Here is a 115343-nt window from a genome sequence, read left to right on the forward strand (position 1 = left end):
TTCCCGGAGTTCCGCGCTCTCCTGGCTGGTCGTTCCGGGTTTCACCCCGTCGTCGATGTCCGCGCGACGCATCCATTTCCACAGCGTCATCGCGTGCACTCCGAAGTCGGCGGCCACCTGCTCCACCGTCACGCCCGGGCCGCGGTTCCTTGCGACCCGTACGACATCCTCGCGGAACTCTTCCGGATAAGGCTTGGGCACAGCAACATCCTTCCCACCCGCCCCACAGGGCAAGCCAGTTCAGATGTCACCCGATCGTGCACCAGACCCAAGGGCTTAGCTGTCGCGGTGGGTGAGCACGATGCGTGCAGCTGCGGACTTGTCCGCTGTGGCAGCATGACTGAACAGGTTCATGAACTCTGTTCCCGCCCTAGGGTGACCCATTTGTTGAACTAGTCCGCCGTAGTAGCGAGCCAGAGCGGTCATCAGAGGGCTATCACCGCTTTGGACCTCTGTGGCACCGTTGCGTAGACCTGTGAGGAGGAAGGGCAATGATGAGGCGGAGACCCACGGCTGGGTCAGGGCTTGAATGGAGAGCTTTTCCAGGTTGGCGGCCCTGTGGGAGGGCAGTGTTGCTCGCCAGAGGCCCACGTACGCAGCTTTCAGCCAGGCAGCAGCATGGTCCGGTTCAGAATTGACGATCTGTGCAACTGCGTTGAGGGCCAGCCGCACTACGGCCTGCGCATCGGTCCAAGCCGTCGGCCGTGCGATCGCTGTAGCTACGGCTCGGGCCTGCCAGCCGTCGGCTTGTGCGGCAAACTCGTACAGCTCGCCCGAAAAGGGTATATCCATGTAGAAATGCCGAAGGAGTTCGGCCCTCAGAACCATTGCCTCTTGCAATGGCACGGTCTGCTCGCGCTGGCACGCGTCGATTAGGGCAAGCGTTCCGAATGCGGGTACGCCCACCGACCGGGCAACTGTGCGCAGAGCTCGGTCGTCGCACCACAGCACCGCGTTGTGCTCCTTGGCGTAATCGAAGGCTGTGAGCCATGCCTGCGGGGCGCGCTCTCCCCGCATCCGCGGCAATGCACGTAGCTCCGGCCTGGCCACCCGCGGTAGTAGTCGCACAAGGTCAGCGGCACGCTCAAGTGTCCCGCGCAGGGCCCTCGTCTGTTCCTCTGGAGCAACATGCAGAGTTGCCCGTTCCTCTTCCGCGTTCCAGACCACCGTGGTATCGGACCGCAGCGCAAGGGACTCCACGGCGTGGAGGGCGTCGCCAAGGATCTGGTCAGTTGTCACGATGCTCTGGCAGAAGCCAAGAAGCCGTTCGGCAGCACCCGGCTCCAACAGGGCGAGAGACACCGCTGCGCTTGTATCCACGACAACCCGCCGGGTCAGCGCAGCTTGGATGGCACTTGCCTCCCACACGTACGAGGTTGGATCCGATGCGAAGAAACCGGGAGGCCCCTCGGTAAGCCGCACACACACCTCGGCGTATGACCGGCCGTTCATCAAGGCCAGCATTCCTAAAGGGAACTGGCCTTGCTCGATCTGCTCTCGGATCTCACGGCGGTCCTCATCCTCGTACTCGCGGCGCAGCCTCTGGCCTAGTTCTTCGAATATCGCGCGCGGATCGCTGGCATCGAGGGCGCGGAAATAGACACTGTCGGGGAACCGCTCCAAGTAGTCCGAGCTCGCGTCACGTAGCAGTTCAGCCGCTTCCGCGGTCATGGGTTGCGTCGTAGTCGTTCGCCAGAGAAGAACTGCCAGGAAACGCCCCAGCAATTCTTCGTCCTGTGGCCAGTGCTGCATCAGTTCCAGCGCACGCCCCGCAAATTGCGGATCAGTAGACATGCGGGCACCGAGCTGGACCCACAGGATCGCTTCGTCGCGGCGTCGTGGTGTAGCCGCTTCGCCGAGTTCAGTAAGTGTCTGCCACGCTTCGTCGGGCTGTGCCCGAGTGACGTAGCACTTCGCCAGGGCCCAGCGTGCGTCAAGGTTATGCGGGTCCAGGCGCAGGAGTGTGATGGCCGCGTCTGTGGCCTTTTCCCAGTTCCCTGCGGCGGATTCTGTCTCAACAAGCAGCTCGTACATGGCACCCTGCGCTGCCCAGCCGGGGCCGGCGATCCGCAGCGCGCTCTCAGCGCATTCCTTGGACTTCTCGTAGTTCCTGGCGCGTTGGTAGCCACGAGCTGCCAAGGTCATCAGCTGAGCATCGCGCCAGTGTGTCGCGGCCTCCTGCATGGTGGCTGCAGCCTTTTCGAGATCGCCGAGTTGCTGATAGCGCTGCGCCAGTTTCACGGCGACGGTCGGGTTCTGGTTCGCGTTGGCACGCAGAATTGACAGGTCGCCGTCTGCTGTGCCGCTGAGGGCGTGGGCGAGTTTCTCGAGATCAGCTACCGCCTCGGGATAGTCGTCCTTCAAGTGAGAGATATCAGGCAGGTCCTGCCCGGACTCCACCAGCCCCATGGCCGCGATGAGCTGGTCGGGACCTGCCGTCGCCGCGTCCCAAGTGCGTTGCCAAGCATCGGCTACCCGCTGATCATCACTGCTGTCGGCACGGCGTTCCTCAAGCACAGCCAGCACCTGTGCCCGAGTGAACGAGCTAGTCACCACGCCCAAGAGTTCGCGTGCGCGATGTTCGCGGCCCGTGAGCGCGGCAAACAGTGCACTTTCCTGCAATACCCGAGAATCCTCCGCTTCTTGCTCGCTAGCGTCTCCCTCCGGAGCCGGCTGGGAGAGAGCCCACGCCGTTGCCAGATCCTGACTCAACAGTGCGGCCCGCATGGCAAGGACGATCGCAGCCGCGCTGTCACCGAACCATTCTCGACGTGCGTTACGCACTCGGAGTGCAACAGCCAGGGCTTCTTGGGCGTCAGCGAGCCTATGGCGAGTAGTACGGCGCCCGGCTCGTTGGAGCAGAGCCTGTGACAGTTCCAGCCCTAGCTGAGGGAAGCGTGCGACATCTGCTTCACGTAGGGCTGGCAGAGCCTGGTCGATCAAGTCCTGCGCTAGGAGGATCCGCGTCCTTAGCAGACGCTGCAGAGTCTGTCCGCTGCTACCGGGAGTAGTCCACCGGTTCAAGTGGTCCAGGGCTGCGTCCCAGTCCTTATCAAGGGCGGATCGCACGGAGTAGACCAACGACGAGTCAAGGTCTACATGGGCCGCTAGGTACGAACGTGCGCTGCCCTCGGTCAATGTTTCTGCTTGTAGGGCAGCCTGGACGATCACGAGGTCGCGAGGATATCCCCCCTCGCGTACGGCCCGGTCATAGAACGAGAACGAGGCACTCTCAGCATCGTAAGCCGAAGCCAGTTGGCCAAGCCACGGAAGCGCGCGGGTAGGGGCGCTGGAGAGCCACGGTGGCTCATGCTTGGCCCATTGTTCAATTATGTCTTTCCGCGCAGACCTACCAGAGGGAAGGTTATTGACGGCCGCTTCCATGTCGGGCCAGTGATCACGCAGCTGGCGAGCTTCTTCTTGGAGCACCGGTGGCAAGGTGGCTAGCGCCTGCTCGAAAGCAGCCTCGGCCGCCTTCAGCGAGGCGCTGCCATCGGTCACGTACTGCTTATCGATGTATGTGACGTTGTTGTTGTCACCCACCGCAGAACCGATGATTGCTCCGCCAGCCGCGACCGCACCAGGGCCAGCGGAAACAGTTTGCGGGACCTCGATGGGTCCTTCTTCACTTCCCAGAGAAGCGGCTTTGCCCTTGCGGCGAATCCAGGAGAACGGCGTCACCGTTCACTGCCTTCCCCGAGAGCGCTATCCCTTATGTCACCTCCAGCTGCGATCCCGTCTCGACCGGCTCGCACATCATCCGCGTTCCGCCTCACCGCGGTACCACCGTGCGACGAATGAGGGCCGGTCACCTTTGAGTCCTTCCCGATCGCGGAGCCAATGATGTCACCGCCAGCCACGACCGATCGACGGCCGCCGCGCACGCGCCGCCCACCCGCGGTCCCGCCACCTGCGCTTCGGAACAAGGCGATGAGAGAAACCAGCAGGCCGAGCATCGAGACGACCGTACCCACCACACCTACGGTCCGCTCTGTCGTGTCAGGGGCTGCGAAAACGGCGACCAGGACCAGCCCGACGGTCGCCACGCTGGTCAACGCAACCGCCACCGATATCCATATGCGCCCAGTCCCTGCCACAGCCGCCAACTCACCGATCCTTCGTCAACGCCCGTTCTGTCCAGAAGAACGGTGAGTGCCTCCATCGGCCCTCTGATGAGAAGGTAGCGGCAAGACGCTTGATTATGTAGTCAAATCAGCGGCAGTTGAGGAAACAGCGGTTACGCGTAGGCCTGGTCGAGGACGTCGCGATGCGATCCACAACAGCGGAGCCGCGTAGCTAGGGGGCAGTAGGTGCGTAGGGTCCGACAGAAGTACATCACCCGGATGCCGCAGCCTCCCAAGCTGATGTCCTCTCATGCCAGCATCCCCGCCGAGCCGCCGAGCGTTTCGGTCTGCCGTTCGTCCGGGCTGCGGCGCTGCAGCGCCGGTCCCGGCCGAGCGGCAGACCAACAGAGGGAGGCATGGCGCGTAGCAAGAAGCCCCGCACGTCATCCGTCGGGGGAAACGGCGACGTACGGGGCGATCCGGCCGGTCGAAGGAGCACGCTCGGACCGCAATCGGCCGGAGATTCGGAGTCGAACTGGTCAGGCGGCGGACGAGCTTCGACGGGCAGCCGTCGTCCCCACCGCCGTCGCATCAGCGTGGGGGGCCGTCTCCGCCTTGAGGCCCGACACGATCAGTTCAGCCAGCATCAGCGCTGCCTCAAGACGGATGCTGCCAAGGCGTACCAAGCCGTCGCCCGAGACGTTCACATCAGCCGCAAGGCCGGGAAAGTCCGACTCCAAGCCCAAGGCTGTCAGCTGCTCAGCCACGGTGCCGGCGCTGCGTCGAGCCTGTGCCCAGCCGCGGACGTAGGGGACGCCGGGCGTCAGGTTCTCCGCACGCTTGGCGACTACGCCCCATCGGTCGGTCATGGTTCAGCCCCTTTCCTCACGAGATTCGGTCGTCTCGTCGCCGCTCTCCGCTAGCCGCTGCAAGCCCGAAGCCAGCGCCAGCCGCAGCAGCTCCGCCAGTCGCTCCGCGGTGGCCGGCGAAACGCGCCCGAGTTCGACCAAGCCGTGCCCGAAAGCATTCAATTCAGCCCGTAGATAAGGGAAATCCTTCTCCAGTCCCGCCCGGATCAAAGCGTCCCGCAGGGCGGTGGTGGCGTTACGCACGGCGTACCAACCGTCACTGTCCAACGGTGACCAGGTGGCAGCGTCGTGCCGGTCGGTAGCATCATCCCGCCCCATCGATCGGAGCCCCCTCAATCGCGGAGAGGCCGAAGGTGTCCGCGGCCCGGTAGCGCTCGCCGTACCGGTCCACCCGAGCCAGCAACTCGGCGGAGGCAACGAGCATGGTCGCCAGGGCCACCGGACGGAGCGGGTTGGCCATAGGCCGCCGGGCCGGGGCGCGCAGCCACTCGTAACGGTCCCCGCGCAGGGGAATGGGGCCAGGGACGACGACCGCGGAGCCGCGGCTCAGGTAGCGGTAGGCGGGTGCGGGGCCCTCTTCCCGTCCGAGGTAGTGGAGGAAAGTCTCCTGGCTCCGCGAGCCCAGGAAGAAACCCACGCGTTGTGCCTTGTGATCGAGGACAGTAGGGCCGAACGGCAGGCCCCGGCGGAGCAGTTGGTCGAAGGTCTCCATGCCGACCCGCTGATCCACCGTCACCACGTCGAAGTAACGCCCGGTCGGCAGCATGTACGGTGCACGGGGATCATCGATCCAGGTAGCGCGGCACCCCTCCGGATCGTCAGCCGCCGCGGAGAGCCATTCAATGCCCCTCCTGGTGATCCTCTGCACGTCATCTCACCTCGGTCAGACTCAGTTGCGGCCCCGATGCCGCCCTGTGTCCAGACTCAGGGTCACCACCCTGGCCAGGGCAGATGACGAGAGGTGACGGGGGATGACGCGTCACCCGCGCACGCGTCATCCCCCGTCATGTTGCAATCGCTCACGATCTCCAATTACTTGCAGCGCTCAGCGATGAGCAGCGCGTACATTCGGTCGTAGGGTCGAGGAGTCACGCGCCCAAGAGTTGCGCCAACGGGCCAGTGCGGAGGGAACGGTCACGTCTTCGATGGAGCCGACCAGCGTTCGCTTACGGCAAGCCCGTGTGGTTCGAGGCTGGAGTCAGCCGCGGTTGGTGCGCGAACTCCGCCAGGCCGCAACGCGTCGTGGCCACCAGCTCCCGTCAGATGCGAGCGTGAAGCGCCGTATCGCCAGTTGGGAGAACGGGCACAGCGCGCCGGACGGCTTCTACGGTCCGTTGCTGTGCGAGGCGTACGACCTCACTGCCGCCGAACTCGGGCTGAACCACGAAGGCGAGCGGGACACGGGGCTCCTGGACGCCGGCTATCCGGAGAGCCCCGAAGACGCCATCGATGTCGTCGGTCAGCTGTGGCGGGCAGATCTCAACCAGTATGAGCCCTTGCTCCAGGCCGAGCCCTCCGAACCGGCCTGGAACGAAGCTTCGCTCCGGTGGTTGGTGGCACCCGAGCCTGCCGTTCCCAGGCAACGGCAGAGCGGGATGCGCGTCGGTCTCGGAGACGTGGGCGCCATCAAGACCACCGCCGACATGTTCGCCGAATTAGACGACCGATTCGGTGGCGATCACGCGCAGCACGCAGCCATCCAGTACCTCAGTACCGAAGTGACGCCGCTGCTGCGCGGCCAATACACCGAGCAGGTCGGCCGGGCCCTGTTCTCGACCGTCGCAGAGGCAACTCTCCTGGCCGGTTGGATGTCCTATGACGCCTGTCGGCACGGCTTGGCACAGAGGTACTTCCTCCAAGCTCTCCGGTTAGCCCAGGACGCCAATGACCGCCGACTCGCCGGAAGCATTCTGTCGGCCATGAGCCATCAGGCGACGTTTCTCGGCCGGTATACGCAGGCCGCGACGCTCGCCCGTGCTGCTCTCATGGGCATCTCTCCCGTGGCCACTCCCACGCTTCGCGCCCAGTTCCACGCCATGGAGGCACGCGCGCTTGCCCGGACCGGAGACATCCGGGCCTGCGAAGCCGCCTTGAGCGCCGCCACAAAGGCGCTGGAGAACCGGAACAACGACGACGAGCCCGAGTGGATCAGCTATTTCGACGAGGCCGAGCTTGCCGCAGAAGCCGCCCACTGCTTCCGTGACGTCAACAGCGCCCGGCAAGCCGTCGCGCACGCAGAGAACGCCATGAGTGGCAGCCACGTACGGAGCGACTTCTTCGCGACCATGGTTCTCGCCGACGCCCACCTACGCGCCGGGGACGCCGAGGAGGCCTGTCGCGTGGCACTCGATGCGCTTGACCTGGGGGAACAGCTCAAATCGGCACGATGCGTCAGCTACCTTGCCGAGTTCCGGCAGAACCTCGCAGCGGCCAGCAGCAGTGCGGACGTGCAGACGTTCACCGAGCAGGTCAGGGAGCACAGGCTATGGATCGCCTCCGGCGATCATGTCGTTGTCTGACCACAAATCGCCGCGTCTTCAGAACGGACCCCATTGGTCTCGCCCCTCTCCAGTGCGAAGGGACCGCACCCGACGAGCGAATTCCGCAGCGGCTGAGTCGCTGGTCGTGACCTGGTGGCCGAGCCACGAGACCATCATCAGTTCACGCAGGTCAGCCAAGGTCTCGTATCCGGGCCAGTTCATGACGTCGAAGCCGTACCGGTGAACGAACTCCGCGTACTCCGCCTCTGTGTGCCAGCCGTACCGGTCGTAGAACATCGCCGTCTGGATCAGGTCCCACTCGCGCGCGGCGAGAGCGAAGCCGTCCAGGTCGATGAGCACCGCGTGCCCGTCCCGGTGACGGAGGATGTTCCCGATACTGGCGTCACCGTGGATCATGCCGAAGGGAAGAACGAAGTCCAGTCGGTCGTAGTCCTTGGCGAGGCGTGCCGCTCGTTCGTCCAGGAACGTCCGGTCCTCTGCCGAGATGCCGTCCAGGCCTTCCAGCGAGGCCGCCAGCTTGGCCAGCGGGTCGAAGTACGGGAGGCGGAGAGATTCAGGCTCCTCAAGCCAGTGGAGGCGGCGAAGGAGGTCGGCCAGTTCGCCGACCGACGCGTACTCCTCGTTCTCCTGGACGCTCTCCCAGAAGGTCACCACCAGGCCGCCGACGACCAGCGGTTGCGTGACCGACGCCGGCGCGCGCATAGCCGGGAAGTCCTGCGTCTCCAGCCACCGGGCCACGCCCACAGCCCGGTCCATGTCCGCGAGGACGGATCGATCACGCGCGATGCGGACTATGACGGGTAACGAGGTGAGCCGGTAGACCGCGTTCGAACCGAGCCGCAGCAGCTCGGCGCCGCGGGAGTCGAGCCCAGCCGTCGCGCAAGACTCTTGTAGTACGGGTTCCAAGCCCTCCGCCGTGAACTCCGTGCCGCCGCCGTCCGGTCCCCCGCTGCTGCCCGAGATCATGCTTCGACCATACGGGCCGTACCGACCGCCCGACAGGCCGCCCACGTAATAGGGGCGTAATGATCTTAGCCAGCAGCGACCGCGAACGCCCCTCCCGTGCAGGTCAGCGCCCCAGAAGCGCAACGGTCTCTGCTGGCCTCCGGAGCCGTGTGCGCAGGTTCGAATCCTACCGGGGGCACAGAAGCAGGACGAGCGCGATCAAGCCGCTGACCTGCCAAAGTGTCACATACAAAGGGCCGGACTCAGTCCCACTGAGTCCGGCTCTTTGTCATTCTCACGCACGGATCCCGAGTGAGTGGCGAGTGGGATCCTGACGACGCCGGACGCCCATCGCCTGCCCCGAACCCTGACTTCGACGCAACCCGTCGGCTGGACCGGCCCGCGATCGACGCGTAGCAGCTGTGACAGGCGCCAGCATGCGGCACACTGTGGCCCTATCCGCACCTCAGCAACGTGCCACGGGACTCGAATGCTCTTCTCGAAATGACTGGCCAAATCGCAGATCAGTTTGACGCCTTCCTTCAGCGCATCACACTTTCAGACGGCGAAAAGTCCACTGCCCTTGAGCAGGGACGACGCCTCTCACAAAAGATCGAGCAGCGACCCGAAGTGCGAGAGTGCTTCATTACGGGGTCGATGGTTAGATCTACGGCTATCCAAAAATACTCGGATGTTGACATCGTGGCCGTCATTGAATCCCGAGATCGACTCGCCCACTCGGACTCTGCCACTCTTGTTTCCACTTTCGCGAATATTCTGCGGGAGATAGAGCCGGATGCACAAGTATCCGAGAACGTCGTCCGCGTTACGCACGCAGACGGTGCCGTTGTCGATGTCCTTGCCGCAATTCACTGCGGAATCAATGGAACCGCCGACGACGTATACAGGATTCCCGCCACTAGTCAGGAAGGATGGGAAACATACGCCCCGGAAGAGCAGAACAGGAGAACCAGAGAAGCCACCGAATTACTAGGTGAAGATTTCAAAAAATTGATCCGCCTATGCAAGTGGTGGAGCAAGACGCACGGTCAACCAATTGCGTCGTACAAAATCGAACTCGCCACCTTAGAAACGTTCCGCAATGAGATTCCGGAACTCCCGTGCGCAATAGTCCGACTTTTCAATTCCATCGAACGATCGATCAACATCAGTCCAATAAAAAAGCCGGTATTGCTGGAGTCTAAGGAACTCGCCGAAGAGGCCTACTCGAGCCAGCAGTCGGGTGACGTGCAGAAATCTATCGAGCTATGGGGGAGGTTGTTCGGTGACCAATTTACAAATGTCATCACTTGAGGTCATCGGCCTAGCAGATGGACAACTCGAGAAGGCAAGCGACTGGTACAAATGGAGCCGCAGGCTACCCATCGCCACTTTCGCTTTGAGTATAGTCTCGATCTTCATCTCCAATCCTTATACGTACATCCCGGCGCTTTTGGCTCTTGGAGTCCAAGTCTGCTCCTGGATATCCCGAGACAAGGCCGGGAAATTCCATAGCAACGGCGAAGAAGGAAGAACGCACGGGCTCTCCCTGAACGCACTAGGAAGCACCGAAGAGCGGCTTGAGCTCAACAAATGGCTCAGCCGCGTCACTCCCATGCCACCTGGTCAGGCAACAGAGCCCGCGGCACCGGACTACTTCGCGAGCAACTCACCAGTCGGAATGCGGCGACTCTGCGACCACCTCCAAGAGAACGCCTTCTGGAATATGCACCAGTACCAGAAGACAGCGGCGCACTACACCCGAATCCTTTGGATATTCGCCGGAACAACAATTACCTCCATCCTTGTGGCGATTCCGCTTTCCTCCGGAGGTCGTAGCCTCATTCTCGCCCGAGTGCTTGTGGCTGCTCTAGCATCAGGCGCAGCACTGACTCAATTCAGCGAAGTTCGGTCCTGGAAATCGGCTGCAGTAAAAAGCGAGCGTCTTGACAGTCGCCTCGACTCGCTGGCCTCTTTCTCCGAGGAGGAGCTGAGGCGAGATAAGCTCGGAACAATCCTGGCCGTCTACGGCGACTATCGGGTAACTACGGCCAGCGCACCTCCGATTCCCAAATGGTTATACGACCGTGAAAAAGACCATCTGAATGAACTCTGGGCTAGACGGACGGCCTCCGCGTAACAGTGAAAGAGAAGGAGATGGCGGCTAACCGAGAAATCTCCACACTCTCGGGCAGCCGCCATTCTCCGCTTTAGTCACGTCAGCTCATCCACCCCATAGCCCGTTCGATCTTCGCGTTGTTGACTTCCTCATGGCCGTCGATGCAACCCTCGTAGCGACGGTGAATAACTTCGGGAGAATTGCCTGCACGTCGAGCGACCTCGGCAACTGGGACGCCAGCGTTCAACCAGTTCGTGATGCAGGTGTGACGCAGGCCTTGTCCGGCGGAAGAGCGATGGGACGAGCCTCCTGCCACACCCGCCAGTAACTCGAAGTTCCGAGCACCTCGCCGCGCTTGTTGTGGAAGACCCGGCCGTCTTTACGTAAGCACCTGGTCACTCGGTGCATGCCACAACCGTGCTCATGGAGCAGCCAACCATGGTGACTAGTGGTCGGCGTCGGCCGAGATGCGCTGGTGCGCTGCGAGCCTCTCCTGAGTTGGCTTCCGTGGCAGCATCTCAACCGCACGACGACACTCGCATGTTCGTCCATGGTGGTGCGGTGGGCCCAACCAAGTTCGGGCCGCGCCGACCAACCGATTCGGGCTACTCCGCGCCCCAGTCCGCCGCCAGAGCGCCCGCTGCAACCGTTGGTCCGCCGTGACGCTGGCCCCGCGGACCGCACCTCCGAGTGAGCAGCGAGTGAGGGACGTATACGGAAGGAGCGTTATGGACGTTCGTCCAGTTCAGATGCTCATCTTGATACTCCTGGCGCCTGCCCTCCGGAGCCATGCGCGGGTTCGAATCCCGCCGGGGCGCTCACTCTCCAGCGGTGCGAGTGTCTTGCAGGCCCCGCAACCAGCGGAAATGACTGGTGCGGGGGCATTTTGTATGTGCAACCGGTGGGCTGCGGCTTCGTCCATGAATGCGGGTCGGTGGGATCCACGGACTCCAGCACGCGTGCTCGAAGGGCGGTGGCGTCCTTCGAGCACGTCGAGGACGGTGTGGCCTGCGTCGACGCATGTTGTGTCAGGGCCGGCCAGTCTCAGGTCATCCCCCTGGCGCTGGTCCGTTCCGATGCCGGAGCCACGCACGTCGACGATGTACATGCCCGCGCAGACGCCGCCCCGGCTCCCGCGCAGGTACGCCCTCATGGGTCACCCAGGCGTCCAAGGCCGAGACGACTCCCTCCTGCCCGCCCACATTCCCCCTTAACACCCGTGCCGCCCGGATCTTGCTCCCGTAGTACTACTAGGGCGGCCGGGCGAGGACCACCGGCAATCCCGCCAAGCAGCAATTCATGCGCCGACCCCTTGGGGGGTATTAGCGGTAGTATACGGAGCATGACTGAGCCCACCCAGAAGTACTCGATCACGATGCCCCGGGACATCGCCGACGCCGCGCGTGCCCGCAGTGGCCCATCCGGTCTGTCCGCCTACGTCGCCGCCGCCGTCGCCCGGCAGATCGAGCGCGACAACCTCAACGAACTCATCCAGGTCGCCGAGGCGGAGCACGGTCCCATCACCGAGGACGAGGTGCAGGCCCTGCGCGATCAGCTCCACCAGGCACGCGCCCAGCAGAGCGGTGACGGGAAGAACGCGGCGTGACGCGTTCCCCCGCCGCCCCGGGTGGCACGCTGGTCCTCGATAGCGAAGGACTGGCCAAGGCCGTGCTGCGTGACCGAACAGTCGCCACCTGGCTCGCCCTCGCCCGCGCCGATGACCTGCGCGTGATCACGTCTGCGGCCACCTTGGTGGAAGTAGTCCACCCACGCATCAACCGCCCCGCCCTGGAGTGGACCCTTTCCCGTCTTGTCGTCGAGTCGGTCACCGAACCGATCGCCCGCCATGCCGCCGCCCTTCTGGCCGACGCCGGCCTGCACGGCCACAAGTACGCGATTGACGCCATACTGAGCGCGACAGCCCTGGTCGCCCCCGGGCCCGTCACCGTGCTCACGTCCGACCCGGAGGACCTCGCCGCACTCTGCGGGACCCGCGCCACCGTCATCAAGATCTGACCCCACATGCGAGGACTTGCAGCGGAGTAGGGCAGGAGCACGGCAAGTCGACAACAGATCGATCTTGCGGTGAGCGATCTCCCGGCGTCCGGGTGATCGCTGAGCTTCAGCTCGGCGTCGTCGGTGCCTTGGGCGGGGTTCGGCGGGGGGTCGGGCCGTCCAAGTGGATCACCACGGTGGTGTAGAAGCGTTGCACCGCGTCGTCGACGCTGCGGATGAAGCCGGACTCTGCGTTGCCGCGGCTGCTTCCCATGCCCTTGAAGAGGGACAGGCGGAAGCCGGCGATCTGGGTGCCGTTCTCCTTGGGCAGCATGTCCGCCGGCTCGGGACGTAACCGTTCGAGCGTTCCCCGTGGGCCGCCCTTTTCCCCTTCGACGAGGGTTTCGACGTGCAGATCCGCCGGTGCCTCGGCCAGGCGCCGGACGAGCCGCTTCGCCCACGCCAACGGGTAGCCCTGCTCCGGCACCGGGATCTCGATGGCGGTGCGGAGCTTGCCGGTACGCAGGTCTGCGCTGACGGCCAGGACGCCGGGCGTTCCCTCGATACGCAGCTTCGCTTCCAGTTTCCCTTCGAGACAGAGCTGATCGGCAAGGCGGTCCCGGAGTGTCTTCGGATCGGTTCCGCGCTTGGCGCGTTGAACAGGCAGTACTTTCTGCCCCAGTTCACCGCCCAGCCGGAGGCAGACCTGGCGGATGAGTCGCTCCCAGCTCTCCACGACCTCCAGTGCGCGGGGGTCTCCCTGGCACAGGGTCTCGTCGTCGATTCCATTGCGTACCGGAACCCAGGCCGGGCCCATGTTCTGGAAGCCGTGGCAGCCGGAGTTCTCGTGCCGCACGTAGTGCAGCAGTTCCTGGAGGAGCCAGGCGTGCGCCGCATTGCCGACACCCTCGTGCCGGATCAACATCTGGGCCTGATGGGCTACTTCCGCCCATGACAGGTGCCAGAGAGCCACCTTGTGCTTGCGCCGTCCGTCGATCTTCACGTCGACGAGCGGGCTGCCCTCCAACGCGACGTCGTTCGACAGGGTGATCACGGCTTCGTAGCCACGGCGCGCGGCGATATCCATGTATGCCTGTACCTGATCGGCCTTGAGGGCATTGCCGTTGGTCTTCGTCTCGACCAGCGCCGTCCACAGCTTGCCGGCCCGCTCCACACGGATCACTCCGTCCGGGCGGCGCGGGGTGTCACCGTGCGGGAGGGTGACCTCGGTGAAGGTCTCCGTGCGACCGGCCGGCGCGCCGAACGCGGCGGTGAGCCTCCTGCCGAACTCCGGCACCTGTGCCATCACCGACAGCAGCACCGAAGTCGCACGCATTTCACGGTCCCGGTCGCTCTTGAGCACCGACACCGGGAAGAGTCTGGCCTCTTTCCACGACTCGTTCTCCGCCAGCGTTTTCCTGACCGTCTTGGGAAGGGTGACCTTCTTCTTCGCGGTACGAGGTCGCGCGGTCGGCTTCCTCCGCTCGTCCCCTTCGTCAGGCCGGCGAGGGGCGGGGACGGCACCCAAGGTGCCTTGCGGCGTGGGTTCTTCGGCCGCCACCGGTGGTGCCGTGTCCGCCTGATCGTCGTCTACGGCGTTGTCCTGCGCTTCCTCTGCCGTCGCGTCGTCCTCGATGTCGACCCCGAAGTCCGTCGCCAGACCGGCGAGGCCCGCGTCGTAGCCCTGGCCGACCGCGCGGAACTTCCACTCTTCCCCACGCCGGTACAGCTCACCGAAGATGATCGCGCTCACCGAGTCGGCGTCGTCGATGGCGAAGCGGAGGAGTTCCTCACCGCCGCCGTCCGCCAACGACAGCTTCACGCCCTCCAGTTCTCCGAAGCGAGCACCTTCGTACCGGCTGGCAGCCACGACGATGCGGTCGACATCGGACGGGACCGCCGTCAAGTCGAAGCTGATCCGGTCCTCGTTTCCGTCTGTCGTCGGCGTCTTGCCCAAGAGTTGCACGCTCCCGTCAGCGGCGACCGGGTTGTTGTAGAAGTAGAAGTCGGCATCGCTGCGGACCTTGCCGTTCGCGTCCAGCAGCAGGACGGACACGTCGGCATCCCCTTCGCCGGTCGGGCTCCCCCAGCCCAGTCCGACGATCGCCGAACCGACGTTCTCGCTCAGGGCTGACAGAGTTACATTCGAGCCCTTGACCATTTCACGCACGAATCCCCCCACACCATGAAATCCGGACACGAGGGCGGCTCAGCCTCAACTGCCCGATGGCGACACTGTGTGACCAGCCGCACACGGATCACAGTAGTGCCCACGAGGCGTGGCTGTAGGTGTCGCGGAGAATTCGTGGAGTATCGACGGAGGGGGTCCATGGCCTGGTGCGCCGCGAAGCGGTGAATCACACGAGGGTCCCGTACCTGCGCCTGTGCAGGTACGGGACCCCCGTTCCGCGTCGTGTCAGCCTCGGCCGCCCGTGTGCGGTGCGGACATGCGGTGTGCGGATGCCCGATCCGTCGGGCGGCCGAACGCGGCGGCCGCGAGGGCCAGCAGCAGGCCTATCGCGCCGACGACGACATTGTTGATGATGGTCTTGGTCGTGCTGACGTGCCCGGCTACGACCCACGGTGAAATGATCATCCACACGCTCAGCGCACAAGCGGCCCACGCCATGCTGTGCACCCGGTCATAGGCCCGGCCGAAGCCTCCGCTCATGAGGAGGGCGTAGGCGATACCGACGATCAAATTGTTGACCGCCAGGGTGGAGAGCCCGTTGAATCCCGTGATCCACGGCGAAGCCGCGAAGTACAGCCCGGTGATCAGGGCGATGGTCTCGACGGCCTGTGCCTTCGAAGTGGTCGCGGCCCCCTCGGCAATCTCATGGCGTTCGCGCATGGCGACGATGTCGGGATGGCTCGCTATGTCAGATCTGGGCGCGGTCGCCATACCCATCACCTCCAGTTTCTCTGTTCCTGGTCTTGCAGCGGCCGAGTACCCGAAGGCCACGGAATAACCATCGCGGGGCGGGACTATCGAAGCCGACCGGGTACTCGCGGAGCAGTTCCCATGCGGCGGCCGGTGACTTCCCGCACCCGTCGAGACACTTTGCGTAATGAGCCGGCAGGACCTCGACGCCGTTGGAGCACGTCTACGAGCTGGGCGGGGTCGTCCCGACTCGTGGAACCACCCGGTTGGCGCTGTGCCCAGGCACGTGTCCCGGGTACGGCCCCGTCGGGTCTCTCCACCGGTGCGAGGGCCGAGCGCCTCGGGCCCCGGAGTTCAGATCGGTCATCGCCAGCGGTATGCGGTGAGCGCCGCGTTTTCCCCTGCCTGGACCCCTGGCGTCACACCCTGGACGTGCCCGAAATGACAGCTATATGACCCTTAGTTACGTTCATCGCAGGTCGGTCGCCCGGCCGACGTCCCTGAGACAGAGAGAAGTGACATGCCCACGCGTAGATTTGCTGTGGCCGCTGCCGGCGTAGGCGCGGCGGTCCTTGCAGCCACCGGTATCACCTACGCCTCGACCCCGGACTCCGCCCCGGCGTCCCCGTCTGTGCACCACGCGGTCGCATCTGTCGAGCGTCCGGCTCGCCCTGTCCAGGAGGCGGCCAAGCCCGTCCCGCAAGCCGCGCCTGCCGCGGTTCCCGAGGGCGACGGCGGCTCGGGCAGAGAGAAGAAGGACGAGGATCGCGACCGCGAGGGCGGCGAAGACCGCGAGGGCGGCGAAGGAGGAGGCGGCGGCTACGGCCATAAGGAAGTGGGGAGGATCTACTTCAACGAACGTACGTATTCGGCCGCCGCCGATGGCTGCATCACCGCGGCCAGCGGGCTGGGCTCCAGCAGCTTCAGCATTTTCAATGACAGCCGGAAGACCGTCGAGGTCTTCCGTGGTTTCACCTGTGACAACGGTGCTCCGGTCGCCACCGTGGGTCCGCACGGCGCCACCAATGGCGTGGTGACCCGTACCGTCCATGGGGGCCTGTTCGGTGACGATGGCGCCGTGGGCAGTTTCCGGGTGATCCACGACCACGAGTGGTGACAGCACCGCGCGGTCCGGCCGCGCGTTGCCCTGTGCGGTGAGGGTGATCGAGGTGGGGGCCTTTCCGACGGTGACGGTGTGGGTGAGGTCCTCGGCGGACACCGTGCAGGTGACGTCGTCGACGAGGTCCGGCTCGTCGAGGACGGTGAAGGTGCCGTGCGCCTTGGCGGTGGTGGTGCCCAGGTCATGGGCACCGGTCGCGTCCGTACGGGTCGGCGTGGCCTTCAGCGGTGTGCCGGGGCGGGCCCGTAGGACTCCGACCTGCTGCGCACGACCGGCGCCTGCCCGGGCCGGGCTGTGGGTGAGGCCGCCGGTGAAGCGGGTGCGTACTGCACGGCCGGCGCCTGGATGATGTGTGGCCAGAGCTGGTTGCCGAGCGCGTTCGTGGTGACCGCGAACAGCCGGGCGCCGTCGGCCGATCACTCCATGCCGCGCCGGGCGACCCGGTCGCCGTCGAGGATGCCCTCGAAGACGGACTCCGACGGCGCCGTCGAGTCGGCCGGGTCGGCGGGCTGGAGCAGCGGGTCGGGCGTGGAGCCGGTGGCCGCCGCGCGAGGTACTTTCCCTCGCCGCCGAAGGCGACCGGGCCGACGGTGGCGCCGGGGAGGCGTTCGGCGCGTCGGACGTCGTCGGTGGTGAGCAGCCGGGTGCCGTGGGCGGAGTCGGCGACCTGGCTGCCGTCGGCGGAGAACGCCATACCCTTCAGGCCGAGCGCACCGTTGCCGTTCCACGTGCTGCGAGTTGGGCGTGGTGAAGTGCGACTGGCCTCCTTCGAAGGGGAGTTCGCGTGTCGGTGTTCGTGGCGGCGAGGACTGCCGGTTCGAAGGTGGAGGTGTCGTACGTCTGGATCCGCTCGCGCAGGCCGGCGCAGGGCCTGCCGCTGTCGGCGCTGAGCGCCAGGCCGTAGACCTGGGCCGGGGGCCGAAAGGTGGCCAGGTGCTACATCGGCAGTTTGATCACCGCGTCGGAGGCATCGGCGACGGTCAGGCCAGGTCCCGCGAGCGTGGTGGCGAACCACGTGGCCGCCAGGTGTCTGGGACGGTGTGCAATGTTCAACTTCCCCCGTACACAGGCGGTGTCGCTCGCGTTCGAGGCCGCACCTGTGACACTCATGGAACAGCTGTGAAGATCGGCTGTTCAAGGGTTACACGCCTGTTGCCGGCCCGATGCGCCGTGCGTCGCATCTCCATCTCCCCATACGTCAAGATGAGTTGATCGATGTCCGCCGCCCCGGGCCGGTGTCGTGTGCGGGTGGGGCCGGCGGTGTGGGACGGAGGATTGTGACGTACGCAGGGGCGCTCAGGCGCGGAAGACGGGGGTCCGCGATGGTGGTCTGTGCCTCGTTGGCGCTGCTCGCGGGGTGTTCCGGGGAAGGGGAGAGCGGGTCCGGTCCCGGTGCCGCCACCTCGGCGGCGGGCAGCGGCCCGGCGGGCTCCGGCACGACCTCCACAGGTTCGGACACCGCAGACTCGGGCTCGCGCTCCGGCACAACCCCAGGCCCAGGCACCGGCACCGCCGCTCCAGCCGGGCAGTTGGGCGCAGGCCCCGCCGATCCGTCGTTCCGGGCCGATCCCGCGCGGCTGCCCGAGACCCGGTCGCAGACGCTGCGGCTGCTGCGCGCCGTAACCGCCGGCCCCGACAGTTACGGGCCCGGCTACGAGCGGCGCACCCCGTACGAGAGCGATCCCGCCGACTGGCCCGTGTTGGGCGCCGACTGTGTCTGGCGGCAGGAGTCGCTCCCCGCCGGCGTGCTCGGCAGCCTCACCCGTTACAGCCGGCTCCCGGCCGGCGCGGGCAAGGGCGAGGTGCGCACCGCCGCGACCGTCACCGTGCACCGCACCGCCGGCCGGGCCGACTGGGAGATGGCCGAGACGCTGGAGGAGGCACTGCGCTGTCCTGACCAGCAGTTGCGGGCCACCGAGCGGATCAGCGGTCTGAACTCGATCGGTGCCGGCTACGGGGCGAACGGGAACACGTCGGCCGACGATGTGCTGCTGGAGATGGGGAAGTATCTGAATCCCGACCTCGGCGAGAAGGCCATGTCCTACGTCTGGGACCAGGTCAGGCTCGGGCCGGTGACGATCGCCGTCGTCGTCGAGGGCGGCGAGGGGTACGCGCAGGGCGATCTGCTGGCCGCGCAGGCGCGGTCGGTGGCCGCCATGGAGACCAAGGTGCGCAGTGAACTGGGGGCCCGCAAGTGATCGACCGCTCGCTGCGCCCCGGCGACCCGTCCTTCGTCGGCGGGCATCGGATACTCACGCGGCTCGGCGCGGGCGGCATGGGTGTCGTCTATCTCGGCCGGACCGACTCGGGGGCGCTCTCCGCCGTCAAGGTGATCCGGGCCGAGTATGCGCTCGACGGCGACTTCCGTGCCCGTTTCCGCCGCGAGGCGGACGCCGCCCGGCGCGTGGACTGCCCGTGGGTGGTCCGGGTCACCGGCGCCGATCCGGACGCCGCACGCCCCTGGCTGGCCACGGTCTTCGAGCCCGGTCCTTCGCTCGCCGAGGCCGTCGGCCGGCACGGGCCGCTGCCCGCGCGGGCGGTGCGGGTGCTGGGCAAGACGCTGGCCCGCGCGCTGGCCGCGGTGCATGCGGCGGGGCTCGTGCACCGGGACGTGAAGCCGGGCAACATCCTGCTCGCCGCGGACGGCCCCCGGCTGATCGACTTCGGTATCGCACGTTCCCTCGACGCCACCGCGCTGACCTCGGCCGGCATGGTGGTCGGCACGCCCGGGTTCCTCTCCCCCGAGCAGGCCACGGGGGACGGCGACCGGATCGGGCCCGCCGGTGACGTGTTCTCGCTGGGCTGTGTGCTGGCGTACGCGGCGACGGGGCGGCCGCCGTTCGGCGGTGGCACCGTGGACGCCCTGCTCTACCGGACCGTGCACGACGAGCCCGATCTCGACGGCCTGGACGAGGAGTTGGCGGGTGTGCTGCGGCGCTGCCTCGCCAAGGACCCGGACGACCGGCCTGCTCCGGCCGAGCTGGACACCGCCCTCGTGGAGGACGTGCCGTCGGGGACCGCCGGCTGGCTGCCCGCCGCCGTCGTCCGCATGGTCGCCGACCGGTCGGCCGAGATGCTGTCGCTGCCCGAGATCGGGGCCACGATCCTCGAGGGGCCGGTGCGGGACCGCGGCCCGTCGCGGCGCAGGTTCCTCGCGACCGTCTCGGGGGGCGCGGCCGTCCTCGCCGTGGGCGGTGGTGCCGCGGCCCGGGCCGGCCTGGGCGGCGGCACCGGGAAGCACGCGTCGGCGGGACCCGGCTGGGCCATCGGCGTGCAGGCCGATCTGAGCGGCCCGGGGAAGGCGGTCGGGCGGGCGCAGGAGCAGGGGGCGCAGATCGCGGTGGAGGAGTTCAACGCCCTCTTCGGCAGGCCGTTCACGCTGCACGTGAAGACCTCCGACGACGAGGGCCGGTCCGATCGCGCCGCGGCGGCTGCCGAGCGGCTCGCCGACGACGCGGACGTCCTGGCGGTGATCGGGTCCAGCACCGACGCCACCACGCAGGCCGCCCTGCCCGTCTACGACGCGGCCCTGCTGCCCGTGCTCGGCATGTCCGCGGGGCAGAACCTGGTGCGGAACGTCCGCTCCTTCGTGCGCGGCCGGCCGCTGCACAACACGGTCGCCATGAGTCTCGGCTTCCAACTGGAGGCGACGAGCGCGGCGACTTCGGTCGGGGTGCTGCTGGACCGCAGCGGTGGAGACGCCTCCTGGATGACCATCCAGATGGTCAACCTCGTTGTCCGGCAGTACGGCGACGCCACGCACCCGCGGGTGGTGCCGGCCGGCACCACCGATCTCACCCCCGTGCTGACGGAGATGCGCTCCGCCGGGATCGAGGCGTTCGTGTACGCGGGCCCGGTCGACGGGGCGATCCGTGCGGCGCGGGGGCTGGCCGACTTCACCGGGCCGAAGTACGCGGCCGAGCCCGCCCTCGACGCCCGGTTCGCCGCCGAGCCGGCCGCGGCCGGGTGGACAGTGGTGGCCAGCGCGATCGGGCCGGGCGCGGCCGGCGTCCGTTCCTTCGCGCAGGCCTTCCGCGAGCGGCACGGGCGCGCGCCCGGCTTCTGGGCCGCCGAGGGCTACGACGCGGCGAAGCTGCTGATCCGGCAGCTCGTCGCGACGGGCGGGAAGCGGCCGGCGCGCAAGGCGCTGATCGGCCCGTTGCAGAAAGCGACGTATCGCGGCATCACCCGTGACTTCGCCTTCGACCAAAGGACGGGCCAGCCGACCCTGACGACGCCGGCCAGCTTTGTGCACCAGGTCCTCGACGGCGGCTTCCACTATCTGGGCCCGGCCCCGGACAAGGCGCCGCAGCCGAGGACGGCGTGACGGTGCGCCGGCCGGGCGGCGGGCGGCGATGCGGCCGCTGACCGGCGCGGACCCGGAGTCGATCGGCGGGTACCGGCTGCTGGCCCGGATCGGGGCGGGCGGCATGGGCGTGGTGTATCTGGGGCGCTCCGCGGGCGGCGCCCTGGCCGCCGTCAAGGTGATCCGCGCGGAGCACGCCGCCGATGCCGGGTTCCGGGCCCGGTTCCACCGCGAGGCCGCTGCCGCCGCCCGGGTCGACGGCCGGTGGACGACGCCCGTGACGGCCGCCGATCCGGAGGCCCCCGAGCCCTGGCTCGCCACCGTCTTCGTCCCCGGTCCCTCGCTCGCCGAGATCGTCGGCGGGCACGGGCCGCTGCCCCCGGGCGCGGTGCGGGCGCTGGGTGCCCGGCTCGCGGACGCGCTCGCCGCGGTCCACGCGGCCGGGCTCGTCCACCGCGACGTCAAACCGGGGAACGTGCTGCTCGCGCTGGACGGCCCCCGGCTGATCGACTTCGGTATCGCCCGCGCGAGCGGCGCCACCGCGCTGACCGCGACGGACGTGATCGTCGGTACGCCCGGCTATCTCTCGCCGGAGCAGGCCAGGGTCCGCGAGGAGGGGGTGGGTGCGCCGAGCGACGTCTTCTCGCTGGGCTGTCTGCTCGGCTACGCGGCGAGCGGGCGGCCGCCGTTCGGTGCCGGCGGGGCGGCGGGGGTGCTGTACCGCACCATCCACGAGGCACCCGATCTCGACGGCGTACCGGACGAGGCGCTGCGCGCGCTGATCGCCCGCTGTCTCGCCAAGGATCCGGCCGGCCGCCCGACCGTGCCCGAACTGCGCGCGGCCCTCGGGGACTTCGCGTCGGACGACTGGTTGCCGCCCGGTCTGCCCGCGGTCATCGCCGAACGGTCGGCCGAGGTGCTGAACCTGCCGGAGCGGGAACGTGCCGCGCCGGCCGACACGGCAGCGGCGGGGACGGCACCGGAGGAGCGGAGCGCGCCCGGCCGCCGCCGTCTCCTGACGCTGGGCGCCGCGGCGGGCGTCCTGGCCGCGGGCGGCGGCGCCTGGCTCGTCAGCGGACGCCGCACGGGGTCCACCGATGAGCCGGCCGGCCCCCGGCCCGCCCGCACGATCGCCGTGCAGGCCGATCTGACGGGTCCGGGCCGGGCGCTGGGCACCGCCGTCGAGCGGGGTGCGCGGCTCGCGGTCGAGCAGCACAACACACGCGCCGACCGCGGCTTCGACCTGGCCCTCACCGTCCTCGACGACCGGGGGGACCCGGACCGGGCCGGGAAACTGGCCCGGCGGCTCGTCGCGGACGGGAGGGTGTGCGCGGTGGTCGGACCGACGTCCGACGCCACCGCGCTCGCGGTCCGGGACACCTACAACAGGGCGCCCGTGCCGATGGTGACCGCGTGGGCGGGCACCGACGCCCTGTACAACACGGCGTCGGTGACGGAGCCGGGCGTGTTCCAGGTCCGGCCGGCGGACAGCACGGTCGACGCGCCACTCGTCCGCTATCTCACCAGCGTCGAGCCGGTCACCCGTACCGCGCTGATCGACGACCGGGCCACCCGCGACTACAGCTGGCTGATCGCCAAGTCGCTGACGGCGGCTCCGCCGTCCGGCGGGTCGGTCACCCGGTACCCGGTGGCCGCGGACACCGACGACTTCGGCGCCGTCGCCGCCCGGGCGGCGCGGGCCGAGGCCGTGGTCTACTGCGGCGGTTCGCCGCGGCGGGCCGCCGCCTGCGCCCGCGCGCTGCGGGCGGCCGGGTTCACCGGTACGGCCGCCGCGACCGAGCCGGTCCTCGACCCCGTGTTCCTGGACGCGGCGGGCGCGGCGGCCGAGGGGTGGGTCTTCTCGGCGACGTTCGTGGATCCGGCGCGCCTGGAGCCGGCCGCCGGGTTCGTCCGTTCGTACCGGCGGCGGTACGGCGTCCACGAGGCGGCGCGGGGCGCGGCGGAGGCGTACGACGTGGCCGGACTCGTCGCGTTCGCCCTGACCGTGGTCGGGACGGGTCCGGTGGACACCGGGACCCTGGTCCACCGGTTGCGGTCGCTGTCGTACCGGGGTGTCACCAGGACCATCGTCTTCCGGTCGGACACCGGCGTCGTACAGATGAACCCGGGGCTGTTCCTGTGGCGGGTGACGGACGGGGCGCCGATGTTCCTCGGGCAGTACCAGGACGTCTGAGCGGGTCCGGTGAAGTCCGCTGCGGTCCGGCAGCGCCCTGAAGGGGCGCGGGGAACTGCGCGACCAGCCACGATGGTGGCGCAGTTCCCCGCGTACGTCCGCACTGCCCGGGCAGTGGCCCACGGGGTCCGGCGGTCCGCCCGTGGACGCGTTCAGGCGGTGCGTTTGCGGGATGCTGCGGACTTCTTGGCCGCCGTCTTCTTGGCGGTCTTCTTCGCGGCCGTCCGGTCGGCGGACTTCGCGGTCGACTTCGCCGCCGCCTTCTTGGCCTGGGCGGACTTGGCCGTCTTCGCCGCGCCGGCCGTGGTCTTCTTCGCCGCCGTCTTCTTCGCCCCGGCCGTCGTCCTCCGGCCGCCCGTCTCCCCCTCCGGGGCCGCGGGCCTGCGCCGCGGCAGCGAGGTGACCTCGGCGTGCTCCGCCGCCCCGGCCTCCTCCCCCGGCTCCGCCTCCTCACCGCGGGACTCCTTGGCGGCCCGGACGCTGTTCTCCAGCGCGGCCATCAGGTCAAGCACCTTGCCGCCCGGGGCCGGACCGGGCGCCTCCGGGGGCTCCTCGCCGGCCGCCTTCGCGGCGATGACCTCCTCCAGGGCGTCCTGGTACTCGTCGTGCAGATCGGCCAGGTCGACCTCGCCGAGGGTGTCCATCAGGGCGTCCGCGAGGTCGAGTTCCTTGTCGCGGACCGTGACGTCCGTGTCCGGCGCGACCCCCTCGGGGGCCCGGACCTCGTCCGGCCACAGCAGGCCGTGCATGGCGATGGCGTCGCCCACCACCCGCAGCATGCCGAGCCGCTCCCGGCCGCGCAGCGCGTACTTGGCGATGGCGACCTTGTTGCTGCGCTTGAGCGCCTCGCGCAGCAGGGTGTAGGGCTTGGCCGCAGCGGCGCCGCCGGCCGCGAGGTAGTACGCGGCACCCATCTGGAGCGGATCGATCCGGTCGGCCGGGACGAAGGCCACGATCTCGATCGTGCGCGCGGTCGGGATCGGGAGATGGGCAAGGTCGTCGTCGGAGATCTGGATCATCGTGCCGTCCGCGTCCTCGTACGCCTTGCCGATCTCCGCGCCGCTCACCTCGCGGTCCTCCAGCTCGCAGAACTTGCGGTACCGGATGCGGCCGCCGTCCTCGGTGTGGATCTGGCGGAAGGAGATCGAGTGGCTCTCGGTGGCGTTGACCAGCTTGATCGGGATGCTGACGAGGCCGAAGGAGATGGCGCCGTTCCATATGGATCGCACGTTCCACACCCTTCCCTACGGTTCGCAGTGATGTATCCGTGAATATCTGGGATTGTCATCGTATGACGCCGATCACAGAGGTGGAGGGGCGACGGGTCGCGCTCAGCAACCTGGAGAAGGTGCTGTATCCGGCGACCGGCTTCACCAAGGGCGAGCTGCTGCACTACTACGCGACCACGTCCGGTGCGCTGCTCCCCCACCTCCGTGACCGGCCGGTGTCGTTCCTGCGCTATCCGGACGGGCCGGACGGTCAGGTGTTCTTCACCAAGAACGTGCCGCCGGGTACGCCCGAGTGGGTCACGACCGCCGAGGTGCCCCGGGCGGAGGGGCCGACGCGGATGGTGCTGGTGCAGGATCTGGCCTCGCTGATGTGGGCGGCGAACCTCGTCACCGAGTTCCACACGCCCCAGTGGGTGACCGGGGCGCCCGAGGAGGCCGACCGGCTGGTCTTCGACCTCGACCCCGGGGCCCCGGCGACAGTGGTGCACTGCTGCGAGGTCGCGCTGTGGCTGCGGGAGCGGCTGGCGGCGGACGGGATCGAGGCGTACGCGAAGACGTCCGGCGCGAAGGGGCTGCATCTGCTGGCCGCGGTGCGCGGGGCCTCCTCGGAGCGGGCCTCGGAGTATGCGAAGGGGGTGGCCGTGGCGGCGGAACGGGCGCTGCCGCGGCTGGTGGTGCACCGGATGACCCGGAGCCTGCGGCCGGGGAAGGTGTTCGTGGACTGGAGCCAGAACGCCGCGCGGAAGACGACGGCCGCGCCCTACACGCTGCGCGCCCGGGCCGAGCCGACGGTGTCCGCGCCGGTCACCTGGGCGGAGCTGGCGGAGTGCCGGGAGGCGGGACAGCTGGTGTTCCGCGCCCAGGACATGGGGGCGCGGCTGCAGGACTACGGCGATCTCATGTCGCCGCTCCTGGCCGGCACGCACGCGGCGGAACTGCCCTGACGGGACCTGACGGGGCGCGTCGGGCGGCCTGCCGCGCTCGGGGCCTCACACCCGCAGCCAGGTGTTCCGGTCGCGGGCCATCGCGTGCAGGGCCTCCACGTCCGCCGGCTTGAGCACCGCGCCCAGCCGGGACAGCGCCGCCACGTCCGTGTCCCGTACGACGCGCAGCTCACGCGGCGGGACGGTGACGGTGACCTCCGTGGCGCCCACCAGGGCGAGGACCGGGCGGACCTCGGCCGTCAGGGCGTAGGAGGCCCGGTCGGCGTCGGCGCGGACCCGGCGCAGCAGCGGGTGCGCCTCGCGGCGGCCCAGCGCGACCAGTGGGTCGGTCACCAGGACACGCTGTCTGCGGGCGTACAGGGTGTGCAGGGCGAAGAGTCCGCCGGGGCCGATCAGCAGGTGGTGCAGGCGGTCGCCGCCCGGCAGCGGGATCGAGTGCAGGGTGTGCCAGCCCGCTCCGTCCAGCTGGTCCAGGGCCTCGCCGACGGTCTGCTCGGCCAGCAGCGCCCGGCGCCGCTGGTCCGGCCGCAGCCGGCGGGCCGGGCCTGGATCCCGGTCGAGGGCCACCAGCAGCGCCTCGCCGGGGCGGTTGGGGGCCAGGTCGTCGTCCGGGTGCAGGGAGAGCCGGGCCAGCTCGGCGGGTGTCGGGGCGGGGGGCGGGCCCACGGCCACCGGGCCCGTCAGGAAGGGGCCCAGTGCCTCCAGCACGTCCTCCCTGCGGTCCTCGCTGAGCAGGTTGACCCGGGCCGCCTCGCGGTCGTACCAGGCGACGTTTCTGCCGTCCACGAGGCAGACGAACAGTCGCTCCCGGCCGTGCCTGTGGTCCGGCACCACGCGCAGTCCGCTCATACGCCATCACCCCTCGACCATGGGAACAGGCTCCGCGCTCCGGGGGCAACCCCGTCTCATTCGTGACGGGTTGAACAGCCGTACGTGGGCGCGTGCGCTTGCGGTTCGGGGGCGTGAGGGGTCGGGGGTGCGGGTTGATTGCGGGGTGCGGGTTCGATTGGGCTGAGCGCGCAGTTCCCCGCGCCCCCTTCGGGCGCGGGTGGGATTGGGGTGCGGTCGTGCGTGAGAGCTCGGGGGTGCGTGTTGATTGCGGGGTGCGGGTCGAATTGGGTCGCGCGCGCAGTTCCCCGCGCCCCTACCGGGCGCGTCAGGGCTCGGGGGGTCGAGCGCGCCGTTCCCCGCGCCCCTGGCGGGTGCGTCAGGGCTCGGGGGCGGGGGATTGGTTCTGTTGGGTCAGTGTGGCGCGCCGGTCGGGAGCGGCGCTCCTAGCGTGGCGAGTGGTTCACTTCGCCCCTTTTCTCTCCCTGGAGGTCTCCCATGACCCTGCGTTCCGTCCTCGCCCGTGGTGTTGCCATGGCCGCCGCATCCGGCGCCCTGGTCGGCCTGTTCTCCAGTGCGCCCGCCGCCGCGACGCCCCGTGGCGGTGAGGACGACGGCCGCTACCAGGGCGTGGTCACCGCGGCCAGCGGCCTGTGGCTGCACGACCGGCCGGACCGCAGCAGCAACCGGATCGGCTTCGCCCGGCACGGCGAGATCGTCTCGATCTCCTGCACGGTCTACGGCGACAACGTGAACGGCAACCCCCTGTGGTACCTCCTCGCGGACGGCTCCTGGGCCTGGGCCTCGGCCCGGTACATCGACAACATCGGGCCCGCGCCACGCTGGTGCTGACCACGAAGGCCCGCAAGGCCCCCTGTTTGGGTAGGTTCCGGACATGACGAAGGCCGGAACCGCCGTGGCAGCGACGGAGACCCCCACCCCCGTCGTACCGCTCCCCCGGCGCCGTGGCATCGAGCTCGCGCTCATCGTGCTGGCCGTCCTGCTGTCCGTATACGGCTACTGCGCCGTCGGCCTCGCGCGCACCGGTGCCGTCCCGCCCGGCGCCGTCGGCTACGGCGCCGGGCTCGGCGTGCTCGCCCTGCTCGCGCATGTGGCGGTCCGGCTCCGGGCCCCCGGCGCCGACTGCCTGCTGCTGCCGATCGGTGTGCTGCTCAACGGCCTCGGCCTGGTGCTGATCTACCGGCTCGACCTGGAGACGCCCGGCGACCGGGCGGCGCCCGCCCAGCTCGTGTGGTCCACGCTCGGCGTGGGGCTGTTCATCGTGGTCGTCCTGCTGCTGCGCGACCACCGGGTGCTCCAGCGGTACGCCTACGTCAGCGGCGCCGCCGCCCTCGGCCTGCTGATGCTGCCGATCCTGTTCCCCGCGGTGAACGGCGCCCGCATCTGGGTCCGGATCTCCGGATTCTCCATCCAGCCGGGCGAGTTCGCGAAGGTGCTGCTCGCGGTGTTCTTCGCCGCCTATCTGGCCGCCAACCGCAACGCGCTCGCCTACGCGGGCCGCCGCGTCTGGTGCGTGCAGCTGCCCACCGGCCGGGTCCTCGGCCCGATCGTCACCGTCTGGCTGATCAGCGTCGGCGTCCTGGTCCTGGAGCGCGACCTCGGCACCTCGCTGCTGTTCTTCGGCCTGTTCGTGATCCTGCTGTACATCGCCACCGGCCGCACCGGCTGGATCGCGCTGGGATTACTGCTCGCCGCGTTCGGCGCGGTCGCGGTCGGCTGGCTGGAGCCGCACGTGCACACCAGGGTCGAGGACTGGCAGGACCCGTTCGCCACGATCGAGGCCGGCCAGGGCCCCAACCAGCTCGCGCAGTCCCTGTTCGCCTTCGCCGCGGGCGGTGTCCTCGGCAGCGGCCTGGGCCTCGGCCACTCCGTCCTGATCGGCTTCGCGGCCAAGTCGGACTTCATCCTGGCGACGGCGGGCGAGGAGCTGGGGCTCGCCGGGCTGTCGGCGATCTTCCTGCTGTACGGGCTGCTCGTGGAGCGCGGTTACCGGGCCGGCCTCGCCCTGCGCGACCCGTTCGGCCGGCTCCTCGCCATCGGCCTGGCCTCGCTCGTGGCGCTCCAGGTGTTCGTCATCGCGGGCGGGGTGACCGGGCTGATCCCACTGACCGGCATGGCGATGCCGTTCCTGGCGCAGGGCGGCTCCTCGGTCGCCACCAACTGGACGATCACCGCACTGCTCATCCGGGTCAGCGACTCGGCCCGGCACCAGGACGACCCGGAGGCGGAACGATGACCCGGCACATCCGGCACGCCGCCGTGTTCTGCGTGCTGCTGCTCGCGGCGCTCCTGGTGAACGCCGCCCGGGTGCAGGTCGTCGAGGGGCCCGGCTACGACGACAACCCGGCCAACCGCCGTGGCACGATCGCCCGTTTCGGCCAGCCGCGCGGCGACATCCTGGTCGAGGGCGCCCGGGTGACGGGCTCCCGGGACACCGGCGAGCAGCTGCGCCACGAACGGACGTACGCGAACGGCCCGTTGTACGCCCCGGTCACCGGCTTCGCCTCGCAGGTGTACGGGACGACGTTCCTGGAGCACGCGGAGGACGGCATCCTCTCGGGCTCCGATCCGCTGCTGTCGCCGTTCCCGCTGTGGAACGACGTCACCCGGGCGCGGAACCAGCCCGGGAACGTCGTCACCACCCTCGACCGGGCCGCGCAGGAGGCGGCGTACCGGGGGCTCGGCCGGCGCAAGGGCGCGGTGGCCGCCGTGGAGCCGTCGACCGGCCGGATCCTGGCGCTGGTGTCCAGCCCGTCGTACGACCCGGCCGTGCTGTCCGGGAACGGCGCGTCGGTGACGTCGGCCTGGTCCCGGCTCAACCGGGACCCGGACCAGCCGATGCTCAACCGGGCCGTGCGGCAGACCTATCCGCCGGGTTCCACCTTCAAGGTGGTCACCGCGGCGGCGGCGCTGGACGCCGGCCTGATCACGGACCTGGACCGGCCGACGGACTCCCCCGACCCGTACACGCTGCCCGGCACCCGGACGCGCCTGACGAACGAGGGCGAGGGCTGTGCGGACGCCTCGCTGCGGGCCGCGTTCGAGTGGTCCTGCAACACGGTGTTCGCGAAGCTGGGCGTGGACGTCGGGGTGGCGGACATGGTGGCCACCGCGCAGGGCTTCGGTTTCAACGACGCCGAGCTGAAGGTCCCGTTCTCGGTCGCGCCGAGCACCTTCGACACCTCGGTGGACAAGGCGCAGCTGGCGCTGTCGTCGATCGGCCAGTACAACACGCGGGCCACGCCGTTGCAGATGGCGATGGTGGCGGCGGCCGTCGCGAACGGCGGGCAGGTGCGCACACCGTACCTGGTGGAGCGGACCACCCGCCAGGGCGGCGAGACGCTGGGCACCGCCGGTCCCCGCGCGTTCCGCCAGGCGATGAACCCGGCGACGGCCCTGCGGATGAAGGAGCTGATGACCGGTGTGGTCCAGGACGGGACCGGCACCAACGCGGCCATTCCCGGTGCCACCGTGGGCGGCAAGACGGGCACCGCGCAGCACGGCGTCGGCAACGCCGGCGTGCCGTACGCCTGGTTCGTGTCCTGGGCCAAGGCCGACACCGCGCTGGAGCCGAAGGTGGCCGTCGCGGTGGTGGTGGAGGACGCCTCGGCCGACCGGGGCGAGATCAGCGGCGGCGGCGACGCGGCGCCCATCGCCAGGGCGGTGATGCGGGCGGTGCTCGGGCTGTGAGACAGCGGGATCCCGCACCCCGTCGACGGCGTTCCTGTGCGGCAACGCGCGCGGGGGACGGGGCCGTCAGGTCTCGGCGCCCTCCTCGATCGTCTGCTCGATCTCCGCCACCCGGGCCCGTTCCTCCGCCGCGAAGCGCTCCGCGTCCAGCCGTTCGGCGATCTCCTCGTCCTGGGTCATGAGCCGGTCGAGGTCAGAGTTACCCAGGTCCAGGACGCCCAGGTCGACGTAGGCCTGCTGGAGGCGCCGGCCCCACAGGCCGATGTCCTTGACGCAGGGGACGATGCGGCTGAACAGGAGCTTGCGGAACAGCCGGAGGAACTCGGAGCGCTCGCTCAGCTCCAGCGCCTCCGCCCGGGGGATGCCGAAGTTCTCCAGCACCTCCACCCCGCGCAGCCGGTCCCGCATCAGATAGCAGCCCTCGATGACGAAGTCCTCGCGCTCGCGCAGTTCGGCGTCGCTGAGCTGCCGGTAGTGGTCCCGCAGCGCCATCCGCCCGAAGGCGACGTGCCGCGCCTCGTCCTGCATGACGTACGCCAGGATCTGCCGCGGCAGCGGCTTCTCGGTGGTGTCGCGGATCATGCCGAACGCGGCGAGGGCGAGCCCCTCGATGAGCACCTGCATGCCCAGGTACGGCATGTCCCAGCGGCTGTCGCGCAGCGTGTCGCCGAGGAGCGAGCGGAGGTTGTCGTCGATCGGGTAGACGAGCCCGATCTTCTCGTGCAGGAACCGGCCGTAGATCTCGGCGTGCCGCGCCTCGTCCATGGTCTGGGTCGCGGAGTAGAACTTGGCGTCCAGGTCGGGCACCGACTCCACGATCCGCGCCGCGCAGATCATCGCGCCCTGTTCGCCGTGCAGGAACTGGCTGAACTGCCAGGAGGCGAAGTGCCGCCGCAGCTCGCCCTTGTCCCGTTCGGTCATCTTCGCCCAGTGGGGCGTCCCGTAGAGGGTCATCGCCTCGTCGGGTGTGCCGAGCGCGTCGTACGGATCGACCTCGATGTCCCAGTCGATGCGCCGCATGCCGTCCCACTGCTTGTCCTTGCCCTTCTGGTACAGGGCGAGCAGCCGGTCACGGCCGTCCGCGTACTCCCAGCTGAACCGGGCCGCGCCGGTCGCGGGCACCTGCCAGAGGGGATCTCCCGGGTCCTTGGCGTACACGTCATGGATCGGCATGTCTCGCAGGCTCACACGGGGACGCCGGGCCAACAAGTCGGACGCAGGGGATTGACGGCCTTGCTGACAAGCAGTCTCATAAGTGCGAGAGAGGTCCTACCCCGGGTAACGAGGTGACGGAGCCATGACGACTCTGCCGGAAGCCGACGCGCTCGACGGACTGCGCGACGCGCTCGGCCCGCTCAAGGACCGGGAGCAGGTGGCCGAACGACTGCTCGCCTCGTCCGCCAGGCACTCCTTCGACCCCGACAAGGAGCTGGACTGGGACGCGCCCTTCGAGGAGGGCAAGTGGTTCTGGCCGCCGGAGCTGGTGTCGCTCTACGGCACCCCGCTGTGGCAGCGGATGAGCGAGGAACAGCGGATCCTGCTCTCCCGGCACGAGGCCGCGGCACTCGCCTCGCTGGGCATCTGGTTCGAGATCATCCTGATGCAGCTGCTGGTCCGGCACATCTACGACAAGGCGGCGACCAGCGCCCATGTGCGCTACGCGCTGACCGAGATCGAGGACGAGTGCCGGCACTCCAAGATGTTCGCCCGGCTGATCTCCCGCAGCGACACACCCTGGTACCCGGTGGGCCGCGCGCACCGGTCCCTGGGCCGGATCTTCAAGACGATCTCGACGACGCCGGGCTCCTTCACGGCGACGCTGCTCGGCGAGGAGGTACTCGACTGGATGCAGCGGCTGACCTTCCCCGACGAGCGGGTCCAGCCGCTGATCCGGGGCGTGACCCGGATCCATGTCGTCGAGGAGGCCCGGCACGTGCGCTACGCCCGCGAGGAGCTGCGCCGCCAGATGATGACCGCCCCCAAGTGGTCCCAGGAGTTCACCCGGATCACCTCCGGCGAGTTCGCCCGGGTGTTCTCGGTGGCCTTCGTCAACCCCGAGGTGTACCGGAACGTGGGCCTGGACAGGCGGGAGGCGCTGGCCCAGGTGAAGGCCAGCGGCCACCGCCGCGAGGTGATGCAGACCGGGGCCCGGCGCCTCACGGATTTCCTGGACGACATCGGGGTGCTGCGCGGCGCGGGCCGCCGGCTGTGGCGGTCGTCGGGACTGCTGGCCTGAGCACCGGCCGGGGGGAACAGGCCTCTCGGTCACCCCCCGGCCGGGAGCGGTTACGCTGCCGGTCATGACCCCGCAGGCCCCCGGCCCCGCCTACCGTCGGCTCAGCGTCGAGGAACGCCGCAGTCAGCTCATCGACGCCGCGCTGTCGCTGTTCGCGCACCGCGCGCCCGAGGAGGTGTCCCTCGACGACGTGGCGGAGGCGGCCGAGGTCTCGCGCCCGCTGGTCTACCGGTACTTCCCCGGCGGCAAACAGCAGCTGTACGAGGCCGCGCTCAGGTCCGCCGCCGAAGAGCTGGAGCAGTGCTTCGACGAGCCCCGCGAGGGTCCCCGGCTGGCCCGTCTGTCCCACGCGCTCGACCGCTACATCGCCTTCGTCGACCAGCACGCCACCGGCTTCAGCGCGCTCCTGCAAGGCGGCAGCGTGGTCGAGACCAGCCGTACGACCGCGATCGTGGACGGCGTCCGGCGGGCCGCCGCCGAGCACATCTACCACCACCTCGGCATCACCGGCCCCGGCCCCCGGCTGCGGATGACCGTACGGATGTGGATCACCGCCGTGGAGGCGGCCTCGCTGATCTGGCTCGACGAGGGCAGACAGCCGCCCGTCGAGGAGCTGCGCGACTGGCTGGTCGAGCAGTTCGTGGCCGTCCTGACGGTGACCGCGGGCCGTGACCCGCAGACGGCGGCGCTCGTCGCCGCGCTCGCCGAGGATGCCTGACACTGGTGCCGTGAAGAGTCAGGACACCCCGTTCGAGGGCGGGCCGATGGACGGGCGCGTGCTCCCGGTGCTGCTGGGCCCCACCGGTCATCCGCCGAAGACGTACCGCATCCCGGTGCCGGACGCGCACGGCGGGCCGCCCACCGTCCTCGTCTACCGCCGCGCGCCCCGCGCCCAGAGCAAGCGCCTGGGACTCGTGCAGGGCTGGAAGTACACGTTCGACGCCGCGGGCGGCAAGGGGGCGAAGGGCGGGGCCGGACTCCGGTGGCCCTGGTCCCGGTCGGCGGCCGGAGCGGACACCACGCGGTCGGACCAGCCGGATGACGCCGACGGGTGACACGGTTGCGCCGAACCGCGCACGCTCGGCGTGCGGACCGCGCGCGCACCTCTGATGCACACGATGCGGAGGCGAAGATATGACAAAACGCCCGCCCGCATCGGAGATGATGACGTGTCAGAAAGGTTGCTGCGCCTGGTGGGTACGGCCGCGGTCGCGGCCCAGGCCGCCCTCGCGCCCGTACCAGCCGTGGCCGCGCCGAAACCGCAGCGGTCCGTGACCGAGCTGCTGACGGACCTTCAGATGCTGTACCGGCAGGCCGAACAGTCCACCGAGACCTACAACGCCACCGCGGTGCAGCTGGCACGGCAGCGCGCCGTGGTCAAGCGGCTCGACGGGGAGCTGGCCCGCGCCCGGCTCTCCCTGCACGACAGCCGCCAGGACGCGGCGCGGCTCGCCCGGCAGCAGTACCAGGCCAGCACCGGCCTCTCCCCGTACGTACGGCTGCTGCTCTCCCGAAATCCGCAGCGCGCGGTGGACGAGGGGCATGTGATCGGGCAGTTGTCCCGGGTGCGCGCGGACACGGTGGACCGGCTCGAAGGCAGCGAGAAGAAGCAGGACGCCCTGGCTTACAAGGCGCGCAAGGCCCTCGACGGCCAGGTCCTGCTCGCCGAGCGGCAGCAGCGGCAGCGGGACGTCGTCCGTACCCGGCTCGCCGACATCGAGAAGCTGCTCGACTCGCTCAGCGCCGCCCAGCTCGCCGCGCTCGCCCGGTTCGAGCAGAAGGGCATCGCCGACGCACAGCGCGAGTTCGTCGCCTCCGGCTCGCTCAGCAGCGCGCGGCCCCCGTCCCAGCAGGGCAGCCTGGCCGTGCGCTACGCCATGGAGCAGCTCGGCAAGCCGTACCAGTGGGGGGCGCAGGGGCCCGGGTCGTACGACTGCTCGGGGCTGACCTCGCAGGCGTGGCAGCACGCCGGCACGCCGATCCCGCGGACCAGCCAGGAGCAGTGGGCGCGGCTGCCGCACGTCCCGCTGAACGAGCTGCGCCCGGGCGACCTCGTCGTCTACTTCCCCGAGGCCACGCATGTGGCGATGTACCTCGGAGACGGCAAGGTCGTCCAGGCCCCACGCCCCGGCGACCAGGTCAAGATCTCCCCGATCGCAGCCAACCCCATCCTGGGAGCAGTACGCCCCGACCCAAAGCCCCTCCCCCCAACCAACCCCTCAGCTGCAACCCCCTAGGGGCGCGGGGAACTGCGCGACCAGCCACAAACCACCCGCAGCCGCCCACGCTCCCAAGCCCCCACGGCGCCTAGGCCCCGCCCACAGAAGCCACGTACGCCTCCGACTTCTCCCGCTCGAAGAAGAAGTTCTCGAAGTCGGCCGGATCGTTGAAACCGTTCGCGAACCGGTCCGCGACCGGCTGAAGCTGCCCGGCCGCCCCGATCAGGTTCAGGACATGCTCCGGCGGCGGCGCGAGCATCGCGTTGGTCCACTTGGTGACATGCCGAGCCGTGTCCCAGTACCGGTCGAAGGTGGCCCGCATCCAGGCCTCGTCGAACTCCTTCTCGCCGTGTTCGAGGATCGAGGCGAGGTAGGACGCCGCGCACTTGGACGCCGAGTTGGAGCCCTGCCCGGTGATCGGGTCGTTGGCGACGACGACGTCCGCCACGCCGAGGACCAGACCACCGCCGGGGAGCCGCCCGACGGGGTTGCGCACGGTGGGCGCGTAACGACCCGCCAGCACACCGCCCGCGTCGGTCAGTTCCGCCTTCGTGGCCCGCGCGTGCTCCCAGGGCGTGAACCGCTCCATGAGTTCCAGGGTCAGGGAGAGGTGCTCGCCCGGGTCCTTGATGCCGGCGAAGGCGTCGACCGGGCCGCCGGGTATGCCTTCCCAGAACAGGATGTCCGCGCGCCCGGAGGTGGTCAGGGTGGGCATGATGAACAGCTCGCCGACCCCGGGGACCAGGTTGCAGCGGACCGCGTCGAACTCCGGGTGCTCCGGGCGCGGGCCGAGGCCGTGGACGTAGGCCACCGCCAGGGCGCGCTGCGGCTCGCTGTAGGGCGAGCGCTCGGGGTCGCGGGCGAACATGGACACCAGCTCGCCCTTGCCCGCCGAGACCAGCACCAGGTCGTAGGTGCGGGAGAAGAAGTCGAGGTCGCCGACCGCCGCACCGTGGATGACCAGTTGGCCGCCGCGCTGCGCGAACGTCTCCATCCAGCCGGCCATCTTCACCCGCTGGTCGACGGACTGCGCGTACCCGTCCAGCTTGCCCACCCAGTCGATGGCCCGCTGCGCGGGTCCCGGGTCGAAGGAGCCGGGGGCCGCGACCGAGACGCCGAGTCCTTCGATCTTCGGGGCCTGGGACTCCCAGAAGTTCAGCTGGAGATCGCGCTCGTGCTGCAGTGCCGTGTGGAACATGCACTGCGTCGACATGACCCGGCCGGTGCGGATCTCGTCCGCGGTCCGGTTCGACATCAGGGTGACCTCGTATCCATGGGACTGGAGTCCGAGGGCGAGCTGGAGCCCGGACTGGCCGGCTCCGACGACGAGTATCTTCCGCATGCGGTTGGTGCCTCCTGGAGGGCTACGGCCTACTCGGGGGTTTCCTCAAGCGCGTGGGCGACGAGGGCGAGGAGGGTCTCGATCACCGATATCCGGCGCCGCGCATCCATGATCATGACAGGTACGTGCGTGGGCACGCTGAGCGCCTCCCGCACGTCCTGCGGCTCGAACAGCTCACTGCCGTCGAAGTGGTTGACCGCGACCACGTACGGCATCCCGCAGCTCTCGAAGTAGTCGAGCGCCGGGAAGCAGTCCTTGAGCCGACGGGTGTCGGCGAGGACGACGGCGCCGATGGCACCCCGCACCAGGTCGTCCCACATGAACCAGAACCGCTGCTGGCCCGGCGTGCCGAACAGGTAGAGCACCAGGTCGTCGTCGAGTGTCATGCGGCCGAAGTCCATGGCCACGGTGGTGGTCAGCTTGCCCGGCGTGGCGGAGAGGTCGTCGGTGGCCTCGCTCGCCTCGGTCATCAGCGCCTCGGTCTGCAACGGCGTGATCTCCGAGACGGCGGTGACCAGTGTGGTCTTGCCGACGCCGAAGCCGCCCGCCACCACGATCTTCGTGGCTGCGGGGGCCCGGGTGCGGTCCGTCTGCCAGGACTTCAACTCCTCCTCGGGCTCGACGACGAGGGGGGTGACGCCGACGGCGTCAGAGACGACGGAGTCCACTCAGCACCCTTTCCAGCAGAGCGCGTTCCGGCCGGCCGACACCGTGATCGGTTCCGGTTCCGTACACACGGATCTTTCCTTGGTCCGCGAGGTCGCTCAGGAGCACGCGGACCACACCGAGCGGCATCTGCAGCAGCGCGGCGATCTCGGCCACCGTACGCATGCGGCGGCACAGTTCGACGATGGCCCGCATCTCCGGCATGACCCGGGTGCTGAGGTTACCCTTCGTCAGTTCTTTGCGCTCCTCCGGGGACTCCAGAGCCTCCGTGCTGGCCACGAACGTCTCCACGAGGAGGACGTGACCGAAGCGGGTGCGGCCGCCGGTGAGCGAGTAGGGGCGGACCCGGGCGGGTTTGCGGTCGCCGCCGCGGACCGGGAGTTTCTTCGGAGTACTGCTCATCGGGGACTCCCCGTCGACTTGGACTCCATGGATTTTCGCAGCTCACTGCGGAGTTCGGGGGTCAGCACATGTCCGGCCCGGCCCACGAAGAGCGCCATGTGGTACGACACCACGGTCATGTCGCAGTCCGCGGAGCCGTGCACGCCGAGCAGCGAGCCGTCGCTGATCGACATCACGAAGAGGCTTCCCTCATCCATCGCGACCATCGTGTGCTTGACCCCGCCGGAGTCCATCAGCTTGGCGGCGCCGAGGGTGAGGCTGCCGATGCCGGAGACGACGGTGGCAAGGTCGGCGGCGGAGCCGCGCGGGCCGCCGCGCGGCGTCTCGCCGGCCTCGCGTGCCTCGGCGGCGTGGCCGGGGTCGGAGGACAGGAGCAGCAGGCCGTCGGAGGAGACCACCGCGACGGACTGGATGCCCGGCACCTCCTCGACCAGGTTCGTCAGCAGCCAGTGCAGGTTGCGGGCCTCACTGCTCAGTCCGAAGGTACTGGGCGCGGTCAACTGCTTGCCTCCTCGACGGTGCCCCCCGTGGTTTCTCCGGCGGTGCGCTCCGCGGCCCGGGCCGCGGCGGTGCTGGTCTCGCCTGTCTGTTCCGCGATCTCCACCGCGACGTCACGGCGGCCGGCCTCGGCGCCGCTGCGGAAGCCGCCGAGCCTGCGGCGCAGGGCGTCCGCGTCCACGGACCCGGACTGCCGGCGCGGAGCCGGGGCGGTTGCGGTGATCTTCGGGGTCCGCTTGGGCAGGCCCTTGGCGGTGAGCACGTCGGGCGTGCGCTCGTGGGCGGCCTCGTCGCCGGCGGTGTCGCCCTCGGGGGCGGTCGCGGCGTCGACGGCGGCCGGGTCCGGCGCCAGCAGCTCCATCGTGGTCTCGGCGAGGGTCTCCGCCGGCACGGCGGCGTGCCCGGCCGGACCGGTCCCGAACGCCCGCGCGTCCGCGCGCTCAGCCTCCCCCGCCATCGGCTCCGCCGCCGCGGCATACTCGGCCGCACCACTCCGGTGCTCCGGCGCCCCTGCGTGCTCGGCCGCACCGGCCCCGTGCTCAGGTGCAACAACCCGCTCGCCCGGACCGGCCTGGTGCTCCGGCGCCGCGGCATGCTCAGCCGCACCACCCCCGTGCGCCGACGCGTCCGTACGCTCCCCCGGACCGGCCCAGTGCGCCCCCGCCGCCGCACGTACCGCCTGCCCGGCCGAGTCCTCCGGCGCCGCGGCATGCTCGGCCGCACCACTCCGGTGCTCCAGGGCCGTGGGTGCGTCCGTGGTGGTGGATTCCCGTACGGCCTGCTCGGCGAGCGCGACCAGTGGGTCGCCGTCGGGCGCACGGCCGTGCAGCACATTGGAGTTGACCTCGGCGTCCGCGCCGGGCAGCGACACGGCCTGGGCGCCGCCGGCCGGGTGCGCCGAGGACGGTACGGCCTGCGCCGGAGCGTTCGCCAGCAGATCCTGCGAGACGACCACGACCGCAGCCACCCCGCCCTGCTTCTGCTCGCGCAACTGCACCCGGACGCCGTGCCGGTGCGCGAGGCGGGCCACGACGTACAGGCCGAGCCCGAGACCGTCCTCGCCCTCCTGGCTGTACGCGGCGTCCGGGTCGAAGCCGGCGAGGCGGGCGTTGAGCCGCTCCAGGCGCTCGGTGGCCATGCCTATGCCCTCGTCCTGCACCGAGAGCATCACCTCGCCGCTCTCCAGCAGCCAGCCGGAGATCTCGACGGGCAGCTCCGGCGGCGAGAACGAGCTGGCGTTCTCCAGGAGTTCGGCCAGCAGATGGGAGAGGTCGTCGGCCACGAAGCCCGCGACGTGGGCGTGCGGGGGCAGCGCGGCGATACGGACCCGCTCGTAGCGCTCGATCTCGCTGACCGCGGCCCGCACCACATCGACCAGCGGCACCGGGCCGTGGTGGTTCTGGACGTGCTCGGTACCGGCGAGGACCAGCAGGTTCTCGCTGTGCCTGCGCATCACCGTGGCGAAGTGGTCGAGCTTGAACAGCGTGGCCAGCCGGTCGGGGTCCTGCTCGCGCTCCTCCAGGCCCTCGATGACCGCCAGTTGCCGCTCGACCAGGCCGAGCGTGCGCAGCGCCAGGTTCACGAACGTACCGCCGGCGCCGCCCCGCAGCTGCTCCAACTTGACCTGCGAGGCGGCGAGTTCGGACCGCAGCTCCTCCCGGGCGTCGGCCATCTTCTGGCGCTGGCCGACCAGGTGCTTGCGGTCGGCCTCCAGGGTGGCGATGCGCGCGTGCAGGGCGGCGGCCCGCGTGTGCAGGGCGTTGACGGAGCGCACGGCCTGGGCGAACTCGTCGTTGCGGCCGGTGAAGGTGATGGGTTCCTCGGCCGCCGGGTCCTCGGCCCCGGCCAGCCGTGCCGAGCCGCGGCGCAGCACCGAGAGCGGGCGGGTGAGGGTGCGGGCCAGCGCGGTGGCGATGCCGATGGTGATCAGCAGCAGGGCGCCCAGGGCGGCGACGCGGATCTCCAGCGCGGTGACGTCGTCGTCGCGCAGCCGTTCCAGGTCCTTGGTGCGCCGGTCGTAGAGCGAGGACTCCACGCCCCGCATCAGGTCGACCCGCGCGGACAGGGCGGCGTCCAGCTTCTTGGTGCCGGTGGCCAGATCGCCGTCGGAGAGGGTCGGCTGGTCGGTGAGGGCGGCGAGGTACTTGTCGGCGGAGTTGACCTCGGGGCCGGTGACCGTGGAGTCGTACGTCGTGACGGCCGGCTTGGGGGCGCCGTCGCGGAAGTCGGCGAGGGCGGCGTCGGCGCGCAGCCGGGCCTGCTGGGCGGCGGTGGTGAGGGCGTCGCGCTGCTTCTTGTCGGCCTCGGAGGTGACCGCGGTCGTCGTGGGCAGCCCGGTGAGGGGGTCGATCACCGTCTGGGTGGTGCTCGGCACGTTCAGGGCCGCGAGGAGCAGCCCGCGGGCGGCGGCGGACTGCTGGACGGCGGAGTCCAGCTCGGCGAGGGCGTAGGCGCCGGAGCCCGCCCGCGCGGGCATGCGCTCGGCCAGTTTCTCGGCCAGCCGGTGCAGGTCGGTGATGGTGGCGCTGTAGGTCAGGTGGGCTTCCAGCGCGGTGCTCTTGCCGGTGAGCGCGGCCCGGCGGACGCCGGCGACGTCGTCGAGGTCCGCGCGCAGCCCGGCGGGCGTGTCGGGGTCGGCGCGCAGGTCCTCGACCTGCTGGTCGACGCGGGCGCCGCGGTCCTCGGAGGGGGCCTTGGACTCGGGCCGGCCGGCCGCGATGTAGGAGGTGACCTCGTCACGTTCGTCGGCGAGCGCGTGCGCGAGGGCCAGCGCGCTCTCGGTGCGTCCGGCGAGGGTCACCAGCTCCTGGGCGTCGCTCAGCTGCCCGGATGCGGTGAACAGGGACGGGGCACCCGCCCCGGCGACGGCCGCGGCCACCACGGCCACGGCGACGATCAGCCGGTTGCGTACGTGGGTGGGACGGCCGGTGCCGACGGGGGTGTGCTCGGCGCTCCCTTCGGGAGCCGTCTGCCTGCCTTTGCGCCGAGGCCGCTTCATCTGCACCGGTGCTCGCAATCCTGAACTCGTGTACCCATGGGTCCGGGTGGCACCCCGCTGTCTCGATGCTCGTCTCGATTCCGGGGTGGTGTGTACACCCGGTACGGTCCGTCCCGACCCTCCCAGTGCCGGTGGTCAGCCGTCATGCATCACCTGGCCCGCCACCCGAAGGAGTGAACCTCGGAGGGGAGTTGGCGGGCAAGTTCCTTTGGCAAGCGCGGGAGTGATGTCCGGCGGGCCGGTTGGACGCGAGCGGCAGGGTTTGGCAGTATTCGCCGCCACTCTTTCCCGCAGTGCGCCATTCCCTCCCAAAACAGGCGCCCGACCTGCGCGGGCTGGGCCAATTCGGCAACCGCTGCCGATCTTTGGCAGACTTGTGAAGGGCTCGTGCAGACTGGCCGGATGCGTACTGAAGTCGTTTCCGAGCCCGGCGACCCCGGCCGCCCCGACGAGGACTTCGCCGGTGTCGGACTACCGGCCTGCGGACAGGGTGGTTGTGTGATCGTCCTGGACGGGGTGACCCCGCCGAAGGACGGGACGGGCTGTCTGCATTCCGTCCCGTGGTTCACCGCGCGACTCGGCGGCGCACTGACCGAACTGACCGTTTCCGTCCGAGATCTGACGCTGTCTGAGATTCTCTCCCGGGCGATTCTCCGCACGGCCGAGGCACACGCGACCACCTGTGACCTTTCTCACCCGCGCACCCCTCAGGCGACCGTCGTCCTGGCCCGCTGGTCGGCCGACCTGCTGGAGTACCTGGTCCTGTCCGACTCCACCCTGCTGCTGGAGTCCCCTACCGGCACGGTCACCCCGGTCCAGGACGACCGGCTGGCCCGGCTGCCCCGCGCCGCACTGATCACGGACGCCGTGGCGGACGCGACGGTCCGCAACAAGGAGGGCGGCTTCTTCACGGCCGCCGCGGACCCGTCGGTCGCCGCCCGTGCGGTGACGGGGAGCGTGCCCCGCGGCGAGGTCCGCGCCCTGGCCGCGCTGACCGACGGGGCGACACGCTGGGTGGAGAAGTTCCACGCGGGCGGCTGGACGGACTGCTTCACTCTGCTGCGGAAGGAGGGCGCACGGGCCCTGGTCGACCGCGTACGCGCCCTGGAGGCGGCCGACCGCGAGGAACGCAGGCATCTGGGGCGCGGCAAGACGCACGACGACGCGACGGTGGTCTACGCGGAGCTGCGGTGACCACGACCGGCGCGCGAGCCGGGCCCCACTCCGCATGACCGAGCCACGTCCGCTACTTCTCCTATTTCTCCATGACCCGGTTCAACTGGTGGATCAGCCGTGCCAGTTCCGCGACCTCGCGCCGGTCCCAGTGGGCGAGCTGCCGGACGTAGCGGGCGCGGCGGGCCTCGCGCACCCGGGTGACCCGGCCGCGGCCCTCGTCGGTCAGCTTCACCAGCCAGGCGCGGCCGTCCGCCGGGTCGGGCTCGCGGCCGACCAGGCCGAGCTGTTCCAGGGCGCGCAGCTGGCGGGACATGGTGGCCTTGCCGACGCCGATGTAGCCGGCGAGGTCGGTGGCGCGCTGCCGGCCGTGCTCCTCCAGCAGGACGAGCAGGCCGTACGCGGCGGGCTCCAGGTCGGGGTGGACCTCGCGGGCCATCTCGCCCTGGTTGGCCCGGGCGCGCCGCAGCAACATCGTCAACTCGCGTTCCAGGGCCAGGAATTCCTGGTCTGCACCACTCGCCGACACCTGGGCGGCGACCGGCCGTCCGTCGCCGTTCGCGTCCTCGTGCACGTCAGCACCCCTGATCGGTTTCGCGGTCCTGAAAGTTTCTGCCGTGTGCGGCCATCGCCGCAGCTCCGTAAGTATTTCGCAGGCGTAGACCAACGGCAGCCTCCGGGGCCCCTTCCCACGGTGCGGTCTACGTGCGTAGCTTCTCTGCCAGGCAATTGCTGGCATGTCCACGCCAGTCGGTCATCCGCGGTCCCCCCACCAACTCCTCGGAGGCACGCCATGCCCGTGCACAGACCCGGTACCACCCGCCGCAGGCGCACGGCCCTGTTCGTGACGCTGCTCGCGGCCCTCTCCCTCACCCTTCCCCTCGCCCTTCCCCTCACCAGCGCCCGGGCGGCCACCACACCCGCCCGCGGCTCCGCCTTCATGGGCATGGGCGTGCCGGCCCACGACGGCCGGCACGGCTTGCCCCGCACCGCTGACGTCACCCAGACCGAGGGCGTCGACGTCGCCAGCTACCAGGGCAACGTCGCCTGGTCGACCCTGTGGAACAGCGGGGTCAAGTGGGCCTACGCGAAGGCGACGGAGGGCACGTACTACACGAACCCCTATTTCACCCAGCAGTACAACGGCTCCTACGACGTCGGCATGATCCGCGGCGCGTACCACTTCGCGACCCCGGACACCACGAGCGGCGCCGCCCAGGCCAACTACTTCGTCGACCACGGCGGCGGCTGGTCCCGGGACGGCAGGACCCTCCCGGGCGTCCTCGACATCGAGTGGAACCCGTACGGTGCCGCCTGCTACGGCAAGACGGCCGCCGCGATGGTCAGCTGGATCGCCGACTTCCTGAACACGTACAAGGCCCGCACGGGCCGCGACGCCGTCATCTACACGGCCACCAGCTGGTGGACCCAGTGCACCGGCAACTACGGCGGCTTCGCGTCCAACCCGCTGTGGATCGCCCGCTACGCCGCCGACGTGGGCACCCTGCCGGCCGGCTGGGGCTCCTACACGATGTGGCAGTACACCTCGACCGGGCCGACGGTCGGGGACCACGACAGGTTCAACGGGGCGCTGGACCGGGTGCAGGCACTCGCGAACGGCTGATCTCCCGGGCAGCCGAAGGCCCGGGTCTCCGGCAGGAGACCCGGGCCCTCCTTCATCCGGAGGCGTCCGTCACGCCGCCACCGGAACCTCGGGCTCCGCGCCGTTCACGGCCGGCGCGAGGGCCAGCTCCAGGACCTGGCGGACGTCGGTGACGGTGTGCACGTCCAGCTTGTCCAGCACCTCCGCCGGGACGTCGTCCAGGTCGGGCTCGTTGCGCTTCGGGATGACGACGGTCGTCACCCCGGCCCGGTGCGCGGCGAGCAGCTTCTGCTTCACCCCGCCGATGGGCAGCACCCGGCCGGTGAGCGAGACCTCGCCGGTCATCGCCACGTCCGTGCGCACCAGCCGGCCGGAGAGCAGCGAGGCCAGGGCCGTCGTCATGGTGACGCCGGCGCTCGGGCCGTCCTTCGGCACCGCGCCCGCCGGGAAGTGGATGTGCACGCCCCGGTCCTTCAGGTCGGCCACCGGCAGTTCCAGCTCGGCGCCGTGGCTGCGCAGGAAGCTCAGCGCGATCTGCGCCGACTCCTTCATCACGTCGCCCAGCTGCCCGGTCAGGGTCAGGCCGGCAGCGCCGGTCTCCGGGTCGGCGAGGGACGCCTCCACGAACAGGACGTCGCCGCCCGCTCCGGTGACCGCGAGGCCGGTGGCCACGCCCGGCACGGCCGTGCGGCGCTCCGCCGGGTCCTGGGCGGACTCGGGCACGTGGTGCGGCCGGCCGATCAGCTCGCGCAGATCGGCGTCCGTGATGGTGAACGGCAGCTTCCGCCGGCCCAGTTCGTGCTGGGCCGCGACCTTGCGCAGCAGCCGGGCGATGGACCGCTCCAGGGTGCGCACGCCCGCCTCGCGCGTGTACTCGCCGGCCAGCTTGCGCAGGGCGCTCTCGTCGAGGGTGACTTCCTCCTTGTCCAGGCCCGCCCGCTCCAGCTGGCGCGGGAGCAGGTGGTCGCGGGCGATGACGACCTTCTCGTCCTCGGTGTAGCCGTCCAGACGGACCAGCTCCATGCGGTCGAGCAGGGCCTCCGGGATGGCTTCGAGCACGTTCGCCGTCGCCAGGAAGACGACGTCGCTCAGGTCGAGTTCGACCTCCAGGTAGTGATCGCGGAAGGTGTGGTTCTGCGCCGGGTCCAGGACCTCGAGCAGGGCCGCCGCCGGGTCGCCGCGGAAGTCCGAGCCGACCTTGTCGATCTCGTCCAGCAGGACCACCGGGTTCATCGACCCGGCCTCCTTGATCGCGCGGACGATCCGGCCGGGCAGCGCGCCGACGTAGGTGCGCCGGTGGCCGCGGATCTCGGCCTCGTCCCGGACGCCGCCGAGGGCCACGCGGACGAAGTTGCGGCCCATGGCGTGCGCGACGGACTCGCCCAGGCTGGTCTTGCCCACTCCGGGCGGTCCGACGAGTGCGAGCACGGCACCGCCGCGCCGGCCGCCGATCACGCCCAGGCCCCGGTCGCTGCGGCGCTTGCGCACCGCCAGGTACTCGGTGATGCGCTCCTTCACGTCCTCCAGGCCCGCGTGCTCGGCGTCCAGGATCGCCTTGGCGCCCTGGATGTCGTAGGCAGAGGCCTTGTCATCGGTCCGCTCGTTCCAGGGCAGTTCGAGGACGGTGTCGAGCCAGGTGCGGATCCAGGAGCCCTCCGGGGACTGGTCGCTGGACCGCTCCAGCTTGTCGACCTCCTTGAGGGCGGCCTCGCGGACCTTCTCGGGCAGGTCGGCGGCCTCGACCCGGGCGCGGTAGTCGTCGGACTCCTCGGCGGAGTCTGCGCCGTTCTCGCCGTTCAGCTCGCGCAGTTCCTTGCGGACGGCCTCCAGCTGACGGCGGAGCAGGAACTCGCGCTGCTGCTTGTCGACGCCCTCCTGGACGTCCTTGGCGATGGTCTCGGCCACGTCCTGCTCGGCGAGGTGGTCGCGCAGCTGCTGGGTGGCCAGCCTGAGCCGGGCCACCGGGTCGCCGGTCTCCAGCAGTTCGATCTTCTGCTCGGTGGTCAGGAACGGCGAGTAGCCGGAGTTGTCCGCGAGCGCGGAGACGTCCTCGATGGCCTGCACCCGGTCGACGACCTGCCAGGCGCCGCGCTTGCGCAGCCAGGCGGTGGCGAGGGCCTTGTACTCCTTGACCAGGTCGGCGACATGGCCCGGCAGCGGCTCGGGCACCTGTTCGTCGATCCGGGTCCCCTCGACCCACAGCGCCGCGCCCGGCCCGGTGGTCCCGGCGCCGATCCGCACCCGGCTCCGGCCGCGGATCAGCGCGCCGGGGTCGCCGTCGGCGAGCCGGCCCACCTGCTCGACGGTGCCGAGCACACCGGTGCTCGCGTACGTCCCGTCGATGCGTGGCACCAGCAGGACCCTGGGCTTGCCGGGTTCGGCCCGCGCGGCGGCCTGGGCGGCCTCCACCGCGGCGCGTACGTCGGTGTCGTTGAGGTCCAGCGGAACCACCATCCCGGGCAGCACGACCTCGTCGTCGAGCGGCAGCACGGGCAGGGTGAGCGTTGTGAACGCCGCGGACTCAGCAGCCATGATCTCCCCTTCGGCAGTCAAGTTGAGCTATGCCGACTCAATGCACATGAGCCCCCGAATGTTCCCCACCCCGCGTTCGCTCTGAGCGATCAGAGTGTCACCCCGTCGGCGGGCCCGGGCCGGAGCGCATCCGCGCCGGAACAGAGGTACGGCGGGCGATGGGCCGAATGACCTCGTCGAGGGCGATGCCGTGGCAGCCGATCGCCGCGCCGGCCACCCGCCCGGTCGCCAGGTCGCCCGGGGCCGGGCCGAAAGGTCGGCGGCTGCGTCGAGATCGACGCCGACGGACTGCCGTTCGCCCCGTTCTTCACCGCCCTGCGCGGCGCCTTGCCCGACGAACTCACCGCCCGCCTGCTGGAACGCCCGGGAGGACCTGCACCGGGCCGACGCCTCCACCCGCCACCTGCTCCCCTGCCTGCTGCGCACCCTGCGCGCAGCAGTGCCGGGTGATCTGGCGAAGCCCCTGGGCGGGCCGGCCGAGCTGCCGGGAATCCGGGAGGAACCCGATGGCTCAGCCCGTGCGGACCACGGCCGGTGTCGAGGAGCGGTGCCGGCGGCGTACCAGGGGCCAGGTCGCGATGCCGACGGCCAGCGCGATGAGATGGCCCCAGTCGGTCATCGGGTCCGCGAACTCGATCAGATCCCCGGCGACCATCGCGCCGAACAGGGCCAGCAGGGTCCAGCGCAGCCGGCGCGCGACCAGTCCGGCCAGGGCCCCGGTGACGGCGGCGACGCCGAAGCTGATGCCGTAGTCGAGGCGGTGCAGCGACGTGACCGGCAGCTGCCCCGCCAGCACCGCGAGCCCCACGGGCACCTCGGTCGCCACCGTGGCCAGGACATGTCCGAGCAGGAAGACACCGGCCGCGTGCAGGGCGCCGACGCGCCGCTCCAGCGCGGTGAGGACCAGCAGGAAGCCGAGCACGTACGGCGAGACGGCCCCGCCCGCGATCCACAGCGCGCTCGCCACCAGCACCGCCCCGGGAGCGCCCGCCAGATGGGCCACGTCGGTGCTGGATCCCTGCTGGAGGGCGCGCACGAGGGACGGGTCGGCGAACGAGGCGAGCAGCGAGGTCACGGCGAGCAGGGCCGCGTAGGCGAAGGTGAACGGCGTACCCGTGGGGGTGGGCAGCAGCCGCCACGGGCGCGGGGCGGGCAGCGTCCGGGCGGGGGCCGGTACGGCGGCCGGTGGCCCCGAGGACGCCGGGCCCCGCTGGCGCGGCATGCCGTCCAGCAGGTCGACCGTCCGGTTCCCGGGCGGTTCGGGGGCGTCCGGAAGGGGCGTGGGCGGGGCCGTCCTCGCGGCCGCCGCGGTCCGTTCCACCGTGAGGCGCTCCTTCCGCTCGGTCCCAACCCTTCGCGCCACAGGGGCCACTGTCTATGACCGACGCCACGCGGCGCCGGATTCACAGGATGTTCTGAGGAACCGGCTGTGCCGGGGACCACGGCCGCGGCGCGGCGCTCGTTCGGGTGATGTGCGCCGTCGCTCCGGTGACCGGGACGGGCCGCAGGACCGGCCCCGGCCGTCGGGCAGGATGGAGCCATGACCGCCGCTTTTCCCGACACTCCCGAAGTCCTGGACCGCCGCGAGGGCCCGTACGGCGAGGTGGTGCTGCGCCGGCACGGCCCGCTGCTGCAGATCATCGCCAACGGCTGCTTCCTGATGGACACCTCGGACGGGCGCTCGGAGCGGCTGCTGGTCGACGCGGCGCTCGGCGCCCTGGACGACCGCCCGGCGCCGGAGGTGCTGATCGGCGGCCTGGGAGTCGGGTTCTCGCTCGCACATGCCGCCGCGAACCCCCGCTGGGGGCGGATCACCGTCGTCGAACGGGAGCCCGCGGTCGTCGACTGGCACCGCACGGGCCCGCTCGCCCAGGTGACCGCGGCGGCCCTGGCCGACCCGCGCACCCGCATCGTGGAGACGGATCTGGTGGCGTACGCGCATGAGACGTCCGCCACGTTCGACGCGCTGTGCCTGGACATCGACAACGGGCCCGGCTGGACGGTCACCGAGGAGAACGGCGCCCTTTACGCGCCGGCCGGACTCGCCGACTGCGCAAGGGTATTGAGGCCCGGCGGGGTGCTCGCCGTATGGTCGGCGCAGCCCTCTCCGGAATTTGAAGGATCCTTGGGGAATGCCGGGTTCCAACAGGTGCGTACCGAAGAGATCCCTGTTGCCCGGGGCGTTCCGGACGTCGTACACCTCGCCGTACGACCTGGATAGCGACGGCGCGGTCTGTCACCGTAATGTGCTTCCCTGACGCGGATCGTTCAAGCGTCTATCGCAGTCATGGGATCACCCCACGGATTCCGGAAAGCACACTTCAGGGGCGGGCGATGGAGCAGACACACACCTCCCACAACGGCACGTCGGCGGCCAGCCCGGGCGCGCAGCGCCGGGTCCTGGTCGTCGAGGACGACCAGACGATCGTCGACGCCATCGCGGTCCGCCTGCGCGCCGAGGGCTTCCTCGTGCAGACCGCGGGCGACGGTCCGGCCGCCGTCGACACCGCCGAGGCCTGGCAGCCCGATCTGCTGATCCTCGACATCATGCTGCCCGGCTTCGACGGCCTGGAGGTCTGCCGCCGGGTGCAGGCCCAGCGCCCGGTGCCGGTGCTGATGCTCACCGCGCGGGACGACGAGACCGACATGCTGGTCGGGCTCGGGGTCGGGGCCGACGACTACATGACCAAGCCGTTCTCCATGCGTGAGCTGGCCGCGCGGGTGCATGTGCTGCTGCGCCGGGTGGAGCGGGCCGCGCTGGCCGCGGCGACCCCGCGCTCGGGCATCCTGCGCCTCGGCGAGCTGGAGATCGACCACGCACAGCGCCGGGTCCGGGTGCGCAGCGAGGACGTGCACCTCACGCCGACCGAGTTCGATCTGCTGGTCTGCCTGGCGAACACGCCGCGCGCGGTGCTCTCCCGCGAGCAGCTGCTCGCGGAGGTGTGGGACTGGGCGGACGCCTCCGGCACCCGGACCGTCGACAGCCACATCAAGGCGCTGCGCCGGAAGATCGGCGCCGAGCGGATCCGCACCGTGCACGGGGTCGGCTACGCGCTGGAGACACCGACGCCATGAGCGACGGGCGGCCGACCGCAGGGAGGAGCCCCGGAGAACCCTGGGGCGGCGTACGCCCGTTCTCGATCAAGACCAAGCTGGGCGCGCTGGTCGTCATCTCGGTGCTGATCACGACAGGTCTGTCGATGATCGCGGTGCACACGAAGACGGAGCTGCGCTTCATCACGGTCTTCTCGATGATCGCCACGCTGCTGATCACGCAGTTCGTGGCGCTGTCGCTCACCTCGCCGCTGGACGAGATGAACACGGTGGCGCGCTCCATCTCGCACGGCGACTACACCCGCCGGGTGCGCGAGAACCGCCGGGACGAGCTGGGCGACCTGGCCCAGACGATCAACGTCATGGCGGACGAGCTGGAGACCCAGGACCGTCAGCGCAAGGAGCTGGTGGCGAACGTCTCGCACGAGCTGCGCACGCCCATCGCGGGCCTCAGGGCGGTGCTGGAGAACGTCGTGGACGGCATCGCCGAGGCGGACACCGAGACCATGCGCACGGCGCTCAAGCAGACGGAGCGGCTCGGCCGGCTGGTGGAGACGCTGCTCGACCTGTCCCGGCTGGACCACGGGGTCGTCCCGCTGCGCAAGCGGCGGTTCGAGGTGTGGCCGTATCTGTCGGGCGTGCTGAAGGAGGCCAACATGGTCGCCTCGGCGCGCGCCGCCATCGCCTCCGGCTCGGGCAGCCACACCCGCACCGACGTCCATCTGCACCTCGATGTCTCCCCGCCGGAGCTGACCGCGCTCGCCGACCCGGAGCGCATCCACCAGGTCGTCGCCAACCTCATCGACAACGCGGTCAAGCACAGTCCGCCGCACGGCCGCGTCACCGTGAAGGCGCGGCGCGGGGCGCAGCCCGACTCGCTGGAGCTGGAGGTCCTGGACGAGGGCCCCGGCATTCCGCGGTCGGAGTGGCGCACGGTCTTCGAGCGGTTCAACCGGGGCGCCGTCAGCCGCCCGCACGGTCCGGGCAGCGACGGCGGTACGGGGCTCGGGCTCGCGATCGCCCGCTGGGCCGTCGATCTCCACGGCGGCGGGATCGGAGTGGCCGAATCCGAGCGGGGCTGCCGGATTCTCATCACTCTTCCGGGAGAGCCTTCTCTTCCAAGTTGACGTAAAGTTCGAAGCGGAGCCACAAGATCCACGAGCGTCCCGGCCGACGGGTGCGTGGATCGGCATGGGGCTGCGCCGATGAGCGCGCCGAGGCCCGGGTCGAGGTATCCCTAGCACAGCTGAACCAGGCTAGTTTCCCGCCATTTCAAGGCTCGAAACTCACTCTCTGATGTGACTTACGTGACGTTGAACCGGCCCGACCTGACCTTCCCGGTCATGGAGGCGTAGCCTTTATTCCCGCTGTCCATCACCTTGTGAAGCGGAAGAGGGCGGTTGCCGCCGTGTCGTCACAGTCCCCGAGTAACCCGAGCTCCCCCGGCCTCCGGTCGGGCGGTGCCACCACGACCGACGAACAGGCGGGGAAGAACCCCACCGCCGCGTTCGGCGCCAATGAGTGGCTCGTCGACGAGATCTATCAGCAGTACCTCCAGGACCCGAATTCGGTAGACCGCGCCTGGTGGGACTTCTTCGCCGATTACAAGCCGGGAGCGGCTGCCGCCCCGGCCCAGGCGGGTACTGCGGCCGCGGGGGCCGCAGAGACCACGGCTGCCCCGGCCAAGCCCGTCGCCCCGGCCGCGCCCGCGGCCGCCGCGCCGGCGCCGGCCGCCCCGAAGCCCGCGACCCCGGCCCCGGCCCCGGCCGCCCCCCAGCCCGCCGCCGCCCCGGCCCCGGCGAAGCCCGCCGCGCCGGTGGCCAAGCCGGCCGCGCAGGCCGCCCCGGCCACCGCGGCGCCGGAGGGCCCCGAGTACGTGACGCTGCGCGGCCCCTCCGCGGCGGTCGTCAAGAACATGAACGCCTCGCTGGAGCTGCCGACCGCCACCTCGGTCCGCGCGGTCCCGGTGAAGCTGCTGTTCGACAACCGCATCGTCATCAACAACCACCTGAAGCGGGCGCGGGGCGGGAAGATCTCCTTCACGCACCTCATCGGCTTCGCGATGGTCCAGGCCATCAAGGCCATGCCGTCGATGAACTGGTCGTTCGGCACGAAGGACGGCAAGCCGACCCTGGTCAAGCCGGCGCACGTCAACCTCGGCCTCGCCATCGACCTGGTCAAGCCCAACGGCGACCGCCAGCTCGTCGTCGCGGCGATCAAGAAGGCCGAGACGCTGAACTTCTTCGAGTTCTGGCAGGCCTACGAGGACATCGTCCGCCGCGCCCGCGACGGCAAGCTGACGATGGACGACTTCACCGGCGTCACCGTCTCGCTGACCAACCCGGGCGGCCTCGGCACCGTCCACTCCGTGCCGCGCCTGATGCCCGGCCAGTCGGTCATCATGGGCGTCGGCTCGATGGACTACCCGGCGGAGTTCCAGGGCACCAGCCAGGACACCCTGAACAAGCTCGGCGTCTCAAAGGTCATGACGCTCACGTCGACCTACGACCACCGGGTGATCCAGGGCGCCGCCTCCGGCGAGTTCCTGCGCCAGGTCGCCAACCTGCTGCTCGGCGAGAACGGCTTCTACGACGAGATCTTCGAGGCGCTGCGCATCCCCTACGAGCCGGTCCGCTGGCTCAAGGACATCGACGCCTCGCACGACGACGACGTCACCAAGGCCGCCCGCGTCTTCGAGCTGATCCACTCCTACCGGGTCCGCGGCCATGTCATGGCCGACACCGACCCGCTGGAGTACCGCCAGCGCAAGCACCCCGACCTCGACATCGTCGAGCACGGCCTGACGCTGTGGGACCTGGAGCGCGAGTTCGCCGTCGGCGGCTTCGCCGGCAAGTCGATGATGAAGCTGCGCGACATCCTCGGCGTGCTGCGCGACTCGTACTGCCGCACCACCGGCATCGAGTTCATGCACATCCAGGACCCGAAGCAGCGCAAGTGGATCCAGGACCGGGTGGAGCGCCCGCACTCCAAGCCGGAGCGCGAGGAGCAGCTGCGGATCCTGCGCCGGCTGAACGCCGCGGAGGCCTTCGAAACCTTCCTGCAGACGAAGTACGTCGGGCAGAAGCGGTTCTCCCTGGAGGGCGGCGAGTCCGTCATCCCGCTGCTCGACGCGGTGCTGGACTCGGCCGCCGAGTCCCGGCTCGACGAGGTCGTCATCGGCATGGCCCACCGCGGCCGCCTGAACGTCCTCGCCAACATCGTCGGCAAGTCGTACGCGCAGATCTTCCGCGAGTTCGAGGGCAACCTCGACCCGAAGTCGATGCACGGCTCCGGCGACGTCAAGTACCACCTGGGCGCCGACGGCACCTTCACCGGCCTGGACGGCGAGCAGATCAAGGTCTCGCTGGTCGCCAACCCCTCCCACCTGGAGGCCGTCGACCCGATCCTGGAGGGCGTCTCCCGCGCCAAGCAGGACATCATCAACAAGGGCGGCACCGACTTCACCGTGCTGCCGGTGGCGATCCACGGCGACGCGGCCTTCGCGGGCCAGGGCGTGGTGGCCGAGACCTTGAACATGTCGCAGCTGCGCGGCTACCGCACCGGCGGCACGGTCCACATCGTCATCAACAACCAGGTCGGCTTCACCGCGGCCCCCGAGTCCTCGCGCTCGTCGATGTACGCGACGGACGTGGCCCGCATGATCGAGGCCCCGATCTTCCACGTGAACGGCGACGACCCGGAGGCGGTCGTGCGCGTCGCGCGCCTGGCCTTCGAGTTCCGTCAGGCGTTCAACAAGGACGTGGTGATCGACCTCATCTGCTACCGCCGCCGCGGTCACAACGAGTCGGACAACCCGGCCTTCACCCAGCCGCTGATGTACGACCTGATCGACAAGAAGCGCTCGGTGCGCAAGCTCTACACCGAGTCCCTGATCGGTCGCGGCGACATCACCCTGGAAGAGGCCGAGCAGGCGCTGCAGGACTACCAGGGCCAGCTGGAGAAGGTCTTCACCGAGGTCCGCGAGGCCACCTCGCAGCCGGCCGCCGCGGCCGTCCAGGAGCCGCAGGACGGCTTCCCGGTGGCGGTCCCCACGGCCGTCTCCTCGGAGGTCGTGAAGCGCATCGCCGAGTCCCAGGTCAACATCCCCGACCGCGTCACCGTCCACCCGCGGCTGCTGCCGCAGCTCCAGCGCCGGGCGGCCATGGTCGAGGACGACACGATCGACTGGGGCATGGGCGAGACGCTCGCCGTCGGCTCGCTGCTCCTCGAGGGCACCCCGGTCCGCCTGGCGGGCCAGGACTCGCAGCGCGGCACGTTCGGCCAGCGCCACGCGGTCCTGATCGACCGCGAGACGGGCGAGGACTACACCCCGCTGCTGTATCTGTCGGAGGACCAGGCCCGCCTCAACGTCTACAACTCCCTGCTCTCCGAGTACGCGGCGATGGGCTTCGAGTACGGCTACTCGCTGGCCCGGCCCGACGCGCTGGTGATGTGGGAGGCCCAGTTCGGCGACTTCGTCAACGGCGCGCAGACGGTGGTGGACGAGTTCATCTCGTCGGCGGAGCAGAAGTGGGGTCAGACGAGTGGCGTAGTGCTGCTCCTCCCGCACGGCTACGAGGGCCAGGGCCCGGACCACTCCTCGGCCCGCCCTGAGCGCTTCCTGCAGCTGTGCGCCCAGAACAACATGACGGTCGCCATGCCGACCCTCCCGTCGAACTACTTCCACCTGCTGCGGTGGCAGGTGCACAACCCGCACCACAAGCCGCTGGTCGTCTTCACCCCGAAGTCGATGCTGCGGCTGAAGGCGGCGGCGTCGAAGGCGGACGAGTTCACGAGCGGTCAGTTCCGCCCGGTCATCGGCGACGACTCGGTCGACGCGGCGGCCGTGAAGAAGGTCGTCTTCTGCGCGGGCAAGGTCTACTACGACCTGGACGCCGAGCGGAAGAAGCGCGGGGTGACCGACACGGCGATCATCCGCATCGAGCGGCTGTACCCGCTGCCGGGTGCCGAGCTGCAGGCCGAGATCGCCAAGTACCCGAACGCCGAGAAGTACCTGTGGGCCCAGGAGGAGCCGGCGAACCAGGGTGCCTGGCCGTTCATCGCCCTCAACCTGATCGACCACCTGGACCTGGCGGTCGGCGCGGACGTCCCGCACGGCGAGCGGCTGCGCCGCATCTCCCGCCCGCACGGCTCGTCCCCGGCGGTCGGCTCGGCCAAGCGGCACCAGGCGGAGCAGGAGCAGTTGGTGCGTGAGGTGTTCGAGGCGTAGGCCTCCGGCGGTTCAGCTGATGTGGAAGGGCCCGGCGCCGAGTTCTTGCTCGGTGTCGGGCCCTTCGCCTGCTCGTCGGGGTGGGTTCGGAGCGTGGGCGGGTGCGGGTCGGCTGTGGTTGCTCGCGCCGTTCCTCGCGCCCCCATCGCCTGCCCATCCGGGTGGATTCGGAGCGTGCGCGGGTGCGGGTCTGTTGTGGTTGCTCGCGGCGTTCCTCGCGCCCCCTCGGGGCGCTTCTTCAGCCTAGGTAGGACTCGAAGTCCCAGTAGGGGCGGGTGCGTTGGCGGGCTGAGATGGTGTGGGGGTGCTGGGCGCCCAGGGTGCGTGTCAGTGCGAGCAGGCCGTCCTCCTCCAGTTTCCCGGCCTCCTCCTGCTCCCGGGCTGCCCGGAGGTCGGCGGCGAGGGCCACCTGGCAGGAGAGGGTGAGCGGATGCTCGTCGCCCAGCATCCGGCGGGACCGGCGCAGGGTGTCCCGGCTCAGCTCCGCGGCGTCGGCGATGCGGCCGTTGAAGTTCCGTGCGCTCGCCGCGTTGAGGGCACAGCCCAGGACCCAGGGATGGTCGGCGGTCAGGGTGGCGGTGAGCCCGGCGAGGGCGGCTTCGAACATCGCCAACGCCTCGGCACGTTCACCCGCGGCCTGCATCACCAGGCCGGTGTTGGACAGCATCCCGGTGGTCACGGGGTGGGCGGGTCCGAGCAGCGCGCGGTAACCGGCCTCGGCCTCGTCGATCAGCTCGCGCGCCAGGCCGAGGTCACCGTGTTCCCGCAGGTAGTTGCCGTAGTTCGTGATGAGCGACAGCGTGCGGTAGTGCCCCCGGCCGTGCACCTGGGCCAGCTGTTCGAGCAGGCTGACCATCGCGGGCCCGGTGTCCCGTCCCTGCCCGCCCTCACGGCGCCGGCACATGATCAGCTGGGCCCGGGCCTCCAGCGTCTGCGGATGCTGGGGCCCCAGCACCTGCACATGCAGCCGGAGCACGGGCTCCTGGCGGGCCAGCGCGTCCCGGTAACGGCCGAGCAGACGCAGGTCGTGGGTGACGGCGTTGCCCGAGTTGAGGGTGTTGACGTGCCGGGCGCGCAACACGCTCTCCCGCCGGGACTGGGTCTCCAGGTCCAGCTCGTACGCCTCCGCGTACCTGCCGAGCAGGCGCAGGATGACACCCAGGTTGTGCCGGGCGATCAGGCTGAGTGTCTGGTCCGGCCCGAGGAGCTGGGTGTTGCCTTCGAGCACCTCCTGCTGCAGCCGGTACGCCTCCTGGTAACGCCCCAGCTGCCACAGGCTGCTCGACATGGTGCCCTTGGTGGTCAGCTCGGCCAGCTCGTTGCGCACCGGCGCGGCCTGCAGCTTCTCCAGGATGCCGCGGTCCAGCTCGTGCGCCGCGCGGAAACTGCCGCTGGCCCGCAGGATGTTGCTCTCCTGGGTGGTCAGGTCGAGCATCGACTGCTCCAGCGGGTCCGACGTCGCCGTCCAGGCGTCCCGGATCCGCCGGGCCAGGTCGAGTCCGCTCTTGTACTCACCGCACCGGAAGCAGTAGCGCAGGCAGTTCAGGACGGTCTCCCGGACCCGGGGCCGGGTGCTGGTGAGCGCGCCCGAGGGCTCCAGGTGCGGCAGCAGTTCGGCGTAGCGCGGCCAGTTCCGGCTGTCCATGGGGTTGCCGGGGTCGGCCTCCGCAAGCAGGGTGCGCACGACCCTCTGGTGTTCCGTCCGGGCCTGCTCGCTGACCAGCTTGGAGACGATGTCGTGGACGAGCCGGTGCATATGCACGGACTCCTGGTGCGGGCCCATCTCGACGCCCGCCGGGCCCCGGGTGTCGCGGGTCAGCACCGAGTAGTTGACGAGGGTGTCCAGGGCCCGGGTCCAGGCGGCCAGGTCGGTGGTCATCCAGCGCAGGTCCTCCGGGAGGTCCGCCTGGGGGTAGGCGCGGATCAGGCCCAGCGGGATCCGGCCGGGCGCGAACGACGTGCACAGGCCGAGCACGTCGATGGCCTGCGGCTGGGAGCGGCGCAGCCGGTTGAGCAGTATCGACCAGGAGGTCATGGACGACTGCGGGAAACCCTCGCCGGTGGCGGGTTCGTCGACCGTCGAGAGCTGGCGTTCCCGCACCATGCGCAGGTACTCGGGCACCTCCATGCCGGACTCGCCGAGCCAGGAGGCGGCCTGGACCAGGGGCAGCGGGACATCGCCGAACTCGGCGGCGACCTCGTCGGCCTCGGCCGCGGTGATGTGCGTGGCACGACGCATCAGATAGCCGGTCGACTCGGCGCGGAGGAAGGTGGGGATCTCCAGGATGTCGGTGTGCTCCATCCAGCCCCGGTTGCGGGAGGTGATCAGGACATGCCCGGGACCCTGGGGGAGCAGGGTGCTGATGCCGTCGGTGTCGTCCCAGCCGTCGAAGATCACCAGCCAGTTGGTGTGCGGTTCGCCGCGCCGCAGGGCGTCGCGGACGGCCCGGATGCGTTCGCCCGGCTCGCCGCCGATGGGGAGGCTCAGCTCCACGGCGAGTTCACCGAGACGGTCACGCTGGACGTTGCGGTCGTCCGAGTTGACCCACCACACGACGTCGTAGTCGGTGCTGAACCGGTGCGCGTACTCGACGGCGAGCTGGGTCTTCCCGATGCCCGACATGCCCAGCAGGGTGCAGGCGGCGGCACCGCGCTCGGCGTCGGCCAGCCGCTGGTGCATGCCGTTCAGCAGGTCGTCGCGGCCGGTGAAGCGCGGGTTGCGGCGTGGCACCTCGCCCCAGATCTCGGAGCGTGTGTCGGGGTAGCGGACCCGGGTCGCCGTGGCCCGCGGCACCCGTTTGCGCTCCAGGCCCAGGCGGCCGAGCAGCCGTTCCTCGGCGCTCTCCGCGCTCAGCCCCCACAGGCTCGCGGGTTCGAGGACGGCCGTGGCCGGGAGCAGCGGCCGGTTGGTGAGGTTGACCGCGGCGAAGCGGTCGGCGTGCGCGGCGACGAACCCGCGCAGGACGTCGTTCCACTCCCCCGCGGGCCGTGGCCCGAGTTCGAAGAACCAGTCGTTGAGGACGAGCAGGATGCGTCCGCTGGACAGCAGCAGGTCCGCGAGGGAGTCCTCGAGCGGGACCTCGCGCGGCGGGTCCCAGCGCTGCAGGGTGGCCCGGTGGCCGTGGCCCTCCAGGCACTGTGCGATCCATGTCGCCCAAGAGCGGTGATAGCCGGGAAAGACCACCAGGAAGTGCTCGGGCGACGGCGTACCGTCTCCGCCCGAACGCCGCTGTACCGCCATCGTCGCTCCCTGTTCCAGCGTCTGCCGCGCTGCCGCGCGCCCACCTGCATAGCGTGACGCAATCTTATGCCTACGGAGTGTTATCGGAGGCTTCTGGCCGCTCTGCCGAGGTTCGCGTGGTGTCGGCCCATCCCCCGAACGAACTCCCTTCCCACCATGGTCAGTTCATCGGATTCACCGAGCGCGGACAAGGCTTCTCCGACCTGATCACGGTAGATTTCCAGCCGCAGCCCGGCCCGCCGCCGCCAGCCGGCGGGAACGGACGCACCGTCCCCGGCCCGCCACCAGAGGTCGACCAGCGCGAGATGCGCGTAGGCGCCCTGCAGCACGCCCATGACCGGGCGGGGATCGGGGCGCCAGCCGACGCGGTGCAGCGTGCCGGCGCCGGGTACGCACAGCGGCGCGAGGTCGTGGAGTGCGGCCAGCTTGGTGTGCTGGGTCTCGTGCACCAGGGATTCCGCGAGTTCCCCGCCGTCCCCGGGAAGCTGGGCCAGCACGGCACCCGGTGCGGCCCGCGCGGTGGCGCTGAGCGGAGCGCCGCCGACCCGTCGCCCGGGCGCCAGCGGGACCACGGCCCGCAGCACCGTCCCGATCTCCGCGATCCGGCCGGGATCGACCGCCGCCAGCAGCGCATGCGCCTCGTTCCAGCGCCGTGCCCACAGCCGCCAGCCGGACTCCGGGCGCCCGGCCGCGGGCAGGGCGGCGGGGCCGACCCCGTGCGGCGGGACCCGGTAGGGGTCAAGGTCGTCCAGGACGACACCGCTGCCCGGGAGTGTGCGCAGGGCGGACCAGCCGGGCCCGCCGCCGATACGGGTCGTGCCCTCCTCGGGCCGGGCGGCGGTGCGCAGCAGGGCCGGGCCCTGGTGGCCCGTCGGGTCCGCCATCCGCACGGTCCCGGCACGGCTCGTCAGCCGTAGCTCTCCGGAGGAGCGGTGCAGCGTGCCGAGGCCGGGCAGCGCCAGCACCCCGGTCGGCAGCGTCCACGTGCCCACGACCGGGCGGCCGGCCCGGATCGCGGCGGCGAGGGCCACCCCGCCGAAGTGCGCCAGGTGCCGTTCCAGGGCGGGCCCGTCGGGCGAGGCGAGCGCCTCGGCCAGCCAGGCGCCCGTCATCGGGTAGTCGAGCACGTCACGCACCGCGGACGGGTCGGCCCGCTCCGTGCTCTCCAGCAGGGCCCAGTCGCGTTCGAACCGCCGCCGGGCCGCCGGGTCGAGTCCGCCGCCCAGCCGTTCCAGCCGTACCAGGAGGGACTTCAGGAACAGCAGTCGACGCGCGTGGAGTCCGGCACGCAGTGCCGCGTTGCCCGTGGGTACGGGACGGGTGCTCGCGAGCACCCTGGCGATCTCCGACGAGACGGGCGCCAGGGTCATTCCCGGTTCTCCTCGCCGGGGACGTGCTCGGCGGATGCGACCGGAAACATGCTCTCCGGGCCGTCTTCGGTCCAGGGGGGTTCGTCCCCGCCGGAGTACCAGGCCTCCGTCAGTTCGTGCGGGCTGCGGAGCACCCGCGCCACCGCCAGGCTCAGCCCCGGATCGGCCATGGCGCGCAGTGTTCGCAGGTCGACGTCGGTGAGGTCCGGCAGGAGCGCGGTCGGTGCGACCTCGTCGCCGGGACCGATCGCCCCGTTCCTCTGCTCCCCCACCCTCGGCTCCTCCCTGCCTACGCCCGCCCCGCACAGCCGCACTGGCTGCCCACTTCTTCCCGACAGGCCGGGGGCAGAAACCCGAATCCGATCAACTTCGGTCGCGGTCGGTCAAGTTCGTCCATTCTGCCGTCCATGGCCACCACGGCGGCGCCACCGCGTGCCACCGTTCCTCCGGCGTGCGCCCGGCCCCGGACCGCGCCTCTTCCTCTTCCAGCCGCCGCGTCAGTTCCACGTCCGCCCAGTCGACCTCCCGCAGCGCCCCCACCAGCCGCTGCCACTGGTCCCGGGCCGCCCGGTACGCCGTTCGGGCCGCGCGGGGCCGGTCCATCAGGGCGAGCACGGAGCCCGAGCCGTGCCGCGCCCGCGCCGCGGTCACCGAGCCGGGGTCGGCCCCGTGCGCGGCCAGCGCCTCGCGCTCGGCGTTCTCGTACGCCTGGAGGGCGTCCACCAGGACCGGCGCCCCGGCCCGGTACCAGCCTTCGAGCCGGACCCGGCCGAGCTGCAGCCACGCCTCGGCCCGTACCGCGGCGTCGGCCGCCGCCCGTACCGCCTGCCCCAGCAGATGCCGGCTCTCGAACAGGTCGGGCAGGAAACCGAGATGGCGGAACCGCTGGGCGAGCGCGCTGCCCACCAGGCCCTGGAGCCGGCCGCGCTGGGCCGACCGCGCGGGCAGCGACTTCAGCGCCTCGCGCAGCACGTTCTCGGCCCGGTCCACGACCTGCGCGCCGTCCCGCGCCGACGCGCGCCGCAGCAGCGACTCGCCCCAGGCGGTGAGGAGTTCACAGCGCCGGTCGCTGTAGGGCGGCGCCAGCATGACGGCCGTCTCGTACGCCTCGTCCGCCTCGGGTGCCTCGCCCGCCGCGTCGTGGAACGCGGCCCGCGCGGCGAGGCAGGGCAGCCTCAGGTCCGGGTCCTCGCCCGCGGCCCGCTCGGCCGCCAGCAGGGCGGCACGGGTCTCGGTGTCCCCGGCTCCCGCGGCCCCGAGCGCCCGGGCCAGATCGAGCAGCGCCGGGCTGCGCACCGCCACGGCCGCCTGTTCGGTCTCCAGCAGCGCGCACGCCTCGCGCAGGTCCGGTACGGCGGCCCCGGGGCGGCCCAGATCCAGCAGCAGGCGCCCGCGCAGCAACAGCCGGGCCCGGTGGGCGGTGACGGAGGCGGGCGCCCGGCCGTCCGGCTCCCGCGGCCCGCCCTGCCGCACCGACTCGGCCCACGCCCGCGCGCCGGCCGCGACACCGGGCCAGGGCGCATGCCGCGGATCCAGCACCGCCGCTGCCGCCGACAGCTGCTCCGACTCCCCCGTCAGCTTCCACAGCTCCCGTCGGCACGCGGCCAGTTCGAGGGCCGCCTCCGCCCGCTCGGTGCCGTCCGCCGGTGCCACCGCGTGCGCCGCGGCCAGGTCGTCGACGGCGTCCCGCAGCAGCCGGGCGCGCCCGCCGGCCGCGCGCACCGCCGCCGTACCGGCCTCGGCCCGCAGGATCCTGCCGAGGACCAGCCGGGCCCGTACGGCGTCGGCGGGGTCCTGCGCGGCCGGGCCACCGGGCGGGCCCACCGCGGCCTCGGCCTGTTCCCGCGCGCGGCGCAGCGTCTCCGGGTCGGCCAGCTGCCGCCACTGGCGCAGCAGCCGTTCCGCCTCGGCCAGCGGCTCGGGGGTCACCAGGTCGGGCAGGTAGAAGCGCAGCACGCGGGCCGGGATGCGGGCGAACAGTTCGGCCTCGACGCTGCCCTCGGCATCCTGCGCCCCGCCGCCGTCGGTGAAGCGGGCGGTGCCGGCGGCCGGGTCGCGGTCGGCGAGCCGGGCGGCGGCGAGCGCGGCGAAGTTGCGGGTGCCCTTGCCGAAGTGCCGTTCCACATAGGCGGAGCAGTGCTTGAGTACGAGTCCGGCGGTGTCCTGGTCGAGGGAGGCGAGCAGCAGCTCCTGGAGCCTGCCGGGATAGGCGAAGCAGGGCTGTTCCTCGGTGCCGGGCAGTTGCCTGAGCAGGCCGCCGAGCAGTACTTCGGCGAGTTCCATGGGGCCGGTGTCCGGGAGCATGGCGCGCTGGACCAGCTGCATCACGGGCAGGGTGAGCGGGGCCGCCGCCAGGTAGACGGCGAGGCGCAGCGCGCCGGGTGAGGCGGCGGCGCGGAAGGCGCGCAGGATCTCGTCGTCGCTGCGCGGGGTGGCGCTGCCCGGCGCCGCTGGGGCGGCGGGGGTGGTCAGCGCGGCCCAGGCGGGTTCGCTGGTCGGGCCGGTGCCGGACAGGAGGCGGGCCCAGGCCGCGAACGCCTCCGGCGTCGGCTGGAGCACGGGCACCGGCCGGGCGTCGGCGGCCGGTCCGTCCCAGGGTTCCTCGTCCGGTACGAAGCCGATCCGGGCGCCCAGTCCGCCGGAGCGGACCAGCCGGCCCGGTTCGGCGGGGAACGCGGTGCGGCCCCACAGGCGGGGCGGCAGCGGCTGTACGACGGCCAGCGGCGCGCTGCGCGGCCAGGCGTGCAGGAGCCGCTGCGCGGTGCCGTTCTGCCACAGCGGTCCCACGCAGTCGCTGATCACGAGGGTGAGGCGGCGGCCGGTGGGGTCGTGCAGCTCGTCGGCCCTGCGCAGCCGGGTGTGCGCGCCGGGTCCCGCGGTGGTGCCGACCAGGGGCGTGCCGGAGTCGTCGCCGTACAGGTGGTGGACGCGGACGGAGGCGAAGGCGCCGGACTGCTGGCAGGCCTGGCGCAGTTCCTCGACGAGCTGTCCCCACACGGCCATGGCGGGGCCGGTGTCCATGAGCAGTTGGACGTCGCAGCGGTGGCGGCGGCCGGGCCGGGTCACGGGCAGCAGTACGCCGCTCGCGGCGGCGCGGTCGGCGGTGGCCTCCTCGTCGACCTCCTCGTCCCGTGGGGTGTCGGTGGCGAACCGGTAGCGGCCGAGCGCGCGCAGCGCCTTCTCCAGGCCGAGCAGTCCGGGCAGGGCGCCGGCGGCGGGGGCGCGGACCGGGAAGACGGAGTGGGTGGCATCGGTGTGGCCGTGCGGGGCGGCGCCGGCGGTGTGCAGGGGTACGGGGGCGGAGGGTACGTCCGGGGCGGGCCGCGCCGGAGTCTCGGGGGCGTCCGGCCGGGTCGCGGGCTGCGGGCCGGGGCCGGGCGGATGCTGGGCCGGGGTGAACGGGGCGGGGTCGGGGGCCGGGGGCGCGTCACGGGGCAGGACCCCGCCGAGCCGCTGGGCCAGCCAGACGGCGTCGGCGACGTCCTCCGCGGTGAGGTCGAGCCCGTCTCGGCGCAGCCTGCCGATCAGCTCGTCCAGACGCATGCCGCGCATCCGGCCATCACCTCGTACGGTCGAGTGGCTGCATGAGCATGTCCGCGATCCGCTCCCGGGTGAGGCGTTCCGCGCGCGGGGCGTGCTGGGTGAGGAAGAGGGCGTTCAGGAGCTGGTCCGCGGCGACCACCTCGCCCGGTTCGCGGTCCAGGAACCGGGCGATCAGATCGCGGCCCGCGGTCACGCTCTCCTCGCCGAGGTGCGCCTCCACCATGGCGGTGAGCTGCTCCTCGCCGGGCGGCTCCAGTTCGAGCTGGATGCAGCGGCGCAGCAGGGGCGCCGGGAAGTCGCGCTCGCCGTTGGAGGTCAGGACGATCACCGGGAAGGCGGTGCAGGCGACGCGTCCGCCGTGCACGGACACCCGCTCGCCGTCGTGGGTGAGCACCTCGACGACGGGCTCGCGGTCCGCGAGCCGCTCCAGTTCGGGGATCGCGAACTCGCCCTCCTCCAGGGTGTTCAGGAGGTCGTTGGGCAGGTCGAGGTCGCTCTTGTCCAGTTCGTCGATGAGCAGGACGCGGGGCTCCGCGGCGGGGAGCAGGGCGGTGCCGAGCGGGCCGAGGCGGAGGTACGAGCCGATGCCGGAGGCCGCCGCCGCGGCCCCTTCGGCACCCTGGGCGCGTTCCAGCTGGACGTCCTGGAGGCGGCCGATCGCGTCGTACCGGTACAGGCCGTCGTGGAGCGTGGTGCGGCTGACGATCGGCCAGCGCAGCACCGTGCCGAGGCCGAGTTCGTGGGCGACCGCGTAGGCGAGGGTGGACTTGCCGGTGCCCGGGTTGCCGGTGACGAGGAGCGGGCGGCGCAGGTAGAGCGCGGCGTTGACGGCGTCGACCTCGGCGGGCCGGGGGGCGTAGTTCTCGACCAGGCGGCGGCGCACGCCGAGCCGGCGGGCGCTGCTGGAGTCCTCCGGGCCGGACTCCGCCCCGTCCTGGTCGGCCGCGAAGTCACGCCAGGGCGGCGGCTCGGGCAACCGCCGTACTCCGTCGTGCGGCTGACCCACTCCGCGGTAGATCCGCCAGTCGTTCACCATGGGCTCCTCCCGGCTCCGGTGATCAGGCTGCGGGCCCGGCCGTTCGACGTATGACGTTACCGCCGGACGGCCGTGCCTGCCGAGCTTCGGGGGCGCCCGGTGTCGATTCCCGGTCCGTGAACGCCCTTGTGATGCGGGTGGGTTGACGGGGTGTCCGATGGAGCGGTCAGCCGCCGGGTGCGGCCAGGGGTGGCGGTCGCATGGCCTCCGTTCCGTACGGGGTGCGGTCCGGCGGGTCGAACAGCACGGCGAGCTTGCCGCGCAGTCCCTGGGCGTGCACGGTGTCCGGGTCGGCGAGCCGGATGCGCAGGTCACGGACCGGGCCGTGCAGCCCGTCCGCCCGTTCGGCCAGCCCCAGCAGACCGGCCGCCTGCCGGTGGAAGGCCCGGCACTCCTCGTGGTCGTGCCGGTCCCGGCGCCACAGCACCACGGAGTGGCCGGCCATGAGTGCGTACTTCATGGCCACCTGGCCCTCGCCGCTGCCGACCGGGCCGCAGTAGACCGGTACACAGCCGTTGTCCAGCGCGGACAGCCGGCCGTAGACGGCGTACTCGCCCTCGGTGCGGCCGCCGGGCGCATGGCCGTCGGCCGGTGCCTCGCCACGCAGCGGCTGGTGGGAGAGCGGGCCGCGGGCCGTGCCCCGCCACCGTTTGAGCCACTCCGGCGAGGGCTTCCTGGCATTGCGCCGGGCGTCACGGATGACGACGGTCCGGCGCAGCCCGAGCGGCATGGCGCGCTCGTCGGGATCGCCGGGATCGTCTTCGGTCTCGCCCGCGGGGGCGAGGCCCCAGTCGTCCACGGGCAGGTCGAACAGGCGGCGCGGCAGGAACACCTCGACCGCGGCCAGGTGTTCGCCGTGGTCGCCCTGGCTGAGCGCGCGGGCCAGCGGTTCGCGCAGGGTGGCGGACAGCTCGTCGGCGCGCACGCCGCGGTCGTCGCCGGCCACGGGCGTGACGTCCTCACCGTCGTAGACGAGCTGGACGCTCCAGGGGTAGCGGTCGCCGTACATCGGTTCGCCGACCTTGACGAGGACGTCGGTGCGGCCGGCGGCCGGCTCCGCGTGGTGCGCGGCGGCCGGGTCGAGGAGGCCGTCGAGGATGCCGTGGATGGCCTCGCCGACCGCCCAGTACTCGTGCCGGTCGGCCTGTTCGGTGATCCAGTCGGCGAAGGCGCACAGCCGTTCCGGGGCCACCTCGTCCGGGCGTTCCTGGACGGTGTGCCGGGCCACCCGCGCCGCGTACAGCAGGACGGCGTCGAGGTCGACCAGGGCTCCGCCTGCGGCGTGCCCCGGTGCGCGCAGTCCGTGCAGCAGTCCTGCGCCCTCGCGCCAGCTGCGCGGCTCGTGGACGATCAGGGAACGGTGCCGGCTGTTCAGCACCCGCGCCCTGACCTCCTCCACGAGGTGGACGACCTCGCCGGGCCCGGCGGGCGGCGGGAGGTGCGCGAGGTGGCCGTAGAGCCGGGCCCGCAGCTCGGGGGTGATCCCGGAGCCCTCGTAGCCGGGCAGGCCGGTCTGCGCCGCGGTCCAGTGCGCGTACTCCGCCGGGTCGTCGAGGAGGGCGAGATGGTGCAGATCGTGGGCGCGCAGGACCTCGTGCACCAGCACGCCGCCGCGTACGTCCAGCAGCTCGCGCAGCGCGGTGATCGGGACGGCGGCGCCCTCGTCCCGGCCGCGGCCCTTGATCATGCCGATGACCGCGCCGTAGCGCCGGTCGATCACGGGCCCGCCGGACAGTCCCTCGAACGGCAGGGTGCCGTTGATCAGCAGCGCCCGGCCGTCCGATCCTGCCGCCTCGCCGACGCCGTGCCGCACGCCCAGTTCGCCGGTCCTGCGGGACCAGCCGTGCAGGCCGATCGGGGCCGGGGTGCTGGGCGCCCGGTCGCTCAGCCACAGGCACCGCGCGTCCTCGGCGTCCGGCACCCGGACGAGCGCGATGTCCGGCAGCCGCCAGCGGTCGCCCGCCGTGTCGGGGTTCTCGGGGCGCGGTTCGGCGAGCACCACCGCGCCGGTCGCGGTCCGCTCCCGCCGGGTGCCCACGGCGGTACGGCCCTCCCAGGAGACGCCCACGACGTTCTCGCCCCGCCACACCGCAGCTCCCCCCTTCCCGACGACATGAGCGCAGGTCAGCAGCCAGCCCGGGGCTATGAAGAAGCCCGATCCCCAGTAGTCGTCACGGTCGGTTGCATACCCGTCGCCCGGTGCGCCGATGCGTGCGAGCGAGGGGCGCACCATCTCGTCGAAGGCGCTCATTCCGCGTCGGAGGCCGGGGATCCGGTCGCCGCGCCGGCGCGCGGGTCCGCCGCCGGGCCGGTCCCGCGCCCGTCCCCCGCCGGTTCGGTCCAGGTCAGGGACACGGTCAGGGACGAGGTGCCGCCGCCCTCGGCGATGGCGCTCACGATCTTGCCGGACTGCGCCGTCAGTTCGATTCCGAAGCTGACGGACACCTCGACGGGCGAGGTCGTGTCCAGACCGGCGCGCAGGGAGCGCACGACGCCCCCGACCGTGCCGGCCAGTCCCCCTGCCATGTCGACGATCCGGCCCCCGAACCCGGTGTCCCGGTACCCGTCGTCCTGCGCGGCGTCGTCCGCCGCGCCGATCCTGGCCCAGACGACGGTTCCGTCGTCGAGCCGTATGCGTTCGATTCCTCCGCCCACGTCGCCCCCGTTCGCGTGATGGGAGGAGAAGGCTAACTCCCGGCGAGGACGAGTGGGAGGGGCAACGATCCCTCGGGCGTGCCGAACGGCCGTGTCAGAACCGCCCGTTGGGGGCGACGGGCTATTCGTCCTCGTCGTCCTCGTCGTCGAGCCGGGCCAGCCAGGTCGCCAGCCGTTCGACTGGGACCTCGAAGTCCGGGTTGAGGTCCACGAACGTACGCAACTGCTCGGCAAGCCACTCGAAGGTGACCTCTTCCTCGCCGCGCCGCTTCTCCAGTTCCTCGATGCCGCGGTCGGTGAAGTACATGGGGACGTCTCTCCTGCGAATCTGTGTGCACTCGGCTTCTGCGGACAGCCTATGCAACCGCCGGGACTACAGATCCCCGAACGGCCTTCCGGCCAGGATTGCCGACGCCCCAAGGTCACGCACCCGACCTTCCGTGCAGCCACACCCAGCGGTGCACGTCACCCCACCCGGGCCCCACAGCCACCGCACGCCATCCCGGGCCACCGCAACCGACGTCCCAGATCACGCACTCCGCCTTCCGGGCCGCCCGCCACACCCAGCCGCGCGGGGCACCCCACCCGGCGCTCACAGACACCGCACCCCATCGCGGGGCAACGCAACCGACGTCCCAGGTCGCGCACTCAGCCTTCCGGGCCGCCGCATCAGGTCACGCGGGGCGCCTCACCCGGCACCCGGCCTCCGCACCCCATCACGCGGGGCACCGCAACCGGCCCCCGCAAGACCGTGCCCAGTCACCCGGGGCGCCCCCACCAGGCCTCCACGAACACCGCACCCGGCCTCCCGAGCCACCGCACCCACTCGCCCCGGTCACCACACCCAGCCGCACGCGTCACCCCACCCGCACCCCGTCCCGGGCCACCGCAACCGGCGTCCCAGGTCGCGCACTCCTCCTCCGGGCCGCCGCATCAGGTCACGCGGGGCGCCCCACCCGGCCCCCGCAGAACCGCGCCCAGTCACCCCAGGCGCCCCACCATGCCTCCACGAACACCGCACCCGGCCTCCCGAGCCACCGCACCCACTCGCCCCGGTCGCGCGCGTCACCCGACCCGCACCGCATCCCGGGCCGGCGCAACCGGTCGTCCAGGGCGCCGCGCCCCGTCGCGCCGGCCCGAGCGCTCCGTGCGCCAAGAGCGACGCCCCCGCAGCCGGGCCCGGACCTCCACTGACGGGTGTCTTGACTTTCCGTGACCGCGATATATCGTGTTTTACGGAAGACGCGATATGGCGCGTCGCGTCCGCGTCAAGGAGGTCAGCACCATGTCCGAGTGGTCCGTCACAGAGCCGAGGAAGCTCACCTTCGACGACCCCGTGCGCGATCTGCACGTGCGCATCGTCAACGGAACAGTCAACGTCGTGGGCACGGACGAGGGTTCCGCCCGGCTGCAGGTCTCGGAGATAGAGGGCCCGCCCCTGGTGGTCACCCAGGAGGGCGGCACCCTCACGGTGGCGTACGAGGACCTGCCCTGGAAGGGCTTCCTCAAGTGGCTGGACCGCAAGGGCTGGCGGCGCAGCGCGGTCGTCTCGCTCGCGGTCCCCGCGGACACCCGCGTGGAGGTGGGCGTGGTCGGCGCCGGCGCCGTGGTCTCGGGGATCCGCGGCGCCTCGGTGGTCAAGGGCGTCACCGGTGACACGACGCTCGTCGCCCTCTCCGGCCCGGTCCGGGCGGACACGGTCTCCGGCAGCCTGGAGGCCCAGGCCGTCACCGGCGATCTGCGCTTCAACTCCGTCTCGGGCGATCTGACCGTCGTCGAGGGCGCGGGCTCCTCGGTGCGTGCCGAATCCGTCAGCGGATCCATGATCGTCGACCTCGATCCGGACGGTCCGACCGATATCCGACTGACCAGCGTCTCCGGTGAGATCGCCATCCGGCTGCCGCACCCGGCGGACGCGGAGGTGGAGGCGAACACGGCGAGCGGCACGATCTCCAACGCCTTCGACGATCTGCGGGTGCACGGCCAGTGGGGCGCCCACAAGATCACCGGCCGCCTCGGCGCGGGCAACGGCACACTCCGGGCCACCACGGTCTCCGGTTCCATCGCCCTGCTGCGCCGCCCGCAGAAGGAGGACGAGGACACCGCCTGGGACGCCACGGAGCCGGATCCGGCCGCGTCCCGGCACCCGTCGGGGGACAATTCCGCTTCCGGCCCGGCAGCCGACGCGACGAGCGCCACGGCCGACGGCACGACCGACAAGAAGGTGCTCTGACATGCCCCCCGTCTTCGCCCACGGCCGCCTCCGCCTCTACCTGCTCAAGCTGCTCGATGAGGCCCCGCGCCACGGCTACGAGGTGATCCGCCTCCTCGAAGAGCGCTTCCAGGGGCTGTACGCCCCGTCGGCGGGCACCGTCTACCCCCGGCTGGCCAAGCTGGAGGCCGAGGGCCTGGTCACGCACACCACCGAGGGCGGCCGCAAGGTGTACGCCATCACGGACGCGGGCCGCGCCGAACTGGCCGACCGCAGCGGGGAACTGGCCGACCTGGAGCTGGAGATCCGCGAGTCGGTCGCGGAACTCGCCGCCGAGATCCGGGCCGATGTGCGCGGCGCGGCGGGCGACCTGCGGCGCGAGATGCGGGCCGCCGCCTCCGAGGCCCGGCGCGGCACCGGCACCCGCGCCACGGAGCAGGGCCCCTTCGGGGAGTACGGCGAGGTCGGCGACAAGGAGTCCTGGCGCGTCGCCAAGGAGGAGATGCGCCGGGTCAAGCAGGAGTGGAAGGAGCAGGCCCGCCGGGCCAAGGACGAGAGCCGCAGGGCCCGCGAGGAGGCCCAGCGGGCGCGGCGCCAGGCCCAGGAGGCCCAGACGCGGGCGCGGGCGCAGGCACAGGAGGAGATGCAGCGGATCGCCCGCCGGGTCCAGGAGCATGTGCAGGACCACTTCACGCGCGGCGACTGGCCCACAGGGGTGCGCGAGGGCCTGAGCGAACTCGCCAAGGAGTTCGGCGAGTTCGGCAAGGACTTCGGGAAGGAGTTCGGCAAGGACTTCGGTTTCGGCCGCGGCGGCGCGGAAGCGGGGGCCGATGAGGGGCCGAAGGCGGGGACCCACAAGGCCGCGCCCGCTCCGGAGTACGGGCAGACACCGGAGGACTTCCCGGCCGGCTACGAACCGGCCTGGGCCCACGAGGACACCAGTGGCGATCCGGCCCGTGACCTGGACCGCCTCCTCGACCGCTTCCGGGACGACATCCGGGACGCGGCCCGCGACCACGGCGTCACGGCCGACCAGTTGCGGGACGCGCGCCGCCATCTGTCGACGGCGGCGGCCCACATCGGGGTGATACTCCGCCTGCCCCGGCCCTGACCGCCCGGCACCCCGGGCCGCACTCCCCCGCGCCCGGCACCCGTATCGGCACGGGCGCGGGGAAGCCCGGTCAGGACGCCTTCGCCGCTCCGCCGCCGTACAGCACCCGGGTGACGGACTCGTATGTCACACCGTGATCGGCGAGGATCTCGGCGGGTACACCGGGGCAGACGGTCAGCGCGAGGAGGATGTGCTCGTCGCCGATGTGCCGGTCACGGCGGCCGATGGCGGTGCGCAGCGCCCGTTCGAGGACGTCCTTGGCACCCCGGCTGAAGGGGCGGTGGCCCGACCACCAGCCTCTGCCCCTGCGGTCGCCGGACATCGCCCCGACGCCGTGCGTCTCCTCGACCCGGTGGACGATCGCGGAGACGTCGATGCCCAGCCCGGCGAGTGCGTCCTCGTCCGCCCGGGTCAGACCGCCCCGCCGCCGTGCCTCGCCGAGAGCCCCGCGCACGGACTCCTTGCGGTCGGCGAGGCCCAGCGCGGCCAGCGCGAAGGAGGCGCGGCTCGCCTCGCGGTCGAGCAGCGCGAGGAGCATATGGCCGGTGTCGATGGCCCGCGCGCCCTCGCGTTCGCCGTGCTCCACCGCGCCGCGCATCACGTCGCGGGCGTGCCTCGTGAACCGTTCGAACATCACTGCCTCCCGTACTTCTTGTGCACGGCCTGTCTGCTGACGCCGAGTTCGGTGGCGATCTCCTGCCACGACCAGCCCTGGTTGCGGGCGTTGCGCACCTGTACGGCCTCCAGCTGCTCCAGCAGCCTGCGCAGGGCGACTACGGCCCGCAGCCCGATCCGCGGGTCGCGGTCGCCTGCGCGCTCGGCGAGATTGGTTGCCTCGGTCATGATGTCAACCTACGTTGACACGGGAAGCTTGTCAACCTTGGTTGACATAAGGCAACGGCCGACCCGGGAGCCGGGTCGGCCGTCGGTACGGCGGGGGCGCCGCGGTCAGCCGTTGGTGAGCACGATCTTGCCGAACTGGCCGCCGGACTCCAGCCGTTCGAAGCCCTCGCGGGCGCGGTCCAGCGGCAGCACCTCGTCGATGACGGGGCGTACGCCGGTGGCGGCACAGAAGGAGAGCAGGTCCTCCAGCTCCTCCTTGGTGCCCATGGTCGAGCCGACGACCTTCAGCTCCAGGAAGAAGATCCGGGTCAGCTCGGCGTGGGACGGCCGGTCGCCACTGGTGGCACCGGAGATGACGATCGTGCCGCCGGGCCGCAGGGACTTCACCGAGTGGGACCAGGTGGCGGCGCCGACGGTCTCGATGACGGCGTCCACCCGCTGCGGCAGCCGCGCCCCCGGCTCCACCGCCTCGACGGCACCGAGCTCCAGGGCCCGCTTGCGCTTCGCCTCGTCACGGCTGGTGGCGAGGACGCGCAGCCCGGCCGCCTTGCCGAGCACGATCGCGGCCGTGGCCACGCCGCCGCCCGCGCCCTGCACGAGCACCGAGTCGCCCGGCCGCACCCCGGCATTGGTGAAGAGCATGCGGTACGCCGTCAGCCAGGCCGTGGGCAGGCAGGCGGCCTCCTCGAAGGACAGTTCCTTGGGCTTCGGCAGGATGTTCCAGGTGGGCACGGCGACCTGCTCGGCGAAGGTGCCCTGGTAGCGCTCGGTGAGGATGGAGCGGGGTTCCTTGGGGCCGACGCCGTGGCCGGTCTGGCCGATGACGGAGTGCAGGACGACCTCGTTGCCGTCCTCGTCGACGCCGGCGGCGTCGCAGCCGAGGATCATCGGCAGCCGGTCCTCCGGGAGGCCGATGCCCCGAAGGGACCAAAGGTCGTGATGGTTGAGGGAGGCGGCCCGGACGTCGACGGTGCTCCAGCCGGGGCGGGCCTCGGGGGCCGGGCGCTCCCCCGACTCAAGGCCGGAGAGCGGCTGGTCGCGGTCGATTCGGGTGGCGTAGACAGCGAACATGGGCTCGACGATAGGTTCCCCGGTCCACCGACGGAACCAGGCATGCCTGTGACACACGCCTTCTTGTGCACCGAGCACGGGACCAGAAGCCGCCGGCCCCTGGACCGCCCCAGCGGGCCCGGACGTCGACCACCCACACGGTAGCCCTGCCGAACCGCGCCCGACACCACCCCGCCGGAGACAGGCCCACCCATACGGCCCCACCGAGACAGAGCCACCACTCAGGCCAACCCTGGCGGCGAGCCCCGACTCAGCCCCACCGAGGTGGCCCCACCGGCGCGGGCTCAGCAAGGCGAACACCGGCACGGTCCCCGTGAACTCACCGCCGCAGGCCGCCCGCCGGGGCGAGCCCAGACGCAGGCCCAGCTGTGGCCCCACCGACAGCGACTCGCCGGGTTACCCCACCACCGGCGCGGGCCCAGCAAGGCGGACACCGACACAGGCCCCGTGAACTCACCGCCGCAGGCCGCCCACCGGCACAAGCCCAACGTCAGCACGGGCCCACCACTCAGACCAACCCCCGGGGCGCGCCCCGACACAGGCCCACCGATCCGGGCCCACCGCGGCGGCACCACTGGTGCGGGCCCGGCGGGGGAGCCGCCGGCACGGGCCCGCGAACTCACCGCCGCAGACCGCCCACCGGCACAAGCCCACCACTCAGGCCAACCCCCGGGGCGGGCCCCGACACAAGCCCACCGATCCGGGCTCACCGAGGCGGCACCACTGGTGCGGGCCCAGCGGGGGAGCCGCCGGCACGGGCCCGTGAACTCACCGCCGCAGGCCGCCCACCGACACAAGCCCGCCAAGCCAGACCCACTGATACGGACTTCACCGGGCGAGCCCCCACCACCAGCACCACCCCACCGGCGCAGGCCCAGCGAGGCAGACGCCGACACGGGCCCACGGACCCACCGGGGCAGACCCACTCAGCGGTCCCACCACCGGCACAAGCCCACCGAAGCGAGCCCACTCAGGCTCACCGAGGTGGGCTCACGGTGTGCCACCGGCGTCGGCTCACCGGCGGGCGACGCCCTCGGTGCGGGCCGCTGCGGCCACCGCTGCCGTCACCGCGGGAGCGACCCGCTCGTCGAACGGCGAGGGGATGACGTAGTCGGCGGCGAGATCGTCGCCGACCACCGCGGCCAGCGCCTCCGCCGCCGCGAGCTTCATCCCCTCGGTGATCCGGGAGGCCCGCACCTGCAGCGCGCCCGCGAAGATGCCGGGGAACGCCAGCACGTTGTTGATCTGGTTCGGGAAGTCCGACCGGCCGGTCGCGACGACCGCCGCGTACTTGCGGGCGACGTCCGGGTGCACCTCGGGGTCCGGGTTGGCCATGGCGAACACGAAGGCTCCCTCCGCCATGGAGGCCACCGCGGCCTCCGGGACCGTACCGCCGGAGACGCCGATGAAGACGTCCGCGCCGGCCAGCGCGTCCTCCAGCGAACCCGTGATGCCCGCCCTGTTGGTGAACCCGGCCAGCTCCCGCTTGACCGGCGTCAGGTCGTCCCGGTCGGCCGACACGACGCCCTTGCGGTCGGCCACCGCGACGTCCCCGATCCCGGCCCGGACCAGCATCCTGGCGATGGCGACACCGGCCGCCCCGGCGCCCGAGATGACGGCCCGCAGATCGCCGACGGCCCGCCCGCTCAGCCGCGCCGCGTTACGCAGCGCGGCCAGCGTCACGACCGCCGTCCCGTGCTGGTCGTCGTGGAAGACGGGGATGTCCAGCCGCTCCTGGAGCTTGCGCTCGATCTCGAAGCACCGCGGCGCCGAGATGTCCTCCAGGTTCACCCCGCCGAACGACGGGGCGAGACGGACCACGGTCTCCACGATCTCGTCGGCGTCCGTGCAGTCGAGCGCGATCGGCACCGCGTCCACCCCGCCGAACTGCTTGAACAGGATCGCCTTCCCCTCCATCACCGGAAGGGAGGCCAGGGGACCGATGTCCCCGAGCCCGAGGACGGCCGTGCCGTCGGTGACGACGGCCACCACGGACGACTTCCACGTGTAGTCGTTGGCCAGTTCCGGCTGCTCCGCGATCGCCGTGCACACGCGCGCGACGCCGGGCGTGTAGGCGAGGGACAGGTCGTCCTTGTCGCGGACCGGCACGGTGGCCTGCACGGCCATCTTGCCGCCGCGGTGGAGCGCGAAGGCCGGGTCGAAGGAATCGAGGGGCTCGGCCCCGCCGTCCTGGTCGGCACTGCTGTCGCTGCGAGGATTGACGATCTCCGCTGCCACTTTTTACCCCTTAGGTGTACATGGTGTGAGGGTGGGGGCCACTCCTGGTGAAGAGTGGGCGGGACCGCATACGACCCGATTTGACCGTTGCGTACGGGTCGTACGCAACGAGCGCGCCGCACACGCGCCCTGAGCCCCGGATGAGGGGTGTAAAGCACCTTCTTACCCGACGGACGGCGCCGACGACGAGTCCATTGGGCACAAGGTCACATCGCGCGGCCCGACGGCCACGCTCCGGTGACTTGAAGGCCGCGCCCCGTTCGCTTGCACGACCGTCGACACCGGGCAAGCATCGACCGCATGGTGAGATGTGCCGAAGATATTCCGGTCGGTACCAGGTTTTTCCGCAGGCGGTCCGGCTTGATGGGCCGGCCTGGGCGGTTCGGGGGTCACCCGTTATCCGATTTTGACATAGCGGGTCGCCTGATTGGCGTAGCCCGAATGGCAAGATGCGTTAACCCACGAGGTCGCGACACCCAAAGGTGTGTGTTCTCGTCGACCCATCGGCATCGCTACCCATCCGCCGGAGGAACCCCATGACCGCTCGCTCCACCCGTCGCACGACCGCCGCGCGTTCCCGGCTAGCAGCGGTCGGCGCGATCGCGGTCGCTGGCGCTGTGCTGCTCGCCGGCTGCGGCGACCAGACCGACAAGGGCGGCAGCGGCTCCGGCGAGTCCTCCTCCTCGGCGCCGCTGGCCGACAAGCTTCCCAAGGACATCCGCGAGGCGGGCGTCATCAAGGTGGGCTCGGACATCGCGTACCCGCCGGTGGAGTACATGGAGGGCGGCAAGGCCGTCGGCATCGACCCGGACATCGCGGACGCCCTCGGCAAGCAGCTGGGCGTGAAGTTCGAGTTCCAGAACGGCAAGTTCGACAACCTCATCGTCGGCCTGCAGGCCAAGCGGTTCAACGTGATCATGTCCGCGATGAACGACACCAAGGACCGCCAGGACGGCATCAACTCGGACAACGGCCAGAAGGTCGGCAACGGCATCGACTTCGTCGACTACTTCACGGCCGGCACCTCGATCCTCGTCCAGAAGGGCAACCCGAAGGGCATCAAGACGCTGGACGACCTGTGCGGCAAGGTCGTGGCCCTGCAGAAGGGCACCACGTCCGAGGGCATCGCCAAGGCACAGACGAAGAAGTGTACCCAGGACGGCAAGAAGGCGATCACGCTGCAGACCTTCGACACCGACCCCGAGGCCCTGCTGCGCCTCAAGCAGGGCGCTTCGGTGGCGGACCTGAACGACTTCCCGGTGGCCGCCTACAACGCCAAGACCTCCGGCGGCGGCAAGGACTTCGAGGTGATCGGCGACCAGATCGAGGCCGGCCCGTACGGCATCGGCGTCAGCAAGGAGAACACCCAGCTGCGCGACGCCCTCAAGGCGGCCATGACCGCCATCATCGAGAACGGCGAGTACACGAAGATCATGGAGAAGTGGAACGTCACGGCCGGCGCGGTGACCGAGGCGAAGATCAACGGCGGTTCCTGAGCGTCCCGAGCGACCGAAGGGGAGCCACCGTGTCTGAGACCGCCGACAAGATTCCCGCGCCACCCGTGCCACCCGTTCCGCCGGAACAGATCAAGGCCATCCCCGTGCGCCACTACGGCCGCTGGGTGGCCGGCGCGCTCGTCATCGCCGTCCTGGTGCTGATCGGCACCGCGTTCTCCAACGCGAAGATCAACTACAGCATCATCCCGCAGTACCTGACGGACGGAACCATCCTGTCCGGGGCCTGGCACACGCTGTACATCTCCGTGCTCGCCATGGCCCTGGGCCTGGTCCTGGGCGTCGTCATCGCCGTGATGCGGATGTCGTCGAACCCGGTGACCAGCACGGTGGCCTGGTTCTACGTCTGGTTCTTCCGCGGCACGCCGGTCCTCGTCCAGTTGCTGCTCTGGTACAACATCTCGCTCGTGTTCCCCGTCCTCAACCTGGGGTTCTACAAGAACGAGATGAACCAGGTCATGACGCCGTTCCTGACCGCGCTGCTCGGCCTCGGCCTGAACGAGGCCGCGTACATGTCGGAGATCGTCCGGGCCGGCATCCAGTCGGTGGACCTGGGCCAGACGGAGGCCTCGCACGCGCTGGGCATGACCCAGGGCAAGACGCTGCGCCGGGTGATCCTCCCGCAGGCGATGCGAGTCATCGTCCCGCCGACCGGCAACGAGTTCATCAACATGCTGAAGACCTCGTCGCTCGCCTACGCGGTCCAGTTCAACGAGCTGATCAAACGGGCCACGGACATCTCCAGCACCTCGCTCGCGGTCGTCGAGATGTACTTCGTGGCATCGATCTGGTACCTGATCCTGACCACGGTGTTCAGCATCGTGCAGTACTACGTGGAGCGCCGGTACGCCCGCGGCTCCTCGCGCAGCCTGCCGCCGACGCCGTTGCAGCGGCTCAGGAAGAACCTCCGCCTGTTCGGTTCGTTCCGCCGCCCGGAGGTGGCCCGATGAGCAGTCTCAGCAAGGACACCGGCATCGGCCGCGCACCGGCCGGCGGGCCGATGGTCAGGGCCGAGGGCGTGCACAAGTCCTTCGGGCTCTCGCACATCCTCAAGGGCATCGACCTGGAGGTGAACCCGCGCGAGGTGTTCTGCATCATCGGCCCCTCCGGCTCGGGCAAGTCCACCTTCCTGCGGTGCATCAACCACCTGGAGAAGATCAGCGCCGGCCGGCTGTACGTCGAAGGCGACCTCGTCGGCTACCGGCAGCGCGGCGACAAGCTCTACGAGCTGAAGGAGCGGGAGGTCGCGGCGCAGCGGCGGGACATCGGCATGGTGTTCCAGCGCTTCAACCTGTTCCCGCACATGACGGCGCTGGAGAACATCATGGAGGCGCCGGTCCAGGTCAAGCGGGAGTCCAAGGCCGTCGCCCGGGAGCGCGCGCAGCGGCTGCTCGACCGGGTGGGCCTCGGCGACCGCACCGGGCACTATCCGGCCCAGCTCTCCGGCGGCCAGCAGCAGCGGGTCGCCATCGCCCGCGCCCTGGCGATGGAGCCCAAACTGATGCTGTTCGACGAGCCGACCTCGGCGCTCGACCCGGAGCTGGTCGGCGAGGTGCTCGATGTGATGCGGGACCTCGCCGAGGACGGCATGACGATGATCGTCGTGACGCACGAGATGGGCTTCGCCCGTGAGGTCGGGGACTCGCTGGTGTTCATGGACGACGGCGTGGTGGTCGAGTCCGGCCACCCGCGCGAGGTCCTGACGAACCCCCAGCACGAACGCACGAGGTCCTTCCTGTCGAAGGTGCTGTAGCCCCGGCCGGCCGGTCCGGGACGACGACGGGCCCGTGCTGCCTCGGGAGGCAGCACGGGCCCGTCGTCGTCGGCGCGCCGGCCGCCGTCCCGTCGGGTACGACCGGTACGCCTCGGGTCACTTGAGGGCGAGGAGCAGTGTGTCCGACGGCGAGGACCACACCGGGCGGGCCTCCGAGAAACCCTGCTCGCGCAGCACGCGCGCGTGCCATGCGGCGGAGGGCGTGTCCCCGTCGGCGTGCTCGCCGTAGATCTCGAAGCGGCGGGCCGTGGGTCCGGCCAGGACCGGGTCCTTCGCGGCCAGTTGCCACCACTCGGCCCAGTCGAGGGCGCCCGCGGTCCTGGCCCGATCCATGCGGGCGTGCCGCTGGGCCCGTTCGGCGGCATTGATCCGGGGCGTGCTGTCATCGATCATATGGTCCGCGTTCATGAAGACACCGCCGGCGCGGACGAGTTCCGCGACCCGACCGTAGAGGGCCGCGAGGGGGTCGCTGTGCAGCCAGTGCAGGGCCGTGGCGGTCAGGACCGCGTCGTACGAGTCGTACGGCAGCAGCGCGGGCCACTGCGGGTCCTTGAGGTCGGCGGTGACGAAGGTGACGCGTTCGTCGCCCGCGAAGGTGCCCTCGGCGATGGCGAGGAGCGCCGGGTCGAGGTCGACGCCGGTGCTGACGGCCTGCGGGAACCGCGTCAGCAGCCGGGCGGTGATGCTGCCGGTGCCGCAGGCGAGGTCGAGCACGCGTGGCGCGGTGCCGACGAGGGCCTCGACCACGTCGAGCATGATCGTGAACCGTTCCTCGCGGTCGGGCATGTACCACTCCTGCTGGCGGTCCCAGCTCTCCTGCCAGGCCCCCCAGTCGGCGCCGGTCGTGGCCGTGTTCGCGTCCGTCATCGCAACCCCTCCACCGCGAAGGTCCCGTAATACCCTGGAAGCGCGACCGGTCATTACCCGATCGCATCCCCGACCATAGAGCGCCGCCGTAAGGACTACAAGTGGAACTGGCCTATTACTCGGATTACGCCGTACGCCTCGTCAACAGCGAGGAGCCGCTCCGGGGCAAGGACTCGCTCACCACGGTCGAGGCCGTCCGCGGCCTGTTCGGCGTCAACCAGTCGGCGGCCCGCCGCGCCGCCGACGCCGACGTCACCCGCTTCCGCTCGGTGCGCGCCCGGCTGCGCGCGGTCTTCGAGGCCGCCGACGGCGGCGACGAGACGCTCGCGGTGGACCTGCTGAACTCACTGCTGCTGGAGTTCCCGGTCAGCCCACAGATCTCCGGGCACGACCACCGGGACGACGACGGCCGCCCGCTGTGGCACATGCACCTCGCCGACCACCCGTCGAACGCCACCGCGGGCTACGCGGCGATCGCCGCCATGGGCCTCGCCTTCCATCTGACCGAGTACGGCGTGGACCGCCTCGGCCTGTGCCAGGCGGCCCCCTGCCGCAACGCCTATCTGGACACGTCCACCAACCGCTCCCGGCGCTACTGCTCCGACCGGTGCGCCACGCGGGCGAACGTGGCCGCCTACCGGGCCCGCAAGCGCCTGGAGGCCGACCGGTCCGAGAACACCGGTCTCGCGGCCGAGAGCGCCCAGCGCACCACCGCCAGCGGCGAGCGCTGATCCGGCCTGCGCGGCCGCAGCCGCAGCCGGACCCGGCCGAGGATCAGATCGTCCGGCACGACCCCGTAGTCGGTGCTGTCACCGCCCGCGTACGCATTGTCCCCGAGCACCCACCAGCCGCCCTCGCGGCGCTCCACGGCGCGTTTGACGACGAGCAGGTCCTGCTGGAAGGGATGGCGCAGGACCACGATGTCCCCGGGCCTGATCCGGGCGCCGTACCGCAGCACGAGCCGGTCCCCGTGATACAGCGTGGGCACCATGGACGGCCCCGTCACCTCGGCCAGCCCGAAGGGCGGCAGGGCCCTCCCCCGCTCGGTCTCCTGCGACAGCTCCGGCATCGCCGGCACCTCCCCGGTCCGTTCCTCCACCAGTCTCAGTCTGACCCCGGACTTTTGTCCTAAGCCCTAGGGGGCACTCGCGAAATCCCGCTTCTCAGGGAGTAATGTCCCACCTGAGAAGACGATCACGAGGAAGGAATGCTCCATGCTTTCCCGCCTGTTTGCCCCCAAGGTCAAGGTCAGCGCGCACTGCGACCTGCCCTGCGGCGTGTACGACCCGGCCCAGGCCCGCATCGAGGCGGAGTCGGTGAAGGCCGTCCAGGAAAAGATGGCCGGCAACGACGACCCGCACTTCCAGGCGCGTGCCACGGTCATCAAGGAGCAGCGCGCCGAGCTGGCGAAGCACCACGTCTCCGTGCTCTGGAGCGACTACTTCAAGCCCCCGCACTTCGAGAAGTACCCCGAGCTGCACCAGCTGGTCAACGACGCCCTGAAGGCCCTCTCGGCCGCCAAGGCGTCCACCGACCCGGCGACGGGCCAGAAGGCCCTGGACTACATCGCCCAGATCGACAAGATCTTCTGGGAGACGAAGAAGGCCTGATCTTGTCTTATGCCTTCTGACCTGCGATTACTTTGGTTGCAGCGTCTCCCCGCCCGCACCCGGTCCCCAGGCCGCCAAGAACGGCGTCCATGACGGATCGGGTGCGGTCTTTCTTCACCGGCCAGCGGGGCGTGACGTGGGCTCGTTTCGGCTCTCGCAGATGAGGATGATCGGTATGTCCGATCCCGTTGAGGGGGGCGCTGAGCAGCCGCGGCTCTGGCAGGTGACGATCGGGCTCGTTGCTACGGCGGCCCAGCACGAGGAGCTGATGGACCGCCTGGCCGACGTGCTGTGCCCCGATGCGGGGCACGAGGGGCCCTGTCCCGTCCCGTGGGGCATGCACAGCGTCGACGGGGACTCCCTGTCACGTCGGCAGCGTAAGGCGCTGCTGACGGAGATCAAGGAGACGAACTGGAATCCGGACGACGGTGCGGGGACGGGTACCGGGACGTCCTGGCGGCCTGCCTGAGCGGTGCGGACTGCCTACGATCGCCGGGTAGGCATCCGCTGGACCCATGCCTTCGTCGACCGGCCCGCCGATCGGATCGCGGCGGCCCGCGCCTTCTGGACTGCCGTCACCGGCACCCGGCTCTCCGAACTCCGCGGTGCGCACGGCGAGTTCGCGACTCTCCTGCCGACGGACGGCGACGCCTGCGTGAAGATGCAGGGCATCGGCGCCGGACCGGGCGGCGCCCATCTCGACTTCTCCGTGGACGACGCCGAGCACGAGGGCTGGTCCGTGCTGCGCTCCCCGGCGGGCAGCAGGCTGGACATCGCGCCGTCCGCGTACGACGCCGAGTCCGCCTTCTGGGCCGAGCTGACCCGCCGGCAGCCGCTCGCGAGCTCGCTCCCCGAGTTCCAGGTGCTCCGGCCGCCGCCCATCTCGACCTGGCCTGCGCGGACATCGCGGCGACCCGGGCCCGCCACGAAGGTCTCGGGGCCAGGGCCGTGGCCCGGGGCCCGCACTGGACGGTGCTACACGACCCGGCGGGCGGCGCCTACTGCCTGACCGGCCGGGCCCCGGAGACGGGCGGCCTGCCGGCGTCGGCGCTCAACGGCGCACGCTCGTGAACGCGCACAGGGTGCCACCCGATCTGCCGGGCACGGAGGAGGGCAGGGCCCGCGGAGACGGGGACAAGTCACCCGCGCTCACTGAGGGCGGCACGACCGACGGGGGCTGAGGCGCGGTGGATGCCTGCCGCGGGCACGCGTGGCCGTCCCCGTGCGCCGCGGGCGGCGTCCGGGGCGTGTCGTCGTGGGTCCGCTGCCAGACATACGACTCCCGGGGCTCCGCCCCGGCCCGCAACCACAGCGTGAGCCCTCCCCCGCAGGCCACCGCCAGCACCCACGCCACCGCCGTCCAGCGCCATATCCGGCGACGTCCCCCCGCCACCGTCACCCCCAGGGCTCCACATCCACCACGGCCTCGACCGGCACCGGCCCGTACACATGCGGGAACTCCTCGCCGCCCGGCTCCGCGGCCTCGTACTTCACGGGTACGCCGAGCAGCGCCGGGTCCACGACCAGGACCACCAGGTCGTCCGGGCGGTCGTACGAGCCGTACACGAGGGCCGCTACGCCCGGGAGTTGGGCGCGGGTGGAGAAGTGGATGAAGCCCTCCTCCCGCAGCGTGCGGCCACGGGTGGACATCTCATAGCTGCCGCGCTCACGAGCCGCTTCCCACAGGGGGCGTTCCGTGAGGTGGAGGATGTACGGGAGTTTCGGCATGCGGCCACGCTACGGCCTCGCCCGGGGCGGGGTCGGGGCAAGCCGTGCAGTCGGGGTTGTGGCACGGGCCGGGGCCCCACACGGGGACCCAGGCACCCAGGGTCTTGTGCCGCTTGACGACCGTGTCGACGGGCTGTCCGCAGGCGGGACAGACGTGTTCCTCGCTGTCCATGTCCCCAGGGTAGGACGGGCGGGGACGCGGCGCTTCCCGCGCCGGGCCGGCCCGTTCGGCACATGCGTAGCCGGAGTCGGCGGGCCCCGCGCACTGTGGGGACGCGCGGGACCCGCCGGGCCGGAGTCGGCAGCCGGCCTCAACGGGCCGCCGCCTCAGCTGCTGCGCCGGGTGACGAACTCGGCCAGCGCGAGCAGACCTCCCGCCGCCTCCGGATCGGGAACCGCGCGGGCCAGTTCCTGCATCGCCCGGGACATCCGGTCGGCCGCCTGGACCTGCGCCCAGTCCCGGCCGCCCGCCCGCTCCACGGCCAGCGCCGTCCGCTCCAGATCCTTCTCGTCGTACGGCCGCCCGTACAGCTCGGCCAGCTCGGTCGCCGCCGCCGTGCCGGAGGTGAGGGCCGCGACCACCGGCAGCGACTTCTTGCGGGCAGCGAGGTCCGCGCCGGCCGGTTTGCCGGTGCGGTCCGGGTCACCCCATATCCCGATGACGTCGTCGATCAGCTGGAAGGCGAGCCCGGCCTGGCGTCCGAACCTGTCCAGCGCCGCCACCTCCTCCTCGCCCGCACCCGCGTACAGCCCGCCGAGGGCGCAGGCGCAGCCGAGCAGCGCACCGGTCTTGGCCTCGGCCATGACGAGGACCTCGTCGAGGGTGACCTCGTCGGCGGCGCGTTCCTCCATCGTCGTGTCCGCGTGCTGCCCCTCGCACAGCTCGGCCACGCAGTCGGCGAGCCGGGTGACGGCGGCCCGGGACGCCGGGTTCGGGCCCTCGGCGAGCAGTCGCAGGGCCAACGCCTGCAGGGCGTTCCCGGCGAGGATCGCGTCGGAGACACCGAACACGGTCCACGCCGTGGGCCGGTGTCTGCGCGAGGTGTCGCGGTCCATCACGTCGTCGTGCAGGAGGGTGAAGTTGTGTACGAGCTCCACCGCGGCGGCGGCCCGGAGGGCCGCCCTCCGTGCGCCGGGGCCGCCGAGGGCCGCCGCCGCGGTGAGTACGAGCGCGGGCCGGATCGCCTTGCCCGCGTTGCCCGCCGCCGGGGTGCCGTCCGCGTGCTCCCAGCCGAAGTGGTAGCGCGCGATCCGGCGCATGGCGCCCGGCAGCGAGTCGACGGCGGCCCGCAGTTCGGGGTCGACCGATGCCCGGGCCCGGTCCAGGACGGCCGTGGCCTCGTTCCCGTCGCCGTCGAGCAAGGGCCCGCCCTCCCGGGCAGGCCGTGGCCGGACCGCCGGCATCGGCGGCTCACCGGTGCCCGGTGGACCGGCGGGCCACTGCTTCGTCTCCGTCATGAACTCGGCCATGGGTTCCCCTCACGGAGTCCGCGGACGCCTGCGCCGCCGCCCCGACTGGGCGGGTACCCCGACGGTGTACCCATCCGAGCGGGCGGGAACACGGCCGCGAAGTGCGGAAACGTCACCTCCGTCGGCCGATCTCGACGCTCTCCAGGACACCGAGCGCGTCCGGCACCAGGACCGCCGCCGAGAAGTAGGCCGTCACCAGGTAGTTGATGATCGCGCGTTCGTCGATGCCCATGAAGCGGACGGACAGGCTCGGCTCGATCTCGTCCGGGATCCCGGACTGCCTGAGGCCGATGACGCCCTGGTCCTCCTCTCCCGTACGCATGGCGATGATCGAGGTCGTGCGCGCCTCGCTGATCGGGATCTTGTTGCAGGGGTAGATCGGCACGCCGCGCCAGGTCGGGATGCGGCTTCCGCCGATGTCCACGGTCTCCGGGACGAGTCCGCGTTTGTTCAGCTCGCGGCCGAACGCGGCGATCGCGCGCGGGTGGGCGAGGAACAGCTTGGTGCCGCGCCGGCGGCTGAGCAGCTCGTCCATGTCGTCCGGGCCGGGCACGCCGTCGTGCGGCTGGATCCGCTGGTCGAACGCGCAGTTGTGCAGCAGACCGAACTCGCGGTTGTTGACCAGCTCGTGCTCCTGGCGTTCCTTCAATGCCTCGACGGTGAGCCGCAACTGCTGCTCGGTCCGGTTCATCGGCTGGTTGTGCAGGTCGGCCACGCGTGTGTGGACGCGCAGCACGGTCTGGGCGATGCTCAGCCCGTACTCACGGGGCTGGGCCTCATGGTCGACGAACGGGTGCGGGATGTCCGGCTCGCCGAAGTGGCCAGCCGCGAGGTGGACCGCCTTCTCGCCGTACTTGTTGGTGCGCTGCTCCGGGATCGCGCGCAGCCGCCGCAGATGCTCACGCAGGGAGTCCGCGCGCCCCGTGACCTGCTCGAAGTCCTGGCGGGACAGGATGAGCACGGTGCAGGCGGTGTCCGCGCGGGCCGTGTACTCCCAGATGGCGTCCGGGTCGAGCAGGGTCTGTGCGCCGAAGTACGCGCCGTCGGCGAGGACCTCGAGGACCGCGTCGTCGCCGTACGGGCCCGTGCCGAGCTTCTCCACCCTGCCGTGCGCCAGCAGGAACACCTCGTCGGCCTGGCTGCCGAACGAGGCGATCACCTCGCCCGGGGCGAAGTCCCGCTGACGGCAGCGCCGGGCCAGTTCGGCGAGGACCTCCCCGTCCTCGTACGACCGCAGGGCCGGCAGTTCGCCGAGTTCGGCGGGGATCACCTCGACGCGGTCGCCGGTCTTCACGAAAGTGATCCGGCCGTCGCCCACCGCGCATGTCAGTCGCCGGTTCACCCGGTACGTACCACCCTGCACATCGACCCAGGGGAGCGTGCGCAGCAGCCAGCGGGAACTGATCTCCTGCGTCTGGGGCGCGGACTTGGTGGTGGCCAGGTTCCGCGCTGCCGCCGTGTCCAAGGACTGCTGCGGCTTGCCCTGATCCGTGCGGACCTCTTCGCCTACCGACATAGAGAACTGCCCTCCCAGTCTGCGCCGGCACCGAACCACGCCGGGCATCGGCCTCGCTCGCGACCAGCATTTCAGCACTCAGCGTGACCGCACCATTACCCAAAAGAGCGGGAATGGGGCATCGCACCACCGGGCAGAGGGAGGGATCTTCGCACCGGGCGGTGCCGGGCGCGCACGATGTCCGGATCGGCTCGCACGACAGCCGAACGAGTGGCCAAGGCGCCCGTCCTACCCGACACTTAACGCAGTCGATCAGTCGCATTCGGTGACTTCGGTCCGGCACGAAGGAGGCGCCCATGGCCTCGCCCATGTCCGCGAGCCGTTTTCGGGACGCTCTGAGAGCGGAGGACGTCACGGTCGTCGAGACCGGCGACTGGAAGCATCACAATCGCAACCACAAGGGCGCGTGGGGGCCCGTGCACGGCGTGATGATCCACCACACGGTGACCAGCGGCAGCGAGCGGACGGTGGAGCTCTGCAGGGACGGCCACACCGAACTGCCGGGCCCGCTGTGCCACGGTGTGATCACCAAGGACGGCACGGTCCATCTCGTCGGCTACGGCCGCGCCAACCACGCGGGGCTCGGCGACGACGACGTGCTCCGCGCGGTCATCGCCGAGACGGCGCTCCCGCCGGACAACGAGTCCAACACCGACGGCAACCGGCACTTCTACGGCTTCGAGTGCGAGAACCTCGGCGATGGCAAGGACCCGTGGCCCACGGCCCAGCTCACGGCGATCGAGCGGGTGGCCGCGGCGATCTGCCGCCACCACAGCTGGACGGAACGCTCGGTCATCGGCCATCTGGAATGGCAGCCGGGAAAGGTGGATCCCCGCGGTTTCACCATGAACTGGCTGCGACAGCGCATCAAGGAGCGGCTGGCGGACTGACGGCGGTGAGCGCGGCGGCGGGCGGCAGCGGTCGGTGACAATGGGGTGGTGGTCGCTCCTGGGTCTCTTGCCGCCCGGCTTCCGTCGCCCGTCGAAGTCGTCGGTGACCGGCGGTTCTCCCGGCATGGGGTGCGTCTGCTGCTCAAGCGGGACGACCTCATCCACCCGGAGCTGATCGGCAACAAGTGGCGCAAGCTGGCGCCGAACCTGGTCGCCGCGGCGGGGCGGACGATCGTCACGTTCGGCGGGGCGTACTCCAACCATCTGCGGGCCACCGCCGCCGCGGGCCGCCTCCTCGGCCTGCCCACCGTCGGCGTGGTCCGCGGCGACGAGCTGGCCGGCCGCCCCCTCAACCCCTCCCTGGCCCGGTGCGCGGCCGACGGCATGCGGCTGCACTTCATCGACAGATCGACATACCGCAGGAAGACGGACCAGCGGACCCTGGACGCACTGCTGCGCGCGACCGGCACCGAGGACGCGTACGTCGTCCCGGAGGGCGGCAGCAACGCCGAGGCCGTACGCGGCTGCCGGGCCCTGGGCGCGGAGCTGCGCGGGCATGCCGACGTCGTCGCCGTCGCCTGCGGCACCGGCGGCACCCTGGCCGGTCTCGCCGCCGGTCTCGCCCCCGGCCAGCGCGCCCTGGGCATACCGGTCCTCAAGGGCGGCTTCCTGGCCGCCGAGGTGCGCGCCCTCCAGGAGGCCGCCTTCGGTGGCCGCCGCGGCTCCTGGTCCCTGGACGACCGCTTCCACTGGGGCGGCTACGCGCGTACCACCCCCGAACTCGACGCCTTCGCCACGGACTTCGAACAGCGCCACGGCCTGCCCGTGGAACGTCTCTATGTCGCCAAATTGCTCTACGGACTCGTCGCCCTGGCGGAGGAGGGCGCCTTCCCGCCCGGTACGACCGTCGCGGCCGTCGTCACGGGCCGGCCCTTCCCCGAGGCCTGCTAGGCCGTCTCCCGGGGACCGCTAGGCGGCCTCCCGGTATGCCGCCGCCTCCTCCAGGTCCAGTCTGCGCAGCAGCGTGCGCAGCATCTCGTCGTCGATGTGGCGGCCGTCCCGCAGCCGTACGAACACATCGCGCTCGGCGCTGATCATCTCCCGGGACAGCCGGCGGTAGGTGTCGTCGACGGTCTCACCGGTCACCGGGTTCACCGCGCCGAGCCGCTCCCAGACGGCGTTGCGGCGGCGCTCCAGGACCGTGCGGAGGCGGTCCGCGAGCGGCGGGGGCAGGGCGTTGCGCTCATCGGAGAGCAGCTCGTCGAGGCGGGCCTCCGCGGCCCGGGACGCCTGCGCCTGGGCGTTGGCCTCGGCGAGGGTCTCCGTCTGCGGGTCACGGCCGGGGAAGTCCAGCAGCCGGATCAGCGGGGGCAGCGACAGGCCCTGCACCACCAGCGTCCCGATGACCGTCGTGAACGTCAGGAAGAGGATCAGGTTGCGCTCAGGGAAGGGCTGTCCGCCGTGCACGGTGACCGGGATCGAGAAGGCGATGGCCAGCGACACCACGCCCCGCATCCCGGCCCATGAGGTGACCATCGCGCCCCGCCAGGTGGGGTTCTGCTCGCGCTCTCTGATCCGCGCGGACAGCTTCCGGGGCAGGAAGGTGGCCGGATACACCCACACGAACCGGGCCGCGACCACCACCAGGAAGAGGAGGACCGCGTACCAGGCGGCCTCGACGCCCTCGTACGATCCGAGCCCTCTGAGGACGACCGGCAGTTGCAGTCCGATCAGCGCGAAGACCGCCGACTCCAGCACGAAGGCGACCATCTTCCAGACCGCCTCCTCCTGGAGCCGCGTGGCGAAGTCGACCTCCCACGCGCGGTGCCCCAGATACAGCGCGACGACCACGACCGCGAGCACACCCGAGGCGTGCACCTGCTCGGCGACGCTGTAGGCGACGAACGGGATCAGCAAGGAGAGCGTGTTCTGGAGCAGGGGCTCCTTCAGATGCGTGCGCAGCCAGTGGAGCGGGGCCATCAGCACCAGCCCGACGCCGACGCCACCGACCGCCGCGAGCAGGAACTCGCCGATCCCGCCGGCCCAGGTGGCGCCCTCGCCGACAGCCGCCGCGAGGGCCACCTTGTACGCGGTGATCGCGGTGGCGTCGTTCAGCAGGGACTCGCCCTGGAGGATGGTCGTGATCCGGGAGGGCAGTCCGACCCGGCGGGCCACCGCCGTCGCCGCGACCGCGTCCGGCGGCGCCACGACCGCGCCCAGCACCAGGGCGGCGGTCAGCGGCATCGCGGGCACGATCAGGTAGATCGCCCAGCCGACGAGGAACGTCGCGAAGAGCACGTACCCGACGGAGAGGAGCGCCACCGGGCGCAGTTGTGCGCGCAGGTCCAGATAGGAGCTGTCGCTGGCCGAGGTGTACAGCAGCGGAGGCAGCAGGAGCGGCAGGACGACCTCGGGATCGAGAGCGTATTCGGGTACCCCGGGGACGTACGAGACCGCCAGTCCGACCGCGACCAGCAGCAGCGGTGCCGGCACCGGTGTGCGCCGGGCGGCCCCCGCCACCGCCGCACTGCCCGCCACCAGCAACAGCAGCGGCATCACATCCATGTCCTCGCCCGCCCTCGTTTTCCGCGCGGCCAACCGCACACCCGTCGTAATCTGGCAATCATGAAACAGTGCACGCATGCCGACGCGCTGCCGCACCCCGAGCCGGAGCCGCAGAACAAGACCTGTCCGGAGTGTCTCGCACAGGGCACACATCCGGTACAGCTGCGGCTCTGCCTGACCTGCGGCCACGTCGGTTGCTGCGACTCCTCGCCGGGGCGGCACGCGACAGGACACCATGAACTGTCCGGTCACCCGGTGATGCGGACCTTCGAACCGGGTGAGGACTGGCGGTGGTGCTTCGTCGATCACGTCCTCGTGTGACACTGCATGGCGGCGACCAGTCCCGACGGTTCGACCGTCTGACGCCTGGGTACGTCATCCCGGCGCGCGCTCTTCCCAATTGGGCTCGCAGGACCTCTAGACACGGAGCGTATCCACAGTTTTACTGTGAGTGACGCCAGGGGGTTGGGGTCCCGGGGACAGAAAAGTTCGGAGCGCGATAGCGTCACCGCTGAACCAGGAATCGCGTTACCCCGGGGGGCGACCCTCGGCCCTGTAGAGCTTGTACCACCTTGGAGGTGAGGGTGTCCCAGATCGCAGGCGAGCCCGCGACCCAGGACTTCGTGGAAGTCCGGCTGCCGGCTGCGGGTGCCTACCTGTCGGTGCTGCGGACGGCCACGGCCGGACTCGCCGCCCGCTTGGACTTCACCCTGGACGAGATCGAGGACCTGCGCATCGCGGTGGACGAGGCGTGCGCGATCCTGCTCCAGCAGGCCGTGCCGGGCTCGGTACTCAGCTGCGTCTTCCGACTCGTCGACGACTCGCTGGAGGTCACGGTGTCGGCGCCGACCACGGACGGGCACGCCCCCTCGCGGGACACCTTCGCCTGGACCGTGCTGTCGGCCTTGGCGGGCAAGGTCTCGTCGGCCGTCGACGAGGACAAGACCGTGTCGATCAGCCTGTACAAACAGCGCGGCGCGGGACCCGGGCCGGCGTGAGGAACGAGGACGGGCCGGTGCGGGACGAAGAGCGCGGCACACGGGAGCTGCCCCCCGAGGGCGAGGGCGCCCCCAGCGGGTCTCGGCGCCCGGCAGACGGCATCCCTGAACAGGCCAGGCCGCATCCGGAGGACGACTCCGCGCAGGCTGGTCGGGATGGTGCCATGCAGAGCGCGCCTTCGGCGGGCCGGAACGGGGTCGTGTCCCCAGTCCGAGCGGAGGCGCGGGCTCGGGGAAGGGCGACGGACGGGACGATGAGCGAGCACGAGCGATACTCCGAGGGCGACGCGCCGGGCGCGCAAGGCGGTCCTGGCACGCAGCACGATCCTCAGGACCGCAGCGGGGCGCGTGCCATGTTCGTCGAACTGCGCAAGCTCAAGGACGGCAGTCCCGAGTACGCGGAGCTGCGCAATCAGCTGGTCCGTATGCATCTGCCGCTCGTGGAGCACCTCGCGCGCCGGTTCCGCAATCGCGGCGAGCCGCTCGACGACCTCACGCAGGTCGCCACCATCGGTCTGATCAAATCCGTGGACCGGTTCGACCCGGAGCGTGGAGTGGAGTTCTCCACGTACGCGACGCCCACGGTCGTCGGTGAGATCAAGCGGCACTTCCGGGACAAGGGCTGGGCCGTGCGCGTCCCTCGGCGGCTGCAGGAGCTGCGGCTCGCGCTGACCACGGCCACGGCCGAGCTGTCGCAGCAGCACGGCCGCTCCCCCACGGTGCACGAGCTGGCCGAGAAGCTGGCGATCTCGGAGGAGGAGGTCCTGGAAGGGCTGGAGTCGGCCAACGCCTACTCCACGCTCTCCCTGGACGTCCCCGACACCGACGACGAGTCCCCGGCGGTGGCCGACACGCTCGGCGCGGAGGACGAGGCGCTGGAGGGCGTCGAGTACCGCGAGTCCCTCAAGCCGCTGCTGGAAGATCTTCCGCCGCGGGAGAAGCGGATCCTTCTGCTGCGCTTCTTCGGCAACATGACCCAGTCGCAGATCGCCCAGGAGGTCGGCATCTCCCAGATGCACGTCTCCCGCCTACTGGCCCGAACCCTGGCCCAACTCCGGGAGAAGCTCCTGGTGGAGGAGTAACCCCCACTAGGACCGAGTGCAGGAGCCAGGGGGCGACGGGGCCCAGGAGGGAATGCCGGGAGCCGGACCGACAGGACAGCCGGGCCCGGCGGCGGGTACCAGGCCCAGGCCGAAAGCCCAGCCCACTGGACCGACGCTGACAGCCGGACCGAGAGCGGAAGCCAGGGCGGGCGGCGGGGTCCGGCAGAAGCCCGCCACCAGCGAAAGCCGGACAGCGGGCGACAGCCGCGCCCGACGACGGGGGGCCGACCCCGGGGCCGAGACCGCGCATCAGATCAACGGCGAAAGCCCGCCACCAGCAGAAGCTGAAGAGCAGGCAACAGCCGCACCCGACGACGGGGGGGCCGACCCCGGGGCCGAGACCGCGCATCAGATCAACGGCGAAAGCCTGCCGCTCGCGGAAGCTGGACAGCGGGCAACAGCCACGCCCAGCGGCCGGGGCCGAAACGCCGGCCGACAGCCGGAACCGGGCCAAGAGCGACAACCGGAACCGGCGGCAAGTCCCGGACCCGAAGGCACGCATCAGATCAACGGCGAAAGCCCGCCACCAGCAGAAGCTGAAGAGCGGGCAACAGCCGCGCCCAGCGGCGGGGGGCCGGACCCGGGGCCGAAACGCCGGCCGACAGCCGGAACCGGGCCAAGAGCGACAACCGGAACGGGCGGCAAGTTCCGGACCCGAAGGCACGCGTCAGATCAACGGCGAAAGCCCGCCACCGGCAACAGCCGCACCCGACGGCACTGCGGAGGGACCGCCCGCAGGGGCGACCGCATCCGTTGCGGGGCAGAGCCCATCCGTCGGCACGAGTCAGCCTCCCCCGGCGAAGCCGGACCCGGGGAGCCGGCCGGGCTCCCGGCGGCGCCTCTTCACGCCGCCCATGCCCCAGTCGCCCCAGCCCACGCACCCCATGTACCTACAGCCGGCGGCACCCAGAACATCCGCCGCCCCCGGAGGGCTCCGTGGGTTACCGGCGTGGTTCCTCCGGGTGGCCCGGGCCGTGGATTCCGAGGGCGCGGGTGGTTTCCGGGTTGATCAGGAGGACCAGGGCCGCCACCGCCACCACCGCAAGGACGATGCCCGCCGGGATGGCCACGCTGTCGGCCTGGAGCAGGCTGTAGGCCACCGGCAGAGCCATGATCTGGGTGATCACGGCGGGCCCCCGGCTCCAGCTGCGCCGCAGCAGCAGCCCGCGCGCGGCAAGCAGCGGCAGCAGCGCCAGGACGACCAGGGTGACGCCCAGCGTGATGGCCTGCTGCCGGTCGTCCGGCGCACCGGTGATGCCGCGGACGAACGTCCACCCGCCCCCGATCACCAGCGCGGCCCCCTCCAGCGCAGCCAGCGCCGCCGCCAGGGTCAGCCGGCGCGGACGCGGCCCGTCGGCCTCCGCGGGGTTCGGGGTGGGGTTCTGCTCGCTGCTCACCCCAGCAGGGTAGCCGTCGCCGTCGTACCCTCCGTGTCCAGGCTCTCGCCCGCGCCTCTTACCGGTTCACTACCTCAGTGTGGGCCCGGTACCACCCAGTAGGTACGCTGCAACCATGCGTGCACTTCTCGTGGTCAATCCGGCGGCAACCACCACAAGCGCACGTACGCGCGACGTACTGATCCACGCCCTGGCGAGCGAGATGAAGCTGGAGGCGGTCACCACCGAGTACCGCGGACACGCGCGTGACCTGGGCCGACAGGCCGCGGACAGCGACGACATAGACCTGGTCGTGGCGCTGGGCGGCGACGGCACCGTCAACGAGGTCGTCAACGGCCTGCTGCACGGCGGCCCCGACCTCGACCGCCTGCCCGGCCTCGCGGTGGTGCCCGGCGGCTCCACCAATGTGTTCGCCCGCGCGCTGGGCCTGCCCAACGATCCGGTCGAGGCCACCGGCGCCCTGCTGGACGCCGTGAGCGACAAGCGCGAGCGCGTCGTCAGCCTCGGCCTCACCGCGGGCACCCCCGGCACCGCCGACGAGTCGGTCCCGGCGCGCTGGTTCACCTTCAACGCGGGGCTGGGCTTCGACGCCGGCGTCGTCGGCCGCGTCGAGCAGCAGCGCGAACTCGGCAAGACGTCGACCCACAGCCTGTACGTCCGTCAGGTGCTCAGGCAGTTCTTGGGCGAGCCGAACCGCAGACGGGGCACGATCACGCTCGCACGCGAGGGCGCCGACCCGATCAGTGACCTCGTCGTGGCGATAGTGTCGAACACCACTCCCTGGACGTATCTCGGCAATCGCCCCATGTATACGTCGCCTAAGGCCTCGTTCGACAAGGGCGTCGACGTCTTCGGTCTCACCCGTCTGTCCACGGCCGCGGTTGCCCGGTATGGCACCCAGTTGCTCACTTCGTCCCCCGAGCGCGGACCCCATGGCAAGCACGTCGTGTCCCTGCACGACATGGACCGCTTCACCTTGCATTCGAAGGTGCCACTGCCTCTCCAGATGGACGGCGACCACCTCGGACTGCGTACGAGCGTGACGTTCACAGGCGTACGCCGTGCACTGCGTGTGATTGTGTGAGCGGAACGGGCCAAAGTCCTTTCACTCGAACGTTTAGGCCAGGCTCCACCCCATGGAAGTACGGCTGTGACCGAGTCGACACCGAGGAATCAAAAAAAACTTTTCGGAAGGGGTTGTATCCGCCGCTGAGGTTTGCGAGTCTCTACGTGGCGATCGGGACGGCCCGCAACACCGGCCTCCACTGATCACCGGAACCCCTCTTCAAACCACAGGACCACGCCAGGGAACCTGGCGGTAGGCCCTTCACTTGTTGAGGGATTCGTGAAAGCGTTCACATTCACAAGCAACTTGCACGTAATACCAAGGAGAGGTAGCAGCCATGGACTGGCGTCACAACGCCGTTTGCCGCGAGGAAGACCCCGAGCTGTTCTTCCCCATCGGCAACACCGGTCCTGCGCTGCTGCAGATCGAGGAAGCCAAGGCCGTCTGCCGTCGCTGCCCGGTTATCGAGCAGTGTCTGCAGTGGGCGCTTGAGTCCGGTCAGGACTCCGGCGTCTGGGGTGGTCTCAGCGAGGACGAGCGCCGCGCCATGAAGCGCCGCGCCGCTCGCAACCGGGCCCGTCAGGCCTCCGCCTGACACTCCCACCCCTGCTCGACGGCCTGAGCTTGGCGGCGCGCACAGCGAGTGCGCATCTCCCGCCCCCGAGCCGCAGCGCGCAGTACCCCCGATGCGCTTAGAACACGCAGCACCGAGCACTGGCCTCGGACCCCACCCGGGTCCGAGGTCTTCTGCTGTACGGGGCTACTTCTGCGTCTCCACCGGGATGTCCAGGATCACCTGCGTCCCCCGCTCGGGCGCCGGCACCATGTCGAACGTACCGCCCAACTCGCCCTCGACCAGCGTCCGTACGATCTGCAGACCGAGATTGCCCGAGCGGTGCGGGTCGAAGCCCGCGGGCAGGCCCACGCCGTCGTCCTGGACCGTGACCAGGAGGCGGGCCTCCTTGCTGGTGCCGCCGCGGACCGCCGTGACCTCGACGGTGCCGGTCTCGCCCTCGCGGAAGCCGTGTTCGAGGGCGTTCTGCAGGACCTCGGTGAGCACCATCGACAGCGGGGTCGCCACCTCGGCGTCGAGTATGCCGAAGCGTCCGCTGCGCCGGCCGGTCACCTTTCCCGGCGAGATCTCCGCGACCATCGCGAGCACCCGGTCGGCGATCTCGTCGAACTCCACGCGCTCGTCCAGGTTCTGGGAGAGCGTCTCGTGCACGATCGCGATCGAGCCGACCCGCCGCACCGCCTCCTCCAGCGCCTCCCGGCCGCGCTCCGACTCGATGCGCCGGGCCTGCAGGCGCAGCAGGGCGGCGACCGTCTGGAGGTTGTTCTTCACCCGGTGGTGGATCTCCCGGATCGTCGCATCCTTGGTCATCAACTCGCGTTCACGACGCCGCAGTTCCGTGACGTCCCGGAGCAGGACCAGCGAACCGATGCGGGTGCCCTTGGGCTTGAGCGGGATCGCCCGGAACTGGATCACCCCGTCGGCCGACTCGATCTCGAACTCGCGGGGCGCCCAGCCGCTGGCGACCTTGGCCAGCGCCTCGTCCACCGGCCCGCGGGTCGGGGCGAGTTCGGCGGTGGTCCGGCCGAGGTGGTGGCCGAGCAGGTCGGCGGCGAGGCCGAGCCGGTGGTAGGCGGAGAGGGCGTTCGGGGAGGCGTACTGGACGATGCCGTCCGCGTCGAGCCGGATCAGACCGTCGCCGACGCGCGGTGAGGCGTCCATGTCGACCTGCTGGTCCGGGAACGGGAAGGAGCCGGCCGCGATCATCTGCGCGAGGTCGGAGGCGCTCTGCAGATACGTCAGTTCAAGGCGGCTCGGGGTGCGCACGGTCAGCAGGTTGGTGTTGCGGGCGATGACACCGAGGACGCGGGCCGCCCGGCGCACGGGGATCGACTCGATCCGGACCGGGACCTCCTCGCGCCACTCGGGGTCGCCCTCGCGCACGATCCGGCCCTCGTCCAACGCCACGTCCAGCATGGGGCGCCGGCCGCGCGGGACGAGATGGCCGACCATGTCATCCTGGTAGGAGGTCGGACCGGTGTTGGGGCGCATCTGGGCGACCGAGACGTACCGGGTGCCGTCACGGGTGGGGACCCACAGGACCAGGTCGGCGAAGGAGAGGTCGGAGAGCAGTTGCCACTCCGAGACCAGCAGATGGAGCCACTCGAGGTCGGAGTCGTCGAGGGCGGTGTGCTGGCGTACGAGTTCGTTCATGGAGGGCACATGTGCGAGCGTACCCGGCGGTTTGTCCGGTCCCGAAAACGCCCGTTGCCGGGTTCGGGGAACACCCGCGGGCCGCGGCGCCCAGAGGGACCCTCAACCCTCCCGGCACCGCAGCCCGGAGCAGCAACGGCCTCGGGGTGTGCGGTCCCGGTCGGCCGAAGGATGAGGAGCCGGGGCAGTCAGGGCAGAGAGCTCCGGTTCCTCGGTCCGCCTTCCTGTGCGGGGAAGACGGATGACTGCGGCTGCTGCGTACGGTCCTGCCGTACGCAGTACCTCTACGCATTGTGGACTAGACCACGCGGGTGTGTCCATGCATGGGAGGCGGTTCATCGTCGGCGCTTCGCAGCCTAGCCCGGCCCGGTCATGAACGGGGCCGGACGGCCATGGCAGTTTCCGCGACCGCTTCCGGTTGCCGCCGGCGCAGGTCCTCCGCCACTTCGGGGGCGGTGCCGAGGGCGGGTGGGCGCGGGCCGCCTGGTCGGCGCCGGGCAGCGCGGGCGAGGCCGCCGATGTCGCGGACGTGATGGCCTTCCTGGTCTCCGACGCCGGGCGCCGGATCACGGACAGTCGGGTCGGCACGACGGGCGGCTCGCTCCCTTGAGGCGGCACCGGGTTCAGCGGCCCGGCGGGGCCCCTTTCGCGCCCGCTTTCACCCCCGCGAGGGGCTCGGCGCCCGGGCGGGGTCGGTGCTAGATTGGTCTAAACCACATAGACCTTCCAGCCCTCTTCAGAACGGCAGGCCCAGCGTGGAAGTTGTCATCGTCCCGGACGCCGCCGCGGGCGGCGAGCTGATCGCCGAGGCCATGGCCGGGCTGCTCCGGCGCACGCCCGACGCCGTGCTCGGCGTGGCCACCGGCTCGACCCCGCTGCCCATCTACCAGGCGCTGACGGCCAAGGTGCGCTCCGGCGCCGTGGACATCTCGCGGGCGCGCATTGCGCAGCTCGACGAGTATGTGGGGCTGCCCGCTGACCACCCGGAGTCCTACCGTTCGGTGCTGCGCCGGGAGGTGCTCGAGCCGCTCGGGATCGCGCCGGACGCGTTCATGGGGCCGGACGGCACGGCCGAGGACGTGCCGGGCGCCTGCGCGGCGTACGAGCGGGCGCTCGCCGAGGCGGGCGGCGTGGATCTGCAGTTGCTCGGGATCGGGACCGACGGGCACATCGGATTCAACGAGCCGTGCTCCTCGCTCGCCTCGCGGACGCGGATCAAGACGCTGACCGAGCAGACCCGGATCGACAACGCGCGCTTCTTCGACGGCGACATCGCGCAGGTGCCGCACCACGTCATCACCCAGGGCATCGGCACCATCCTGGAGGCCAGGCACCTGGTGCTGCTCGCGACCGGCGAGGGCAAGGCGGACGCGGTCGCGGCGACCGTGGAGGGGCCGGTGGCCGCCGTCTGCCCCGCCTCGGCGCTGCAACTGCACCCGCACGCCACGGTCGTCGTGGACGAGGCCGCGGCAGCCAAGCTGAAGCTCGCCGACTACTTCCGGCATACGTACGCCGACAAGCCGGACTGGCAGGGCATCTGACCGCACCCGGCCGGCCCCGGAGCGCTCCGGGCCGCCCCGGACACCGCAGGGCGCCGGGCTCCGCAGTGGAGCCCGGCGCCCTCGCGCGTCACGGTCGGCGCACCCCGGCGACGATCTCCGCCGCCGCCCGCCCGCACACCCGGGCCGCGCCATGGGTGGCGATGTGCAGGGCGCCGCGCGGCGGGGCCTCGGGGATGCCCATCTCGACCACGATCGTGTCGGGGCGGGCGGCCAGCAGGGCGTCGAGGGCCGCCGTCATCCAGGGGTGGCGGTGCTCGTCGCGGACGACGGCCACGATGCGGCGGCCGCCGGCCGCGGTCAGCGCCACCGGTCCCGCGTCCGCGCCGGTGAAGCTGCCCGTCACGGTGCCGGGCAGCAGCCGTGGCAGTTCCGCCGCGACGCCCCAGGGGGTCTCGTCGCCGACGGCGATGTTCGCGACCGGGGTGAAGGCGGCGACGTAGGGGGCCGAGGCCGGTGGCTCGTACGGGCCGGAGCGGGTCACCGTGAGCGCGCGCCGGGCGGCGACGAGTCCGATGTCGTCCGGGGACGCCCCGGCCGCGGAGCCGTTCGCGTCCGGGGCGGCAGCGCCGTCCCCGCCGGGTGCCGCCTGCGCGGTCCAGCGGGCCAGTCGGCGCACCCGCTCGGCCGCGTCCGCCAGCCGTTCCTCGGGCAGTTCGCCCGAGCGGACGGCGGACACCAGGGCGTCGCGCAGCCGGCGCACCGTCCCGTCGTCGTCGAGGCCCCCGCCCACACAGATCGCGTCGGCACCGGCCGCGACGGCGAGGACGCTGCCGCGTTCGATGCCGTAGGCGGCGGCGACGGCCCGCATCTCCATGCCGTCGGTGACGATCAGGCCGTCGTAGCCGAGTTCGCCGCGGAGCAGCTCCGTCAGGATCCGGCGGGAGAGGGTCGCGGGGCGGTCCGGGTCCAGGGCCGGGACCAGGATGTGGGCGCTCATCACGGCCCGGGTGCCGGCCGCGACGGCCGCCCGGAAGGGGACCAGGTCACGGGAGTCCAGCACCTCGGCCGGCACGTCGATACGGGGCATCGCGAGGTGGGAGTCGACGGCCGTGTCGCCGTGTCCGGGGAAGTGCTTGGTGCAGGCCGCCACGCCGGCCGACTGGAGGCCGGTGACATAGGCCGCCGTGTGCCGGGCCGCCAGGTCGGGGTCGGCGCCGAACGAGCGGACGCCGATGACCGGGTTGGCGGGGTCGGAGTTCACATCGGCCACCGGGGCCCAGTCGAAGTTCACCCCGCAGGCCGCGAGCCGGCGGCCGAGTTCGCGGGCCACCTCGCGGGTCAGCGCCACGTCGTCGACGGCGCCGAGCGCGTGGTTGCCGGGGAAGCTGGAGCCCGTGCGCACCTCCAGGCGCGTGACGTCACCGCCCTCCTCGTCGACGGCGACCAGGACGTCCTCGCGTTCGGCGCGCAACTGCGCGGTCAGGGCGGCCAGTTGTTCGGGCGAGGCGACATTGCGCCCGAACAGGCCCACCGATGCCAGGCCCTCGCCGAGCCGGCGCAGCAGCCAGTCGGGGGCGGTCGTGCCGGCGAAGCCGGGCTGGAGGACGGTGAGGGCGTCCCGGGTGAGGGTGTCGCTGCCGCCGGCGAGGGTCGTCATCGGGCGCGTCATCCCTTCACGGCGCCCGCGGTCAGACCCGCGGCCATCTTGCGCTGGACGAACAGGAACAGCACGACGATCGGCACCGCCATCATGGTGGCGCCGGCCATCATCGGCGCGTACTCGGTGCCGTGCTTGGTGGTGAAGTTGCCGAGCCACACGGTCGCGGTCTGGTGCTCCTGGCTGAGCAGCATGAGGGCGTACAGGTACTCGTTCCAGGCCTGGATGAAGCCGTAGACGGAGGTGGCGACCATGCCGGGGGCGAGGAGGGGGAAGACGACGCGGATGAACGCGCCGGTGCGGGAGCAGCCGTCGACCATCGCGGCCTCCTCCAGCTCCTTCGGGATGTTGACGATGAAGCCGCGCAGCGTCCACACGGTGAAGGGGAGGATGAAGGTCAGGTAGGTGATGATGATGCCGGTGAGCTTGTCGTACTGCTTCAGGTCGTTCAGCAGCAGGAAGACCGGGATGATCATGGCGACGAGCGGCACCATCTGCACCGCGAGGATGCCCACGATCACGATCTTGCGGCCGCGGAAGGCGAACCGGGAGATGGCGAGCGCGGCCAGCATGCCGACGACGATGCCGATCGCCACGACGGACAGCGACACGACCAGGCTGCGCCCTACCGGGCCCCAGAAGTCGGCGATGTCCAGCGCGCGGCTGAAGTTGGACAGGGTCAGGCCCGTGGGCAGCAGGCTGGGGTCCGGGTCGATGGCGTCCTTGGCCGGCTTGAACGCCGTGTTGAGCATCCAGTAGACGGGGAAGCCGGCGACGACGAAGACCAGGAGGCCGAGAAGGTTCCAGCCGAGCCGGGACCCGCTCCCGCGCCGGCCGCCGGTGGCGATCGCACTCGTGCCGCTCATGCCGCTCATGCTGTTCATTCGACGTCTCCGATCTTCAGCATCTGGCGCATATAGACGGCGACCACACCGAGCAGCAGCACCACGGTGATCAGGGCGATCGCCGAGCCCTGCGCGTAGTCGTTGACCACGAAGGCGCGGTCGTAGGAGTAGGTCGTCAGCAGCTGGAACTCGGCCTCCGGGTGCCCGTTGCGCATCACGAAGACCTGCGGGAAGACGCCCATGTCCCAGATGACCGAGAGGGTCGTGAGCATCACGATGATCGGCTTGAGGATGGGCAGGGTGACATAGCGGAAGACGCCCCAGGCGCCCGCGCCGTCGAGCCGGGCGGCCTCCTCCAGCTCCTTGGGCACCTGGGTGAGGCCCGCGCTGAGCGTGATGACCACGAAGGGCACGGCGCCCCAGATCACCAGGAGCATGATCACGGCCAGGCCCTCGGGCCCGCTCGCGAACCAGTTGTGGCCGATCAGGTCGACGCCGGGCAGCCTGCTCAGCAGCGCGTTGAGGATGCCGTAGTCGGCGTCGAAGAGCCACTTGAAGACGGTGGTGGCGACGATGACGGGCATGCCCCAGCTCGCCACCAGCGCGATGTTGATCAGGGTCTTCACCCAGCCGGAGACCCGCTGCAGCAGCAGGGCGACCAGCATGCCGAGGACCATGGTGAAGATCACCGAGCCGGCCGCGAAGACGATCGTGCGCAGCACGACCTGCCAGAACTCACCGTCGCCGAGCACCTCGGTGAAGTTGTCAAAACCGACCGACTCGGCCGGCTGGAAGCCCCACAGCTGGGACTGCCCGAACTTCTGGAAGGACAGGGTGACCAGGCGGACCAGCGGATAGCCCATGACCAGGGCGAGGATCACCAGGCAGGGGGCGAGCAGCAGCCAGGGGGTGCCCGCACCGCCGGACGTCCGCTTTCCGCGTGGCTGTCGGGTGCCGCCCGGTGGTGGCGCCTGCCGCGGCGGCGGCAGCGTGGCGGGGGTGGTCGTGTCTGCGGCACTCATCGCGCGCTCCTCAGCGGTCCCTCTGGTCGTACGAAGCCGGCATCCCGTACGGAAACCGGAACTCCGCGCGCAGGCCCGGTCCTGGCGGGCCGCGTCCGGGTACGGAGTCCGAGTCCCGGAGGCCGCGCGGCGCCGGACCCCGCGCGGCCGTACGAGAAGCAGGACCCCGCCCCGGACTCCCCCGGGGCCATGGGGCCCTGCGCTCACGTCACTTGGTGTTGATCACCTTGTCGATCTCGGCGTCCGCTTCCTTCGCGGCGGCCTCGACCGTCTTCTTGCCGGTGCCGATGTTCTGCAGCATGGTCTGCAGGACCTGGGCCTTCTCGACCTGGCCCCAGCCCGGGGCCATCGGCACGAACCAGTTGGACTCGGCCGCGGTGGCCGGGACGGCGGTCGCCGGGTCGTCCTTCAGGGTGGCGAGGTCCGTCTTGTTGTTGGGCAGGTTGCCCTTGCCCATCAGGCCCTTCTGGCCCTCGGGACCGGTGAAGGCGTTGATCCACTCGGCAGCGACGGCCTGGGCCTTGGACTTCACCGGGACGGCGAGGTCGGAGCCGCCGAGGAAGACCGGCAGGTTCTTGCCGGACGGGCCGGGCATCACGAAGTTCTCGAGGTTGTCCTTGAGCTTGCCGGTCTTGTCGTTCTTCGGGTCGGCCGCGGTCGCGCCCTCCCAGGCGGCGCCGAAGATCATGGCGGACTTGCCCTGGCCGTAGACGATGTAACGGTCGGACTCGTCCTTGGTCTTGTCACCGTGCATGTACTTGTCGACGACGTTCTTGAAGTCCTTGAGGCCCTTGACGGACTCGGGCGAGGAGAGGTTGGCCTTCCACTGACCGCCGTCCTCCTTGGCGATGGAGCCGCCGGCGTCGTAGACGAAGGACATGGCCGCGTACCAGTCGCGGGTGGGCTGGTACCAGGCGTTGAACTTGTCGCCCTCCTTCTTCTGGATCTTGTCCAGGGCGGAGGTCAGCTCGGCGTAGGTCTTCGGGGGCGTCTTGACGCCGACGGAAGCGGCCACGTCCTTGCGCCAGTTGGCGACCCGGCCGCCCGCGTAGTACGGCACGCCGTAGGTCTTGCCCTCGTACGTCACCGAGGCCTTGAGGCCGTCGAGCCAGGCGGAGGAGTTGTCGAACTGGGCCGGGTCGACGGGCGCGAAGGCACCCTTGACCATGTAGCCGAGCATCTCGGTGTTGCCCATCTCGACCACGTCGGGGGCCTTGTCGGTGGCGAGCACGGCGTCCAGCTTGGTGTTCTTGTCCGGCCAGCCGTAGTACTCGTGCTTGATCTTGATGCCGGGGTGCTTCTTCTGCACCGCGGCATCGGCGGCCTTCACCAGCTCGGGCCAGTTGTTCTGGGCGTCGACGGTGAGCCAGACGGTCAGTTCCTTGGCATCCGCCCCGCTGCCCGAACCGCCGTCGTCCTTGCTGTCGCTGCCGCACGCCGCGATGGAGACGACCATGCCCGCGATACCGATCGCGGCTATCAGCCTGCGCTTCACGCCACCCTCCTCAGGGATGCCACAAACCCCCCTGCCTCCCCGCGGCGCGCGTCAGCGCTGTGTACCGCCCATGGGGCCGGGACCTGGACCAATGGTGTAGACCAGTACGGGGAGCTTGGCCCAGACCAATAGGCCTGTCAAGGGTGTTCAAGCAGGCTCCGGACGTCCGTGATGCGACCGAGATATGCAGAGACCTTTCATTCGGCAAGCGACAGATCGGACGGACCACTTCAGCCGCGGCGGGGCCGTCCGGAGGGACCTATGGACTAGACCAACGGGGGGCGCGACGGTATACAGAGGAGATCACGGACCGTTCGGGTGGCCTCCCGCCACACGAAGCCGTGCCACGATGTGATCCGTGGCCGACGGGATGTCGGTCGCTTTCGGCACCCGGAGCCGGGAAGGCAGAACATGAGCACCGACGTCAGCAGTGCGGAGAACGAGGGTGGGACGACCGTCCGTACCGCGCGTGTGCCCAAGTACTACCGCCTGAAGAAGCACCTGCTCGACATGACGGAGACGCTCCCGCCGGGCACCCCGGTGCCGCCGGAGCGCACGCTCGCCGCGGAGTTCGACACCTCGCGCACCACCGTCCGCCAGGCCCTCCAGGAGCTGGTGGTCGAGGGCCGGCTGGAGCGGATCCAGGGCAAGGGCACGTTCGTCGCCAAGCCGAAGGTGTCCCAGGCGCTGCAACTCACCTCCTACACCGAGGACATGCGCGCCCAGGGGCTGGAGCCGACCTCACAGCTGCTGGACATCGGCTACATCACCGCGGACGACCGGCTGGCCGGACTGCTCGACATCTCGGCCGGCGGCCGGGTGCTGCGCATCGAGCGGCTGCGCATGGCCAACGGCGAGCCGATGGCCATCGAGACCACGCATCTGTCCGCCAAGCGCTTCCCCGCGCTGCGCCGCAGCCTCGTCAAGTACACGTCCCTCTACACCGCGCTCGCCGAGGTGTACGGCGTCCATCTCGCCGAGGCCGAGGAGACCATCGAGACCTCGCTGGCCACCCCGCGCGAGGCGGGCCTGCTCGGCACGGACGTGGGCCTGCCGATGCTGATGCTCTCCCGGCACTCGCTGGACAAGGACGGCAACCCGGTGGAATGGGTGCGGTCGGTCTACCGCGGCGACCGCTACAAGTTCGTCGCGCGGCTCAAGCGCCCGCAGGAATAGCTCGACCGAGGTGCTGCGCGCGGTGTGGCGCATGCACTGTTCCTGCTCTACGTTCCTCCCGTCGCCGCATGGACGGGAGGGCTCCCCGATGCGTACCGCGCACGTCCGCACCATCGCCGTCTGGACTCTTGTCGCGCTCGTCGGCGCGGCCGGCTGGTCCGTGCTCGCGCTCGCCCGGGGCGAGGAGGTCTCCGCCGCCTGGATGGTCGCGGCCGCCCTCGGCTCGTACGCGATCGCCTACCGCTTCTACGCCTCGTTCATCGCCCGCAGGGTCCTCCGGGTCGACCGGACCCGGGCCACCCCGGCGGAGCGACTCGACAACGGCATCGACTTCCACCCCACCGACCGGCGTGTGCTCCTCGGCCACCACTTCGCGGCGATCGCAGGCGCCGGGCCGCTGGTCGGACCGGTGCTGGCGGCGCAGATGGGCTATCTGCCCGGCACCGTCTGGATCATCGCCGGGGTGGTCTTCGCGGGCGCCGTCCAGGACATGGTGGTGCTGTTCTTCTCCACCCGCAGGGACGGCAGGTCCCTCGGCCAGCTGGCCCGCGAGGAGATCGGCCCGTTCGGCGGTGCGGCGGCCCTGCTCGCCGCCTTCGCCATCATGATCATCCTGCTCGGGGTGCTGGCCCTGGTCGTCGTCAACGCTCTCGCCTCCTCCCCCTGGGGCACCTTCTCCCTCGCCATGACGATCCCGATCGCCCTGCTGATGGGCTTCTATCTGCGGGTGCTGCGCCCCGGCCGGGTGACGGAGGTGTCGCTGATCGGGGTGGCGCTGCTGCTGCTCGCGCTCGTGGGCGGGCGCTGGGTCGCCGAGTCGTCCTGGGCGGACACCTTCACCCTGGCACCCTCGACGCTGGTCGTCTGGCTGGTGGGCTACGGCTTCATCGCCTCGATCCTGCCCGTGTGGACGCTGCTCGCGCCCCGCGACTACCTCTCCACCTTCATGAAGATCGGCACGATCGTGCTGCTCGCGCTCGGGGTCGTGATCGCGCTGCCGACGCTGCGGATGGACGCGGTCACCGACTTCGCCACGCGCGGCGACGGGCCGGTCTTCGCGGGCTCGCTCTTCCCGTTCGTGTTCATCACGATCGCCTGCGGCGCCCTGTCCGGCTTCCATGCGCTGATCTCCTCCGGCACGACGCCCAAGATGATCCAGAAGGAGACGCAGATCCGGCTGATCGGCTACGGCTCCATGCTGATGGAGTCGTCCGTGGCGGTCATGGCGCTGGTGGCGGCGAGCATCATCGACCCCGGGCTGTACTTCGCGATGAACGCCCCCTCGGGGGTGATCGGCACGACGGTGCAGAACGCCTCGCAGGTCGTGGGCAGTTGGGGCTACCACATCTCCCCCGCCGAGCTGGCGCAGGCCGCGAAGAACGTCGAGGAGTCCAGCCTGCTGTCCCGTACCGGTGGCGCGCCCACCCTGGCCGTCGGCGTCTCGGAGATCTTCGCCAAGGTCACCGGGGGCGGTCTGCGCGCCTTCTGGTACCACTTCGCAATCATGTTCGAGGCGCTGTTCATCCTGACGGCGCTGGACGCGGGCACCCGGGTGGGCCGCTTCATGCTCCAGGACACCCTCGGCAACCTCTACCGGCCGTTCCGGAACGTCAGCTGGAAGCCGGGGCTGGTGCTCACCAGCGCCCTGGTGTGCGGGCTGTGGGGCTACTTCCTGTGGGTCGGCGTGCACGAGCCGCTCGGCGGCATCAACCAGCTCTTCCCGGTCTTCGGCATCTCCAACCAGCTGCTCGCGGCGGTCGCCCTGGCCGTCTGCACCACGCTGCTGGTGAAGTCCGGCCGGCTCAAGTGGGCCTGGGTCACCGGGATCCCGCTCGCCTGGGACGCGACGGTGACGCTGACCGCGAGCTGGCAGAAGGTGTTCTCCGCCGACCCCAAGGTCGGCTTCTTCAAGCAGCGCCAGGTGTTCCAGGACGCCATCGACGCGGGACAACTGCTGCCGCCCGCCAAGGACATGGACGACATGCGCACCGTGGTCACCAACTCCACGGTGGACGGCGTCCTCTCCGCGGTGCTCGCCCTGCTGGTCGTGATCGTCGTCCTGGACGCGTTGCGAGTGTGCATCCGGCATATCCGCCGCCCGGCGCTGTCCACGCTGAGCGAGGCGCCCCATGTCGTGTCGAAGATCACCGCACCGGACGGGCTGATCCCCACGCGCGCCGAGAAGGAGGCGGCACGGCATGCGGCCGGCACTGCGGCGGGTGGCTAGCGCACTGCGCGGACTGCGCTGGTACGTACGGGAGTTGACGGGCGAGTCGGCCTACGAACGCCATGTCACGCGGCTCCGGGAGCGGCATCCGGAGGCGGTGCCGCCGTCCCGCCGGGAATTCGAGCGGATGCGTACGGACCGTCAGGAGTCGGACCCCCGCCAGGGTTTCCGCTGCTGCTGAGAGCACCGTTTGCGACCGAAATACGGATGGGTACTTCCGCTTCATCGGCACCGTCACCTACATTGCCTGCGCGTTACAACTGATGATCGGCAAGGGGACGGAGCCTAGGCATGTCAGATGCGCCTGAAGTGAAACCACCGGTGGTGACACCGGTACGCGTGGTCATCGCCCTGTGTCTCGTCGCACCCTTCGTGGCGATGCTGTGGGTCGGCTCCTACGCCAAGATCGACCCCACGTTCATCGGGATCCCGTTCTTCTACTGGTACCAGATGCTGTGGGTGCTGATCTCCACCGCGCTGACCATGATCGCGTACAAGCTGTGGCAGCGTGACCAGCGCGCCCGCGGGACCCAGGGCGGAGGTGCCGCGCAGTGAACGACGGCGTCAACGGCGTCGCGCTCGGCGTCTTCATCTTCTTCTTCCTGGCCGTCACGGTCCTGGGCTTCCTGGCCGCCCGCTGGCGCAAGGCCGAGAACGAGCACAGCCTGGACGAATGGGGCCTGGGCGGCCGGTCGTTCGGCACCTGGGTCACCTGGTTCCTGCTCGGCGGCGACCTGTACACGGCCTACACCTTCGTCGCCGTCCCGGCGGCGATCTACGCGGCGGGCGCGGCCGGGTTCTTCGCCGTGCCCTACACCATCCTCATCTATCCGCTGATCTTCACCTTCCTGCCGCGCCTGTGGTCGGTCTCGCACCGGCACGGCTATGTGACGACCTCGGACTTCGTGCGCGGCCGGTTCGGCTCCAAGGGGCTGTCGCTGGCGGTGGCGCTGACCGGCATCCTCGCCACGATGCCGTACATCGCACTCCAGTTGGTGGGCATCCAGGCGGTCCTCGACGTGATGGGCGTGGGCGGCGGCGAGAACACCAACTGGTTCGTCAAGGACCTGCCGCTGCTGCTCGCCTTCGGCGTGCTGGCCGCGTACACCTACTCGTCGGGCCTCAGAGCACCCGCGCTGATCGCGTTCGTGAAGGACACGCTGATCTACATCGTGATCGCGGTGGCGATCATCTACATCCCGATCAAACTGGGCGGGTTCGACGACATCTTCGCCAAGGCGGGCGACGCCTTCGCCCAGACCAACCCGGCGACGGGCGCGCCGCGCGGGGCGCTCGCCCCGCCGGAGGCGGGCCAGTGGACGTACGCCACGCTGGCCCTGGGCTCCGCGCTCGCGCTCTTCATGTACCCGCACTCGATCACCGCGACGCTGTCCTCGCGCAGCCGTGAGGTGATCCGCCGCAACACCACGATCCTGCCGCTGTACTCCCTGATGCTCGGCCTGCTCGGCCTGCTGGGCTTCATGGCGATCGCGGCCGGGATCAAGGTCTCCAACGGCCAGTTGGCCATCCCGCAGCTGTTCGAGGACATGTTCCCGGCCTGGTTCGCGGGCGTGGCGTTCGCGGCGATCGGCATCGGCGCCCTGGTGCCCGCCGCCATCATGTCCATCGCGGCCGCGAACCTGTTCACCCGCAACATCTACAAGGACTTCATCAATCCGCACGCGACGGCCGAGCAGGAGACCCGGATCTCCAAGATCGTGTCGCTGCTGGTGAAGGTGGGCGCGCTGGTCTTCGTCCTGACCATGGACAAGACGGTCGCCATCAACTTCCAGCTGCTGGGCGGCATCTGGATCCTGCAGACCTTCCCGGCCCTGGTGGGCGGCCTGTTCACCCGCTGGTTCCACCGCTGGGCGCTGCTCGCGGGCTGGGCCGTCGGCATGGTGTACGGCACGGTCGCCGCCTACGGGGTGGCCTCGCCGACGCAGAAGCACTTCGGCGGCTCGGCCGAGGAGATCCCCGGGATCGGCGAGATCGGTTACATCGGCACGACGGCGTTCGTGCTCAACGTCCTCGTCACCGTCGTCCTGACCTTCGTCCTGAAGGCCGTCAAGGCCCCGGAGGGCGTGGACGAGACGAGCCCGGACGACTACACGGCCGACGCCGGCGCGCCGGGCGTCCAGGTGGAGCTCCCGCCCGCGACCGCGGGCGCCGGTCGCTGAGAGGCGCCCCCAACGGGCGCGAGCGACCGCGCCCACCCCGCAACGGGCCGCCGAAGCCGACCGGCAACGGCGGCCCGTTGACGTACGACACAACATCTGGGGGTGCCACGACGGCCCGGCACTAGATGTATGCTCATGCTCGCTGTCGCCGCAGGGGAATCCGGTGCGAATCCGGAACTGTCCCGCAACGGTGTACTCATGCGTGTATGCCCGCATACCCGCATGCAGGCTCAGTCCGAGGACCTGCCGACAGCGCACCCGGCCGTCCGGTCCGGGTGCCCTGACGTCCGGGCCTCGTGGAATGGGCCGGCGGAGGCGACGCCGTGCGCGCTCGTGTGCTGCCCCCTGCCCTCCGCGAGGCCCCGTGCCGAGCGAGGGAGAGCCCCACGTGACCATCGCGCCAGCCGACCCGGCTTCAGCCGCCCAGGCGACCGCAGTCCCGGTGGAGACCGACGGTCCCGGTGCCGCGCTGCTGCGGACCCTGACCGAGCTGACCGCCGACCTCCCCGACGCCGACCCCGGCCGGGTCGCCGCCGCCGCACTGCGCGGCCGGTCCGCGCGGGCCGACGCCGATGCCGGCGCGGAGCTGCGGGAGCTGGCCACCGAGGCGGCCGCCGGCCTGATCGCGGAGGACCCCGCCTACTCACGGCTGGCCGCCCGGCTGCTGACCCGCTCCATCCGAACGGAGGCCGCCTCACAGGGCGTCACCTCGTTCACCGGGTCGATCGCCGTGGGCCACCGGGAAGGGCTCATCGCCGACCGCACCGCCGACTTCGTACGGCTGCACGCCGAGCGGCTCGACGCGCTGATCGACCCCGCGGCGGACGACCGCTTCGGCTACTTCGGGCTGCGCACGCTGCACAGCCGCTATCTGCTCCGGCACCCCCTGACCCGCAAGGTGGTCGAGACGCCGCAGCACTTCCTGCTTCGCGTGGCCGCCGGCCTCGCCGACGGGGGTACCCGCTCCGGGGGCGACTCCGCGCACGCCGTGGACGAGGTCGCCGCGCTCTACCGGCTGATGAGCCGTCTCGAGTACCTGCCCTCCTCCCCGACGCTCTTCAACTCCGGTACCCGGCACCCGCAGATGTCGTCCTGCTACCTCCTCGACTCCCCCAAGGACGAGCTGGACTCCCTCTACGACCGCTACCACCAGGTGGCCCGCCTCTCCAAGCACGCCGGGGGCATCGGCATCGCCTACTCCCGCGTCCGCTCCCGCGGTTCGCTGATCCGCGGCACCAACGGGCACTCCAACGGCATCGTCCCGTTCCTGAAGACCCTCGACGCGTCCGTGGCCGCCGTGAACCAGGGCGGCCGGCGCAAGGGCGCGGCGGCGGTCTACCTGGAGACCTGGCACTCCGACATCGAGGAGTTCCTGGAGCTGCGCGACAACACCGGCGAGGACGCCCGCCGTACGCACAACCTCAATCTCGCCCACTGGATCCCGGACGAGTTCATGCGCCGGGTCGACGCCGACGAGCAGTGGTCACTGTTCTCGCCGTCGGACGTGCCCGAACTGGTCGACCTGTGGGGCGAGGAGTTCGACGCCGCCTACCGCGGGGCGGAGGCGGCCGGGCTCGCGAAGAAGACCATCCCGGCCCGTGATCTCTACGGCCGTATGATGCGCACCCTCGCACAGACCGGCAACGGCTGGATGACCTTCAAGGACGCCGCCAACCGCACCGCCAACCAGACGGCCGAGCCGGGCCACGTCGTCCACTCCTCCAACCTCTGCACGGAGATCCTGGAGGTCACCGACGACGGCGAGACCGCGGTCTGCAACCTGGGCTCGGTCAACCTCGGCGCGTTCGTGCGCGGCGGGGACATCGACTGGGAGCGGCTGGACGAGACGGTCCGCACCGCCGTCACCTTCCTCGACCGGGTCGTCGACATCAACTTCTACCCGACCGAGCAGGCCGGCCGCTCCAACGCCAAGTGGCGGCCGGTCGGCCTGGGCGCCATGGGCCTGCAGGACGTCTTCTTCAAACTGCGCCTGCCCTTCGACTCGGCGGCGGCGAAGCAGCTCTCCACCCGCATCGCCGAGCGCATCATGCTCGCCGCCTACGAGGCGTCCGCCGACCTCGCCGAGTGCAACGGCCCGCTGCCCGCCTGGGAGAAGACCCGCACCGCGCAGGGTGTGCTGCATCCCGACCACTACGGCGTCGAGTTCAGCTGGCCGGAGCGCTGGGCGGCCCTGCGCGCACGGATCGCGAGGACCGGGATGCGCAACAGCCTGCTGCTCGCGATCGCGCCCACCGCGACCATCGCGTCCATCGCCGGTGTCTACGAGTGCATCGAGCCCCAGGTCTCGAACCTCTTCAAGCGCGAAACGCTCTCCGGTGAGTTCCTCCAGGTCAACTCGTATCTGGTGCACGACCTCAAGGAGCTGGGCGTGTGGGACGCCCGCACCCGCGAGGCGCTGCGCGACGCCAACGGCTCCGTGCAGGACTTCGCGTGGATCCCGGCGGACATGCGCGCCCTGTACCGCACGGCGTGGGAGATCCCGCAGCGCGGCCTGATCGACATGGCCGCGGCCCGCACGCCCTACCTGGACCAGTCCCAGTCCCTGAACCTGTTCATGGAGACGCCGACCATCGGCAAGCTCTCCTCGATGTACGCCTACGCGTGGAAGCAGGGGCTGAAGACCACGTACTACCTGCGCTCCCGCCCGGCGACCCGGATCGCCCGCGCGGCCCAGGCGCAGCCCCGGGCCACCGTCCCCGTGCAGGCCGCCCCGGACCCCGAAGCGGTCGCCTGCTCCCTGGAGAACCCGGAGTCCTGCGAAGCCTGCCAGTAATGCCCGCCCGTCGCCCGACCACGACCCCTGGAGGACGGCGCTCCGCGCCGACAGTCATGACTACCCAGAACCTTCTCGACCCCGGCTTCGAGCTGACTCTGCGCCCCATGCGCTACCCCGACTTCTACGAGCGCTACCGGGACGCCATCAAGAACACCTGGACCGTGGAGGAGGTCGACCTCCACTCCGACGTCGCCGACCTCGCCAAGCTGACCCCCGCCGAGCAGCACCTCATCGGCCGGCTGGTCGCCTTCTTCGCCACGGGCGACTCGATCGTCGCGAACAACCTGGTGCTGACGCTGTACAAGCACATCAACTCCCCCGAGGCGCGGCTGTACCTGAGCCGTCAGCTGTTCGAGGAGGCCGTGCACGTCCAGTTCTATCTGACGCTGCTGGACACCTATCTGCCCGACCCGGAGGACCGTGCGGCGGCCTTCGCCGCGGTCGAGAACATCCCGTCCATCCGGGAGAAGGCCGAGTTCTGCTTCCGGTGGATGGACTCGGTCGACAACCTGGACCGCCTGGAGTCGAGGGCCGACCGCCGGCGCTTCCTGCTCAACCTGATCTGCTTCGCCGCGTGCATCGAGGGCCTGTTCTTCTACGGCGCCTTCGCGTACGTCTACTGGTTGCGCAGCCGGGGTCTGCTGCACGGCCTGGCCACGGGCACCAACTGGGTGTTCCGCGACGAGACGATGCACATGTCCTTCGCCTTCGACGTGGTCGACACCGTCCGCAAGGAGGAGCCCGACCTCTTCGACGACCAGCTCCAGCAGCAGGTCACCGACATGCTCCGGGAGGCCGTCGAGGCGGAGCTGCAGTTCGCGCGCGACCTGTGCGGTGACGGCCTGCCGGGCATGAACACCGACTCGATGCGGCAGTACCTGGAGTGCGTCGCCGACCAGCGTCTGACGCGTCTCGGCTTCGCCCCGGTGTACGGCTCCGAGAACCCCTTCTCCTTCATGGAGCTGCAGGGGGTTCAGGAGCTGACCAACTTCTTCGAGCGGCGCCCCTCGGCGTACCAGGTGGCGGTGGAGGGCACCGTCGACCTGGACGAGGACTTCTGAGCCGGCTCCTCGTCCGCCGTCTCCTGGGCCTCCCTGAGCTGTCGGTCGATGCGCCGGTCGCGCACGATGCCGAACACCGACGGGAGGACCAGGAGGACGAGGATCCCGAGGACCGCGACCATTCCGATCAGGCCTTCGATCTGGTTCGTGTTCATGGACACCACTGTTGCGCCTGACACTCCTTACCGGCAGTGGCAGGACTGCCGTACACCCTCGAATTACTGCCAGGGACGAGGCACACTGGCAGCATGCTGAAGAACGTGGCGGCCGTCCTGCTGGACGGCGTGCACCCCTTCGAGCTGGGGGTCCTCTGCGAGGTGTTCGGCCTCGACCGCAGCGACGATGGGCTGCCGGTGTACGACTTCGCCGTGGTCTCGGCGGAGGGCCCGGCGCTGCGCACACATGTCGGCGGGCTGACCGTCTCGACGCCGTACGGGCTGGACCGGCTGGCACAGGCCGACCTGGTCGCGGTGCCGGCCGGTGAGGAGTTCGTCACCCGCGACTACCCGCCCGAGCTGCTGGCTGCCCTGGTGGCGGCGGTGGAGCGCGGGGCGCGGGTGCTCAGCGTCTGCTCCGGGGTGTTCGTGCTCGGCGCCGCCGGGCTGCTCGACGGGCGGCGGTGCAGCGTGCACTGGCGGCAGGCCGGGGAGCTGGCCGTGCGCTGTCCGCGGGCGGTCATCCAGCCGGACGTGCTCTACGTCGACGACGACCCGGTGATCACCTCAGCCGGCACCGCGGCCGGGATCGACGCCTGTCTGCACATCGTGCGCAAGGAGCAGGGCCCCGAGGTCGCCAACAAGATCGCCCGGCGCATGGTGGTGCCACCGCACCGGGACGGCGGACAGGCCCAGTACGTCGAGCGCCCGCTGCCCAGGAGCCGGTGCGACACCGTCGGCGACGTGCTGGCCTGGATGGAGCAGCACCTCGACCAGGAGGTCACCGTCGAGCAGCTCGCCGCCCGCGCCCATATGGCGCCGCGCACCTTCGCCCGCCGCTTCCAGCAGGAGACCGGCACCACCCCCTACCGCTGGATCCTGCGCCAACGGGTGCTGCTGGCCCAGGAGTTGCTGGAGGGCACGGACCAGACGACGGACGCGATCGCGGCGCGCACCGGGTTCGGCACGGCCGCCGCGCTGCGGCACCAGTTCGTCCGGGCGCTGGGCACGACCCCGCACGCCTACCGGCGCACGTTCCGGGGCCCCGAGGCCGCCTGAACGCGCGCCGGTACCGGCGAGCGACACGCACCGTCAGCGCCGGCCGCGCGGCGTCAGCGGGCGCCGCCCGTCACCACTCCACGGGAGTGAGCAGCAGCCGGTCCGGACGGAGCGTGATGCCCACCCGGGTCTCGTCGTTCGACCCGGTGACCTGCTCGAAGCGGTACTTCGACGACAGCGCCGCGGTGATCAGGGTCAGCTGCGCCATCGAGAAGTGGTCGCTCGGGCACTTCCGGTTGCCCACGCTGAACGGGTTCATCGCGTACTTCGGCACCTCCTCGGCCCGCTCCGGCAGCCAGCGGTCGGGGTCGAAGCCGAGGCTGTCGGCGAACGAACGGGCGTCGCGCTGAACGGCGTACGGGCTGTAGACGATGTCGGCCCCGGCAGGAATGCGATAGCCGCCGAGCGTGGTGTCGGTGAGCGCGCGCCGGGTCAGAATCCATACGGCCGGGCGCAGGCGCATCGCCTCGACGACGACATTGTTCGTGTGCCGGAGCCTGCGGACGTCATCGAATCCGACCGGTCGGCCGCCGGTGACGGATTCCACCTCGTCGCGCACCTTCTCGGCATGTTCCGGGTGTTCGGCGAGCACCTGGAGCAGCCACATGATCGTGGAGGCGACGGTTTCGCTGCCGGGCGTGAGTATCGCGACGACCTGGTCGTGGATCTCCTGTTCCCCGATGGGGTCGCCATTCTCGTCCTGTGCCGCCAGCAATGCCGTCAGCAAATCGTCCGGCCTTTGACCGGATGCCCGGCGTTCGGCGACGATCTCGTCGACGAGGAGGTGCAGATCGGCCAGCGCCCGGTTGAATTCGCGGTTGGCCGGAAGGGGCAGTTTGTACAGCGGTCCGAGCGGCACCACCATCCGGCGGTACATACCGCGGAAGACGGTGGCGAGCGCGGCGCACAACCGCTCGGCCCGCTCGTCCATGGAGGCGCCGCGCAGCAGACAGCGGGCGGCGATGCGTACCGCGATCCGGAAGGACTCCGAGGTGCAGTCGACGGTCTCGCCGGGCCGCCAGCGCTCGGTCAGCGCATGCGCCTCCTCCTCCATGATCGGCCCGTAGCCGGGGATGGCGTCGAGCCGGAAGGCGGGCTGGATGGTGCGCCGCTGGCGGCGGTGCCGGGGCCCGTTGGCGGTGGCCACGCCCTCCTTGCCGAGCAGCCCCTCAAGGGACTCCCAGAGCGGTCCGTCGATCTTGTAGTCGGGGCTGAGCGCCAGCGCTCCGGTGAGCGCCGGGGTGGTCACGGCGTACACCGTCTTCGGGCCGAGTTTCAGCCGGACGACGTCGCCATGGTCGCGCAGTTGGGACATGAAGGCCAGCGGGTCGCGGACCAGCTTCCAGCCATGGCCCAGGACCGGCACCGCGCCGCCCGCAAGGGGCGGTTCGGACAGCTCGGGCGCGACCGGCGGTGGGGGTGCCCCCTGGGCGAGCGAAGCCGAGAACTCGGGGGACGACTCGACGGTCATTTCTCACCTGCCGCTTCGTTGTTGACGTACGGGGGCGTGGACCGGTCCGCCCAGCTGTCGACCATGTAGCGGCCGGATTCGTGGTGGAACCAGTACACCGAGCTGAACCAGTTGCGCATGGTGCCGACACAGGTCCGTACGGCGGCGCCGAGTTCCTTTCCCCGCGCCGTGCCGTCGTCCAGACCGTCGGCGAACCGCTCGGCCGCGCGTTCCGCCTCGATGAATTCCGTGATGCATTCCTCGATGCGCCGCCGGATGTCGCCGACCGCTTCTTCCAGGGTCATCCCCTCATGGGTGACGAGACTGATTCCGAGATTGTGGACCTCATCTCCCGCTATTTCCTTGGGGAGTGAGCAGAGGTCGTTGTACCAGGCGGCGAATTCCTGGCTCAGCAGTGCCGGACGGCGATATGCCGGGTCTTTCCGCACGGCGTCCGGGAGTTCGAGTCCTGCGCTCGGCTCCAGCAGGTCCGTCCATATCCAGTGGGCGAAGGTCAGGCGGCGCAGGGCGAGGTATTCCCCGACGCCGGGCACATATCCCTCGGTGCGGTTGCGGAACTCGCGGTCGTACGCCTCGATCACCGCGTGGAAGTGGCGGGCGAACCGCGCGTTCCAGGTCGGTGACAGGAAGGAGTACAACCGCACCACGCTGTCCGCGAACCCCGCGACCACGGGGTCCCGGTGGTTCAGATGGTGCTGCGGTGAGTCCAGGGCCGTGTGCAGCCGTGACCGCAGCCGCCGCCAGTCGGCCGCGCGGCCGTGCACGATGTCACGGTCGTGCCGGTCGTCCCAGACGAAGAACCACGCACTGTAGTCGGCAATGGCCTGGAGGACGTCGTCGGGAGCACCTGTGTAATACCCCGCCATCAAGTCCGTGTAGCACAGGCCATCGGCATATTCGGCAATCTTGTCCGCCGGCATGAGCCGCTTTTCGAGCAGCCAGCGGCGGGTCTTCTCCTGGAGCTGTGGCCAATACGGATGCAGGTGCCGGGGAAAGGATTCCTCGATCACCGGAAGAGCGAGCGACGGTGGGACTGCGACCGCCATGGGCGTCGATGTGGTGCCGTGTGGTAATGCATGCACGAACAAACCCCTCTCAGCCGTCAAGTGCACACGCACCTCGTACTGTGCCGGGCGTGCGCCGTTGCGTATCCCCGCACTTCCCATTCAGCACTACAACTGACCAGTCTGGGAACGGATTTGCTCCATTCACTACCTCAAGGCGCCCAGTTTCCCCTCTTGCGCGATCGGCTGCGAAGCGCTATGCACAACGCCCGGCCAGGGAGTTCCCTGGCCGGGCGTCACAGCCGGCAGTCCGAGACCGCGTCCGGTCTCAGTCGTTGGCGACCACGGGGTAGCGTGGCTCGTTCTCGGCCATCTGCCGCAGCGCGTCCTTGCGTTCGCGCTTGGAGAGCCGGTCGATGTACAGATACCCGTACAGGTGGTCGGTCTCGTGCTGCAGACACCGCGCGAAGTAGCCCGTGCCCCGCACCTTGACCGGGTTGCCCCGCTCGTCCTGCCCGGTCACCTCGGCGTAGTCGGGCCGGGCCAGCGGCGCGTACGCGGTCGGCACGGACAGACAGCCCTCGTTGCTGTCGTCGAGGCGGCGCCGGTCGGCGGGCAGGTCCACGAGCCGGGGGTTGCAGACCACGCCGACATGCCGGGCGCCCCCGTCGTCCTGGCAGTCGTAGACGAAGACCTTCAGGTCGACGCCGATCTGGTTGGCGGCCAGGCCCACGCCCTCGGCGGTGCGCTGGCTGGTGAACATGTCCGCGATCAGCTGCTGGAGTTCCTCACCGAACTCGGTGACGTCCCTGCACTCCTTGTGCAGCACCGGATTGCCCACAACCGTGATCGGCCGCGTGGTACCGCGCTCCCGCCAGGCGGCCTCGCGCTCCTCGGCGTCCTCGGTGTCGATGACGAAGCCCTCGTCGTCCACGGGGAGCACGCCCGCGTGCTGCTGATCGGTGTCCTGCTGCGCCATGACCGACGTACGCCTTCCTCAATGAACAGGGGAGATATTGCTGATACAGGGTACGGGCAAGGGCACCCCAGGGGCGCGGGACTCAGTCCGATACGCGGCTCCGCCGGGCGGGTGCGACCGGCCACCACCGGCCCGCAGCCGGCAACGGCTCTAGGCCCTGTCGTCAAATTCCCTCCCCCAGCCTCCGGCCGGGAGGTGCCCCCAGCCCCGCGACGCCATGCACGCACTCTCGCCGCACCGGACACAGGCCCAAGTACATCCAGTACGAGGACCCGCGCCCGGCACACCGAGAGCACGCACCTGACGCCGCAGGGCCCGCCCTCCGGGCGAACGACGGGAATTTGACACAGGACCTAACAGACCTCTTCGAGATCCCGCCAGTCCCGGGAATTGGGGCTGTCCGCGACCCACCCGTCCAGCAACCCGCGGACCAGCGACGCCGGGGCGGCGACGCCGCACTCCCGCTCCGGCACCCACAGCTGCCCGTCCGTGCGGTGCCCGAGCGGCCCGGGATGCCCCGGCTCGCTGTGATCGTGCGGATCCAGGTGCTCCCCGTCGCCCTCGTCGGACGGCATCCGCGACTCGGAGCACATCCGGCACAGCAGCCGCACCGACGACGACCAGTCCTCCGCGGCGAAGCCGGCGTCGGCGGCCAGCTGCTCCAGCGCGTCCCGGTCTGCCTCGGTGGCGGCCTCCAGCAGGACCACCCAGGTGGGCACCGGCGAGGGGGCCCACAACTCGATCTCGTCGAAGACCGGGTAGGCGTGCCCGGCGGTGGTGGTGCGCTCGCCGTGCGGCACCCCGTCGTGCAGCACGACCTCGCCCCAGCGCCGCCCGGACGAGGGCAGCGGAATGGACAGCACCTCGATCCGCGCCGGGTCGAGCCGCCGGCCCCAGACGACCTCGGCCTCTCCCTCCGGCGACAGCCGAACGGCCGCGCTGCCCAGCTCCATGCCGAGCGGTTCTCCGGAGACGATGTCGCCTCCCCCGGCCTTCGGCCACGAGGCGC

98 protein-coding genes, 1 pseudogene and 1 riboswitch (1 of these 100 running past the window's edge) are annotated in these 115343 nt (G+C 70.7%); of the genes and pseudogenes, 49 read left to right on the forward strand and 50 right to left on the reverse strand.

The features are described from left to right. The 5 genes from CTZ28_RS00005 to CTZ28_RS00025 all read right to left on the reverse strand — a co-directional run. Positions 1-201 (reverse strand): transposase (locus CTZ28_RS00005; protein ID WP_147481097.1); only part of this gene is annotated, 201 nt, incomplete at its 3' end. 75 nt (positions 202-276) lie between these two features. Beyond that, positions 277-3681, reverse strand: a complete 3405-nt coding sequence (locus CTZ28_RS00010; RefSeq protein ID WP_147481098.1) for a PIN domain-containing protein — start codon at positions 3679-3681, stop codon at positions 277-279. A gap of 922 nt (positions 3682-4603) precedes the next feature. Continuing rightward, positions 4604-4933 carry a hypothetical protein gene (locus tag CTZ28_RS00015; protein ID WP_259471403.1) on the reverse strand — a complete coding sequence of 110 codons (330 nt, stop codon included), beginning with the start codon at positions 4931-4933 and terminating at the stop codon, positions 4604-4606. Positions 4934-4936: 3 nt separating this feature from the next. Next, on the reverse strand, positions 4937-5251 hold the full coding sequence (locus CTZ28_RS00020; protein ID WP_121887084.1) for a hypothetical protein: 315 nt from the start codon (positions 5249-5251) through the stop codon (positions 4937-4939). Continuing rightward, positions 5238-5801 carry a bifunctional DNA primase/polymerase gene (locus tag CTZ28_RS00025; RefSeq protein ID WP_121887085.1) on the reverse strand — a complete coding sequence of 188 codons (564 nt, stop codon included), beginning with the start codon at positions 5799-5801 and terminating at the stop codon, positions 5238-5240. Before CTZ28_RS00025 ends, CTZ28_RS00020 begins: the two co-directional genes overlap by 14 nt. A 403-nt stretch (positions 5802-6204) precedes the next feature. Between CTZ28_RS00025 and CTZ28_RS00030 the strand changes: the two genes are divergently transcribed. After that, positions 6205-7452 (forward strand): NsdA family TPR-like regulatory protein, encoded by a 1248-nt coding sequence (locus CTZ28_RS00030; protein ID WP_183154188.1) that lies wholly within the window; start codon positions 6205-6207, stop codon positions 7450-7452. Positions 7453-7470: 18 nt separating this feature from the next. On the opposite strand, the gene CTZ28_RS00035 is transcribed toward CTZ28_RS00030, so the two are convergent. Continuing rightward, positions 7471-8400, reverse strand: coding sequence for a phosphotransferase family protein (locus tag CTZ28_RS00035; protein ID WP_121887087.1), 930 nt, complete (start codon positions 8398-8400; stop codon positions 7471-7473). Positions 8401-8883: 483 nt separating this feature from the next. On the opposite strand from CTZ28_RS00035, the gene CTZ28_RS46550 reads away from it, so the two are divergent. The 4 genes from CTZ28_RS46550 to CTZ28_RS00050 all read left to right on the forward strand — a co-directional run bounded on the left by CTZ28_RS46550 (position 8884) and on the right by CTZ28_RS00050 (position 12514). Next, on the forward strand, positions 8884-9693 hold the full coding sequence (locus tag CTZ28_RS46550; RefSeq protein ID WP_147481099.1) for an SMODS domain-containing nucleotidyltransferase: 810 nt from the start codon (positions 8884-8886) through the stop codon (positions 9691-9693). Beyond that, positions 9680-10519, forward strand: coding sequence for a hypothetical protein (locus tag CTZ28_RS46555; RefSeq protein WP_147481100.1), 840 nt, complete (start codon positions 9680-9682; stop codon positions 10517-10519). Before CTZ28_RS46550 ends, CTZ28_RS46555 begins: the two co-directional genes overlap by 14 nt. A 1321-nt stretch (positions 10520-11840) precedes the next feature. Next, positions 11841-12104, forward strand: a complete 264-nt coding sequence (locus CTZ28_RS00045) for a CopG family transcriptional regulator (RefSeq protein ID WP_121887088.1) — start codon at positions 11841-11843, stop codon at positions 12102-12104. Then, positions 12101-12514 (forward strand): DNA-binding protein, encoded by a 414-nt coding sequence (locus tag CTZ28_RS00050; RefSeq protein WP_121887089.1) that lies wholly within the window; start codon positions 12101-12103, stop codon positions 12512-12514. The genes CTZ28_RS00045 and CTZ28_RS00050 overlap by 4 nt, the downstream gene beginning before the upstream one ends. Before the next feature lie 106 nt (positions 12515-12620). On the opposite strand, the gene CTZ28_RS00055 is transcribed toward CTZ28_RS00050, so the two are convergent. Beyond that, a complete protein-coding gene (locus CTZ28_RS00055) occupies positions 12621-14654 on the reverse strand; it encodes a TerD family protein (protein ID WP_183154228.1) in 2034 nt (677 codons plus the stop codon). Between the two features lie 255 nt (positions 14655-14909). Then, positions 14910-15395, reverse strand: a complete 486-nt coding sequence (locus tag CTZ28_RS00060) for an SPW repeat protein (protein WP_183154189.1) — start codon at positions 15393-15395, stop codon at positions 14910-14912. Between the two features lie 520 nt (positions 15396-15915). On the opposite strand from CTZ28_RS00060, the gene CTZ28_RS46560 reads away from it, so the two are divergent. Then, positions 15916-16491, forward strand: coding sequence for a hypothetical protein (locus CTZ28_RS46560; RefSeq protein WP_220795296.1), 576 nt, complete (start codon positions 15916-15918; stop codon positions 16489-16491). A 939-nt stretch (positions 16492-17430) separates the two neighbouring features. Here CTZ28_RS46560 and CTZ28_RS46780 read toward each other — a convergent pair. Then, positions 17431-17604, reverse strand: coding sequence for a hypothetical protein (locus tag CTZ28_RS46780; RefSeq protein ID WP_183154190.1), 174 nt, complete (start codon positions 17602-17604; stop codon positions 17431-17433). Between the two features lie 419 nt (positions 17605-18023). Between CTZ28_RS46780 and CTZ28_RS00070 the strand changes: the two genes are divergently transcribed. Genes CTZ28_RS00070 through CTZ28_RS00080 form a run of 3 tightly spaced genes read left to right on the forward strand, consistent with a single transcriptional unit; the run spans position 18024 to position 22994 of the window. Beyond that, positions 18024-18692 carry a hypothetical protein gene (locus tag CTZ28_RS00070; RefSeq protein ID WP_147481102.1) on the forward strand — a complete coding sequence of 223 codons (669 nt, stop codon included), beginning with the start codon at positions 18024-18026 and terminating at the stop codon, positions 18690-18692. Continuing rightward, complete coding sequence (locus tag CTZ28_RS00075; RefSeq protein WP_398654965.1) at positions 18689-20821, forward strand: protein kinase domain-containing protein; 2133 nt, start codon at positions 18689-18691, stop codon at positions 20819-20821. The genes CTZ28_RS00070 and CTZ28_RS00075 overlap by 4 nt, the downstream gene beginning before the upstream one ends. Positions 20822-20849: 28 nt before the next feature. Next, a complete protein-coding gene (locus tag CTZ28_RS00080) occupies positions 20850-22994 on the forward strand; it encodes a bifunctional serine/threonine-protein kinase/ABC transporter substrate-binding protein (RefSeq protein WP_121887092.1) in 2145 nt (714 codons plus the stop codon). Between the two features lie 152 nt (positions 22995-23146). Here CTZ28_RS00080 and ku read toward each other — a convergent pair whose 3' ends face one another. Continuing rightward, entirely contained in the window at positions 23147-24223 is a 1077-nt protein-coding gene (gene ku, locus CTZ28_RS00085) for a non-homologous end joining protein Ku (RefSeq protein WP_183154191.1), read from the reverse strand. Positions 24224-24285: 62 nt separating this feature from the next. On the opposite strand from ku, the gene ligD reads away from it, so the two are divergent. Then, on the forward strand, positions 24286-25167 hold the full coding sequence (gene ligD / locus CTZ28_RS00090; RefSeq protein ID WP_121887094.1) for a non-homologous end-joining DNA ligase: 882 nt from the start codon (positions 24286-24288) through the stop codon (positions 25165-25167). Between the two features lie 45 nt (positions 25168-25212). On the opposite strand, the gene CTZ28_RS00095 is transcribed toward ligD, so the two are convergent. Further along, entirely contained in the window at positions 25213-26016 is an 804-nt protein-coding gene (locus tag CTZ28_RS00095) for a nuclease-related domain-containing protein (protein WP_121887095.1), read from the reverse strand. Between the two features lie 477 nt (positions 26017-26493). On the opposite strand from CTZ28_RS00095, the gene CTZ28_RS00100 reads away from it, so the two are divergent. Genes CTZ28_RS00100 through CTZ28_RS00110 form a run of 3 tightly spaced genes read left to right on the forward strand, consistent with a single transcriptional unit; the run spans position 26494 to position 29706 of the window. Then, positions 26494-26847, forward strand: coding sequence for an SH3 domain-containing protein (locus CTZ28_RS00100; RefSeq protein ID WP_121887096.1), 354 nt, complete (start codon positions 26494-26496; stop codon positions 26845-26847). Positions 26848-26890: 43 nt separating this feature from the next. After that, entirely contained in the window at positions 26891-28252 is a 1362-nt protein-coding gene (locus tag CTZ28_RS00105; RefSeq protein ID WP_121887097.1) for an FtsW/RodA/SpoVE family cell cycle protein, read from the forward strand. Then, on the forward strand, positions 28249-29706 hold the full coding sequence (locus CTZ28_RS00110) for a penicillin-binding transpeptidase domain-containing protein (protein WP_121887098.1): 1458 nt from the start codon (positions 28249-28251) through the stop codon (positions 29704-29706). The genes CTZ28_RS00105 and CTZ28_RS00110 overlap by 4 nt, the downstream gene beginning before the upstream one ends. A gap of 66 nt (positions 29707-29772) precedes the next feature. Here the strand turns inward: CTZ28_RS00110 and CTZ28_RS00115 are convergent, their stop codons facing one another. Further along, positions 29773-30879: a ferritin-like domain-containing protein gene (locus tag CTZ28_RS00115; protein WP_121887099.1), complete on the reverse strand. Its 1107-nt coding sequence runs from the start codon at positions 30877-30879 to the stop codon at positions 29773-29775. A 124-nt stretch (positions 30880-31003) separates the two neighbouring features. Between CTZ28_RS00115 and CTZ28_RS00120 the strand changes: the two genes are divergently transcribed. The 4 genes from CTZ28_RS00120 to CTZ28_RS00135 all read left to right on the forward strand — a co-directional run bounded on the left by CTZ28_RS00120 (position 31004) and on the right by CTZ28_RS00135 (position 34179). Beyond that, the gene (locus tag CTZ28_RS00120) at positions 31004-31942 is read left to right on the forward strand and encodes an AurF N-oxygenase family protein (RefSeq protein WP_121887100.1); all 939 of its coding nucleotides are present in this window, start codon (positions 31004-31006) and stop codon (positions 31940-31942) included. Between the two features lie 64 nt (positions 31943-32006). Continuing rightward, entirely contained in the window at positions 32007-32660 is a 654-nt protein-coding gene (locus CTZ28_RS00125; RefSeq protein WP_121887101.1) for a TetR/AcrR family transcriptional regulator, read from the forward strand. Positions 32661-32670: 10 nt separating this feature from the next. Next, the gene (locus tag CTZ28_RS00130; RefSeq protein WP_121887102.1) at positions 32671-32997 is read left to right on the forward strand and encodes a hypothetical protein; all 327 of its coding nucleotides are present in this window, start codon (positions 32671-32673) and stop codon (positions 32995-32997) included. 114 nt (positions 32998-33111) lie between these two features. Then, positions 33112-34179, forward strand: a complete 1068-nt coding sequence (locus CTZ28_RS00135; protein WP_121887103.1) for a C40 family peptidase — start codon at positions 33112-33114, stop codon at positions 34177-34179. A 70-nt stretch (positions 34180-34249) separates the two neighbouring features. On the opposite strand, the gene CTZ28_RS00140 is transcribed toward CTZ28_RS00135, so the two are convergent. From CTZ28_RS00140 to CTZ28_RS00160, 5 genes are read right to left on the reverse strand one after another with little or no spacing between them, the layout of a single operon-like run. Then, entirely contained in the window at positions 34250-35503 is a 1254-nt protein-coding gene (locus CTZ28_RS00140; protein WP_121887104.1) for a styrene monooxygenase/indole monooxygenase family protein, read from the reverse strand. Positions 35504-35532: 29 nt separating this feature from the next. Then, a complete protein-coding gene (locus tag CTZ28_RS00145; protein WP_121887105.1) occupies positions 35533-36171 on the reverse strand; it encodes a GTP-binding protein in 639 nt (212 codons plus the stop codon). Continuing rightward, entirely contained in the window at positions 36152-36571 is a 420-nt protein-coding gene (locus CTZ28_RS00150) for a DUF742 domain-containing protein (protein ID WP_121887106.1), read from the reverse strand. The genes CTZ28_RS00145 and CTZ28_RS00150 overlap by 20 nt, the downstream gene beginning before the upstream one ends. After that, positions 36568-37071 (reverse strand): roadblock/LC7 domain-containing protein, encoded by a 504-nt coding sequence (locus tag CTZ28_RS00155; protein WP_121887107.1) that lies wholly within the window; start codon positions 37069-37071, stop codon positions 36568-36570. Before CTZ28_RS00155 ends, CTZ28_RS00150 begins: the two co-directional genes overlap by 4 nt. Next, positions 37068-40067, reverse strand: coding sequence for a sensor histidine kinase (locus CTZ28_RS00160; RefSeq protein ID WP_121887590.1), 3000 nt, complete (start codon positions 40065-40067; stop codon positions 37068-37070). The genes CTZ28_RS00155 and CTZ28_RS00160 overlap by 4 nt, the downstream gene beginning before the upstream one ends. Before the next feature lie 402 nt (positions 40068-40469). On the opposite strand from CTZ28_RS00160, the gene CTZ28_RS00165 reads away from it, so the two are divergent. Beyond that, positions 40470-41261, forward strand: coding sequence for a protein phosphatase 2C domain-containing protein (locus CTZ28_RS00165; protein ID WP_121887108.1), 792 nt, complete (start codon positions 40470-40472; stop codon positions 41259-41261). Between the two features lie 61 nt (positions 41262-41322). On the opposite strand, the gene CTZ28_RS00170 is transcribed toward CTZ28_RS00165, so the two are convergent. Continuing rightward, positions 41323-41814, reverse strand: coding sequence for a MarR family winged helix-turn-helix transcriptional regulator (locus CTZ28_RS00170; RefSeq protein ID WP_259471405.1), 492 nt, complete (start codon positions 41812-41814; stop codon positions 41323-41325). Between the two features lie 219 nt (positions 41815-42033). On the opposite strand from CTZ28_RS00170, the gene CTZ28_RS00175 reads away from it, so the two are divergent. Next, positions 42034-42864 carry a lysozyme gene (locus CTZ28_RS00175; protein ID WP_121887109.1) on the forward strand — a complete coding sequence of 277 codons (831 nt, stop codon included), beginning with the start codon at positions 42034-42036 and terminating at the stop codon, positions 42862-42864. 69 nt (positions 42865-42933) lie between these two features. Here CTZ28_RS00175 and lon read toward each other — a convergent pair whose 3' ends face one another. Then, positions 42934-45375 carry an endopeptidase La gene (gene lon, locus CTZ28_RS00180; RefSeq protein ID WP_121887110.1) on the reverse strand — a complete coding sequence of 814 codons (2442 nt, stop codon included), beginning with the start codon at positions 45373-45375 and terminating at the stop codon, positions 42934-42936. A gap of 511 nt (positions 45376-45886) precedes the next feature. Next, positions 45887-46696: a rhomboid-like protein gene (locus tag CTZ28_RS00185; protein WP_121887111.1), complete on the reverse strand. Its 810-nt coding sequence runs from the start codon at positions 46694-46696 to the stop codon at positions 45887-45889. Positions 46697-46915: 219 nt separating this feature from the next. Here CTZ28_RS00185 and CTZ28_RS00190 point away from each other — a divergent pair, with 219 nt between their 5' ends. From CTZ28_RS00190 to CTZ28_RS00205, 4 genes are all read left to right on the forward strand, one after another. Continuing rightward, positions 46916-47596 carry a spermidine synthase family protein gene (locus CTZ28_RS00190; RefSeq protein WP_121887112.1) on the forward strand — a complete coding sequence of 227 codons (681 nt, stop codon included), beginning with the start codon at positions 46916-46918 and terminating at the stop codon, positions 47594-47596. Positions 47597-47709: 113 nt separating this feature from the next. Beyond that, a complete protein-coding gene (locus CTZ28_RS00195) occupies positions 47710-48450 on the forward strand; it encodes a response regulator transcription factor (protein ID WP_121887113.1) in 741 nt (246 codons plus the stop codon). Beyond that, positions 48447-49556 carry a sensor histidine kinase gene (locus CTZ28_RS00200; protein ID WP_121887114.1) on the forward strand — a complete coding sequence of 370 codons (1110 nt, stop codon included), beginning with the start codon at positions 48447-48449 and terminating at the stop codon, positions 49554-49556. The genes CTZ28_RS00195 and CTZ28_RS00200 overlap by 4 nt, the downstream gene beginning before the upstream one ends. Positions 49557-49837: 281 nt before the next feature. Beyond that, positions 49838-53659, forward strand: a complete 3822-nt coding sequence (locus tag CTZ28_RS00205) for a multifunctional oxoglutarate decarboxylase/oxoglutarate dehydrogenase thiamine pyrophosphate-binding subunit/dihydrolipoyllysine-residue succinyltransferase subunit (protein ID WP_121887592.1) — start codon at positions 49838-49840, stop codon at positions 53657-53659. A 238-nt stretch (positions 53660-53897) separates the two neighbouring features. Here the strand turns inward: CTZ28_RS00205 and fxsT are convergent, their stop codons facing one another. The 8 genes from fxsT to CTZ28_RS00245 form a co-directional block, all read right to left on the reverse strand. Then, positions 53898-56900 (reverse strand): FxSxx-COOH system tetratricopeptide repeat protein, encoded by a 3003-nt coding sequence (gene fxsT / locus CTZ28_RS00210; protein WP_121887115.1) that lies wholly within the window; start codon positions 56898-56900, stop codon positions 53898-53900. 80 nt (positions 56901-56980) lie between these two features. Continuing rightward, the gene (locus CTZ28_RS00215) at positions 56981-58270 is read right to left on the reverse strand and encodes an HEXXH motif domain-containing protein (RefSeq protein ID WP_121887116.1); all 1290 of its coding nucleotides are present in this window, start codon (positions 58268-58270) and stop codon (positions 56981-56983) included. After that, positions 58267-58542 carry a hypothetical protein gene (locus tag CTZ28_RS00220; RefSeq protein ID WP_121887117.1) on the reverse strand — a complete coding sequence of 92 codons (276 nt, stop codon included), beginning with the start codon at positions 58540-58542 and terminating at the stop codon, positions 58267-58269. The genes CTZ28_RS00215 and CTZ28_RS00220 overlap by 4 nt, the downstream gene beginning before the upstream one ends. Before the next feature lie 91 nt (positions 58543-58633). Continuing rightward, on the reverse strand, positions 58634-61822 hold the full coding sequence (locus CTZ28_RS00225) for an SAV_2336 N-terminal domain-related protein (RefSeq protein ID WP_121887118.1): 3189 nt from the start codon (positions 61820-61822) through the stop codon (positions 58634-58636). A 7-nt stretch (positions 61823-61829) separates the two neighbouring features. After that, complete coding sequence (locus CTZ28_RS00230; RefSeq protein ID WP_121887593.1) at positions 61830-62846, reverse strand: AAA family ATPase; 1017 nt, start codon at positions 62844-62846, stop codon at positions 61830-61832. A gap of 169 nt (positions 62847-63015) precedes the next feature. Continuing rightward, the gene (locus CTZ28_RS00235; protein WP_259471406.1) at positions 63016-65100 is read right to left on the reverse strand and encodes a serine protease; all 2085 of its coding nucleotides are present in this window, start codon (positions 65098-65100) and stop codon (positions 63016-63018) included. Then, on the reverse strand, positions 65097-65504 hold the full coding sequence (locus tag CTZ28_RS00240; protein ID WP_259471407.1) for a CU044_2847 family protein: 408 nt from the start codon (positions 65502-65504) through the stop codon (positions 65097-65099). The genes CTZ28_RS00235 and CTZ28_RS00240 overlap by 4 nt, the downstream gene beginning before the upstream one ends. 121 nt (positions 65505-65625) lie before the next feature. Continuing rightward, positions 65626-65811, reverse strand: a complete 186-nt coding sequence (locus CTZ28_RS00245; protein WP_010061466.1) for a DUF6104 family protein — start codon at positions 65809-65811, stop codon at positions 65626-65628. A gap of 978 nt (positions 65812-66789) precedes the next feature. On the opposite strand from CTZ28_RS00245, the gene CTZ28_RS00250 reads away from it, so the two are divergent. Continuing rightward, the gene (locus CTZ28_RS00250; protein ID WP_121887596.1) at positions 66790-67737 is read left to right on the forward strand and encodes a DUF4097 family beta strand repeat-containing protein; all 948 of its coding nucleotides are present in this window, start codon (positions 66790-66792) and stop codon (positions 67735-67737) included. Between the two features lies 1 nt (position 67738). Continuing rightward, positions 67739-68827, forward strand: coding sequence for a PadR family transcriptional regulator (locus CTZ28_RS00255; RefSeq protein ID WP_121887119.1), 1089 nt, complete (start codon positions 67739-67741; stop codon positions 68825-68827). Positions 68828-68897: 70 nt separating this feature from the next. Here the strand turns inward: CTZ28_RS00255 and CTZ28_RS00260 are convergent, their stop codons facing one another. From CTZ28_RS00260 to CTZ28_RS00275, 4 genes are all read right to left on the reverse strand, one after another. Continuing rightward, a complete protein-coding gene (locus CTZ28_RS00260) occupies positions 68898-69461 on the reverse strand; it encodes a Clp protease N-terminal domain-containing protein (protein WP_121887120.1) in 564 nt (187 codons plus the stop codon). Further along, positions 69461-69670 carry an HTH domain-containing protein gene (locus tag CTZ28_RS00265; RefSeq protein ID WP_121887121.1) on the reverse strand — a complete coding sequence of 70 codons (210 nt, stop codon included), beginning with the start codon at positions 69668-69670 and terminating at the stop codon, positions 69461-69463. The genes CTZ28_RS00260 and CTZ28_RS00265 overlap by 1 nt, the downstream gene beginning before the upstream one ends. Positions 69671-69775: 105 nt before the next feature. Then, positions 69776-70741 (reverse strand): zinc-binding dehydrogenase, encoded by a 966-nt coding sequence (locus CTZ28_RS00270; protein WP_121887122.1) that lies wholly within the window; start codon positions 70739-70741, stop codon positions 69776-69778. A gap of 1014 nt (positions 70742-71755) precedes the next feature. Next, a complete protein-coding gene (locus tag CTZ28_RS00275) occupies positions 71756-72979 on the reverse strand; it encodes an NAD(P)-dependent malic enzyme (protein ID WP_121887123.1) in 1224 nt (407 codons plus the stop codon). A gap of 536 nt (positions 72980-73515) precedes the next feature. On the opposite strand from CTZ28_RS00275, the gene CTZ28_RS00280 reads away from it, so the two are divergent. The 3 genes from CTZ28_RS00280 to CTZ28_RS00290 are packed head-to-tail and all read left to right on the forward strand — an operon-like array spanning position 73516 to position 76246. Then, the gene (locus CTZ28_RS00280) at positions 73516-74475 is read left to right on the forward strand and encodes an ABC transporter substrate-binding protein (RefSeq protein ID WP_121887124.1); all 960 of its coding nucleotides are present in this window, start codon (positions 73516-73518) and stop codon (positions 74473-74475) included. 29 nt (positions 74476-74504) lie between these two features. Continuing rightward, positions 74505-75443 carry an amino acid ABC transporter permease gene (locus CTZ28_RS00285; RefSeq protein ID WP_121887125.1) on the forward strand — a complete coding sequence of 313 codons (939 nt, stop codon included), beginning with the start codon at positions 74505-74507 and terminating at the stop codon, positions 75441-75443. Beyond that, positions 75440-76246 carry an amino acid ABC transporter ATP-binding protein gene (locus CTZ28_RS00290; RefSeq protein ID WP_121887126.1) on the forward strand — a complete coding sequence of 269 codons (807 nt, stop codon included), beginning with the start codon at positions 75440-75442 and terminating at the stop codon, positions 76244-76246. Before CTZ28_RS00285 ends, CTZ28_RS00290 begins: the two co-directional genes overlap by 4 nt. A gap of 117 nt (positions 76247-76363) precedes the next feature. Here CTZ28_RS00290 and CTZ28_RS00295 read toward each other — a convergent pair whose 3' ends face one another. Further along, the gene (locus CTZ28_RS00295) at positions 76364-77134 is read right to left on the reverse strand and encodes a class I SAM-dependent methyltransferase (protein WP_121887127.1); all 771 of its coding nucleotides are present in this window, start codon (positions 77132-77134) and stop codon (positions 76364-76366) included. Between the two features lie 101 nt (positions 77135-77235). Between CTZ28_RS00295 and CTZ28_RS00300 the strand changes: the two genes are divergently transcribed. Then, positions 77236-77865, forward strand: coding sequence for a CGNR zinc finger domain-containing protein (locus tag CTZ28_RS00300; RefSeq protein WP_121887128.1), 630 nt, complete (start codon positions 77236-77238; stop codon positions 77863-77865). Here CTZ28_RS00300 and sodX read toward each other — a convergent pair. Then, positions 77769-78203: a nickel-type superoxide dismutase maturation protease gene (gene sodX / locus CTZ28_RS00305; RefSeq protein ID WP_121887597.1), complete on the reverse strand. Its 435-nt coding sequence runs from the start codon at positions 78201-78203 to the stop codon at positions 77769-77771. The genes CTZ28_RS00300 and sodX overlap by 97 nt on opposite strands. Positions 78204-78348: 145 nt before the next feature. Here sodX and sodN point away from each other — a divergent pair, with 145 nt between their 5' ends. The 3 genes and pseudogenes from sodN (at position 78349) to CTZ28_RS00320 (ending at position 79815) form a co-directional block, all read left to right on the forward strand. Next, entirely contained in the window at positions 78349-78744 is a 396-nt protein-coding gene (gene sodN / locus CTZ28_RS00310; RefSeq protein ID WP_023546844.1) for a superoxide dismutase, Ni, read from the forward strand. A 175-nt stretch (positions 78745-78919) separates the two neighbouring features. Then, the gene (locus tag CTZ28_RS46785) at positions 78920-79213 is read left to right on the forward strand and encodes a hypothetical protein (protein WP_183154193.1); all 294 of its coding nucleotides are present in this window, start codon (positions 78920-78922) and stop codon (positions 79211-79213) included. A 3-nt stretch (positions 79214-79216) separates the two neighbouring features. Then, a pseudogene (locus tag CTZ28_RS00320) lies at positions 79217-79815 on the forward strand (VOC family protein). A 324-nt stretch (positions 79816-80139) separates the two neighbouring features. Here CTZ28_RS00320 and CTZ28_RS00325 read toward each other — a convergent pair. From CTZ28_RS00325 to CTZ28_RS00340, 4 genes are all read right to left on the reverse strand, one after another. Then, positions 80140-80472 (reverse strand): DUF952 domain-containing protein, encoded by a 333-nt coding sequence (locus CTZ28_RS00325; protein WP_121887130.1) that lies wholly within the window; start codon positions 80470-80472, stop codon positions 80140-80142. Next, positions 80411-80644, reverse strand: a complete 234-nt coding sequence (locus CTZ28_RS47905) for a hypothetical protein (RefSeq protein ID WP_121887131.1) — start codon at positions 80642-80644, stop codon at positions 80411-80413. The genes CTZ28_RS00325 and CTZ28_RS47905 overlap by 62 nt, the downstream gene beginning before the upstream one ends. Before the next feature lie 155 nt (positions 80645-80799). Then, on the reverse strand, positions 80800-81930 hold the full coding sequence (locus CTZ28_RS00335; protein WP_398655147.1) for a family 2 encapsulin nanocompartment cargo protein polyprenyl transferase: 1131 nt from the start codon (positions 81928-81930) through the stop codon (positions 80800-80802). Positions 81931-82054: 124 nt separating this feature from the next. Then, entirely contained in the window at positions 82055-83458 is a 1404-nt protein-coding gene (locus CTZ28_RS00340) for a family 2B encapsulin nanocompartment shell protein (RefSeq protein ID WP_121887133.1), read from the reverse strand. A gap of 296 nt (positions 83459-83754) precedes the next feature. Between CTZ28_RS00340 and CTZ28_RS00345 the strand changes: the two genes are divergently transcribed. Together CTZ28_RS00345 and CTZ28_RS00350 are read left to right on the forward strand one after the other, a co-directional pair. Beyond that, positions 83755-84348, forward strand: a complete 594-nt coding sequence (locus CTZ28_RS00345) for an N-acetylmuramoyl-L-alanine amidase (RefSeq protein ID WP_121887134.1) — start codon at positions 83755-83757, stop codon at positions 84346-84348. Between the two features lie 48 nt (positions 84349-84396). After that, entirely contained in the window at positions 84397-85299 is a 903-nt protein-coding gene (locus CTZ28_RS00350) for a 1-aminocyclopropane-1-carboxylate deaminase/D-cysteine desulfhydrase (protein WP_121887598.1), read from the forward strand. Positions 85300-85317: 18 nt separating this feature from the next. Here CTZ28_RS00350 and CTZ28_RS00355 read toward each other — a convergent pair whose 3' ends face one another. Then, on the reverse strand, positions 85318-86913 hold the full coding sequence (locus tag CTZ28_RS00355) for a Na+/H+ antiporter (protein ID WP_121887135.1): 1596 nt from the start codon (positions 86911-86913) through the stop codon (positions 85318-85320). Positions 86914-86973: 60 nt separating this feature from the next. On the opposite strand from CTZ28_RS00355, the gene CTZ28_RS00360 reads away from it, so the two are divergent. The 3 genes from CTZ28_RS00360 to CTZ28_RS00370 all read left to right on the forward strand — a co-directional run bounded on the left by CTZ28_RS00360 (position 86974) and on the right by CTZ28_RS00370 (position 88993). After that, positions 86974-87234: a UBP-type zinc finger domain-containing protein gene (locus CTZ28_RS00360; protein WP_121887136.1), complete on the forward strand. Its 261-nt coding sequence runs from the start codon at positions 86974-86976 to the stop codon at positions 87232-87234. 263 nt (positions 87235-87497) lie between these two features. Further along, a complete protein-coding gene (locus tag CTZ28_RS00365; RefSeq protein ID WP_004925829.1) occupies positions 87498-87911 on the forward strand; it encodes an ATP-binding protein in 414 nt (137 codons plus the stop codon). A gap of 17 nt (positions 87912-87928) precedes the next feature. Beyond that, on the forward strand, positions 87929-88993 hold the full coding sequence (locus CTZ28_RS00370; RefSeq protein ID WP_398655149.1) for an RNA polymerase sigma factor SigF: 1065 nt from the start codon (positions 87929-87931) through the stop codon (positions 88991-88993). A gap of 962 nt (positions 88994-89955) precedes the next feature. Here the strand turns inward: CTZ28_RS00370 and CTZ28_RS00375 are convergent. Next, the gene (locus CTZ28_RS00375) at positions 89956-90411 is read right to left on the reverse strand and encodes a hypothetical protein (RefSeq protein ID WP_121887138.1); all 456 of its coding nucleotides are present in this window, start codon (positions 90409-90411) and stop codon (positions 89956-89958) included. Positions 90412-90526: 115 nt separating this feature from the next. On the opposite strand from CTZ28_RS00375, the gene CTZ28_RS00380 reads away from it, so the two are divergent. Continuing rightward, positions 90527-91495 (forward strand): diacylglycerol/lipid kinase family protein, encoded by a 969-nt coding sequence (locus CTZ28_RS00380; protein WP_121887139.1) that lies wholly within the window; start codon positions 90527-90529, stop codon positions 91493-91495. A 319-nt stretch (positions 91496-91814) separates the two neighbouring features. Further along, the gene (locus CTZ28_RS00385; RefSeq protein ID WP_003992873.1) at positions 91815-92072 is read left to right on the forward strand and encodes a WhiB family transcriptional regulator; all 258 of its coding nucleotides are present in this window, start codon (positions 91815-91817) and stop codon (positions 92070-92072) included. A 165-nt stretch (positions 92073-92237) separates the two neighbouring features. On the opposite strand, the gene CTZ28_RS00390 is transcribed toward CTZ28_RS00385, so the two are convergent. Beyond that, positions 92238-93713, reverse strand: coding sequence for a sensor histidine kinase (locus tag CTZ28_RS00390; RefSeq protein ID WP_183154194.1), 1476 nt, complete (start codon positions 93711-93713; stop codon positions 92238-92240). A gap of 409 nt (positions 93714-94122) precedes the next feature. On the opposite strand from CTZ28_RS00390, the gene CTZ28_RS00395 reads away from it, so the two are divergent. Further along, positions 94123-94314, forward strand: a complete 192-nt coding sequence (locus tag CTZ28_RS00395) for a hypothetical protein (protein WP_121887141.1) — start codon at positions 94123-94125, stop codon at positions 94312-94314. Positions 94315-94459: 145 nt separating this feature from the next. Next, positions 94460-95245 carry a glucosamine-6-phosphate deaminase gene (nagB, locus tag CTZ28_RS00400; protein WP_121887142.1) on the forward strand — a complete coding sequence of 262 codons (786 nt, stop codon included), beginning with the start codon at positions 94460-94462 and terminating at the stop codon, positions 95243-95245. Between the two features lie 88 nt (positions 95246-95333). On the opposite strand, the gene CTZ28_RS00405 is transcribed toward nagB, so the two are convergent. The 4 genes from CTZ28_RS00405 to CTZ28_RS00420 form a co-directional block, all read right to left on the reverse strand. Beyond that, the gene (locus CTZ28_RS00405; protein WP_121887143.1) at positions 95334-96863 is read right to left on the reverse strand and encodes a glycoside hydrolase family 3 protein; all 1530 of its coding nucleotides are present in this window, start codon (positions 96861-96863) and stop codon (positions 95334-95336) included. An 8-nt stretch (positions 96864-96871) separates the two neighbouring features. Then, positions 96872-97729, reverse strand: coding sequence for a carbohydrate ABC transporter permease (locus CTZ28_RS00410; RefSeq protein WP_121887599.1), 858 nt, complete (start codon positions 97727-97729; stop codon positions 96872-96874). Between the two features lie 14 nt (positions 97730-97743). Beyond that, complete coding sequence (locus tag CTZ28_RS00415) at positions 97744-98730, reverse strand: carbohydrate ABC transporter permease (RefSeq protein ID WP_121887144.1); 987 nt, start codon at positions 98728-98730, stop codon at positions 97744-97746. Between the two features lie 208 nt (positions 98731-98938). Beyond that, on the reverse strand, positions 98939-100225 hold the full coding sequence (locus CTZ28_RS00420; RefSeq protein WP_121887145.1) for an extracellular solute-binding protein: 1287 nt from the start codon (positions 100223-100225) through the stop codon (positions 98939-98941). A 411-nt stretch (positions 100226-100636) separates the two neighbouring features. Between CTZ28_RS00420 and CTZ28_RS00425 the strand changes: the two genes are divergently transcribed. The 7 genes from CTZ28_RS00425 (at position 100637) to CTZ28_RS00455 (ending at position 109666) form a co-directional block, all read left to right on the forward strand. After that, entirely contained in the window at positions 100637-101401 is a 765-nt protein-coding gene (locus CTZ28_RS00425) for a GntR family transcriptional regulator (RefSeq protein ID WP_121887146.1), read from the forward strand. An 88-nt stretch (positions 101402-101489) separates the two neighbouring features. After that, positions 101490-103628 carry a carbon starvation CstA family protein gene (locus CTZ28_RS00430; protein WP_121887147.1) on the forward strand — a complete coding sequence of 713 codons (2139 nt, stop codon included), beginning with the start codon at positions 101490-101492 and terminating at the stop codon, positions 103626-103628. Beyond that, positions 103600-103809, forward strand: coding sequence for a CstA-like transporter-associated (seleno)protein (locus CTZ28_RS00435; RefSeq protein WP_183154195.1), 210 nt, complete (start codon positions 103600-103602; stop codon positions 103807-103809). Before CTZ28_RS00430 ends, CTZ28_RS00435 begins: the two co-directional genes overlap by 29 nt. A 110-nt stretch (positions 103810-103919) precedes the next feature. After that, positions 103920-104183, forward strand: a complete 264-nt coding sequence (locus CTZ28_RS00440) for a DUF3311 domain-containing protein (protein WP_121887148.1) — start codon at positions 103920-103922, stop codon at positions 104181-104183. Continuing rightward, positions 104180-105808, forward strand: a complete 1629-nt coding sequence (mctP, locus tag CTZ28_RS00445; protein ID WP_121887149.1) for a monocarboxylate uptake permease MctP — start codon at positions 104180-104182, stop codon at positions 105806-105808. Before CTZ28_RS00440 ends, mctP begins: the two co-directional genes overlap by 4 nt. A 94-nt stretch (positions 105809-105902) precedes the next feature. Continuing rightward, a riboswitch (cobalamin riboswitch) is annotated at positions 105903-106073 on the forward strand. 123 nt (positions 106074-106196) lie between these two features. Continuing rightward, on the forward strand, positions 106197-108602 hold the full coding sequence (locus CTZ28_RS00450; RefSeq protein WP_121887150.1) for a ribonucleoside-diphosphate reductase subunit alpha: 2406 nt from the start codon (positions 106197-106199) through the stop codon (positions 108600-108602). Positions 108603-108658: 56 nt separating this feature from the next. After that, positions 108659-109666 carry a ribonucleotide-diphosphate reductase subunit beta gene (locus tag CTZ28_RS00455; protein WP_121887151.1) on the forward strand — a complete coding sequence of 336 codons (1008 nt, stop codon included), beginning with the start codon at positions 108659-108661 and terminating at the stop codon, positions 109664-109666. Here the strand turns inward: CTZ28_RS00455 and CTZ28_RS00460 are convergent. Continuing rightward, positions 109579-109821: a hypothetical protein gene (locus CTZ28_RS00460; protein ID WP_183154196.1), complete on the reverse strand. Its 243-nt coding sequence runs from the start codon at positions 109819-109821 to the stop codon at positions 109579-109581. The two genes, CTZ28_RS00455 and CTZ28_RS00460, sit on opposite strands and share 88 nt — an antisense overlap. 93 nt (positions 109822-109914) lie before the next feature. On the opposite strand from CTZ28_RS00460, the gene CTZ28_RS00465 reads away from it, so the two are divergent. Beyond that, on the forward strand, positions 109915-110880 hold the full coding sequence (locus tag CTZ28_RS00465) for a helix-turn-helix domain-containing protein (RefSeq protein ID WP_121887153.1): 966 nt from the start codon (positions 109915-109917) through the stop codon (positions 110878-110880). 70 nt (positions 110881-110950) lie between these two features. Here CTZ28_RS00465 and CTZ28_RS00470 read toward each other — a convergent pair whose 3' ends face one another. The 4 genes from CTZ28_RS00470 to CTZ28_RS00490 form a co-directional block, all read right to left on the reverse strand. Further along, the gene (locus CTZ28_RS00470) at positions 110951-112351 is read right to left on the reverse strand and encodes a bifunctional albaflavenone monooxygenase/terpene synthase (RefSeq protein WP_121887154.1); all 1401 of its coding nucleotides are present in this window, start codon (positions 112349-112351) and stop codon (positions 110951-110953) included. Continuing rightward, a complete protein-coding gene (cyc1, locus tag CTZ28_RS00475) occupies positions 112348-113433 on the reverse strand; it encodes an epi-isozizaene synthase (protein ID WP_121887601.1) in 1086 nt (361 codons plus the stop codon). Before cyc1 ends, CTZ28_RS00470 begins: the two co-directional genes overlap by 4 nt. Before the next feature lie 250 nt (positions 113434-113683). Next, positions 113684-114334 carry a peptide deformylase gene (gene def / locus CTZ28_RS00480; RefSeq protein ID WP_121887155.1) on the reverse strand — a complete coding sequence of 217 codons (651 nt, stop codon included), beginning with the start codon at positions 114332-114334 and terminating at the stop codon, positions 113684-113686. A 353-nt stretch (positions 114335-114687) separates the two neighbouring features. Next, a protein-coding gene (locus CTZ28_RS00490; protein WP_121887602.1) for a tetratricopeptide repeat protein crosses the window boundary here: on the reverse strand, positions 114688-115343 show its 3' portion. 352 nt of this gene lie beyond the right edge of the window; only the last 656 of its 1008 coding nucleotides appear in the window; the start codon falls outside the window, past its right edge; the stop codon is at positions 114688-114690.

Source organism: Streptomyces shenzhenensis, assembly GCF_003688995.1.
Classification (GTDB): Bacteria; Actinomycetota; Actinomycetes; order Streptomycetales; family Streptomycetaceae; genus Streptomyces; species Streptomyces shenzhenensis_A.

What these genes read in the sequence shown, in the direction of transcription:
- CTZ28_RS00015 (WP_259471403.1), bottom strand. Translation starts at nt 4,933, where the DNA reads ATGACCGACCGATGGGGCGTAGTCGCCAAGCGTGCGGAGAACCTGACG.
- CTZ28_RS00020 (WP_121887084.1), bottom strand. Translation starts at nt 5,251, where the DNA reads ATGGGGCGGGATGATGCTACCGACCGGCACGACGCTGCCACCTGGTCA.
- CTZ28_RS00035 (WP_121887087.1), bottom strand. Translation starts at nt 8,400, where the DNA reads ATGATCTCGGGCAGCAGCGGGGGACCGGACGGCGGCGGCACGGAGTTC.
- CTZ28_RS46550 (WP_147481099.1), top strand. Translation starts at nt 8,884, where the DNA reads ATGACTGGCCAAATCGCAGATCAGTTTGACGCCTTCCTTCAGCGCATC.
- CTZ28_RS46555 (WP_147481100.1), top strand. Translation starts at nt 9,680, where the DNA reads ATGTCATCACTTGAGGTCATCGGCCTAGCAGATGGACAACTCGAGAAG.
- CTZ28_RS00045 (WP_121887088.1), top strand. Translation starts at nt 11,841, where the DNA reads ATGACTGAGCCCACCCAGAAGTACTCGATCACGATGCCCCGGGACATC.
- CTZ28_RS00055 (WP_183154228.1), bottom strand. Translation starts at nt 14,654, where the DNA reads ATGGTCAAGGGCTCGAATGTAACTCTGTCAGCCCTGAGCGAGAACGTC.
- CTZ28_RS00060 (WP_183154189.1), bottom strand. Translation starts at nt 15,395, where the DNA reads ATGGCGACCGCGCCCAGATCTGACATAGCGAGCCATCCCGACATCGTC.
- CTZ28_RS46780 (WP_183154190.1), bottom strand. Translation starts at nt 17,604, where the DNA reads ATGAGTGTCACAGGTGCGGCCTCGAACGCGAGCGACACCGCCTGTGTA.
- CTZ28_RS00080 (WP_121887092.1), top strand. Translation starts at nt 20,850, where the DNA reads ATGCGGCCGCTGACCGGCGCGGACCCGGAGTCGATCGGCGGGTACCGG.
- ligD (WP_121887094.1), top strand. Translation starts at nt 24,286, where the DNA reads ATGACGCCGATCACAGAGGTGGAGGGGCGACGGGTCGCGCTCAGCAAC.
- CTZ28_RS00095 (WP_121887095.1), bottom strand. Translation starts at nt 26,016, where the DNA reads ATGAGCGGACTGCGCGTGGTGCCGGACCACAGGCACGGCCGGGAGCGA.
- CTZ28_RS00100 (WP_121887096.1), top strand. Translation starts at nt 26,494, where the DNA reads ATGACCCTGCGTTCCGTCCTCGCCCGTGGTGTTGCCATGGCCGCCGCA.
- CTZ28_RS00105 (WP_121887097.1), top strand. Translation starts at nt 26,891, where the DNA reads ATGACGAAGGCCGGAACCGCCGTGGCAGCGACGGAGACCCCCACCCCC.
- CTZ28_RS00110 (WP_121887098.1), top strand. Translation starts at nt 28,249, where the DNA reads ATGACCCGGCACATCCGGCACGCCGCCGTGTTCTGCGTGCTGCTGCTC.
- CTZ28_RS00115 (WP_121887099.1), bottom strand. Translation starts at nt 30,879, where the DNA reads ATGCCGATCCATGACGTGTACGCCAAGGACCCGGGAGATCCCCTCTGG.
- CTZ28_RS00120 (WP_121887100.1), top strand. Translation starts at nt 31,004, where the DNA reads ATGACGACTCTGCCGGAAGCCGACGCGCTCGACGGACTGCGCGACGCG.
- CTZ28_RS00125 (WP_121887101.1), top strand. Translation starts at nt 32,007, where the DNA reads ATGACCCCGCAGGCCCCCGGCCCCGCCTACCGTCGGCTCAGCGTCGAG.
- CTZ28_RS00140 (WP_121887104.1), bottom strand. Translation starts at nt 35,503, where the DNA reads ATGCGGAAGATACTCGTCGTCGGAGCCGGCCAGTCCGGGCTCCAGCTC.
- CTZ28_RS00150 (WP_121887106.1), bottom strand. Translation starts at nt 36,571, where the DNA reads ATGAGCAGTACTCCGAAGAAACTCCCGGTCCGCGGCGGCGACCGCAAA.
- CTZ28_RS00160 (WP_121887590.1), bottom strand. Translation starts at nt 40,067, where the DNA reads ATGAAGCGGCCTCGGCGCAAAGGCAGGCAGACGGCTCCCGAAGGGAGC.
- CTZ28_RS00165 (WP_121887108.1), top strand. Translation starts at nt 40,470, where the DNA reads ATGCGTACTGAAGTCGTTTCCGAGCCCGGCGACCCCGGCCGCCCCGAC.
- CTZ28_RS00175 (WP_121887109.1), top strand. Translation starts at nt 42,034, where the DNA reads ATGCCCGTGCACAGACCCGGTACCACCCGCCGCAGGCGCACGGCCCTG.
- lon (WP_121887110.1), bottom strand. Translation starts at nt 45,375, where the DNA reads ATGGCTGCTGAGTCCGCGGCGTTCACAACGCTCACCCTGCCCGTGCTG.
- CTZ28_RS00190 (WP_121887112.1), top strand. Translation starts at nt 46,916, where the DNA reads ATGACCGCCGCTTTTCCCGACACTCCCGAAGTCCTGGACCGCCGCGAG.
- CTZ28_RS00195 (WP_121887113.1), top strand. Translation starts at nt 47,710, where the DNA reads ATGGAGCAGACACACACCTCCCACAACGGCACGTCGGCGGCCAGCCCG.
- CTZ28_RS00200 (WP_121887114.1), top strand. Translation starts at nt 48,447, where the DNA reads ATGAGCGACGGGCGGCCGACCGCAGGGAGGAGCCCCGGAGAACCCTGG.
- fxsT (WP_121887115.1), bottom strand. Translation starts at nt 56,900, where the DNA reads ATGGCGGTACAGCGGCGTTCGGGCGGAGACGGTACGCCGTCGCCCGAG.
- CTZ28_RS00215 (WP_121887116.1), bottom strand. Translation starts at nt 58,270, where the DNA reads ATGACCCTGGCGCCCGTCTCGTCGGAGATCGCCAGGGTGCTCGCGAGC.
- CTZ28_RS00225 (WP_121887118.1), bottom strand. Translation starts at nt 61,822, where the DNA reads ATGCGCGGCATGCGTCTGGACGAGCTGATCGGCAGGCTGCGCCGAGAC.
- CTZ28_RS00235 (WP_259471406.1), bottom strand. Translation starts at nt 65,100, where the DNA reads ATGAGCGCCTTCGACGAGATGGTGCGCCCCTCGCTCGCACGCATCGGC.
- CTZ28_RS00245 (WP_010061466.1), bottom strand. Translation starts at nt 65,811, where the DNA reads ATGTACTTCACCGACCGCGGCATCGAGGAACTGGAGAAGCGGCGCGGC.
- CTZ28_RS00250 (WP_121887596.1), top strand. Translation starts at nt 66,790, where the DNA reads ATGTCCGAGTGGTCCGTCACAGAGCCGAGGAAGCTCACCTTCGACGAC.
- CTZ28_RS00255 (WP_121887119.1), top strand. Translation starts at nt 67,739, where the DNA reads ATGCCCCCCGTCTTCGCCCACGGCCGCCTCCGCCTCTACCTGCTCAAG.
- CTZ28_RS00260 (WP_121887120.1), bottom strand. Translation starts at nt 69,461, where the DNA reads ATGTTCGAACGGTTCACGAGGCACGCCCGCGACGTGATGCGCGGCGCG.
- CTZ28_RS00265 (WP_121887121.1), bottom strand. Translation starts at nt 69,670, where the DNA reads ATGACCGAGGCAACCAATCTCGCCGAGCGCGCAGGCGACCGCGACCCG.
- CTZ28_RS00270 (WP_121887122.1), bottom strand. Translation starts at nt 70,741, where the DNA reads ATGTTCGCTGTCTACGCCACCCGAATCGACCGCGACCAGCCGCTCTCC.
- CTZ28_RS00280 (WP_121887124.1), top strand. Translation starts at nt 73,516, where the DNA reads ATGACCGCTCGCTCCACCCGTCGCACGACCGCCGCGCGTTCCCGGCTA.
- CTZ28_RS00290 (WP_121887126.1), top strand. Translation starts at nt 75,440, where the DNA reads ATGAGCAGTCTCAGCAAGGACACCGGCATCGGCCGCGCACCGGCCGGC.
- CTZ28_RS00295 (WP_121887127.1), bottom strand. Translation starts at nt 77,134, where the DNA reads ATGACGGACGCGAACACGGCCACGACCGGCGCCGACTGGGGGGCCTGG.
- sodX (WP_121887597.1), bottom strand. Translation starts at nt 78,203, where the DNA reads ATGCCGGAGCTGTCGCAGGAGACCGAGCGGGGGAGGGCCCTGCCGCCC.
- sodN (WP_023546844.1), top strand. Translation starts at nt 78,349, where the DNA reads ATGCTTTCCCGCCTGTTTGCCCCCAAGGTCAAGGTCAGCGCGCACTGC.
- CTZ28_RS46785 (WP_183154193.1), top strand. Translation starts at nt 78,920, where the DNA reads ATGTCCGATCCCGTTGAGGGGGGCGCTGAGCAGCCGCGGCTCTGGCAG.
- CTZ28_RS00325 (WP_121887130.1), bottom strand. Translation starts at nt 80,472, where the DNA reads ATGCCGAAACTCCCGTACATCCTCCACCTCACGGAACGCCCCCTGTGG.
- CTZ28_RS47905 (WP_121887131.1), bottom strand. Translation starts at nt 80,644, where the DNA reads ATGGACAGCGAGGAACACGTCTGTCCCGCCTGCGGACAGCCCGTCGAC.
- CTZ28_RS00335 (WP_398655147.1), bottom strand. Translation starts at nt 81,930, where the DNA reads ATGACGGAGACGAAGCAGTGGCCCGCCGGTCCACCGGGCACCGGTGAG.
- CTZ28_RS00340 (WP_121887133.1), bottom strand. Translation starts at nt 83,458, where the DNA reads ATGTCGGTAGGCGAAGAGGTCCGCACGGATCAGGGCAAGCCGCAGCAG.
- CTZ28_RS00345 (WP_121887134.1), top strand. Translation starts at nt 83,755, where the DNA reads ATGGCCTCGCCCATGTCCGCGAGCCGTTTTCGGGACGCTCTGAGAGCG.
- CTZ28_RS00355 (WP_121887135.1), bottom strand. Translation starts at nt 86,913, where the DNA reads ATGGATGTGATGCCGCTGCTGTTGCTGGTGGCGGGCAGTGCGGCGGTG.
- CTZ28_RS00360 (WP_121887136.1), top strand. Translation starts at nt 86,974, where the DNA reads ATGAAACAGTGCACGCATGCCGACGCGCTGCCGCACCCCGAGCCGGAG.
- CTZ28_RS00380 (WP_121887139.1), top strand. Translation starts at nt 90,527, where the DNA reads ATGCGTGCACTTCTCGTGGTCAATCCGGCGGCAACCACCACAAGCGCA.
- CTZ28_RS00385 (WP_003992873.1), top strand. Translation starts at nt 91,815, where the DNA reads ATGGACTGGCGTCACAACGCCGTTTGCCGCGAGGAAGACCCCGAGCTG.
- CTZ28_RS00405 (WP_121887143.1), bottom strand. Translation starts at nt 96,863, where the DNA reads ATGACGACCCTCGCCGGCGGCAGCGACACCCTCACCCGGGACGCCCTC.
- CTZ28_RS00410 (WP_121887599.1), bottom strand. Translation starts at nt 97,729, where the DNA reads ATGAGCGGCACGAGTGCGATCGCCACCGGCGGCCGGCGCGGGAGCGGG.
- CTZ28_RS00415 (WP_121887144.1), bottom strand. Translation starts at nt 98,730, where the DNA reads ATGAGTGCCGCAGACACGACCACCCCCGCCACGCTGCCGCCGCCGCGG.
- CTZ28_RS00425 (WP_121887146.1), top strand. Translation starts at nt 100,637, where the DNA reads ATGAGCACCGACGTCAGCAGTGCGGAGAACGAGGGTGGGACGACCGTC.
- CTZ28_RS00430 (WP_121887147.1), top strand. Translation starts at nt 101,490, where the DNA reads ATGCGTACCGCGCACGTCCGCACCATCGCCGTCTGGACTCTTGTCGCG.
- CTZ28_RS00435 (WP_183154195.1), top strand. Translation starts at nt 103,600, where the DNA reads ATGCGGCCGGCACTGCGGCGGGTGGCTAGCGCACTGCGCGGACTGCGC.
- CTZ28_RS00440 (WP_121887148.1), top strand. Translation starts at nt 103,920, where the DNA reads ATGTCAGATGCGCCTGAAGTGAAACCACCGGTGGTGACACCGGTACGC.
- CTZ28_RS00455 (WP_121887151.1), top strand. Translation starts at nt 108,659, where the DNA reads ATGACTACCCAGAACCTTCTCGACCCCGGCTTCGAGCTGACTCTGCGC.
- CTZ28_RS00460 (WP_183154196.1), bottom strand. Translation starts at nt 109,821, where the DNA reads ATGAACACGAACCAGATCGAAGGCCTGATCGGAATGGTCGCGGTCCTC.
- CTZ28_RS00465 (WP_121887153.1), top strand. Translation starts at nt 109,915, where the DNA reads ATGCTGAAGAACGTGGCGGCCGTCCTGCTGGACGGCGTGCACCCCTTC.
- CTZ28_RS00470 (WP_121887154.1), bottom strand. Translation starts at nt 112,351, where the DNA reads ATGACCGTCGAGTCGTCCCCCGAGTTCTCGGCTTCGCTCGCCCAGGGG.
- def (WP_121887155.1), bottom strand. Translation starts at nt 114,334, where the DNA reads ATGGCGCAGCAGGACACCGATCAGCAGCACGCGGGCGTGCTCCCCGTG.